This is a genomic window from Streptomyces sp. CNS606 (genome assembly GCF_000426325.1).
The window spans coordinates 1-111,157 of the sequence record NZ_AUFD01000011.1; the positions used below are offsets into that span (position 1 = coordinate 1).

Genomic DNA, 111,157 nt, shown 5'->3' on the forward strand with positions numbered 1-111,157 from the left:
GCTCCCTCCAGGGGGCGTTCCAGCGGGCGGCGGAGCGGTACGAGGTGCCGCGGAGTGTGCTGCTGGGGGTGTCGTACCTGCAGTCGCGGTGGGACGGGCATGCGGGTGCGGCGAGTGTGTCGGGCGGGTACGGGCCGATGCATCTGACGGATCTGCGGACGGCGTTGGCGGAGTCCGGGGAGCATCATCACGGGGGTGCGGAGGATCCGCGGGGTGACGCGGCGCGTCCGCTGGACGTGGCGGCGCTGTCCCGGACCGCTCGGGCGGGTGAGGGCCGGGAGGCCGGGCGGGTGCCGGAGCGGCTGCGGACGCTGCCGGAGGCGGCGGAGCTGACGGGTATCGCGGCGGAGCGGCTGCGGGAGGATCCGGCGGCGAACATCGCGGGTGGTGCGGCGCTGCTGGCGCAGGCGCAGCGGGAGCTGGGACTCCCGGCGAGCGAGGACCCCGCGGACTGGTTCGGCGCGGTCGCCGCCTACTCCGGCGCGGACGACGCGACCACGGCCGCGGTGTACGCGGGCGACGTCTTCGACGTCATCCGGAACGGCGCCGCCCGCACCACGGACTCCGGCCAGCGGGTGACGCTGAACGCCCACGACACGGTCGAGCCCGAGGTCCGGCAGGTCCGGAAGCTCGGCCTGAAGAAGGGCGAGCGGAACCCGAACCTGGAGTGCCCGCGCAGCATCTCCTGCGCCTGGATGCCGGCCCCGTACGAGGAGTGGACCAACCCGGACGGTTCCACGGACTACGGCAACCACGACAAGGGCGACCGCCCGCGCACCCAGGACGTGGACTACATCATCGTCCACGACACCGAGGCGACCTGGGACACCACACTCGACCTGGTGCAGGACCCGACCTACGTCTCCTGGCACTACTCGCTGCGCTCCTCCGACGGGCACGTGGCGCAGCACCTGAACCTCAAGGACGTCGGCTGGCACGCGGGCAACTGGTTCGTCAACGCCAAGTCGGTGGGCCTGGAGCACGAGGGCTTCCTCGTCGACCCGGACGCCTGGTACACGGAGGCGATGTACCGGACGTCGTCGCGGCTGGTGCGCCACCTGGCCCGCACGTACGACATCCCGCTGGACCGTCAGCACGTCCTCGGCCACGACAACGTGCCGGGCACCGTGCCGGCCACCATCCCCGGCATGCACACCGACCCCGGCCCGTACTGGGACTGGGCGCACTACTTCCGCCTGCTCGGCGCCCCCTTCCACCGCGAAGGCTCCTGGCGCGGCGCGGACATGGTGACGATCCTGCCCGACTACGAAGCGCACCGGCCGGTCTACACCCGTTGCGACGACTCCGGCGACCCGTGCGCCCCGCACGGCTCCGCCGCCGTTCGCCTGCACACCGCCCCCGACCCGGACGCCCCGCTGGTGAAGGACATCGGCCTGCGCCCGGACGGCGACCCGTCGACCACCGGCGTCAACGACACCGGCGCCCGGGCCACCACGGGCCAGCAGTACGCCCTCGCCGGCCGCGACGGCGACTGGACCGCGATCTGGTACCTCGGCCAGAAAGCCTGGTTCCACAACCCCGCGGACGAGCGGACGGCGGTCCCGGCCCGCGGCAGGGTCGTCACCCCGAAGGACGGTGAGGACTCGATCCCGGTCTACGGCCGCGCCTATCCGGAGGCGGGTGCCTACCCGGAGGACGTGCCCGTGCAGGCGGTGGTACCGCACCCGTACGAGCTGAAGGCGGGTCAGGAGTACGTCGCCGGACTGCGGACGAAGGGCGAGTACTACTACGCCGTCGAGTTCGACCCGTCCGGCCACCAGGTGGTGCGGGGCGAGGAGACGTACTACCAGATCCAGTTCGGACATCGCGTCGCATTCGTGAAGGCTTCGGACGTCGACGTGCGCCGCGCGCGCTGACGCAGCCCTGCTGCCTACCCGGGTGTCGGGAGACTCACACTCTCTTCACCCGGGTGGGGCAGGTCTTCGCTTGACGAGGGTGTGAAAACTGGGAAAGCTGTTCGCTCGGCGGGCGTGTGAACGGGGCGCGTTCGGGCGGGAATCGATGTGAACGACGACGACTTGACGCCCGGCGCCATGACGGCCCCTCACATTTCGGCACCTTCTGACGAGCATCTACTGGGGGTAGTTGGCAGATGAGCAAATCCAAGACGCGTGTGCGCGTCGCGCGGGTGGCGGCCGGTGCGGTGTTCGCCGCCGGCCTGTCGCTGACCGCGAGCGGTGCGGCGTCGGCCGTCGGGATCGACCTGGGCATCATCCAGGTCGGTGTCGGCGAAAAGGACGGCACCGTCGCCGGCGTGACCGAGGGCTCCACCGAGGGCACGGCGGTCGGCGTCACCGAGGGCCAGACCGAGGGCACCGTCGTCGGTGCCATCCAGGGCACCGAGGGCGGCACCACGACCGACGGTGGCACCACCTCCGAGGGCACCGACGGTGGCACGACGACCGACGGTGGTACGACCACCGACGGTGGCACCACCTCCGAGGGCACCGACGGTGGCACGACCACCGACGGGGGCACCACCTCCGAGGGCACCGACGGTGGCACGACGACCGACGGTGGTACGACCACCGACGGCGGCACCACCTCCGAGGGCACCGACGGTGGCACGACCACCGACGGCGGCACCTCGAACGGCTCCACCGGCGGCGACACCGGCTCCACCGGTGGCGGCGAGGAGCCGAACACCGTCGGCGGCAGCGGTGGCGGCGAGGAGCCGGCCACCGTGGGCGGCAGCTCCGGTGGCAGCACCGGCGGCGACACCACCCCGGAGGGTGGCGGCAGCACCCCGGTCGGCCAGGAGCAGCCTCAGGACGAGCTGGCCGAGACCGGCTCCGCCGAGACCGCTCTCCTGCTGGTCGGTGCCGCGACCATGATCGCGGGTGGCGTCGGCTTCCGCCTGATGCCGCGCCTGCTCAACCGTGGTGGCGGTGCCGCGGCCGCCTGACACCAGGCGCCGTAGCGCTGCGTGACCTCCGGTGACGGCGGTCGCACCAGGCACGAGAGACGAGGGCCCGGAACGGATACGCGTTCCGGGCCCTCGTGCGTCCGATCACGGGCGTGCGGAGCGCGGTCGCGCGCTCACGCGGGGTGGAGTTCTACGCCGTGGCCATACGCTGGGCCAGGAACGCGACCAGCGCGGCCAGCGCGAGCAGCAGTGCCATCAGTGCGGGGCTCAGGGCGCCCAGCGGCCCGCTGAGCTGGAGACGTTCACGCTGCGCACGGCAGACCGAGCACCGGCCCTCGCTGACGGGACCCGCGCAGTTGGCACACACCAGTCGGTCGCATGTCATGCGATCCTCCTCCTCTGCCCGCCTCACCGTCGCCGTGGGACAGGTTCCCCGACGGCTCACCGGGCATTCCCTTCCCCTCCACTGTGCCAGGTGTCGGCGGCGGGTGCAGAAAAGCAGGCAGGCGTGCTGCCTGTTATGCGATGATACATACCGTGAAGAAACCCACCTGTACCGGACGGCCACTGCGCAGCGCGCAACGCGTCGCGTAGTGTCGCCTCAACCTGGGGGGAGCCGGTCATGGGCTTCCCCTCCTCCTACCCAGGCCAACGTGGTGCGAAAACCGTGATCCGATTCGACAACGTCTCCAAGACCTACCCCAAGCAGAACCGTCCCGCGCTCCGCGACGTCTCGCTGGAGGTCGAACGGGGCGAGTTCGTCTTCCTGGTGGGTTCCTCCGGCTCCGGAAAGTCGACCTTCCTGCGGCTGATCCTGCGCGAGGAGCGCGCCAGCCACGGTCAGGTCCACGTTCTGGGCAAGGACCTGGCCCGGCTCTCGAACTGGAAGGTGCCGCAGATGCGCCGCCAGCTCGGCACCGTCTTCCAGGACTTCCGGCTGCTCCCCAACAAGACCGTGGGCGAGAACGTCGCCTTCGCGCTCGAGGTGATCGGCAAGTCGCGCGGCCAGATCCGCAAGACCGTGCCCGAGGTCCTCGAACTCGTCGGTCTCGGCGGGAAGGGCGACCGGATGCCCGGCGAGCTGTCCGGCGGTGAACAGCAGCGCGTCGCGATCGCGCGGGCGTTCGTCAACCGGCCGATGCTGCTGATCGCCGACGAACCGACCGGCAACCTCGACCCGCAGACCTCCGTCGGCATCATGAAGCTGCTGGACCGCATCAACCGCACCGGCACCACCGTGGTGATGGCGACCCACGACCAGGCGATCGTCGACCAGATGCGCAAGCGCGTCATCGAGCTCGAGAAGGGCCGCCTGGTCCGCGACCAGTCGCGCGGCGTCTACGGCTACCAGCACTGACCCCCGGGCGGCCCGCCCGCCGTCCCCGCGGCACCCCGCTCAGCTCGCCCCCGCACGGAAGCAGGAAGGACGCCATGCGCGCCCAGTTCGTAATGTCGGAGATCAGCGTCGGTCTCCGCCGCAATCTCACCATGACGTTCGCGGTGATCGTCTCGGTCGCCCTCTCGCTGGCGCTGCTCGGCGGCTCGCTGCTCGCGACCGAGCAGGTGAACGCGATGAAGGGCTTCTGGTACGACAAGGTCCAGGTGTCGATCTACCTCTGCAACGAGAACGACGCCGAGTCGGACCCGAACTGCGCCAAGGGTGCCGTGACCCAGCAGCAGAAGGACGAGATCGAGGGAGACCTGAAGGACCTCGGCGTCGTCGAGAAGGTCTACCACGAGTCCGCGGAGCAGGCGTTCCAGCACTACCAGGAGCAGTTCGGCGACTCTCCGCTCGCGGACTCCCTGACGGCGGACCAGATGCAGGAGTCCTTCCGCGTGAAGCTGGAGGACCCGACGAAGTTCAACGTCATCAACACGGCGTTCTCCGGGCGGCAGGGCGTCCAGGAGGTGCAGGACCAGAAGAACCTGCTGGAGAACCTCTTCGGGCTGCTCAACGGGATGAAGATCGCGGCGCTCTTCGTGATGTGCATGATGCTCGTCGTCGCGTTGCTGCTGATCATCAACACCGTGCGGGTGTCGGCGTTCAGCCGCCGACGGGAGACGGGCATCATGCGGCTGGTCGGCGCGTCCAGCTTCTACATCCAGATGCCGTTCATCCTGGAGGCGGCCATCGCCGGCCTGATCGGCGCCGGGTTCGCCTGCGTGCTGCTGGCCGGCGGGAAGTTCTTCCTCATCGACAACTGGCTCCAGCAGGAGATCGTCCTGATCAACTTCGTGGGCTGGGACGCCGTGGTGAAGGTGCTGCCGCTCATCCTGGCGGTTGGTGCGCTGATGCCTGCCTTTGCAGCTTTCTTCGCTCTGCGCAAGTACCTGAAGGTGTGACACACGACGCGAGTGACTGTTCCGACATCGCGTCTTCATCGGGCCGTGACTGCCCTAGACTCCGCAGCATGTCGGGCACGTGGAGAAATGCGCCTCCTCGCCGGGTACGGCGGGGGGCGGCGCTGACCCTGGTCTTCGCGGGCGCCCTGGCCACCGGTGCCGCCACCAACTCCTGGGGCGGCGTGCCGGGAGGGCCGGGCGCACCCGGAGTGCCCGGGCCACGCCACGAGTTGAACGGTGCTGCCGGCCGTACGCCGGGCGGCGCGGGCGCGGTGCCGGCCGAGGCGGCCGAGGCCGCCGAGGCCAAGGTCGCCGCCGAGGAGCTGGTCAGCCGCAGCGGTGACCGCTGGGAGGCCGCCTACAGCGCCCACGAGTACGAGGGCTTCGAGCGTCGCATGGGCGGCGCGTACGTCGGCGTCGGCGTCTCCGTCGAGCGGTCCGACGTCCCCGGCGGCGACGAGGTCGTGCGCGTCGAGGACGTGTTGCCGGACAGTCCCGCGGACCGGGCCGGCCTCCGGCCGGGGGACCGGTTGCGGGCCGTCGACGGCGTGCCGGTGACCGGCGAGCCGGTCACCGAGGTGGTGGCGCTGCTGCGCGGTGCCACCGATGCGTCCCCGGGCCGCGCCGCCGACCCCGGTACGGCCGTCGACCTCACGCTCAGCCGCGGCGGCCACCAGTGGAGCGAGACCCTGGAGCGGGCCCGGCTCGCGGCCCGTTCGGTCTCCGTCTCCCAGCCGTCTCCGCGCGTCACGCGCATCGAGATCGCCTCGTTCACCGAGGGGGTCGGCGCCCGGGTGCGCCGGGCCGTGGCGGAGGCGCCCGAGGGCAGCGGCTTCCTGCTCGACCTGCGCGGCAACTCCGGCGGCCTGGTGACCGAGGCCACCGAGTCCGCCTCCGCCTTCCTCGACGGCGGGCTGGTCGCCACCTACGACTACGACGACGAGCAGCAGGCGCTGTACGCCGAGCGCGACGGGAACACCGGGGCGCCGCTGGTGGTTCTCGTGGACGGCGGCACGATGAGCGCCGCTGAGCTGCTCACCGGAGCCCTCCAGGACCGGGGGCGCGCGGTCGTCGTCGGCAGCCGGACGTTCGGCAAGGGCTCGGTCCAGGTGCCGCACCGGATGCCGGACGGGTCGGTCGCCGAGCTGACCGTCGGCCACTACACCACCCCGTCGGGCCGCCGGGTCCACGGCCGGGGACTGCTGCCCGACCTGGAGGTACGGTCCGGGGACCGCGCCGACGAGCGGGCCCGTCGGGTATTGAGTGGCCTCGCAGCCGGGTCGTAGAGAAGAATGGTCTGGCTATGGCGAAGATGAAGACCCAGAGGGCCGGCAAGAAGGCCAAGGGCGCCGGCTCCGACCGGACGCTCGTCGCGCAGAACAAGAAGGCGCGGCACGACTACCTGATCCTGGACACGTACGAGTGCGGCATCGTCCTGACCGGCACCGAGGTCAAGTCGCTGCGGCAGGGCCGGGCTTCGCTGGTCGACGGCTTCGGCCAGGTCGACGACGGCGAGGTCTGGCTGCACAACGTACACATCCCCGAGTACGCCCAGGGGACGTGGACGAACCACAGCGCGAAGCGCAAGCGGAAGCTGCTGCTGCACCGCTCGGAGATCGACCGGCTGATCGGCAAGACGCAGGAGACCGGGCACACGCTGGTGCCGCTCCAGCTCTATTTCGTCAAGGGCCGCGCGAAGGTCGAGCTGGCGCTGGCGAAGGGCAAGAAGGAGTACGACAAGCGGCATACGCTGCGCGAGAAGCAGGACCGGCGCGAGGCGGAGCGCGTGATCTCGGCGGTCCGCCGCCGCCAGCGGGCGTGATCGCGCCTGCGCCGCGGACGGGACGGGGCGCGCGGGGCGGCCTGAGCCGACCGGGTGGCGGCCGGGAATACGGTGGCAGCCCACGGCGCTGATCCCGTACGATGGTCCCGTACCCCGGGCGCTGCGGCGCATCGGGTGCGGAGGTTCTCAACTCAACATGGGGATGATCGGTTTCGACAGCGGATGTCGAAGCAGGGGAAGCGAGCCGAGGAACGCGGCAATGATCTCGTTAACCATGTGCCGCAAAAAAATAATCGCCAATTCCAAGCGCGATTCCTTCGCCCTCGCTGCCTAAGTAGCGACTTGCGAAGTGTCGGCCCGGGGATGTTCCCGACCCGGTGTCCGGCATCAGCCAGGGGACTCACCGCGTAGGTCCGGTCACGGGACCTGCAGGGACATTTCACAGTGACTGAGCCCGTCGGAGACGTGTCCGCGAGATCTCCGGGGCTGAGAAAATCGCAGCGGACTGCGCTCGGAGAAGCCCTCCTTCTGCTCCGTTGGACGCGGGTTCGATTCCCGCCATCTCCACCATCACCATGTGTCGAAGAGCCCCTGACCGGCGGTACCACCGCCGGTCAGGGGCTCTTCTGCGTGCGGGGGCGCGGGCCGCGGGCCGCGGGTCGCGGTCGAAAAACATTGGTCCATACCTTGACTGGTCTGGACCAAACGGCTTGACTGCACTCCATCAACCTTCCCCCACCTCGCGGCCCACCGCAGGGCCGCGCGCGAAGGAGTGAGCAGTGTCCAGCAGCACGCGTAGACGCAGCTTGACCACCCGGCTCAAGGCCCTCCTCGCCGCCGCCGGCCTGGCCGGCGCGCTGGCCGTGGCCCTCCCGATGTCCACCGCCACTGCGGCGCCCGCCTGCGAGGCGGCCTGGAACTCCGGCACCGCCTACACCGGCGGCGACGTCGTCTCCCACGGCGGCCACAACTGGGAGGCCAAGTGGTGGACGCAGGGCGAGACGCCCGGCACCACCGGACAGTGGGGCGTGTGGGCGGACCAGGGCACCTGCGGTGACGGCGGCGACCCGGATCCCGACCCGGACCCGTCCGGCTTCCTCGTCAGCCAGGCGCAGTTCGACCAGATGTTCCCGAGCAGGAACTCCTTCTACACCTACGACGGCCTGGTCGCCGCGCTCGGCGCCTACCCGGCGTTCACCAACACCGGGAGCGAGACCGTACGCCGCCAGGAGGCGGCCGCGTTCCTCGCCAACGTCAGCCACGAGACGGGCGGGCTGCGGTACGTCGTCGAGCAGAACGAGGCCAACTACCCGCACTACTGCGACGAGTCGCAGCCGTACGGCTGCCCCGCGGGCAACGACGCCTACTACGGCCGCGGGCCCATCCAGCTCAGCTGGAACTTCAACTACAAGGCCGCCGGCGACGCGTTGGGCATCGACCTGCTGAACAACCCCTGGCAGGTCGAGAACGACTCGGCCACCGCGTGGAAGACCGCGCTCTGGTACTGGAACACCCAGTCCGGCCCCGGCACCTACACCGGCCACGAGGCCCTCACCGGCGGCCACGGGTTCGGCGAGTCCATCCGCAGCATCAACGGCGCCCTGGAGTGCGACGGCGGCAACCCCGCCCAGGTCCAGAGCCGCATCGACAAGTACCGGGCGTTCACGCAGATCCTCGGCACCACCCCGGGCGGCAACCTCAGCTGCTGAGACGCCCTCCGTACCCCCCTCACTCTTCCGCCGCCGGCCGTGCCCGTCTCACGCCGGCGGCGGAAGGCCGTGCGGGGCGGGGCGGCCCGCCTGCTGTCACCCGAACGGGTGGGTCCTGTGCCTTCGGCATATCCCGCTTCCGCAGGATCCCTACCGTGCCTCCCATGGTCACCTCCTCCCACGAGGCCTCGCACCGGATCTTCCAGGACCGCCCCGGACTGCTGGCCCCGGTGTTCCGCCTTCTCGGCGTTCCGCTGCCCTCGGTTGCGGCGGTCGAAGTGCTCTCACCGGACGCCACCGAGATCCGGCCCCTGGAACGCAGGGTCGACAGCGTCCTGCGGATCCGGCCGGACGGGGCCTGGGACGACTTTCTGCTCGCCATCGAGGCGCAGGGCCGCCGGGACCCTGCCAAGCGGCGGAGCTGGGCGTACTACCTCGGCCACCTCGGCGCGAAGTACGACTGCCCCGTCCTGCTGCTGGTGACCTGCCAGGACCGGGGTACGGCCCGCTGGGCGTCCGGCCCGTTCTCCCTCGGACCGGACGGCTGGCGCACGGCCCTCACCGTCCACCCGCTGGTTCTGGGGCCGGACAACGTCCCCGTGATCACGGACCCCGAGGACGCGGCGCGCGATCTCGCGCTGGCCGCGTTCTCCGCGATGACGCACGGGAATCATCCGGACGCCGCTGCCATACTGGAAGCACTCGCCGCCGCGCTGGGTGCGGCGGACGGCGAGTCCGCCGAGTACTTCACCGAACTGCTGGAGATCGGACTGGGAGACAGCCCGGCCCGTGCCACCTGGAGGAAGCTGATGAGCATGGGGACCTTCTTCCCCGGGCGGGGCACCATCGTCGAGGAGTCGTACCTCAAGGGCATGGAGGAAGGCCGGGAAGAGGGGCGCGAGGAGGGGCGCGCCGCCGGGCGGGCGCACGCCGTGCTGCGGCTCCTGGAGAAGCGGGGCGTCCCCACGCCGGCCGGCACACGGGCCCGGATCACCGGCTGCACCGACCTGGACCTGCTGGACGTCTGGTTCGACCGCGCACTCACCGTCACCGAGGCGACGGAGATCTTCGACCGCGACTGAGCCGGTCCCCGGGCGGGCTGCGGAAGCCGGCCAGGGCGACGACGGCCGCCGGCAGCGCGGCGCCGACCGGCACGAGGTAGGCGAGCGCCGGGCCGCCCGGCAGGTGCTGGGCCGCCCAGCCGCCCGCCGCCGAGCCTGCGGCGATCCCGGCCAGCAGGGCCGTCACGGCGAGGGTCATACCCTCGTTCAGGCGGGCCACCGGAGTGCGGCGCTGGATCAGCGTCATCCCCGTCACCATCGTCGGCGCGGTCGCCATGCCGGCCACCAGCAGCGTCCCCGCCAGCACGAGCAGGCTCCCGGACGCCGCCCCCAGCAGCGGCAACGTCATCAGCAGGGCCATCGCCGCCACGCACCCCCGGAAGCGGCGCTGTGCCGAGCCGGACGGCGCCCACGTGCCGAAGACCAGCCCCGCCACCGCCGAACCGCCCGCCTGCACCGCCAGGACGGCGCCGCCCGCCGCGCCGTGCCCCAGCGCGTCCGCGTGGGCGAGGGTGACCACCTCCAGCGCGCCGAACACCGCGCCCGTGCACACGAAGGTGGCCAGCAGCGGCGGCATCCCCGGCAGCCGTACGGGCGCCCGGCCGCGCCCCGTCTCAGGCGGCGCGACGGGCGGCTCGGTGCGCCGCTGCGCCGCGAACAGCAGGACGCCGGTCAGCAGCAGCACCGCCCCCGTGAGCGTGCCGGCCTCGGGAAACAGCGCCGTGCACAGCAGGGCCGCCAGCACGGGGCCGCACACGAAGCACAGTTCGTCGGCGACCTGCTCGAAGGAGTTCGCGGTGTGCCGCGCGCCGGGGTCGTCCCGGTGCAGATGGGCCCAGCGGGCCCGTGACATGCCGCCGGTGTTCGGCGTCGTCGCGGTCGCGGCGTACGCGGCGAACAGCACCCAGTCCGGGGCCTGCAGACGTACGCACGCGACCAGCGCGAGCGCGCCGCAGGCGGCGAACGCGGCGGCGGGCACGGCCACCCGCGCCTGCCCGTAGCGGTCCACCAGCCGTGCGGTGAGCGGCCCCACGACGGCTGTCGCGGCCAGCCCGGTCCCGGTGACCGCACCGGCGAGGGCGTAGCTGCCGCGCTGCCCGGCGATCATCATCACGGCCGCCACGGTGAACATCCCCATCGGCAGCCGGGCGACGAGGTTCCCCACCGTGAACGCCACCGCGCCGGGCGGTGCGAACAGCCGCACGTAGGGCGCGGTCCAGCGGCGGGCAGGCGTGACCGGGGCAGGAGAGGTGGTCGGCATGGCGACCACCCTCGCGGCGCGAACGCCCCGCGGTCCAACACCTGTTGCGGCCCGTTTCACGCACCTGCGTTGTGGATGCGGGCGAGCACCGTCAGGAGGTGCTCCGCGGGACGACGTCCTTGGCGGACACCGGCCGCGTCACTGCGGCGGCCCCGACCGCGCGGGCGGCGTTCTGGATGCCGGTGGCCGTGCCGGTCGTCTTGCCTTCTACGCTACCGCTGAAACTTCGTGGAGACTTTCCCCGAAGGAAGAGGGGTTCACGGTGCGCAACCTTCAAAATGCGGAGCGGCTCAGGCCCGTCGACCTGGCCCGTGCGCACGGTCTGTCCACCCAGGCCGTGCGGAACTACGAGGAGGCCGGCATCCTCCCGGTCGCCGACCGCACGCCCCACGGCTACCGCACGTACACCCCGCTCCACGCGCGGGCCCTGCGCACGTTCCTCGCTCTGCTGCCCGGCCACGGCCACCCCGCCGCGACGTCGATCATGCGGGCCGTCAACGAGGGCGCGGCCGAGGAGGCGTTCCGCCTCGTCGACGAGAGCCACGTCCAGCTCCTCGAGGACCGGCGCACGCTGCAGGCCGTGGAACGCGCCCTCCACGACCTGGCGTCGCCCTCCCCCGGGCCCGCCCCCGCCCCCGGCCCGGACCCCGACGCGGCCGGGCCCGGACCGGGCGGCACGTTCATCGGTCCGCTCGCCCGGAAGCTCGGGCTCCGCCCCGCGACGCTCCGCAAGTGGGAGCACGCCGGACTGGTGCACCCGCGCCGTGACCCGGCGACCGGCTACCGCATCTACGACCGGGCCGACGTACGGGACGCCCGGCTGGTCCACCAACTCAGGCGGGGCGGCTACCTGCTGGAGCAGATCGCCCCGCTGATCGCCCAGGTGCACGCGGCCGGCGGGCTGGAGCCGCTGGAGGCCGCACTGCGGGACTGGCACGACCGGCTGTCCGCCCGCGGCCGGGCCCTGCTCGCCGGCGCCGCCGAACTGGACGCGTACCTCCGCGCCCGCGGGTGAAAAGGAGTTGCCGCGGCCGTCCGGCGCCGGGCACCGTGCGGGGGTGGACGGTGGCGAGGCCGTCCGGAAGGGGGAGCGGCTGTGCGGCGGTTCGGAGACCCGGTCGTCCAGGAGTTCGCCGTGGGAGGCCCGGGAGCCGGACCGTACGGCATCGCGGCCGGGCCGGACGGTGCGCTGTGGTGCACCCTCGTGCACCACGGCCGCATCGCGCGGCTCGCCCCGGACGGCACGGTCCGCGAGTACGACCTGGGCGCCCCCGAGTGCCGCCCCACGGTCATCGCTCCCGGACCGGACGACGGCGCCCTCTGGTTCACCCGGCTCCAGGACCACCGGATCGGCCGGATCACCGTCGACGGCGACGTGCGGTCCTGGCCCGTTCCCACGCCCGACTGCGGCCCCTTCGGCATCACGGCCGGGCCGGACGGCGCGATGTGGTTCACCGAGACCGGCGCCGACCGCGTCGGACGCATCGACACCGCGGGCGAGATCACGGAGTTCGCGCTCCCCGTCGAGGGCGGCCACCCCTCGGCGATCACCGCGGGACCCGACGGCGCCCTGTGGTTCGCCCTCAACCAGGCCGACGCCCTCGGCCGCATCGACGTGCACGGCGACGTGACCCTCCACCCCCTGCCGACGCCCGGCGCCGCGCCGGTCGGCATCACCAGCGACGGCACCGCCCTGTGGTTCGTCGAGATCGCGGCGGGCCAGGTCGGCCGGATGACGGTGGACGGCGCGGTCGAGGAGTTCCCGCTGCCGGACCGGACGGCCAAGCCGCACGCGATCGTGGCGGCGTCCGCGGGCGAGTGCTGGTTCACCGAGTGGGGCGCGGGTCGTGTCGGCCGCATCACGGCCACCGGCGACCTCGCCGCATACGCCCTGCCCTCCCCGTCGTGTGAACCCCACGGCATCGCCGTGGGCCCCGACGGCGCGGTGTGGACGGCCCTCGAGACCGGCTCCGTCGCCCGCCTGAGCGCCCCCTGACCGGCCGCACGCCCCCCTCAGCGGTGCTCCGACGCCGCTTCCGTCCGCTGCCTCTCCGCCCCCTCCACGGGTATGTGCACGTGATCGGCTGCCGTGGCGGCGGACTACCGTGCGTCCATGAGAAGCATCCTGGCTCGGGAAGCCCGGCGCCACCGTGACGTGGTCCCGGGCCGCGACCGCCGCGCGCGTGCGCGTCGCACGCGCCCGAGCGGCGGGGCGGGGCGATGACCGCGCCCCGGGACGTCGAGCCGCGGCTGTTGCGCGGGTTCGTGGCCGTGGCGGAGGAGCTGCACTTCACGCGGGCCGCCGCGCGGCTGTACGTGGCCCAGCAGGCGCTGAGCCGGGACGTCGCGCGCCTCGAACGGGAGGCCGGCGCGACGCTGTTCGTGCGGTCGACGCGGCGGGTGACGCTCACCGCCGACGGTGAGCGGCTGCTGCCGTACGCGCGGGCGGTGCTGGCCGCGCACGACGAACTGGCCGCCGCGTTCGCGCCCGCCGGACGCCCGCTGACCGTGGACGTCGCCGCGCCGGTCAGCACCGGGCGCGAGGTGCTGGAGGCGGCACGCGGACGGGCACCGCGCACGGAGTTCGTGGCCCGCTACCGTGCGGGGCTCGCGGGAGCGGCGGCCGAGATCCTCGCCGGCCGGCTGGACGTCTCGTTCGGCCGCGTCGCCGGGCTCGCGGCCGAGGTGTCGGCCGGGCTGGAGCACCGGCTCGTCCGGTACGAACGGGTCGCCGTGCTGCTGCCCGGGGACCACCCGCTCGCGGCGCTGCCCGAGGTGCCGCTCGGCCGGCTGGACGGCGAGACCCTGTACGCCGGGGCGGGCAACGACGACACCGCCGAGTGGACCGACTACGCCCGCGCGCTCTTCGCCGGGCGCGGCATCCGCCTCGCGCCGCCGTTCCCGAGGATCGAGGGCGAGGAGGAGTTCCGCCGCGTCGTGCGGGGGCGCGGCTGGTCGGTGCTGGCCACCGAGGTGTTCACGGGCGTGGACGGCATGGTGCTGCGTCCGCTCACCGACCCGGTGCCGCTCGCGCCGGTCTCGGTCGTGTGGCGCCGCGGTCTGCGCCACCCGGGCCTGGACGCCCTGCTCGCCTCCGCCGCCGACCTGTCCCGCACCTCCGGCCGGCTCACCGCCCCGCCCGGCGCCTGGCTCCCGGAGCCGGACCGGGACATCTCACACCGTCACACTTCTGTGTAACAAGTGTTGCACAGCAGCGTGACGCGGGCTACGCTGAGCGGTATGGCAGCGACCATAGGGTTTCGCCCCACGGACGAGGACGCTCGCATCATCAAGGCGGCAACGCGCGAGGGCGAGGCGACCAGCGACGTCATCAGGCGCGCGCTGCGCCTTCTGGAGCGAGAAGTCTGGCTGGAGCAGGCACGCAAGGATGCGCAGCGACTCCACGCGGAAGACCTGTCGGCCGACGAGGACGCCTGGTGATCCGCGGAGCCGTCTACCGGATCGACCTCGGACAGGCGAAGCGCGGTCACGAACAGGGCGGGCGACGCCATGGCCTGGTGCTGTCCCCGACATCCATGCCGTGGAGCCCCGCCACGGTGGTGCCCACGTCCACGCGGGCGCAGCCGGCCGTCTTCCGGCCCGAGTTGTCCATCGCCGGCGCTCGGACGCGCCTGCTGGTGGATCAGCTTCGATCCATCGATGTCCGGTTCATCCACGGCGAGCCGGTCGACTACCTCACGCGGGACGACCTCGCCGAGGTCGAGCACGCCGTGAGTCGCTTTCTGGGCCTCTGACCGCACAGCTGCTCACCCCGGCTCCGTCTGCGGTGAGAGCGCGTCGTTGCGTCGGTGTGACGCGCCGCCACGGGGGTGAAACGCGCGACGCCTAGCGTCCGGAACGTCCAGCAGGGCGAGTCGGAGGAGGGCCCGGATGCGCGCGCGTCGGCGCTGGGTGGAGCGGTGGGACCCGGAGGACCGGGGGTTCTGGGAGACCGAAGGGCGGCACGTGGCGCGGCGGAACCTCGTCGGGTCGGTGTGCGCCGAGCACGTCGGCTTCTCGGTGTGGAGCATGTTCGCCGTGCTCGCCCTGTTCATGGGCGAGGCCCACGGCGTGGACGCGGCCGGGAAGTTCACCCTCGTCGCCGTCGCGTCGCTGGTCGGGGGCGCGCTGCGGGTGCCGTACGGCTTCGCCGTCGCCCGGTACGGCGGCCGCGACTGGACGGCGTTCAGCGCCGCGCTGCTGCTGGTGCCGTGCGCGGAGCTGTGCGCGGTGTTCGCGGCGCCGCCCGGCAGCGTGCCGTACGGGGTGCTGCTGCTCGTCGCCGTCGCCACGGGGGTCGGCGGCGCCAACTTCGCCTCCTCCACGGCCAACGTCAACGCCTTCTACCCGCTGCGTCTCAAGGGCCGCGCACTCGGCGTCAACGCGGGCGGCGGCAACATCGGCGTCGCCGTCGTGCAGCTCGCCGGGCTGGCGCTGATCGCCCTCGGCGGCGCCGGGCACCCGTGGGTGCTGCCCGCGCTGTACGTGCCGCTGGTCGTCGCGGCGACCGTGTGGGCGCTGCGGCGGATGGACAACCTGGGCCCCGTGCGCGGCGACACCGGCGCCGTCGCCGAGGCGGCCCGGCACCGGCACACCTGGATCGTCGCCGCCCTCTACATCGGCACCTTCGGGTCGTTCATCGGCTACGGCTTCGCGTTCGGGCTGGTGCTCCAGGGCCAGTTCGGACGTACGCCGCTGGAGGCGGCCTCGCTCACGTTCGTCGGGCCGCTGCTCGGCTCGCTGCTGCGCCCGGTCGGCGGCCACCTGGCCGACCGGTGGGGCGGCGCCCGCGTGACGCTGGCGGTTTTCGCGCTGATGACGGGCGTCACCGTGCTGGTCGTGGGGGCGTCCGTTCGCGGGTCGCTGCCCCTGTTCGTCGCCGGATTCGTGCTGCTCTTCGTGCTGACCGGCGCGGGCAACGGCTCCGTGTACGCCCTGCTGCCCGGCATCCACGAGGCCGGCGCACGGTCCCGCGGCCTGGTGGGGGAGGCCGCGGCGGCGCACGCACGGCGCAGGGCCGGGGCGGCGATGTCGCTGATCGGCGCGGTGGGGGCGTTCGGCGGGGTCGGCATCAACCTGGCACTCAGCCGCTCCTTCGCCGGCACGGGCTCCGGGACGACGGCGTTCGCCGTCTTCGCCGTCTACTACGTGCTGTGCGGCGCCCTCGTGTGGGCGGTGTACGTGCGTCCGCCGCGGCCGGGCCCGGCGCCGGCCGAGCGGGCGCGCAACACTGGAGAAACGCCGGTGAACCGGCGGTGACACGCGGGTCGCCCACCATGCCCCGGGGCACCCGCAGAACCCCGCACCACAGGGACGAGGGACGATGAGCGAGCAGGAACCCGTCAGGCCGCTGGACGGCTTCACCGTCGGCGTCACCGCCGCGCGCCGCGCCGATGACCTGGGCGCGCTGCTGGAGCGGCGCGGCGCCACGGTCCAGCACGCGCCCGCGCTGCGCATCGTGCCGCTGGCCGACGACGCGGAACTGCTCGCGGGAACGAAACGCCTGATCGCCGAGCCGCCCGACCTGGCCGTCGCGACGACGGGCATCGGCTTCCGCGGCTGGCTGGAGGCCGCCGACGGCTGGGGCCTGGGCGACGAGCTGCGCGCCGCGCTCGCCGGTGCCGAGATCCTCACCCGCGGCCCCAAGGTGCGCGGCGCCGTACGGGCCGCCGGACTGCGCGAGTCCTGGTCGCCGGAGTCCGAGTCGATGGCCGAGGTGCGCGACCGGCTGCTGGGGGAGGGCGTCCGCGGGCGCCGGATCGCCGTGCAGCTGCACGGCGATCCGCTGTCGGACTTCGTCGCGGCGCTGCGCGCGGACGGTGCGGAGGTGGTGGGCGTCCCGGTGTACCGGTGGCTGCCGCCGGAGGACCTGGCGCCCGTCGACCGCCTCACCGACGCCGTGCTGGCCGGGGCCGTCGACGCGCTCACCTTCACCAGCGCCCCGGCCGCGGTCTCGCTGCTGGAACGGGCGGGGGAGCGGGGTGTACGGGACCCGCTGCTGGCGGAGCTGCGCGACGGACGGGTTCTCGCCGCCTGCGTCGGGCCGGTCACGGCGGCCCCGCTGGAGGCGGCCGGGGTGCCCACCGCCAGCCCCGAACGCTTCCGGCTGGGCCCGCTGGTCCAGCTGCTGTGCGCGCGGCTGCCGGAGGGCGCCGCCACGTTCGAGGTCGAGGGCCACGGGGTGGAGATCCGCGGCCACGCCGTGGTGGTCGACGGGCGGCTGCGGGCGGTGCCTCCGGCGGGCATGGCCCTGCTGCGGGAGCTGGCCCGCCGCCCCGGCTGGGTCGTCTCCCGCGCCGACCTGCTCCGCGCGCTCCCCGGAGCGGGAACGGACGAGCACGCCGTCGAAACCGCGATGACCCGGCTGCGTGCCGCGCTCGGCGTGCGCGGCGTCGTCCAGACCGTCGTCAAACGCGGCTACCGCCTCGCCGTCGAACCGGACGGGCGCTGACGGGCTTCGGTACGTCACCGCGGAGTCCGGGTGGCTGCGGCGGTTGTGTTGCCGCAGCCACGCGAGGCACGAAAACGGGTGGCCGGGCGGGTCGTGTGCGGGGAGTATCGCCGCATGGGCGACTTCCTCGAGACCGAGCGGCTGGTGCTGCGCGCGTTCACCGCCGACGACGCCGACGACCTGTTCGCGCTCGACGACGACCCCGAGGTGATGCGGTTCCTCAACGGTGGCCGCCCCGCCGACCGGGAGGCGATCCGCACCCGCACGTTGCCGCGGCTGCTGCACGTCCATCCCTGCACCGGGACGCTCGGCTACTGGGCCGCGCGGGAGAAGGGCGCCGGCACGTTCCTCGGCTGGTTCGAGTTCCGCCCGGCGGCCGACGACAGCCCCGCCGTGGTCGAGCTCGGCTACCGGCTGAACCGGGCTTCCTGGGGGCGCGGCTACGCCACCGAGGGGTCCCGTGCGCTCATCGACAAGGGGTTCGCGGACCTCGGCGTCGAGCGCGTCACCGCGAACACCATGGCCGTCAACGTCCGCTCCCGGCGCGTGATGGAGAAGTCCGGCCTGGCCTTCGTCCGCGCCTTCCACGGGGACTGGCCGGACGCGATCGAGGGCTCCGAGCACGGCGAGGTCGAGTACGCGCTCACCCGTACCGCGTGGGAGCGGGCCCGCTGACGGCGCTCCGCGGCCGGTGAACGCCGCGGACCCGGTGGGCGTACCCAGGGGTGGAGGCTCGACCGGAGGTCGCAGGGTGCGGGACGATGCGCGAGTGAAGGACGGCGCGGCTCACGACGACGGCGCGGCTCACGACGACGCCCACGACGACGACGCGCTGATGCGCGCCCTGTACGAGGCGCACGCCGTGCCGCTGTACGCGTTCGTGCTGCGTCTGGTCGGTGGCGACCGGCACCGCGCCGAGGACGTGGTGCAGGAGACGCTGCTGCGCGCCTGGCGCAACGCCGAGAAGCTGCAGCGCGGCAGCCCGGCCGCGCTGCGCCCGTGGCTGGTCACCGTCGCCCGCCGCATCGTCATCGACGGTCACCGCAGCCGCCAGGCCCGCCCGCACGAGGTGGACCCCGGGCCGCTGGAGTCCGTGCCCGCCGCCGACGAGATCGACCGGGCGCTGCGGGCCATGGTGATCTCCGAGGCGATGGCCGACCTGACCGCCGCACACCGGCGGGCGCTCGTCGAGACGTATCTGCGGGGCCGCAGCGTCGCCGAGGCCGCCGAGGCGCTCGGGGTGCCGCCCGGTACCGTGCGGTCCCGGGTCTTCTACGCGCTGCGTTCGCTGCGCCTGGCCCTGGAGGAACGGGGGGTGACGTCATGACGGGCGACCCCCTCGGCACGCCGGACACCCCCGGTCCGCCGCCGTCGCCGCACACCGACGTCGGGGCCTACGCCCTCGGCCTGCTCACGGACGCCGAGGCGTCCCGCTTCGAGGACCACCTCGCCGGGTGCACCCGGTGCGCCGAGGAACTGGAGGCGAATCTGGGCCTGCGTCCCCTCCTCCAGGAGGTGGCCTCCGAGGCGTCTTCCGGACCCCTGCCGTCTTCCGTGCCCGGGCAGGGTTCCGGTGCGCAGGAGGCCGGGGGCCCGCTGGACCGGGCGCTCGCCGCCGCGGCCTTTGAACGGCGCCGCGCGCGACGGCGCCGCCACGCCCTGGCGGGCGCCGTCGCGGCGGTCCTGCTCGCCGCCGGCGCGCTCGGCGGCGTGGCCGTCGGCCCCCTCGCCGGTGACGACGACGCCGACCGGCCGCCGCCCACCACGGCCGAGGCGGCGCGTGCCGCCTTCGCGCAGGGGGAGAAGTTCTCCGACCACGACCCGTCGACCAGCGTCGAGGCCACGGTGTCGCTCCAGGAACGGCCCTGGGGCACCCACGTCACCCTCCGGATCGGGAACCTCACCGGCCCGCGCGCCTGCGACCTGGTGGCCGTCGGCGGGGACGGCGGCCGGCAGACGGTCGCGACCTGGTCGGTGCCGGGGTACGGCTACGGCATCGAGGGCACCGCGTACGAGGAGCCGCTGTACGTGGCCGGCGGCGCCGGTCTCACGCCCGACCGGATCGACCACTTCGAGGTCCGCACGCTGGAGGGCGAGAAGCTGGCCGCCATCCGGATGGAAACCCCCGCGGACGGGCTGTGACCCGCGGCACCACGCACCGGACACGCCCGCACGACACCCGCAGGTCGCGTACGGTGGACGGCTGCCCTGTGAGAGAGAAGGGGGCCGCATGGGAGCGCAGGACACCGTGGACAGAGCAGACGGCCGGGCCGCGGACGCCGAGGGCGTGCGCGAACGGGAGACGCGTCGCGAGCAGACGCATCTGGACGCCGTGTACCGCCGTCTGGAGGAGAAGATCCACGAGGCCGAGTTCCTCATGGACGACGCCGCCAAGCGGGGGCAGGTCGGCACACCCGGCGCGCTCGCCGAACGCGACGCGCAGGTCTTCCGGGCCGGGATCCACCTCAACCGGCTGAACAGCGAGTTCGAGGACTTCCTCTTCGGCCGCATCGACCTGCTCGACGGCAAGACCGGCGAACGCGGCCCCGACGGCGCCTACACCTCCCTGGAGCCGGCCGACGACGCGGTGCGCCCGGACGGCGGCGCGGACATCGCCGAGACCCTGCACATCGGGCGCCTGGGCGTGCTGGACGCCGACTACACCCCGCTGGTCATCGACTGGCGGGCGCCCGCCGCCGCCCCCTTCTACCGGGCCACTCCCGTGACCCCCGGCCGGGTGGTGCGCCGCCGCGTCATCCGCAGCAAGGGCCGCCGTGTGCTCGGCGTCGAGGACGACCTGCTGCGCCCGGAGATCCGCGCCACCCTGGACGGCGAGGAACTGCCCGCCGTCGGCGACGGCGCCCTGATGGCCGCCCTGGGCCGGGCCCGCGGTCACGCCATGCGGGACATCGTGGCGTCCATCCAGGCCGAGCAGGACGAGGTGATCCGCGCCCCCGCCGCCTCCGTCACCGAGGTCGAGGGCGGCCCCGGCACGGGCAAGACCGCCGTCGCCCTGCACCGCGCGGCCTACCTCCTCTACCGGGACCGGCGCCGGTACGCGGGCGGCATCCTGGTCGTCAGCCCGACCCCCCTGCTGGTGTCGTACACCGAAGGCGTGCTGCCCTCCCTCGGCGAGGAGGGCCAGGTCGCGATCCGCGCGCTGGGCTCGCTGGTCGACGGCGTCGAGGCGAGCGCGTACGACGACCAGCCGGTGGCCCGCGTCAAGGGCTCCGCCCGCATGGTCGGGGTGCTGCGCCGGGCCGCGCGGGGTGCCCTGGAGCTGGGCGAGGTCCCACAGCGGCTGCGCGTGGTGGCGTTCGGCTCCCGCGTCGAGCTGGGCGCGGACGAACTGCGGGCCGTACGCCGCCAGGTGCTGGGCGGCACCGCGCCGGTGAACCTGATGCGGCCCCGGGCGCGGCGGCTGCTGCTCGACGCGCTGTGGGAGAAGTCCGGCGCGGCCCGCCGGCACGCCCACGATCCCGAGCTCGCCGCCGAGGTGCGGCAGGGCTTCGACGAGGACCTCGACGAGGAGACGGACTTCACCGACTTCCTCGACGCCTGGTGGCCGGAACTGACCCCGCGCCGCGTGCTCGCGGCGCTGGCCGACGAGAAGCGGCTCGCCCGCTGGGCACGCCGGATGCTCCGCGGCGGCGAGGTGCGCCTGCTGGCCCGCTCGCTGCGCCGGCTGGGCGTGGACGGCACGGGGCCGCTGTCCGTGCACGACGTCGCGCTGCTGGACGAGCTGCGGCAGCTGCTCGGCCCGCCCGCCGCCCGGCCGCGCAGGCAGGAGGCCGATCCGCTGGACCAGCTCACCGGGCTGGAGGAGGTGACCACCGCCGCCGACCGCAGCGGCCCGCGCCGGCGGCGGCCCGACGTGGAGGAGGAGCGCCGCGACTACGCCCACGTCATCGTCGACGAGGCGCAGGACCTGACGCCCCTGCAGTGGCGGATGGTGGGACGGCGCGGCCGCCACGCCACCTGGACCGTGGTCGGCGATCCGGCGCAGAGTTCCTGGACGGACACCGACGAGGCCGCCGCCGCGCGCGCCGAGGCGTTGGGCGGCCGTCCGCGCCGTCGTTTCGAACTCACCGTCAACTACCGCAATCCGGCGGAGATCGCCGAACTGGCCGACCGGGTGCTGGCGTTGGCCATGCCGGGCAGCACCCCGCCGGAGGCCGTGCGCCGCACGGGCCTCACCCCGCGCTTCGTCGCGGCCGTCGGGACGAAGGGCGCGAACGGCCGTGACGGCGAGGGCGGCGCGGACGGCGAGGGCGGGGAGGGCAACGCCGAGGACCGGCTGGGCCGGACCGTACGGGCCGAGGCCGAGCGGCTGCTCGCGGAGGTGGACGGCACGGTCGGCGTGGTGGTGGCGATGGGGCGGCGCACCCAGGCACGGCAGTGGCTGGCCGGCCTGGGCGACCGGGCCGTGGCGCTGGGCAGTCTGGAGGCGAAGGGACTGGAGTACGACGCCACCGTGGTCGTCTCGCCCGCCGAGATCGCGGAGGGCCTGTCCCCGCGCGAGTTCACCGAGGGCGGCCCGGGCGCCGGGGGAGCGGGGCTGAGGGTGCTGTACGTCGCGCTCACCCGCGCGACGCAGCGACTCACCCTCGTATCCGGCCCCCGCGACCTGCCCGACGCCGACGGGGTGCCGGACCTGCTGCGGGACTGAACGTGCCGGGCCGCTCCCCGAGGGGAGCAGGGGGCGGGCGTACGGACCGTGAGCGGGCGTCAGCCGCCGTCCGCACGCCTGCCGGGTCCGCACGCCCCGCCGTCACCCCGTGGGCTCGTCGGCGCGCCGGGCGGCCCCGCGCTCGTCGGCGCGCCGGGCGGCCCCGCTCTCCGTCTGCTCCTCCACCCGGTCGTCGGGCCGCCGGGGCGGCCCGACGGAGGCCCCGGCGGGGGCGGACCCGCCGGCGGGCAGCCGGGGCGCGCCGGTCCGCGCGTGGGTGGCGTACAGCGTGAGTCCCACGAACGCCAGTCCGCCGACCACGTTGCCGAGCAGGGTCGGAATCTCGTTCCAGAGCAGGTAGTCGGCGACGGAGAAGTCGCCGCCGAGCAGCAGGCCGGAGGGAAAGAGGAACATGTTGACGACCGAGTGCTCGAAGCCCATGTAGAAGAAGACCAGGATGGGCATCCACATCCCGATGACCTTCCCGGACACGGACGTCGACATCATGGCGGCGACCACGCCGGTGGAGACCATCCAGTTGCACAGCACGCCGCGCACGAAGAGCGTCAGCATGCCGGCGGCGCCGTGCTCGGCGTAACCGACGGTCCGTCCCTCGCCGATGGTGCCTATGGCGCGGCCCACCTCGTCGGGGCCGGTGGAGAAGCCGAAGGTGAGGATGACGGCCATCATCAGCGCGACGGTGAGCGCTCCGGCGAAGTTGCCGAGGAACACCAGCCCCCAGTTGCGTGCGACCGCCCGTACGGTGACGCCCGGCCGCCGGTCCAGCAGGGCGAGCGGCACGAGGGTGAACACGCCGGTGAGCAGGTCGAACCCCAGCAGGTAGAGCAGGCAGAAGCCGACCGGGAAGAGGAGCGCGCCGAGGAGGGGCTGGCCCGTCCGGACGGTGACGGTCACCGCGAAGGCGGCGGCGAGCGCCAGGATCGCGCCGGCCATGTAGGCGCGGATCACCGTGTCACGCGTCGACATGAAGACTTTGGACTCACCGGCGTCGATCATCCTGGTGACGAACTCCGGCGGACTGAGGTAGGACACAGCGGGCCTCTTGGGATCGGAGGACGGAGGGCGGGGCACGCACCCCGCCGGCGGCGGGGCCGTCGGTGCCGCCACGCGGCACCGTGGCGCCCCAGTCTGCCGACCGTACGTCCCTGCGGCGTCCTCACGCCGCTTCCCGTCCCGCCTTCCCGACCCGCCGAACGCACAGGGCCCGGAAGGAGGAATGGCCGAACGGGCCCTGTTTGTTAGCCTGAGGGTGGCACCGGCCCGATCCATGCCCCCGGGCCCAACCATCGTCGCTTCGAGCGACCACTTGCCGCGAGGCGAGCTGGCGGGTCGGTGCCACCTTCTCCTCGTCGCCCCGCTTCGCCGGGCTCCGCTCGGGCCGTCAGCCGAGAACGCGCACCTGTTCGGCCTGCGGGCCCTTCCGGCCCTGAGCGATCTCGAACTCCACGCGCTGGGCGTCCTCCAGGCTGCGGTATCCGTCACCGTTGATCGAGCTGTAGTGGACGAAGACGTCCGGCCCGCCGCCCTCCTGGGCGATGAAGCCGTAGCCCTTCTCCGCGTTGAACCACTTGACCGTGCCCTGAGCCATTGTTCGGTCTCCCGTGTACGTACATGAGCGTGTGCGGGCAGGATCCTAGAACGATTCGGACCGTTTTCGACTGATTGATGACGTGGAGGGTGCATGTCGCTGCGGCTCCGCGGGGTGCCCGGGGTTCCTCGCGGAGCGCTTTCTCTCGTATGGTGGAAGAATGATTCCACGAGAGGGGTCAGGTTTCTGCGTACCAGTCGGTAGGTGGGACTATCTGGTGACGCGCCGCGCGCAACGGTCCCCGGCGGACCGGGCCGGCGCCCGGTAGCACAGGGAAAGCAGAGGAAGTCGGCCATGGCAACGGCGCCCAGCGTCTCGTACTCGATGACGGTCCGTCTCGAAGTCCCCGCGGGCGGGACCGCGGTCAGTCAGCTCACCACTGCCGTGGAGTCCTCCGGCGGCTCGGTCACCGGTCTGGACGTGACGGCCTCCGGCCACGAACGGCTCCGGATCGACGTCACCATCGCCGCCAGCTCCACCGCGCACGCGGACTCCATCGTGCAGCAGTTGCGGGGCATCGAGGGCGTCACGCTCGGCAAGGTCTCCGACCGGACGTTCCTGATGCACCTCGGCGGCAAGATCGAGATGTCGTCCAAGCATCCGATTCGCAACCGCGACGACCTCTCCATGGTCTACACCCCGGGCGTCGCCCGCGTCTGCACGCAGATCGCGGAGAACCCCGAGGACGCCCGGCGGCTCACCATCAAGCGCAACTCGGTCGCCGTCGTCACCGACGGCTCCGCCGTCCTCGGCCTGGGCAACATCGGGCCCAAGGCCGCGCTTCCGGTGATGGAGGGCAAGGCCGCGCTGTTCAAGACGTTCGCCGGCATCGACGCCTGGCCCATCTGCCTGGACACCCAGGACACCGACACCATCGTCGAGGTGGTCAAGGCGGTCGCCCCCGGCTTCGCCGGCATCAACCTCGAGGACATCTCGGCGCCGCGCTGCTTCGAGATCGAGGCGCGGCTGCGCGAGGCCCTGGACATCCCCGTCTTCCACGACGACCAGCACGGCACCGCCATCGTCGTCCTCGCCTCGCTGCACAACGCGCTGCGCGTCGTCGGCAAGAACATCGAGGACGTGCGCGTCGTCATGTCCGGCGCCGGCGCGGCCGGTACGGCGATCCTCAAGCTCCTGCTGGCCGCCGGCGTCAAGCACGCGGTGGTCGCCGACATCCACGGCGTCGTGCACGGCGGACGCGAGGACCTGGTGGACGCCGCCCCCGACTCGCCGCTGAGCTGGATCGCCCGCAACACCAACCCCGAGGGCGTCACCGGCACGCTCAAGGACGCGGTGGCCGGCTCCGACGTGTTCATCGGCGTGTCCGCTCCCGACGTCCTGGCCGGCGAGGACGTCGCCACGATGGCCGACGGCGCGATCGTCTTCGCGCTCGCCAACCCCGACCCGGAGATCGACCCGGCCGAGGCGCGCCGCACCGCGGCGGTCGTCGCCACCGGACGCTCCGACTTCCCGAACCAGATCAACAACGTGCTGGTCTTCCCCGGCGTCTTCCGCGGCCTGCTGGACGCGCAGTCGCGTACGGTCAACACCGAGATGATGCTGGCGGCGGCGCGCGCGCTCGCCGACGTGGTGCTGGAGGACGAGCTCAACGCGAACTACATCATCCCCAGCGTCTTCAACGAGAAGGTCTCCGGAGCGGTGGCCGGCGCGGTCCGCAAGGCCGTCAGGGCCGCCGGGGAATCCGCGACGCAGCCGGCGACGGAGGCGGCCGGCGCGTCGGGGGAGTGACCCGGGCGGGTGACACCTCTCACGGGTCCCGGCCCGCGTCCGCCCGGCGCGTCGCGGGTGTCGGCACCCGTGTGGCCCGTAGGGTTCGAGAAGCCGGAAGGGCGCCGGAAGGGTGTCGGATTGGCGTTCCCGCCGCAGGTGGGGGCAGGATGCGTCTTCGGGCGCGAGGGTCTGAACCTTAGGACCCGGGTCCGGGGACTGTCCGAGGGCCCTGGCAGCATCGGCTTCGACTCACGCCTCAACGGCAAGAAGAACACGGGAGTAACGAACTATGAACCGCAGTGAGCTGGTGGCCGCTCTGGCCGATCGTGCCGAGGTGACCCGCAAGGACGCCGACGCCGTTCTGGCCGCTCTGGCCGAGGTGACCGGCGAGGTCGTCTCCAAGGGCGACGAGAAGGTCACCATCCCCGGCTTCCTCACCTTCGAGCGCACGCACCGCGCCGCCCGCCAGGCGCGCAACCCGCAGACCGGTGAGCCGATCCAGATTCCGGCCGGGTACAGCGTCAAGGTGTCGGCCGGCTCCAAGCTGAAGGAAGCCGCCAAGGGCAAGTAAGGGCTGACGCCCTCCGAGTACGAGGGGCGGCCACCCTCCCAGGGTGGCCGCCCCTCGTCGCGTCCGAAGCGCCGGCGGCCTGCCTGCCGTCCGGCGCGGGTGCGCCCTACGGGCGCTCGACGTTGGCGCCGAGCTCGGCGAGCTTCTCCATGAAGTTCTCGTAGCCGCGGTTGATCAGGTCGATGCCGTGCACGCGCGACGTGCCCTGTGCGGCCAGTGCCGCGATGAGGTACGAGAACCCGCCCCGGAGGTCCGGGATGACCAGGTCGGAGCCCTGGAGCTTCGTCGGCCCGGACACGACCGCGGAGTGGAGGAAGTTGCGCTGCCCGAAGCGGCACGGCGTGCCGCCCAGGCACTCGCGGTAGAGCTGGATGTGCGCGCCCATCTGGTTCAGGGCCTCCGTGAAGCCCAGCCGCGACTCGTACACGGTCTCGTGCACGATCGACAGCCCGGACGCCTGGGTGAGCGCCACGACCAGCGGCTGCTGCCAGTCGGTCTGGAAGCCCGGGTGGACGTCCGTCTCCAGGGCGATGGCCTTCAGCGGGCCGCCGGGGTGCCAGAAGCGGATGCCCTCGTCGCCGATCTCGAACGCGCCGCCGACCTTGCGGTAGGTGTTGAGGAACGTCATCATCTCGCGCTGCCGGGCGCCGTGGACGTAGACGCTTCCCTCGGTGGCGAGCGCGGCGCTCGCCCAGGACGCGGCCTCCAGCCGGTCCGGGAGGGCCCGGTGGGTGTAGCCGTCCAGCCGGTCGACGCCGGTGATGCGGATGGTGCGGTCGGTGTCGACGGAGATGATCGCGCCCATCTTCTGCAGCACGCAGATGAGGTCTTCGATCTCCGGCTCGACCGCCGCGTTGGAGAGTTCGGTCACACCCTCCGCCAGCACCGCGGTGAGCAGCACCTGTTCGGTGGACCCGACCGACGGGTACGGCAGGCTGATCTTGCAGCCGCGCAGCCGCTGCGGCGCCTCCAGGTACTGGCCGTCGGCGCGCTTCTCGATGGTCGCGCCGAACTCGCGCAGCACGTCGAAGTGGAAGTTCACCGGGCGGCCGCCGATGTCGCAGCCGCCGAGGCCCGGGATGAAGGCGTGGCCGAGGCGGTGCAGCAGCGGGCCGCAGAAGAGGATCGGGATGCGGGAGGAGCCGGCGTGCGCGTCGATGTCGCCCACGTCGGCGCTCTCCACCCGCGAGGGGTCCATCACGAGTTCGCCCGGCTCCTCGCCCGCGCCCACCGTGACGCCGTGCAGCTGCAGCAGGCCGCGCACCACCCGCACGTCGCGGATGTCGGGCACGTTGCGCAGGCGGCTCGGGCCGCTGCCGAGCAGCGCCGCGACCATGGCCTTGGGCACGAGGTTCTTCGCGCCGCGGACACGGATCTCGCCCTCCAGCGGGCTACCGCCGTGGACGAGCAGGACATCTTCGGTGCCGGACATGGAGCTCCGCGTTTCGAACGGGGTTTCAGGGGACAGCACTCAAGACTAATGGCCCACAGGCCGCTTTCCGTACGCCCTGCGCGGGCCCGCGTGCTTCCGGAACCGTTTCTTCCGGTGCGGGAGGTGCCCGGATCGTCGGCCGGCGGAGGTCCCCGGCCACCGCATGCCCACGGGGTGACCGGCGGTTTCGCGCCTTTCGGGGGGCCGGAGTGCGGCCGGAAGGTATCCCTGTCGGTGCCACGAGTGGGATCATTGCGGCATGACCGAGGTGTCCTCCCTCACCGGGCGGCTGCTGGTCGCCACCCCGGTGCTGTCCGACCCGAACTTCGACCGCGCCGTCGTGCTGCTCCTCGACCACGACGAGGAGGGCTCGCTGGGCGTGGTCCTGAACCGCCCGACGCCCGTGGACGTCGACGACATCCTGGAGGGCTGGGGCGATCTCGCGGGCGCCCCGGGGGTGGTGTTCCAAGGGGGGCCGGTGTCGCTGGACGCGGCGCTGGGGCTGGCCGTGGTCCCCACGGGCAACGGCGACCACGGCCCGAACGGCCCCCTCACCGGCGCGGCCGGTCCCCGCACGGGCCCGGAGCGGCCGGCTCACGACGGGGCGCCGGACGCCGCGGGGGGAGCGGACCCCGCGCCCGGAGCGGACCTCGCGGGCGACGCGGCGGCCGAGGCCGCGGACGTGCTCGGCGGCGTCACCGGCCCGGACGCCCCGCGCGGCCCCGGGGACGGCCCGCTGGGATTCCGCCGCGTCTTCGGCGCGATCGGCCTGGTCGACCTGGACGCGCCGCCCGAGCTGCTGGCGGCCGAACTCGGCTCGCTGCGCATCTTCGCCGGGTACGCCGGCTGGGGCGCGGGCCAGCTCGAGGACGAGCTCGCCGAAGGCGCCTGGTACGTCGTGGAGTCCGAGCCGGGCGACGTGTCCTCGCCCGCCCCCGAGGGCCTGTGGCGTTCCGTACTGCGGCGGCAGCGCAGCGAACTGGCCATGGTCGCGACGTACCCGGACGACGCCTCGCTGAATTAGGCTTGGGTCACATGAGCACTCTCGAGCCCGAGCGCGGGACCGGTACCGGCACTCTCGTCGAGCCGACCCCGCAGACATCGCACGGTGACGGCGACCACGAGCGGTTCGCCCACTACGTCCAGAAGGACAAGATCATGGCCAGCGCGCTCGACGGGACGCCCGTCGTCGCGCTCTGCGGCAAGGTCTGGGTGCCGGGTCGCGACCCGAAGAAGTACCCGGTGTGCCCCATGTGCAAGGAGATCTACGAGACCATGGGCGCCGGAGGCGACAAGAACGGCAAGGACGGCGACGGCAAGGGCGGCAAGAAGTAGCGCCCGCCGCGGCGCACACCTGACGCCGCACACCGCGCAGGGCTCACACGGCGCGCTCCGCCGGGCACCCTCTCGAACGAGGGCCCGGCGGGGCGCGCCGTGCTGTGCGCGGCGGCCACCCGTGCCCGCCCCACGCACCGCACCGCCCCCGCCCGCCGCTCCGTGCTCCGGCCGTTCCGGTCGCCCGGCCCGGCCGCCCGGCCGTTCCGCCGCATCCGATTGGTCGAGACCTCTTGTGGCCCGCGACGGTCGGCTCTAGCCTCCTGCCCGGCCCGGTTGTGCAATGCGAAACGCGCATTGCGCATGTTGCAACGCTGTGTCGTTCCGCCGTCGACCCGCCAGGGGGCACGCCATGAGACCGTCCGCACTCCGACTCCTCTCCCGGCCGGCCGCCGTCCTCGGTCTGGCCGCCGCCCTGGCCCTCACCGGCTGCGCGCCGTCCACCTCCTCCGGCGGCGCGGAGCAGGGCGGCGACGACCGGACGGGCACGCTGCGCGTCTGGCTGTTCCGCGAGGTCGACAACGCGCCGAAGCAGCGGATCGTCGACGACGTCGTCGCCGGGTTCGAGGAGCAGCAAGAGGGCGTCACCGTCGACGTGCAGTACATCCCCGTCGACAGCCGCGCGGAGAAGATGAAGGGCGCCCTGAACGACCCCTCCTCCGCTCCCGACGTCGTCGAGTTCGGCAACACCGACACCGCCGGCCTGGTCGAGAACGGCGCCCTCCTCGACGTCACCGACGCCTTCGAGGAGTGGGACGAGGCCGCGGACGCCGATCCCACCGCACGGCAGTCGGTCACCGTCCAGGGTCGCGTGTACGGCGCTCCGCTGTTCGTCGGCGTCCGCGCCCTGTACTACCGCACGGACGTGTTCGACGACCTCGGCCTCGAACCGCCCGCCACCCTCGACGAACTCGCCGACACCGCACGACGGATACGGCAGGAGCGCCCGCAGATGTACGGCATCGCCGTCGGCGGCTCGTACACCTACGGCGCCCTGCCCTTCGTCTGGGCGCACGGCGGCGAGGTCGCCGAGAAGCGCGATGGTGCGTGGACGGCGACGATCGACGCCGCGGCCGCACGCAAGGGCGTCACCGCGTACACCGACCTCTTCGGCCCCGGCAACTGCCCGCCCGCCACCTGCGCGCAGATGGGCGGCAACGACACGGTCGAAGCCTTCGCCAACGGCAAGGCGGGCATGGTGATCGGCGGCGACTTCAACCGCGAGGCCGTCGGGGACAGCGAGGTCGCCGGCAGCTACGACGTGGTGCCGCTGCCCGGTGTCCGGGAGGGGGAGATCGCGCCCGCCTTCGCCGGCGGCAACAACCTCGGCGTCATGCGCGGCACCGGCCACCGCGGTCTGGCCGTCGACCTGATGCGGCGGCTCGCGGGCAAGGAGACGCAGGAGCGGCTGTTCGCAGAGATGGGCTTCCTGCCGACCTTCACCGACACCCGGCAGCAGGTCGCCGCCGAGGAGCCGTTCGTCGAGCCCTTCGTGCGGACGCTGGACGCCGGCGCGAAGTTCGTGCCCGCCACGCCCGCGTGGTCGGCCATCGACGCGAGCCAGGTGCTGCCCACCATGTTCCAGCGCGTCGTCAGCGGCAAGCAGGACGTGCCCGGAGCCACCGGGGCCGCCGCACGCACGATGGACGAGGCCTTCGCGCGGTGAGCGGCCCGGCCGTCGCCGCGCGCCGCGGGGGCGGGTGGACGCCCTGGCTCTACCTCGCCCCCGCGCTGCTGGTGATCGCGGCGCTGCTCGCGTACCCGATCTACCAGCTCGGCCTGATCTCCCTCTACGAGTACACCCAGGCCCAGGTCAGCGGCGGGCAGCCGACCACGTTCCAGGGCCTGGGCAACTACGCAGAGCTGGCGCGCGACCCGAAGTTCTGGGACGTGCTGCTGGTCACCGTCGGCTTCGCCGCCGTCTGCGTCCTCGGCACCCTGGTCGTCGGCTGCGCGCTGGCCGTCCTGCTGACCCGGGTGCGGGCGGTGCCGCGGCTGGCGCTGATGCTGGCCTCGCTCGGCGCCTGGGCGACCCCGGCCATCACCGGGTCCACCGTCTGGGTGTTCCTCTTCCACCCCGACTTCGGCCCGGTCAACCGGGTGTTCGGACTGGGCGACTTCTCCTGGACGTACGGCCGGTGGAGCGCGTTCCTCCTGGTGTTCCTGGAGGTCGTGTGGTGTTCGTTCCCACTCGTGATGGTGACGGTCTACGCCGGAATCCGCGCCATTCCCGCAGAGGTGCTGGAGGCCGCCGCCCTCGACGGCGCGCGGACGCCGCGGATCTGGCGCAGCGTCATGGCGCCGATGCTGCGGCCGCTACTGGTTGTGGTGACCATCCAGTCGATCATCTGGGACTTCAAGATATTCACGCAGATCTACGTGATGACCGGAGGCGGGGGCGTCGCCGGCCAGAATCTCGTGCTCAACGTGTACGCCTACCAGAAGGCGTTCGCGTCCGCCCGCTACGGCCTGGGTTCCGCGATCGGCATCGTGATGCTGCTGATCCTGCTGGGCGTCACGCTCGTCTATCTGCGCGTGCTGCGCCGCCGGGGTGAGGAACTGTGACGCCCACACCGACCACGAGGACCGCACGGGCCGCGAAGGTGCCGGCCCAGCGGAGCGCGCCGACGCGACCGACCGCGTCCCGCGCCCTACGCCTGCCGCGGATTCGGCGCCCCTGGCGGCTGCTGGCCGAGACCGGGGCGCTCGCGACCGCACTGGTGGTCGCCTTTCCCCTCTACTGGATGGTGCTCTCCGCGTTCAAGCCGCAGGCCGAGGTGCAGTCCGACCGGCCCGTGCCGTGGACGACGAGCCCCACCCTGGACAGTTTCCAGCGGGTCTTCACCCAGCAGGACTTCGGCCGCTACTTCCTCAACAGCCTGCTGGTCGCCGGGACCGTCGTGGTCGCCTCCGCGCTCATCGCGTTTCTCGCGGCCACCGCCGTCGCCCGATTCCGGTTCCGTTTCCGCACCACCGTGCTGATCATGTTCCTCACCGCGCAGATGGTCCCGATCGAGGCGCTCACCATTCCCGTGTTCTTCCTCATGCGGGACGTCGGCGCGCTCAACTCGCTGATCTCCCTGATCCTTCCGCACCTCGCCTTCTCCCTGCCGTTCGCGGTGTGGATGCTGCGCGGATTCGTGAAAGCCGTTCCCGCGTCCCTGGAGGAGCAGGCGTACCTCGACGGCGCGAGCCGCAGCCGGTTCCTGTGGCAGATCCTCTTTCCGCTGGTGCTCCCCGGGCTGGTGGCCACCAGCGTGTTCTCCTTCATCTCCACCTGGAACGACTTCCTGTTCGCCAAGTCGTTCCTCATCAGCGCCACCGAGAACTCCACCCTCCCGATGGCACTGCTGGTCTTCTTCGACACCGAAACCCCCGACTGGGGAGGCGTGATGGCCGCCTCCACCGTGATGACCGTGCCCGTGCTGGTCTTCTTCGTCGCCGTACAGCGCCGCCTGGTCTCGGGCCTCGGCGGCGCCGTGAAGGACTGATGCCCCGTGCCGGAGAAGCCCCGGCTGATCCCCGCCCCGCGTGTCCTGGAAGCCGTCGGCGGCCCCCCGTTCACGTTCACCGGCACCACCGCCGTCGAGGCGGGGCCGGGCACCGACGGCGCGGCCCGGCTGCTGCGCTCCGCCCTGGGCGCCGCCACCGGGCTGCCGCTCCCGCCCCGCCGCAGCGGGGACGAGGGACCGCACGTCGCGCTGGCCGTGGACGACGACGGCTCCGCCGTGGGGCCCGGCCCGGAGTCCTACCGGCTGGACGTCGACGCGGGCGGCGTGCGGATCACGGGCGGCGGAGCGGCGGGCGTCCACCACGGGGTGCAGACCCTGCGGCAGCTCCTGCCCCCCGCCGCCTACCGGCGCGCCCCGGTCCGCGGCGGCCCGTGGACCGTGCCGCCCGTGCATGTGGAGGACGCGCCCCGCTTCCGCTGGCGCGGCCACCTCCTGGACGTGGCACGGCACTTCCAGCCCAAGGACGACGTGCTCCGCTGCCTGGATCTGCTCGCCCTGCACAAGCTCAACGTGCTGCACCTGCACCTGACCGACGACCAGGGCTGGCGTCTGCAGATCCGCCGCCACCCCCGGCTCACCGAGGTCGGCGCCTGGCGGCCCCGCACCCGCCTCGGCCACCGCGCCTCCCCGCTGTGGGACGAGCGCCCGCACGGCGGCTTCTACACCCACGACGACATCCGCGAGATCGTCGCGTACGCCGCGGAGCGCCACATCACCGTCGTCCCCGAGATCGACGTCCCGGGCCACTCCCAGGCCGCCGTGGCCGCCCACCCCGAGCTCGGCAACGCCGACGCCGTCGACACCGCAGCCCTCGGCGTCTGGACCGACTGGGGCGTCAGCCCGCACGTGCTCGCGCCCACCGACCGCACGCTGCGCTTCTACGAAGAGGTGCTGGAGGAGGTGCTGGAACTCTTTCCCTCGCCCTGGATCCACGTCGGCGGCGACGAGGTCCCCACCGGCGAGTGGCGTGCCTCGCCCGCAGCCCAGGACCGCATCCGCACGGAGGATCTCTCCGGAGAGCCCGCCCTGCACGCCTGGTTCGTGAGCCATTTCGCACGCCACCTGGCGGCACGCGGGCGCCGTGCGGTCGGCTGGGACGAGATCCTCGACGCCGGGGCCGGCCGCCTCCCGCCCGACGCCGTCGTCTCCTCCTGGCGCGGCTACGCGGGCGGCATCGCCGCCGCCGAGGCCGGCCACGACGTGGTGATGTGCCCCGAGCAGCAGGTGTACCTCGACCACCGCCAGCACCCGGGCGAGGACGAGCCGGTGCCGCTCGGCTACGTCCGCACCCTGGAGGACGTCTACCGCTTCGAACCCGTGCCGCCGCGACTGGCCGGAACGCCCGCGGCGGCCCGGGTGCTGGGCGCCCAGGCCAACATGTGGACCGAGGCCGCGGAGACCCGGCAGCGCGTCGACTACCAGACCCACCCCCGGCTCGCGGCCTTCGCCGAGGCCGTCTGGTCCGACCTCCCGCCGCCCGCTGCACGGCCGTTCGACGACTTCCGCGACCGGCTGGAGGGCGCCCACCTGGCCCGTCTCGACGCCCTCGGCGTCGACTACCGGCCGCCCGCCGGGCCCCGGCCGTGGCAGCGTCGTCCCGGGGTGCTCGGACGCCCGATCGAGGGACCACCCCCGATCGTGTGAGGCGTGCGCGAGCGGCCCCCGTTCCCGGGCGCGGACTGCCACCGTGGAGGCGTACGTTTCGCAGCGCACGGGTGGCCGTGCACGTCCGGCACGCTCGCGCACCCGTCATGGTCGGTCTCCGCCCGCGACGCGCGCGCACCGGATCTCCCGAGAGCACGCGAACGCGACGAACGGCATCCGTCCCGGCATGCGGAACGCACCGGAACGTACCGCCGGAACCGCCGCGATCCGGTCTTGGGGGAAGGTATCTGCACAGCTCTCCCCTAGCGGACCCTCGCGTCGGCAGTCGAGTGAGATGTGCCAGAGTTGCCACGTCCGGGCTGTGAGCACGTACCGTACGGCAGGGCAGCCGGGACGGCCGGGGAAGGGGCAGCTGGATTGAGCACGCACGCACCGCATGCACCACAGGCGGCGCAGTCCGCTGCGCAGCCGGGCGCGCCGGTCACCCTGCCGGCCACGCTCGACGAAGCGGTCGCCGCGCTCACCGCCATGCCCGCGGCCGTGCCCGTCGCCGGCGGCACCGATCTGATGGCCGCCGTGAACTCCGGCCGGCTGCGCCCCGCCGCCCTCGTCGGCCTGGCGCGGATCAGCGAGATCCGCGGCTGGGAGTACCAGGACGGCCACGCCCTCCTGGGAGCCGGACTCACCCTCGCCCGCATGGGCCGCCCCGACTTCGCCGCGCTCATCCCCGCGCTCGCCGCCGCCGCGCGCGCGGCCGGTCCGCCGCAGATCCGCAACGTCGGCACGCTCGGCGGCAACATCGTCAGCGCCGCCCCCACCGGCGACACCCTGCCCGTGCTCGCCGCCCTGGAGGCGGCGGTGCTGGTCGCCGGGCCGTCCGGCGGACCGGGCGGGGGCGTCGCGCGGCGGGAGATCCCCGTCGGCCACCTGCTCTCCGGCAGGGAGATGCTCCGCCCCGGCGAGATCGTCGGCTATGTCCGGGTGCCCCTGCTGCACGCCCCCCAGACCTTCCTCAAGGCCACCGGCCGCACCGGCCCCGGCCGTGCCCTGGCCTCCGCCTCGGTCGTGCTCGACCCGGCGCGGCGTGGGGTGCGCTGCGCCGTCGGTGCCGTCGCCCCGATGCCGCTGCGGCCGCTGGAGGCCGAACGCTGGGTCGCCTCGCTCATCGACTGGGACGGCGACCGGGGCCTGGCCCCGGAGGCGCTGCACGCGTTCGGGGAGTACGTCGCCATGGCGTGCATCCCCGACCCGTCGCCTCCGGAGGGCGGCGGGGAGACCCCCGTACTTCCGGCCGCCGCCCTGCACCTGCGGCGCACCGTGGCGGCGCTGGCCCGCCGAGGACTCGGGAGGGCGCTGGCATGACCCACGAGCCGCACGACCCGCAGGACCCGTACGGCCCGCAGGATCCGTACGGCCCGCAGGATCCGTACGGCCCCGAGGGCCGCAACGGAGGCGCGGGCACGCACGAGGGGTACGGCGACGGGCACGGCGGCTACGGCCACACGGCCGCCGGATACCCCCCGGACGCCGTCGGCTACGGCGACTACGGCACCCCCTACGACGCGGGCGGGGCGCACTACGGCGGGCACGACGCCGCGCCGCACGCCGGCCACCCGGCGCCCGCGCCGGGGAGTTGGGGCGGCGAGTACGACGCGGACGCCACGGCGTTCGTGCAGCTCCCCGGCCCCGGCAGCAGCCTGCCCGGCGCCGACCCGCTGGCAGCCCCCGGCACCGGCCAGGGCTACACCCCGCCCGCACTCGGCGACTTCGAGCCCGGCGCGGCCGGCGCCCACTCCGGCACCGGGTACGCGGGCACCGGCCACTCCTCCGGAGCCGGTTACTCCGGCAGCGGGTACGACGGGACGGACGGGCACGCCGCGCCCACGGCCACGGGCCCCGGTGGCGAGCCGGTGCACGGCGGAGGGGGTCACCTCGGCGGCTCGCCGATGACTCCGGCCGCGAGCACCGACCCCTCGGCGGCCGGGCAGTGGACCATGCCGTTCGCCGTGGCCTCCGATCCCGCGCCGCACGGCGGTCACCCCGAGCCGGAGCAGCACCCCGGCACGGCCCACGACGCCACCTTCGGCGCCGGCAGCGCGGCGGACGACGCCGACGCCCACCCCCAGACCGGCGGAATGGCCGCCGCGATGGGCCAGGGCGCCGCGGCCGCCCTCGCCGGCTCGCACGAGGCGCGCACCCAGCGCCGCCCGCTCGGATCGGGCGGCGGCGCCGGCCGACCCGACGAGCCCGCACCCGGCGACGGCTCCGACCCCTACGGCCCTCACGGGCCCGACACCACCGCCGTGCCCCACGCCCGGCAGGCCCCCGGCGCGGTCGAGTCCCCGCACGGGCCGGCGGAGTGGCCGCACGCCGGTCCCGCCACGGCCGAGGCCCCGGGGCACGGCGTGGGCGCCGCGGGGCAGGAGACGCAGCTCGCCGACGCCCTCGCACGCCGCCAGGTGCCGTTCGCCGGTACGCCCGGAGCGGACGCCCCGCCCGCCGTGCACTGGCCGGAACCCGGGGGCGTGCCGCAGCCGGATGTGCCGCATCCGGGCGGCCCGCGGCCGGACCCGGCGCATGCCGCCGGGCCGCATCCCGGTGCGCACCCCGGTACGCATCCCGGTGCGGGACCGGACGGGCACGGCGCCGGACAGGTGCCCCACCAGGGCGGCGCGTTCGACCCGGAGAGTCTGCCGACCGTCTCGCCGTCCAGCGCGATCCCGTACGCCGACTCCACGCCCTCCGGCGCTCGGGGCGCCGCGTCCGGGAACGACGTCGGCGCAGCCCGTCCCGGGGGCCCGGACGACGCGGGACCGCCCGCACCTGCGCCCGCCCCGGCCGCCGGAGGGCCGGCGACCGGACCTCGGACGCCCACCTGGCCCGAGCCCGGCTCTCTCCCCGCGACCGGCGACGACCCCCTCCTGTCCGCCGGTGCCGTGCCCTTCCCCGGTCCCGCGCAGGAGGCCGGGTGGCCGGGGCCGGTTCCGGACGCTCCCCCGGCGGAGGAATCCTCGGCCGTGCCGGGGATTCCGGAAGCGCCGGGGCACCACGCGGCCGGCGAGCACGCGGAGCCGGCCGGGGGCGCCGAGGCCGCCGGGACGGACGAGCCTGCGGCCGCACCGGAGCACTCCTCGCCCGCGCCGTCCCCGGCAGCCCCGTCCGCCGCCGCCGGAGCGGGGGCCGTATCGGTCAGCAAGATCCCGTTCGTGGAGTCCACTCCGGGCGCCGGCGTGCCCACTCCGCCCGCACCGGCCGCACCGGCCGCGACCGTGCACACCGAGCCGCCGGCGGCCGCTTCGCAGACGGAGCCCGCCACGTCCGAGGCCGACGGGGCCGCTGAGGCGTCCGGGGCACCCGCGAGGGCCGACGGCTGGCCGCACCACGGCTCGGGGCCGGGCCCGGACGACTCCGGCGAGTACGTCACCACGCCCGCCGCCCGCGCCGCAGCGGCAGCGGACCCCGTCGAGGCCGCGGAGCCCGTCGAGCCCGCCGAGGCCGCGGGTCCCCCCGAAGCCGCGGACCCGGTCCCGCCCGGTACGCCGGACCCCGCCGGTCCCGCTCCCGCCGACCAGCCCGACCCGGCCCTCGCCGGGCTCGCGCACAGCGACCACCCCCATGTCGCGTACGTGCTGCGGGTGAACGGCGTGGACCGGCCGGTCAGCGAGGCGTGGATCGGCGAGTCGCTGCTCTACGTGCTCCGGGAACGCCTCGGCCTCGCCGGCGCCAAGGACGGCTGCTCGCAGGGCGAGTGCGGCGCCTGCTCGGTACAGGTGGACGGCCGGCTGGTCGCCTCCTGCCTGGTGCCCGCGGCCACCGCGGCGGGCAGCGAGGTCCGTACCGTCGAGGGCCTGGCCGAGGACGGTGAGCCGTCCGACGTGCAGCGCGCGCTCACCGCCTGCGGCGCCGTCCAGTGCGGCTTCTGCGTGCCCGGCCTGGCCATGGCCGTCCACGACCTGCTCGAGGGCAACCACGCGCCGACCGAGCTGGAGACCCGGCAGGCGATCTGCGGCAACCTCTGCCGCTGCTCCGGCTACCGCGGCGTCCTGGACGCGGTCGACACGGTCGTCTCCGACCGTGCCGACCGTGCCGCCGCCCGCGAGGGGCAGCCCGAAGGAGGCGACGCGTGACACGTCCGCCGGTCCGCCGCCCCCGTTCCCGCTCCCGGGCACCCCGCGAAACCGCGCGCGGCACCGCGCGCCCGCGCACGCGAAAGGCGACGGCATGACCAGCACGGCCGACGGCCCGGGCGTGGTGCCGGGCACCCCCTCCCACGGCACGCCCGTCGGACCGGGCACGCCCGTCGGACCGGGCGGTCCGGCCGCCCCGCCCGAGCCCTCGCTCGGCATCGGCGCCTCCCTGCCCTCCGTCGACGCGGCAGCCAAGGCCGAGGGCAGCTTTCCGTACGCCGCCGACCTCTGGGCCGAGGGTCTGCTGTGGGCGGCGATCCTGCGCGCCCCGCACCCGCACGCGCGCATCACGGGCATCGACACCTCGCGGGCCGCCGCCCTGCCCGGCGTCCGCGCCGTCGTCACCCACGAGGACGTGCCCGGCGACCCGGCCTACGGCCGGCGTGTCGCCGACCGGCCCGCGTTCGCCCGCGACGTGGTCCGCCACCACGGCGAACCCGTCGCCGCCGTCGCCGCCGACCACCCCGACACCGCCCGGCTCGCCGCGGCCGCCATCGCCGTCGAGTACGAGGTGCTCGACCCGGTCACCGACCCGGAGCAGTCCTTCGAGGCCGAGCCGCTGCACCCGGACGGCAACCTGATCCGCCACATCCCGCTGCGCTACGGCGACCCGGACGTCACCGGCGAGGTCGTCGTCGAGGGCCTGTACCGCATCGGCCGCCAGGACCCGGCGCCCATCGGCGCCGAGGCGGGCCTCGCCGTGCCGCGCCCGGACGGCGGCGTGGAGATCTACACCGCCTCCACCGACCCGCACTCCGACCGCGACCAGGCCGCCGCCTGCTTCGGCCTGCCGCCGGAGCAGGTCAAGGTCGTCGTCACCGGCGTGCCCGGCGCGCTCGGCGACCGCGAGGACACCGGCATGCAGGTGCCGCTGGGCCTGCTCGCGCTGCGCACCGGCTGCCCGGTGAAGATCGCCGCCACCCGCGAGGAGTCCTTCCTCGGCCACGCCCACCGCCACCCCACGCTGCTGCGCTACCGGCATCACGCGAACGCCGACGGCAGGCTCCTCAAGGTCGAGGCGCAGATCCTGCTCGACGCCGGGGCCTACGCCGACACCTCCTCCGACGCGCTGGCCGCCGCCGTGTCCTTCGCCGCCGGCCCGTACGTCGTCCCGCACGCCGTCGTCGACGGCTGGGCCGTGCGCACCAACAACCCGCCCTCCGGGCACCTGCGCGGCGAGGGGGCCATGCAGGTCTGCGCCGCGTACGAGGGCCAGATGGACAAGCTCGCCGCCCGGCTCGGCGTCGACCCCGCCGAACTGCGGCTGCGCAACGCGCTCGCCACCGGCGACCTGCTGCCCACCGGCCAGACCGTCACCTGTCCCGCGCCCGTCGCCGAACTCCTCACCGCCGTACGGGACGCGCCGCTGCCGGCGCTGCCCAAGGACAGCCCCGCCTCGGAGTGGCTGCTGCCCGGCGGCCCCGAGGGCGCCGGCGAACCGGGTGCCGTGCGGCGCGGCGTGGGCTACGGGCTGGGCATGGTGCACATGCTCGGGGCCGAGGGCACGGACGAGGTCAGCACGGCGACGGTGAAGGTCGAGGGCACCGTGGCGACCGTGCTGTGCGCGGCCGTCGAGACCGGTCAGGGCTTCTCCACCCTCGCCCGGCAGATCGTGCAGGAGACCCTCGGCATCGAGGAGGTGCACGTCGCCTCCGTGGACACCGACCAGCCCCCGGCCGGTGCCGGTGCACGCAGCCGCCACACCTGGGTCTCCGGCGGCGCGGTGGAACGCGCCGCGAAGATGGTCCGCACCCAGCTCCTCCAGCCGCTCGCGGCCAAGTTCGGCATGTCCACGGAGTTGCTGACCGTCGCCGACGGGAAGATCACCTCGTACGACGGGGTGCTGTCCACCACGGTCGCGGAGGAGCTGCAGGGCAAGGAGCTCTGGGCGACCGCGCAGTGCCGCCCGCACCCCACCGAGCCGCTCGACGACTCCGGGCAGGGCGACGCGTTCGTCGGTCTCGCCTTCGCCGCGGTGCGCGCCGTGGTCGACGTGGACGTGGAACTCGGCTCGATCCGCGTCGTGGAGATGGCGGTCGCGCAGGACGTCGGCCGGGTCCTCAACCCCCAGCAGCTGCGGGCCCGCATCGAGGCCGGCGTCACCCAGGGCATCGGGGCCGCACTCACCGAGCACCTGCGCGTCGCGAAAGGCGTCGTACGCCACCCCGACCTGACCGCCTACGCGCTGCCCACCTCGCTCGACGCACCGGAGATCCGGATCGTGAAACTCGTCGAGGAGCGTGACGTGGTGGCGCCGTTCGGCGCCAAGGCGGTCTCGGCGGTGCCGGTCGTGGCCTCCCCGGCGGCGGTCGCCTCCGCCGTACGGGCCGCCACCGGCCGTCCGGTCAACCGCCTGCCCATCCGGCCGCAGGCCGCCGTCACCGAGACCTGACGCGAGGACGCCGGCACGCGCCGGGGCGCCGGGCCTCCCGGCCCGTCGCCCCGGCGGGAGCGGTCGGCGTCAGCCGGCGCGGGTCAGCCGGTACTCCGTGGTGGGGAAGCCGCCGTTGGCGCTGCACAGCGAACTCGACCGGGAGTCCGTCCAGTTCCAGCCCACCGGAACCAGGCAGGCCCACAGCCCTTCCGAGGGGGCCACGACGTTGTAGCTCATGCCGTTGGGCACGCCGCAGCCGGCGTCCCACGTCTTCCACGTGTACGTCATGCCCGGCGGCACCGAGCACTGCCAGGCGGCGTGCGCGGGGGCGGCGGTGCCGAGGCTCAGACCGCCGGCGGCCATCAGGGTCACGGCCGCCGTGGTCAGCGTCGTGCGCAGCTTTCTCATCGAGGGTTCCTTTCACGGCGGCGTCCTTCGCCGCCGGCAGCACATCCGAGCAGAGGGCCTGCGGCGTCTCAACAGGTGAGCGCGCCGGAGGGCGGGAGAGGCCCCGAACCTCTCCCGCGTGGGTGAACCCGGGGGCGGAATCCTCCCGTCCGGCGCATGGCCGGGACCGCCGGCGGCAGGGGCGGACGCCGTCCCCCGCGGGGCGCGGGACACCCGTGTCGCGGGCAACCACCATTGCCGCGGCGGCCGGGCCGTGTTGGGCTGCCTGCCCGCGCTTCGGTCGCCGTCGCGGCGGGCGACAGGGACTCCGGAGAGACGATGGGCAGCATGCGGCAGGGCTTCTTCGAGCGTGTGAGCGCACGACGTGACGCCACCGCGCTCGCGATCCGCGACGCGCTGGTGCGCCATGTGCGGGCCTACGGCGCACAGCCGTCCACCGCACGGATGACCCTGCTGCACGAGGTGCACGAGACGTGGCGTCCGGTCCTGAGCCGAGCGCCGGGAGGCGAGCCGCTGCACCGCGACGACCTCGCCGTCTACCGCGAGCTCGCGCGCTCCCGGGCCCTCCATTCCTTTCCCTTCGCCGACTTCCGGGCCGGCTTCGAGGTGGCGCACACCGCGGGACTCCGGGCGTGCCTCGCCGTGGCCGAACCCGGCGAGTCGGTGCAGCCCGTGGCGTTCACGGCCTGGGGCGTACGGGAACTGCCGCGCGTGCTCGACGCGGTGACCGAGTCCTACCTGGACGTGCACCGTTGCCGGGGCAACGCCACGGCGGCGCGGGCGCTGCTGCTCGACGCGCTGCTCGCCGGGCGCGCACCCGGCCCGGAGTCCGACGCCGGACACCTGGTGGTGGTGTTCCGCCCGAGGGAGCGGGGCGCGGCCGTGGCGGCGGGGACCACCGCCGCGGTGGAACGCCTGCTCGGCGAACGCTCCGGGCTGCTGTGGCGCGGTGGTCCGGCCACCGGCGAACTCCTGGCGACGGTGGCGGTGGAGAGCACCGTGCAGCGGGCCCGGGAGGTGGCGCGGGAACTGGCCGTGGATCTCGCCGGGGCCTGGCGGAGCAGACTGCACGCCGCGGAGGCGTTCGGGGCCTCGCCCGCCGAAGTGCCCGCCGCCCTGCGGGAGGCACGGCGCACGCTGCGGCTGGTGACGGCGCTGCCGGACGCGCGGGACTGCCCGTACCGCGAGGACGACCTCCTCGTGGAACTCGCGGTGGCGCGGCAGCCGGACGTACGCCTGCGCCTGACCCGTCTGCTGGAGCCGCTCGACCGCGGCCCGGACCTGCGGCGCACGCTCGAGTCCCTGCTTGCCTGCGGGCTGGACCGGCAGCGTACGGCCGCGGCGCTGCACCTGCACCGGCGGTCGCTCGCCTACCGGCTGGGCCGGATCAAGGAGCTGACCGGTCTCGATCCTGCGACGCCGCACGGCATCCAGGTCCTCCGGGCGGCGGTCTGCGCCGCGCGGCTGGACGCGCTCCCCGAGTGACGGCCCGGGCGCGCACTCCGGAGGCGTCACGTCGCGATTTCGCCGGCTCGCCACCTCGCCGGCTCACCGCCTGACCGCGAACCCGTCGGCGCACGCCTCGGGGCCGGACTCCTCGCGCGAGTCCGGCCCCGAGGCGTGGGGGGAGTGGGGGTCCGGCGCCGGCCGGTGTCAGTCGGGCCAGGTGCCCGTCAGCCGGTGCACGGCCGTGGCACCCCCGCGGTCGACGGCGGCCTTGACCGCGGCGAAGATCGCGCCCTGCAGCGTCGCGGCGACCAGGACCTCCGTCCAGCCGCGGTCGCGGTCCGTGGCGTTCGGCGCGTCGTCGGCGTTCCCGGCGGCCTTCCACACCCTCTTGAACAGCGCGCCCGCGAGCATGCCGCCGGTCGCGCCCAGCACCATGCCCACGGGCTTGTACGCGATCCGGGCCGCGTTCACCGGCGGGACTTCTTCCTCCGCCGCGCGACGAACACGACGGCGAGCGCGGCGAGGCCGCCGGCCAGCAGCCCCCGCTTGCCGCGTGTGGCCTCCGCCGCCTGCGCGGCCTTGTCCTGCACCGGAGCCGGGGTGTTCGCCTGTGCCTTGGCGGCCAGCGTCTGCGCCGTGCCGGTCACCCGCTCCGCCGCCTGCGCAGCCCTGTCGCGCACGGGCTCCGGCGTCCTGTCCCGTGCCGTCTGGAGCAGGCGTGCACCCTTCTCCTGCACCTGCGCGGTCTTCTCCTGCACCTGTTGCCTCACCTCCGCCGCGGTCTGCTGCGCGTGGACCTTGAGGTCCGACTTGTCGGCCAGCGCTTGTACCGTCTCGCCGAGCTTCTCGCGGGTCTCCTCCGCCTCTTCGCGCAGCTTCTCGGGTGTCTCCTCGCTGCTGGGGGCTGGTTCGGTCATCGCTGTGCGCTCTCCTTGATGTGGCTGACGTCCGTCTTCACGTTGTCGATGGCCTCCTTGGGCACCGGCGGCGCCGCCTGCCGGACCTTGTCCCTGCCCACCGCCGTGAGCACCCCGGCCAGCGCGAACAGCGCGACCGTCACGACGAGTGCGGACAGCCACAGCGGCCAGACCAGGGCGAGGGCGACGACCGCGGTCGCGACCGCCGCCTGGAGGGCCAGCACGGCGACCAGTCCGGCGCCGCCGAACAGGCCGCCACCGATGCCGAAACGTTTACCCTTCTGCTTCATCTCCGCCTGCGCGAGACGGAGTTCGGTCCGCACCAGATGGGAGATCTCCTCGGAGGCCTGCTTCACCAGGTCTCCGACGGGGGCGTCCTGACGCCCGGTCGCTGGAGCATCCGGCGTTCCGTTCATGCCCGTTGCCTCTCTCCTGTCGTCACGACGGCGACGGCGTGCACCGTCAATGCCGCCTCGCTGCCCCGCGTACCCGGTCCGCTGAACCGAACACATCGCCGCCGTCGGCCCCTGCACCTCCGGGGTGCGTGCGGGGGCCGGGTGTCCCGTAGTACTCCTGTGGAGTCCGACCCCACCTCTTCTCACGGGAGTTCACCGATGGCCGTTCGCCGCGTCATGCCCGTCCTCCAGTCCGACGCGACGGAGGAGAACAGCGCGTTCTACACGATCCTCGGCATGGAGGAGGTCATGAACCTCGGCTGGATCACGACGCTCGCCTCGCCGTCCACCCCCGCGGCACAGGTCAGTGTGATGACCGCCGACAGGACCGCGCCCGTCACGCCGCACATGAGCGTGGAGGTGGACGACGTGGACGCGGTCCACGCCCTCCTGCGGGAACGCGGCGCCGAGATCGTGCATCCGTTGCAGGACGAGGAGTGGGGCGTGCGGCGCTTCTTCGTCCGGGACCCCGACGGCCGTGTGATCAACGTCCTCTCCCACCGCTGACCCCTCCGGGTCGACCTTCCCCCGGCCGGGCACGGTGGCGGCCCGCCGCCGTGCCCGGGAGGTGACGGGGCGGGGTCACCCGAACGGGGGTGTCGGGCTGACCGTGCGGGTGCGACCGCGCCTACGTTCGAACGACGCGACACCGTGAACGTCAGGAGGCCGACCCATGCACCTCCGCACCGCAGCCGCCGCCGCGGCCCTGGCCTGCACCGCCCTGCTGCCGGCGGTCGGCGCCGCGCACGCCCAGCCCGGCGGGCAGGACAAGGACTGCTCGGACTTCGAGACCCAGCTGGAGGCCCAGCAGGTGCTGGACGGGGACCCCCTCGACTTCTTCCGCCTGGACACCGACGAGGACGGCATCGCCTGCGAGTCGCTGCCCGGCACACCGGTGGCGGCGAGTACGGGCCCCAGTGCCTCGGCCCTGCCGAACCCGCCGGCCTCGACACCGGGCGCCCCGGCCCCGACCACCGCCACACCCACCACCACGCCCACCATGACGCCCCCGACAGCGCCCACCCGCACGCCCACCGCGTCACCGCCCTCGACGGTGCGCCCCAGCGGCGCGCCGCCCGCCGGGGTGGGCGGTACCGCGGACGCGGAGGGCGGCGGCGCGGGCGCCGTGCTCCCGCTCGGTCTCGGCCTCACGGCCGCCGCGGTGGCCGGCGGCGTGCTCGCCCTCGCCCGACGTCGCGGACGGGGCTGACCGGCGCGCGGCTGCACCTCGCCGCCCCGGCGGCGGGCTGCCCTCGCTCGCGCGGGCGGTCCGCCGGAACGCGGCGACATTGCGGCCGCCTCCGGGCGGGGAGACCCTGGAAGTGCCGGCGCGTTGCGGAGCCGGCCCGGCGCGGTGCGACGGGGCGCACGACGAGGGGGGCGGCCGGTGCCGCACGTGCGACGCGAGCACGGACACGCAGCACACATGTGCGGGGCGCGGCCCCGCCCGACCGCCTCGATCCGACCCGGTGGGACGACGCCCCGTCCGACAAGGGAACGATCATGAGCACCCGCGCCACCCCCACCCCCACCCCCACCCCCTCTCTCCCCACCCCGGACCCCGCCTTGCTGGAAGATCTGCGCGCTGCGCTGCGCGGACCGGTCACCGGCCCCGAGGACCCCGGCTACGACGGGGCGCGGCGGATCTACAACGCGATGATCGACCGGCGCCCCGCGGCCCTGGTCGGCTGCGCCGACGCCGGCGACGTGATCGCGGCCGTGAACCGTGTACGCGACGACGGCCTGGAACTCGCGGTGAAGGGCGGCGGCCACAGCGGCCCCGGCCTCTGCCTGGTCGACGGGGGTGTGACCCTCGACCTGTCGCCGATGCGCTGGGTGCACGTCGACCCCGCGGCGCGGACCGCCCGTGTCGGCGGCGGCAGCCTGATCGGCGACCTCGACCACGCGGCCGGCGCGTTCGGCCTGGCGACGCCCGCGGGCATCGTGTCGACCACCGGCGTCGGCGGCCTGACGCTCGGCGGCGGCCACGGCTACCTGACCCGCAAGTACGGGCTGACCGTCGACAACCTGCTGGCCGTCGACATGGTGCTGGCCGACGGGAGCTTCGTCACGGCGAGTGAGACCGAGCACCCGGACCTCTTCTGGGCGGTGCGGGGCGGCGGTGGGAACTTCGGGGTCGCCACCGCGTTCACCTACCGCCTGCACCCCGTGGACGTGGTCGGCGTCGCGCTCACCATGTGGCCGGTGGAACGCACCGTCGAGGTCGTGAAGTGGTACCGCGAGTACCTGCCGCAGGCGCCCGACGACGTGTACGGCTTCCTCGCGGTGCTGTCCGTTCCGCCCGCCCCGCCCTTCCCGCCCGAGATCCACGGGCAGAAGATGTGCGGGATCATCTGGTGCTGGACGGGCGAACTCGACCGCCTGGAGGAGACGTTCAGCGTCGTGAACGAGGCCGGGCCGCCCGCGTTCCACTTCACCACACCCATGCCCTACCCCGTGCTCCAGTCGAGCTTCGACGCGGTGATCCCGCCCGGCATGCAGTGGTACTGGCGCGGCTCCTTCTTCGACGGCATCCCGGACGCCGCCGCCGAGGTGCACCGCCGGTACGGCGAGGCGCTGCCCACCGACCTGTGCACGATGCACCTCTACCCCGTCGACGGCGCCGCCGGCCGGGTGGGCGCGGACGAGACGCCGTGGAGCTACCGCCACGCGATCTGGTCCGGGATCTTCGGCGGTGTCGACCCGGACCCGGCCAACGCCGGTGTCGTGACGCGCTGGTGCCTGGACTACTGGGAGGAGATGCAGCCGTACTCGATGGGCGGCGGCTACGTGAACTTCGCCGGTGCCGACGAGCGGGCGGACCGGGTGCGTGCCACGTACCGGGACCACTACGACCGGCTCGCGGAGATCAAGCACGCCTACGACCCGTACAACCTCTTCCACGCCAACCAGAACATCCTCCCCGCCCCGCAGCGCCTGGCGGCCTGACCGCCCGGGCCCTTCGCCCGCCCGCGTGAGCAGGGGGCGCCCGGGCGGGGGAGACCCTGTGAATCCCGCCCCCTGGCGACCGCGGGCCGCCTCCAGCCGTTACGGTGGCCGGACCGAGCGGCCCCATGCCGGCCGTACGGACGCCGAGGACGGGGAGTACGGATGCGGGTGCGCACACGGCGTACGGGTCGCCACACCCAGGCGGCGCGCGGAGCGCGGGCTGCCGCCGTCGCGCTGGTCCTCGCGGCCGGGCTCGCGGCCTGCGGCGACGACCCGCGGCCGCAGCCCCTGGAGAAGAGCGGTCCGGACGAGAAGACCGTGGCCCTGGTGAAGAAGACGAACGCGACGATGGCCGGCACCTCCTTCACCGCGTCCGGCACCAACAGCGCCTTCGGCGGCGCCGAGCAGGAGATCACCTGGGACCCGGAACAGGGCTTCCACATGACCGTGCGCGCGGACGACGGCGAAGAGACCGACATGTACTGCCGGGACGGGACGAGCTACATCAGCGCCCCCCTGCTGGTGGAGACCCTGGGGCAGCGGGGGCAGCAGGTCAGCCTCCCGGAGGGCCTCGCCGGGTCCTACGTCACCGTGCAGGGCAAGAGCTGCGACGCCTACTTCGCGGTGCCCGAGTCCGCCGAACGCGCCCCGGGCCGGGACGCGACGGTCGACGGGCGGAAGTCCAGGGCGCTCGCGGTGCAGAGCCCGGGAGGCGCCGACGTCTACCACCTCGCCCGGTCCGGCGAGCCCCGCCTGCTGAAGTGGAACGCCGAGCTGGAGGGCATGGAGACGACCATGACCTACGACGGATACGGGGAGCGGTACCCGGTCACCCTGCCGCCCGAGGACCGGCGGATCAGGATGACCGAATTCCAGGCCGCCGTCCTGGAGGCGGCCACGAAGCCGCCCACGGACGGCTGACGCGGCTCACTGCGGCCCGCGTCGTCCGGGGCCGACCGGGGCCGACCGGGGCCGTCCGTCAGGCGTGGTCCACCAGCTCCGCGTGACCCTTCATCCGTGCACAGTGGGCGCAGCAGAAGAAGTGGCCGTCGCTCTCCAGACCGTGGCCGAGGATGCGGCACTCGCAGTGCTCGCAGATCGGGGCCATCTTGTGGGCGGCGCACTCGAAGCAGTCGAAGACGTGCACCTCGCCGGCGGCACGCACCTCGAAGGACATCGCGTAGTCGTTGCCGCAGACCTCGCACATGGCCATGGGTCTCACTCCTTCGGTTTCGGGGTTCGCCACGGCAGCACAACGCACGCCGTCCCCGCCGTGCAACGCACACGGCCGGGCGGCCGCGGCGAAATCACCTCTGCGGCGGGTGCCCCCGCCGGTTCGGCGGAAACGGCGCTGCGCGCCGTCCCCGCGCGGATCTGTGCCACGCTGGGAGCGCGTGGCCCCTGACGACGGCGGCCGGCGGCGCGGGCGGACGGGAGTGACGGACATGACGGAGCGCAAGCCACCGGGGCTTCCCTTCGAGTCCTGGGTGGACCGGCAGATCCGCGAGGCCGCCGAGCGCGGCGCCTTCGCGGACCTGCCCGGTGCGGGGAAGCCGCTGAGCGGGGAGGGCGCGCCGTACGACGAGATGTGGTGGGTGAAGGAGAAGATGCGCCGCGAGGGCGTCTCGTACCTGCCGCCGTCGCTGGTGCTGCGCAAGGAGGCCGACGAGGAGTACGCGGCTGCGCTGCGCGCCCGTACCGAGGACGAGGTGCGGCGGCGTGTCGCGGCGCTCAACGACCGCCTCCGACGGGCCGTGCTGGACGGTGTGACCGGCCCCACCGTCAGCCTCGCGCAGTACGACGTCGACGACGCCGTCCGGGAATGGCGGGCCGGCGGCTGACGGCCCTCTACGGTGACGGCATGAGTGACCAGCGCAGGCCGTCGCCCCTGACCATCCGCATCGGCCACGACGAGCTCGTCGTGCGCCGTCGCTACGAGACCGCGAGCATCCTCAACGACGTGTGCATCGCGCTGTGGTTCGTGGCGGGCAGCGTGATGTTCTTCTACGCGTCCTGGGCCGTCCTGGGCACCTGGTGCTTCCTGCTGGGCAGCCTCCAGCTGCTCGTCCGGCCCGGTATCCGGCTCACCCGCCAGCTCCACCTGCAGCGTGTGCGGGGCCGGCGGGCGCAGCCCGTGTCGGTGGGGCCGGAGTCCGCCCAGGACTACTGACGGGCGTGCCGCGACCGGCGCTCTCCGTGTCCCTCGCGCCGTCCCTGCGCTCCGTCAGCCGCCACCTCCGGCCACACGTGGTGTCACCGTGGGGTCATGAATGGTACCGTTCTGGTATGGCGATGAACTTGCGACTTCCGGACGAGCTGCAGGCGGAACTCAAAGAGCGGGCGGAGGCGGAGGGCCGCAGCATGCATGCGGTGGCCGTCAGGGCGATAGAGCGCTATCTCGCCGACGGGGCGGACCGGGAGACGGTGCGGAAGCTCGGTGCGAAGTACGCGTCTGCTCAAGCCGACCTTCTGCGGCGCCTGGGGGAGTAGCGCGTGAAGTACATCACGGTCCAGGAGGCCCTGGATCTCGCACAGCTTGCCTGTGGTGAACAGGAGGTCGCGGTTCGCGACCTCGGACTTCTCGGCTCGGCGCTGCATCGACCCCAGTCCCAGGTGTTCGGAGTGGAGGCGTACCCGGAGCTGTTCGAGAAGGCGGCGTCGCTCCTGCAGTCCATCGTGGCCAACCACCCTTTGGTGGACGGCAACAAGCGCACGGGGTGGATGTGCGCAGTGGTCTTTCTCGACCTCCACGGCTTCGACATGGTCGCTGTCGACCAGGACGAGGCCTACGCTCTGGTGATCGACATCGCGGCAGGCAAAGTGGAGGACGTCGCGCTCATCGCCGAGCGGTTGCGTGCGCTGCACGCAGGGCAGCCGTGACCGAACCGGAGACTCGGCTTGAGCGAAGAGCTCAAAAATCTGCTTATGTGTGAAGCGTGTTCGATTCGCGGTTGCTGAGGACCTTCGACGAGGTCGTGCGGGCCGGGTCGTACTCGGCGGCCGCGCGGGCCCTCGGGTACACGCAGCCCGCGATCACCCAGCAGATGAAGGCGCTGGAACGTTCCGTCGGCACGCCGCTGTTCGTACGGGTCGGCCGGCGGATGCGGCTCACCGAGGCGGGGGAGGCGCTGGCCCGGCACGCCGGGATCATCCTGGAGAACCTGTCCGTCGCGCAGGAGCAGATGACCGCGCTGACCCGGCTGCACTCCGGGCGGGTGCGGGTGTGCTCGTTCCCCAGCGCGGGCGCCACCCTGGTGCCGGAGGCGCTCGCCCGGCTGGCGACGGACAGCCCCGGCGTGCGCGTGGAGCTCCAGGAGAGCGAGCCGCCGGAGTCGCTGGAGCGCGTGGTGCGCGGCGAGGCGGACATCACCCTGGCCTTCACCTACCCCGGCCTGCGCGAACAGGTCCCCGACGAACTGGTGGAGATCCCGCTGCTGGAGGACCAGCTCACCGTGGTGATGCCCGCCGGGCACGCCATGGCGCAGCGGCGCGCGGTGAAGCTGGAGGACCTCGCGGAGGAGCGGTGGATCGCCGGCTGCCTGCGCTGCCGCACCAACTTCCTGCACGAGTGCGCCGAGCTGGGCTTCGCGCCGGACATCGTCTTCACCACCGACGACATCCTCGTGGTGCAGTCCCTCGTCGCCAAGGGGCTCGGCATCGCGATGATGCCCGGGCTGGTGCTGTCCTTCCTGGTGCACGACCGGGTCGCCGGCCGCGCGCTGGACCCGGCCTCGCGGCGGCAGGTCTCCGCGTACGTGCTGCGGGAGCACCTGAGCATCCCGGCCACCGCGATGGTGCTGGACGAGCTGAAGGCCGTCGCCGCCGACCGCGTCGGGTGCTGACGGGCGCCGGCCCGTCCCGGTCCCGCACGGTCCTGCCCCGCCGTGTGCGCCCGCCCATAACGCGGGCTTCGCGGAGGCCCAAGCAATCGTCGTTGGACGCGGTCCGGGCGGCGGCGCCACGCTGCTGAGCATGGCCCCGACGGACATCCGCGCCGATGCGCGCAGCACCACGACACGCAGAACGACGGAGCGCATGGCCGCCCTCGTGGCGGACGTGCGCGCGGCCGTGGGCCGGGGACTCCCCCCGGACGTCACGGCGTACCTGGTCGGCGAGAAGGTCGCCCCGCACCTGGGCGCCCCCGACCTGCTCACCCCGGAGCAGCGGGAGGGCGACCCGGACCACTACCGGCAGCACCTGCTGCACGCCGAGCCGGACGGCAGCTTCTCCGTCGTCGGCCTGGTGTGGCTGCCCGGCCAGCGGACCGCCGTGCACGACCACGTCTCGTGGTGCGTGACCGGCGTCCACGAGGGCGAGGAGCACGAGCGCCGCTACCGGCTGGTGCCCGCAGGCGGGCCGGGGGAGCCGGCCCGCCTGGTCGCCACCGAGGACGTGGTCAACCCCCGGGGCGCGGTCTGCGGGTTCGCGCCGCCCGGCGACATCCACCGGGTGTGGAACGGCTGCGACGACACCGCGGTATCCCTGCACGTCTACGGCGCCGACATCTCCCGTCTGGGCACCAGCGTCCGCCGCGTCTACGACGTGCCGGCCGACCGCTGATGGCCCTGCTCGGGGCACGACTCGGGGCGCGGCAGGAGGCCGTCGCCGAGGACCACCCGGCGCGTGGCGAGGGCAGCGGGGGAGGGGCCGGGCCGCTGCCCGGACTCGCCCTCGCCGCCGCCGGGGTCGGGGCCGCCTGGGGCGTCCACCTGCTGGTGCCGGCGGTACCGGTGCTCAGCGCCGCCATCGTGCTCGGCGTCCTCGCCGCGCACCTGCCCGGTGTGCGCCCGTTCGTCGGCGGGGCCTGCCGCCCCGGCCTGACACTGGCCGGCAAGCGGCTGATGCGGATCGGCGTCGTGCTGCTCGGTCTCCGGCTTGGGCTCGGCGACGTGCTCGGACTCGGCGGGGACACCGTCGCCATGGTGGTCGCCGTCGTCGCCGCCACCTTCTGCGGCACGGTCTGGCTCGGCCGCCGTCTCGGTCTGCCCGGTGACCAGCCCCTGCTGATCGCCACCGGCTATTCCATCTGCGGGGCGTCCGCGATCGGCGCCGTCGGCGAGGTGCGCCGGAGCGAGGAACGGGACGTCGCCACGTCGGTCGCCCTGGTCACGCTGTGCGGGACGCTGGCGATCGGCGTCCTGCCGCTGTTGCAGGGCCCGTTGGGGCTGGACGCCGTCCAGTTCGGCCGTTGGGTCGGCGCCGGGGTGCACGACGTGGGCCAGGTCGTCGCCACCGCGCAGACCGCCGGACCGGCGGCGCTGGAGGAGGCGGTGCTGGTCAAGCTGCTGCGCGTGGCCCTGCTGGCACCGCTGGTCGCCCTGGTGGCGCTCGGCGCTCTGCGGGGCGCCCGCGGGGCCCGGGACGCCCGTCGCGCGGGGGAGGCCCGGAGGCCCCGGACCGCCCGCCGGGCCCGGGGCGAACGACCGCCGATGGTCCCGCTGTTCGTCCTCGGCTTCCTCGCCATGGTCGCTCTCCGCACCACCGGGCTGGTGCCCGGCACCGTCCTGCACGCGGCGGATCTGGCGAAGGAGGTACTGCTCGCCGCAGCCCTGTTCGGCCTCGGCAGCGCCGTGCACCTGCCCACGCTGGCCCGCACCGGCCCCCGCGTCGCGGCGCTCGGTCTCGGCGCCTGGCTCGTGATCGGTGCGGCCTCCTACGGTGGGGTGCTGCTCACCACCTAGGCGGGCGTGCGGTGGTGGGCTCCCACCCGGCAGGGCGGCCGTCCGGCGGTGTGACCTGGATCCCACCAGAGGGGGACCCGCCGGTGTCCGCGACATACCGCCGTCGCGTCGCCGGTACGCTGACGCGGTTGCTCCGGCAGCGCGCGAGAGTGCGCCGGACGACGACCAGCCCGCGACCGCGACCCGCGACGAGGACCGTGTCTACCACCACCTCCAGCCACCACCTGTCCCCGGCCTTCCCCGGCCGCGCCCCCTGGGGCACGGCCAACAAGCTGCGCGCCTGGCAGCAGGGGGCCATGGACGCGTACTTGCAGGCCCAGCCCCGGGACTTCCTCGCGGTCGCCACTCCCGGCGCCGGGAAGACCACCTTCGCGCTCACCCTCGCGTCGTGGCTGCTGCATCACCACGTGGTGCAGCAGGTGGTCGTCGTCGCGCCCACCGAGCACCTGAAGAAGCAGTGGGCGGACGCGGCCGCGCGCATAGGCATCAAGCTCGACCCCGAGTACAGCGCCGGTCCGCTCGGCAAGGAGTACGACGGCATCGCCCTCACGTACGCGGGCGTCGGTGTCCGGCCCATGCTGCACCGCAACCGCGTCGAACAGCGCAAGACCCTCGTCATCCTCGACGAGATCCACCACGCCGGCGACAGCCGCTCCTGGGGCGAAGCCTGCCTGGAGGCGTTCGAGCCCGCGACCCGCCGACTGGCGCTCACCGGCACGCCCTTCCGCTCCGACACCAACCCGATTCCGTTCGTCGGCTACGCGGAGGGGAACGACGGCATCCGCCGCTCGGTCGCGGACTACACCTACGGCTACGGCAGTGCGCTGGGCGACGGCGTGGTCCGGCCCGTCATCTTCCTCTCCTACAGCGGCAACATGCGCTGGCGCACCAAGGCGGGCGACGAGGTCGCGGCGCGGCTCGGCGAACCCATGACCAAGGACGCGATCTCGCAGGCCTGGCGTACGGCGCTGGACCCGCGCGGAGAGTGGATGCCCGCCGTGCTCCGCGCCGCCGACCAGCGGCTCACCGAGGTCCGCAAGGCGATCCCCGACGCCGGCGGCCTGGTCATCGCGGCCGACCAGGACTCCGCCCGCGCGTACGCGAAGCTGCTCCGCGAGATCACCGGGCACGGCGCCACCGTCGTGCTCTCCGACGATGCGGGCGCGTCGCAGCGCATCGAGGACTTCCGCGGCAGCGAGGACCGCTGGATGGTCGCCGTCCGCATGGTGTCCGAGGGCGTCGACGTGCCGCGGCTCGCGGTCGGGGTCTACGCCACGACGATCTCCACTCCGCTGTTCTTCGCCCAGGCCGTGGGCCGTTTCGTGCGGTCGAGGAGGCGGGGCGAGACCGCGTCCGTCTTCCTGCCGACGATTCCGATGCTCATGACGTTCGCCCACGAGATGGAGGTCGAACGCGACCACGTCCTGGACAAGCCGAAGAAGGACGGCGACGACGCCGACCCGTACGCCGAGGAGGCGGACCTCCTTCAGGAGGCCGAGCGGCAGCAGGACGAGGACACCGGCGACCAGGACCAACTCCCCTTCGAGGCACTGGAGTCGGACGCCGTCTTCGACCGCGTGATGTACGACGGCGCCGAGTTCGGGATGCAGGCGCATCCGGGCAGCGAGGAGGAGCAGGACTACCTGGGCATCCCGGGCCTCCTGGAACCGGACCAGGTGCAGATGCTGCTCCAGAAGAGGCAGGCGCGGCAGATCTCGCACAGCCGGAAGAAGCCGGACGAGGAGGCGGACCTCCTCGAACTGCCCGCGGACCGGCGGCCCGTCGTCAGCCACCGGGAGATGATGGAGCTGCGGCGCGAACTCAACTCGCTGGTCGGCGCGTACTCCCACCAGAGCGGGAAACCGCACGGCGTCATCCACACCGAGCTGCGGCGTTCCTGCGGAGGACCGCCGGCGGCGGAGTCCACGGCGAACCAGCTGCAGCAGCGCATCGCGAAGGTGCGCGAGTGGGCCACCCGCATGCGCTGACGCGCGGCGTCGCACTCCTCCCCGTCCCTGTCCGTCCCCCGCGGCGACGGGACCGTGCGGGCGCGCCGACAGAGCCCGCGCGCCCGGTGTAAAAGGTGCAAAACGGACGACCTGTGCCCGGATTCTGGACGGACTCTTCCGGTCAGCGGGTATCCGGAGCTAGGTTTCCGCTCACGCACACGCCCCGTGGCAGCATCGCCTCGGAGCGCAGCCGGTGCCGAAGTGCGTGCTGACCAGTGCCACTGCCGCCGGCAGCACTCTGCGTGGACGAGCGAAGCCGCCGACGGACGCCGGTGACCCGCCCCTCCCCGCGTGCGGCTGCCGCGCCAGAGAACATCAGAAGGGGGCGTCGTGACCGCGGAGACCTCGCAGACGCTCGACAGAGGGCTCAGAGTGCTGAAGCTCCTCGCCGACACCGACCACGGCCTCACCGTGACCGAGCTGTCCAACAAGCTCGGCGTCAACCGGACCGTCGTCTACCGACTCCTGGCCACCCTCGAGCAGCACGCCCTGGTGCGGCGCGACCTCGGCGGGCGGGCCCGCGTGGGCCTGGGGGTGCTGCGGCTGGGCCGCCAGGTGCACCCGCTGGTGCGCGAGGCCGCACTGCCCGCGCTGCGCTCCCTCGCCGAGGACGTGGGCGCCACCGCGCATCTCACCCTCGTCGACGGCAACGACGCGCTCGCCGTCGCCGTCGTCGAGCCCAGCTGGACGGACTACCACGTCGCCTACCGGCCCGGCTTCCGCCACTCCCTGGACCGCGGGGCGGCGGGGCGGGCCATCCTGGCCGGGCGCGGCCCGGACGGCGAACTGGGCCCCGGCTACATCCTCACCCACGGCGAACTGGAGGCGGGCGCGAGCGGCGCCGCAGCGCCGATGCTGGGAGTGACCGGCATCGAGGGCAGCGTGGGCGTCGTGATGCTGACGGACTCCGTGCCGACGCAGGTCGGCGACCGCGTGGTGCACGCGGCCCAGGAGGTCGCCGACGCCCTGCGCTGAGCGCGTGCGCGTCCCGCGACCGGCCGTGCGTCCCGTGGCGGCACGACGCCCTGCGCCGATCGCCCGGGCGGTGAACTAGATTCACCCCATGCCCTCCCTCAGCCACCTCCTCCGCTCGCGGCGCCGGGTCCTGGCGCTGAGCGCGGTGCCCGTCGCCGCGCTGCTCGCCGTCACGGCCTTCGCCCCGCTGCCGTTCTCCGTCGCCCAGCCCGGCATCACGGCGAACGTGCTGGGGTCGTACCAGGGCGAGCGGGTGATCACGGTCGGCGGCGCGGAACCGCGCCGCACCGAGGGGAAGCTGCTGATGACGACGATCGCGGCCACCTCGCCGGACACCACCGTGCGTCTGCCGGACGTGGTGCGCAGCTGGTTCTCCACCGACCGCGCCGTGATGCCGCGCGACTCCGTGTATCCGGTCGGCGACACCCCGGAGGAGATCCGCGAGCACACCTCCGCGCAGATGGAGCAGTCGCAGAACGAGGCCGTCACCGCCGCGCTGAACGAGCTGAACCGGTCGCCGGACGGAGTCGAGGTCGACCTGCGGCTGGAGGACGTCGGCGGCCCGAGCGCCGGGCTGCTGTTCACTCTCGGGGTGATCGCCACGCTGGACGGCGACGGCCGCGGCGGCAGCCTGACGGGCGGCCGCACGATCGCGGGCACCGGCACCATCGACGCCGACGGCGACGTCGGCCCGGTCGGGGGCGTCCCGCTGAAGACGCAGGCCGCCGCCCGGGACGGCGCGACGGTCTTCCTGGTCCCCGAGGCGGAGTGCGACGACGCCCGCGTCGACCTGCCCGAAGGGCTGCGCCTGATCCCCGTCGGCGACCTCGACGGCGCGCTCGACGCGCTGGAGGCCCTCGCCGACGGCGAGTCCGTGCCCACCTGCCCCGCGTGACCGCGTAGCCGCCTCACCGGGCAGCTCCGCTCGGCGGTCCGCCGAAGGTGCGAACCTGCTCAGAACAGCTTGCCGGGGTTGAGCAGGTCCAGCGGGTCGAAGACCTGCTTGATGCCGCGCTGCATCTCCAGCCCGACGGGGCCGAGTTCGCGGGCGAGCCAGTCCTTCTTCAGCACGCCGACGCCGTGCTCGCCGGTGATGGTGCCGCCGAGTTCCAGCCCCAGGGCCATGATGTCGTCGAACGACTCCCGGGCGCGCCGCGCCTCGTCCTCGTCGGTGGGGTCGAAGCAGACCAGGGGGTGCGCGTTGCCGTCCCCGGCGTGCGCGCACGAGCCCACGGTCAGGCCGTACTCGGCGCCGATCTTCTGCGCGCCGTCCAGGAGTTCGGCCAGCCGGGCGCGCGGCACGCACACGTCGTCGATCAGCGTGGTGCCGGTGATCTTCTCCAGCGCGACCAGGGCGAGCCGCCGCGCCTGGAGGAGCAGTTCGGACTCGGCGACGGTGTCGGCGGGCACCACCTCCGTCGCGCCGGCGGCCGTGCAGACCTCGCCGACGGCGGCCAGGTCGGCGGATGGGTCGGGGGTGTCGAAGCCGGCCAGCAGCAGCGCCTCGGTGGACTCCGGGAGGCCCATCTGGGCCATCGCGTTGACCGCGCGCAGCGTGGTGCGGTCCATGATCTCCAGCAGCGAGGGCGCGTGACCGCGCTCCATGATCCGGCAGACCGCGTCTCCGGCCGCCGCCATGGTGGGGAACTCGGCGGCCAGCACGAGCTGCCGGGGCGGCTGGGGGCGCAGTGCCAGCACGGCCCGTACGACGATGCCGAGGCTGCCTTCGGAGCCCACGAACAGCCGGGTCAGGTCGTAGCCGGCGACGCCCTTGGCCGTGCGACGGCCGGTGGTCATCAGCCGTCCGTCGGCGAGCACCACCTCCAGCCCCAGCACGTACTCCGCCGTCACGCCGTACTTCACGCAGCACAGGCCGCCGGAGCCGGTGCCGATGTTGCCGCCGATCGTGCACTGTTCCCAACTGGAGGGGTCCGGCGGGTAGTAGAGGCCGTGCTCGCCCACCGCACGGGACAGCACGGCGTTCACCACGCCGGGTTCGACGACGGCGATCCGCTCGACCGGGTCGATCTCCAGGATGCGGTCCATGCGGGTCAGCGACAGCACGATGCAGCCCTCGGTGGCGTTGGCCGCGCCGGACAGGCCGGTACGGGCGCCCTGCGGCACCACCGGCACCCGCAGCGCGGTGGCCGTGCGCATCACGTGCTGGACGTGCTCGACCGTACGCGGCAGCACGACCACGGCGGGGGCGCCCGCGTCGCAGAAGCTCGCCATGTCGTGGGCGTAGGACCGGGCGACGTCGGGGTCGGTGACCACCGCTTCGGCGGGGAGGCCGTCCCGGAGCCGTTCGCTGAGGGCGCTCATACCCGAAGCGTCGCACTCGTGTGCGGTTGCGGCAACGACGCCGCCGGAGACCGCCGGAACCGCCGCGGCCGCACGACGGCGGGGCCCGGACCGTTCGCCACGGTCCGGGCCCCGCCGTCGTCTCCGCTTCCCCCCTCGGGCCGCGGTCACGTCGGCTCAGAGGTTCCCGCGCTTCTCCTGCTCGCGCTCGATGGCCTCGAAGAGCGCCTTGAAGTTGCCCTTGCCGAAGCCCATGGAGCCGTGGCGCTCGATCATCTCGAAGAAGACGGTCGGGCGGTCCTGGACCGGCTTGGTGAAGATCTGGAGCAGGTAGCCGTCCTCGTCGCGGTCGGCGAGGATCTTCAGCTCGCGCAGCTCGTCGATCGGCACGCGGGTGTCGCCGACCCACTCGCCGAGGGTGTCGTAGTACGAGTCCGGCACGTTCAGGAACTCGACGCCGGCCGCGCGCATCGTGCGCACGGTGGAGACGATGTCGTTGGTGGCCAGCGCGATGTGCTGCACGCCGGGGCCGCCGTAGAACTCCAGGTACTCGTCGATCTGCGACTTCTTCTTCGCGATCGCCGGCTCGTTGATCGGGAACTTCACCTTCTTGGTGCCGTCCGCGACCACCTTGGACATCAGCGCCGAGTACTCGGTCGCGATGTCGTCGCCGACGAACTCCTTCATGTTCGTGAAGCCCATGACCTTGTTGTAGAACGCGACCCACTCGTTCATCCGGCCGAGCTCGACGTTGCCCACGCAGTGGTCGATGGCCTGGAAGGTGCGCTTGGCCGGCGGGGCGACGATCGGGGCGGCTTCGACGAAACCGGGCAGGTAGACGCCCTGGTAGCCCTTGCGCTCGACCAGGGTGTGCCGGGTCTTGCCGTAGGTGCGGATGGCGGCGAGGACCACGACCCCGTTCTCGTCCTTGACCTCGTACGGCTCCTCCAGGCCGGTGGCGCCGTGCTCGACCGCGTACGCGTAGGCGGCGCGGGCGTCCGGCACCTCGATGGCCAGGTCGATCACGCCGTCGCCGTGCGCGGCGACGTGCTCGGCGAGGAACCGGCCGTGGTCGGTGGCCGGCTTGATGACCGAGGTCAGGACGAAGCGGGCGCCGCCCGACTCCAGCACGTAGGAGGCGGTCTCGCGGTTGCCGTGCTCCGGCCCGGAGTACGCCACGAGCTTCATACCGAAGGCGGAGGAGTAGAAGTGGGCGGCCTGCTTGGCGTTGCCGACGGCGAAGACGACCGCGTCCATGCCGTTCACCGGGAAGGGGTCGGCCTGCCGGGCGGTGCTCGGAGTTGCATGCGTGGTCTCAGTCATGTGCGAAAGCGTCCCGCTGATCCACAAGGTGCGCAATAGTTCACGCGATCACTGAGCAACATGTACAGTCGAACGGCGGTATCAGGCGCGTATCTGTACACGATGCGCAGTGCGAGGAGGGGTCATGGCGATCGACCCGCTGGACGGACGGCTGCTGGAACTGCTTGCCGAGGAACCGCGCATCGGCGTGCTGGAGGCTTCCCGCCGGCTCGGCGTCGCCCGCGGCACGGTGCAGGCCCGGCTGGACAGGCTGCAGTCCACCGGAGTGATCCGCGGCTTCGGCCCGGACGTCGACCCGGCCGCCGTGGGCTATCCGGTGACCGCCTTCGCCACTCTGGAGATCCGCCAGGGACAGGGCGCCGACGTGCGGGCCCACCTCGCCACCGTCCCCGAGGTGCTCGAGCTGCACACCACCACCGGGCACGGCGACATGCTGTGCCGCCTGGTGGCCCAGTCCAACGCGGACCTCCAGCGCGTCATCGACCGGGTGGTGGGCATCGAGGGCATCGTGCGCGCCTCCACCGCGATCGTGATGGAGAACCCGGTGCCGCTGCGCATCGTCCCGCTCGTCCGTCAGGCCGCCTCCGGGGGGCCGGAGACGGCGCCCGCGGGCTGAGCCGGCCGCCCGGCGCCCGCCGCGCGGCTCACGACTCCGGGGAGAGCAGCGCCTCCAGGCCCTGTTCGAGACCCAGCCGTTCCGTCTCCGAACCCGTCGGCACCGCGCGCAGCGTCCGCTCCAGCCAGGCCGAGACCGCGTGCGCCGGCGCCTCCAGCAGCGCGTCGCCGTCCGGCGACGACAGGGCCAGGCACACCACCTGCCGGCCGTCGGCCCGCGTCGGCCACACCCGTACGTCGCCCCGGCCGCACGGCCGGAACAGGCCCTCGATCAGCAGCTCGCGGGCGAACGTCCAGTGGACCGGTGCGTCGGAGTGGATGTGGAAGGAGACGTGCACCGCGAACGGGTCGTCGGTGTGGTAGCGCAGCCGCGCCGGCACCGTGGCGCCGTCGTCCGGCGACAGCACCAGCCGCAGGTCGAGTTCCCGTTCGATCGTCGCTTCCCTGTCGTCCATGTCGTCTGCTCCCTCTCTCACGCCTGGCGGTGGCGGCCTCCTCCGGCGGCGACCGTACGAAGCCCGCACTGATGAGAGGACGTGGAGCGCGTATCGTTACGCGACTTCGGCGAGAAATCTCGAGATTCGCCCGGAAGACTTCCGCCGGAACGTTCACAGCTCCCTGAGGGCGGGGCCACGCCGTCGGCGGCTTCTGGTAGATGTGGACTCCGCGCAACGCCGTTCACGCACGCGCGCGCGGACGAAGTCGCCGCCCACGTCCACATACCGCCAGATCGGTCGAAGAGATACGGGACCCGGACAGATGAGTGCCCCCTCCGCAGGATCCGCCAACGGCAGCCCGGTGCCGGGCTACTACCCGGATCCCTCCATCCCCGGGTACATCCGCTACTGGAACGGCACCGCCTGGGTGGCGGGCACCAGCCGGCCCGCGCCGGGGCCGGGCGAGCCCGCGCCCGCCCCGCCCGCCGAGACCGGCGGGAACGTTCCGGCCCCGCGCGGCGCCGAACCCGAGTCGGAGGCGCCTGCCGAGGACGAGGACGACAGCGACGAGATCGACCTCGGCCGTGCGAGCAGCGGCTCCTCGGCGCTGCCCGAGGTGCGCCGCCGCGGCGAGGTCGCCGCGCCCGGACCGGACGCGGCGCCGTACGCCGACTGGAACGACCCGCGCCGCCTGCACGGCAACCAGCCGGAGGCCGCCACGGCCTGGCAGGCCGACCCCGGCCGGCAGTCCGGGTTCGGCGCGGACCAGCAGGACCTCTCCTGGGGGGCACCGCAGGAGCCCGCGCAGTCCGCGCAGTCCGCGCACGGCGGCGGGCAGGACCCGCGCGCCGCGTGGGAGGCGCAGGAGCAGACCGGGGGCACGCCGCCTCCGGCCGGGAGCGGAGGCCAAGCGGCGCCCGACCACACCGTGGGCATCCGCATGCCGCGCCCCCAGGAGGAGCAGGGCGCCCGCCCCGCGGCCCAGCCGGAGCACACCGTCGGCCTGCGCCGTTCGGACGTCTTCCAGTACGGCGCCGTCGCGGACGCCGCCCGGCAGGCTGCTCCGGTCGAGGGCCACCCCCCGCAGCAGCATCAGCACCAGCCGCAGCACCCCCAGCACCCCCAGCACCAGGCCCCCGCGTACCAGCAGGTCCAGCAACAGGCCCCGCATGCGCAGCAGCAGGCCCAGCAGGCCCAGCAGGCCCAGCAGGCGTACCAGGCGCCGCACCCGCAGCAGGGTGTCCCGCAGCAGTACGGCAGCCAGGCCCCGCAGACCCAGCACGCCCCGCAGGGTACGGAACGGCCGCCCTGGGAGCAGCAGCCCGGCGTGGCCGCTTCCGGCCAGGACGGCGTCGCGCCCTGGCGGCCCCCGGCGGCCAACCCGTTCGCCGACGCGGTGCAGGAGGCCCGGCCCGCGGGCCTGGGCAAACGGCTCGGCGCACGGATCGTCGACGGGCTGGTGGTCTCCGCCGTGACGGGCGCCGTGGCATTCCCCTTCGTGGGCAAGGCGACCGAGCACATCCAGGACAAGATCGAGGCCACCAACCAGGCCGGCGTCACCCGCACCGTCTGGCTGATCGACGGCACCACCGGCGTCCACCTCGCCGTCGTGCTGGGCGCCTTCCTGCTGTTCGGCCTGCTGTACGAGGCACTGCCCACCGCGAAGTGGGGCCGCACGGCGGGCAAGAAGCTGTTCGGTCTCCAGGTGCTCGACGTCGAAGGGCAGGACACCCCGGGCACGGGGGCGGCGCTGCGGCGCTGGCTGACGTACAGCCTGTTGTCCCTGGTGGTGCTCGGCGTGGTGAACGTGCTGTGGTGCCTCTTCGACCGGCCCTGGCGGCAGTGCTGGCACGACAAGGCGGCGCGCACCTTCGTCGCCGACCGCTGACGCCCGGCGGGCCGGAGGCGTCTGCTGAAGGTGCCGCCGGCGAACGGTCCGCCATCCCTTCGGAGGAGCGCGGTACCCCCGAACGGCCACGCGCCGGATGCGGAGGCGTCCGGTGCGGGGTCGACTCGTGCCATGAGCACGGAGCAGCCGGAGAACGACCCCTTCCGCAAGAGGCCGCAGCCGGACGAGCCGGGGTCCGGCGGTCCGCCCCCCGGTGAGCAGCCGCCCGGCGAACCACCGCCCGACCGGCCGCCCCCGCCGCCACCCGGCGGCCCGTACGCGTCGCCGCAGGGCGCGCCGCCGGGAGCTCCGTACAGCGATCCCTACGGCGGCGGCGCCGACCCCCTCGCCGGCATGCCGCCGCTCGGCTCGCGCGGTAAACGCCTGCTCGCCCGCATCGTCGACGCCCTGATCGTCGGCATCCCGGTCGGCATCGTCACCGGGCTCGTGTCCGGCTTCGACTCCTACGACGACGCGGGTACGCAGTACTGGCAGGGCGGCTTCTACACGCTGGTGTACTTCCTCTACGAGGGTCTGATGCTGACGCGTTCGGGCCAGACGGTCGGGAAGAAGCTGATGAAGATCCGGGTGGCGGTGCTCCAGGACGGTGCGGCGCCGCACGGCACGCCCGGCTGGGTGCGTGCGGCGGTCTACAGCATTCCCGCGCTGGTGCCCTGTCTGGGCTTCCTCTTCTGGCTGATCAACGTTCTGTACTGCACCTGGGACAAGCCCTACCACCAGTGTCTGCACGACAAGGCGGCGAAGACCGTCGTGGTCGTCGCGGACTGACGTGGCGGACTGACGTGGCGGTCGGGCGTCACCGGCGCAGCGAGGCGGGTGTCCGGTAGGCCGGCTCGGAGCGGGCGGCGGTCCGCTCGGGAACGTGAGCGGGAGCGGGGGCCGTACGGGCGGGCACGGAACGGCCCGACGGGGTGCGGGCCGCGGCCGTGCAGGAGACCAGGAGGCCGAGGCTCAGGGCGGCCACGGCGATGACCACGATGCCCGTTCCCGAACGGGTCTGGGAGAGGAGCAGCATGGCGAGGGTCGCGAGAACGACCGTGAGGGCACCGTAGGCGAACTGTGCGGCAGTCGGGCGCGGCATGGCGTGTCCGTCCTGAGGGGAGATCGTGGTCGGGGTCCGTCCGGGCCGCCCGGCGAACGCCCCTTCGGCCCGAAGTGCGTGCCACAGAACGGCTCCTACGGCGAGATGCCCGTCCCGCACCCCGGCGAAGCATGACCTCGGTCACGCCGCGGTGCACGAGGGGCGCACGGGCGCACGGCTGTCCCAGTGTCTCGTCCATGCCAACACAGAGCACAGCAACTTACTGTGCGGTCGATAACGAATCAAGGGCTGTCTTTTTCCGCGATACTCCGGTCGAATACCGTCGTCAAGTCTCAGCGCTTGCAGGGGAGGACACAAGCAAGTGAACAGCAGACGGAGATCCACAAGATCGAGGTCGGCTGCCCTGGTCACCACGGTTGCCGCGCTCGGCGCGGCCGTTCTGATGCCAGCCACATCGGCTCAGGCACAGCCGGAAGCCAACCCGGACGCCCAGAGCAAGCCGGCCAAGGTCGAGGGGCATGAGCACCCGCACAACCTGGACGGTCCGTTCAGCAAGCAGCAGCGCCAGAGCAAGCAGGTCGCCCTGGAGAAGCTGGCCGCCGGGGAGGGCGACAAGGGCAAGGCCGAGACCTTCCAGCGCAACGGCTCCCGGGTCATGAAGCTCGACGACAACAAGTACGTCGAGCTCCAGCGGGAGAAGACCGACAAGATCTTCACCGTGCTCATCGAGTTCGGTGACAAGGTCGACCCGGAGTACGGCGGCGAAGCCGGCCCCGTGCACAACGAGATCGCCGAGCCGGACCGGTCGAAGGACAACTCCACCTACTGGCAGGAGGACTTCGACCAGAAGCACTTCGAGGACATCTACTTCGGCGAGGGCGAAGGCTCCCTGAAGAGCTTCTACGAGAAGCAGTCCTCGGGCCGCTATTCGGTCGAGGGCCAGGTCTCGGACTGGGTCAAGGTCGAGTACAACGAGGCCCGCTACGGCTCCAACTACTGCGGCGACACCACCTGCTCCACGGTGTGGGACGCGATCAAGCACGGCGTGACCGCCTGGGTCGAGGGCCAGAAGGCCTCCGGCAAGACGGACGCCGAGATCGCGGACATGCTCGCCGAGTACGACAAGTGGGACCGTTACGACTTCGACGGTGACGGCAACTTCAACGAGCGTGACGGCTACATCGACCACTTCCAGTGGGTTCACGCCGGTGAGGACGAGTCGGCCGGCGGCGGCGCGCAGGGCGAGAACGCCATCTGGGCCCACCGCTGGTACGCCTACGGTCACGACGTCGGCAGCACCGGCCCCGAGTACAACCAGGCCGGCGGCACCCAGATCGGCGACACCGGCATCTGGGTGGGCGACTACACCGTCCAGCCGGAGAACGGCGGCCTCGGCGTCTTCGCGCACGAGTACGGTCACGACCTCGGTCTGCCGGACCACTACGACACCTCCGGCACCGGCGAGAACTCGGTCGGTTTCTGGTCCCTGATGTCGTCGGGTTCCTGGCTGAACAAGGGCGAGGACTCGATCGGCGACTGGGCAGGCGACCTGAGCGCCTGGGACAAGTTCCAGCTGGGCTGGCTGGACTACGAGACCGCGAAGGCGGCCACGAAGTCCACCCACAAGCTGGGCGTGCACAACTACAACACCAAGAACCCGCAGGCGCTGATCGTCGAACTCCCGGACAAGGAGAAGACGACCACCATCGTGAAGCCCGCCGAGGGCAGCATGCAGTGGTGGAGCGGCAGCGGTGACGACCTGAGCAACACGCTCACCCGCAGTGTCGACCTGACCGGGAAGACCAGCGCTTCGCTGGACTTCAAGGGCTGGTACGACATCGAGGCCAACTACGACTACCTCTACACCGAGGTGTCGACGGACGGCGGCGACAACTGGACGGTGCTGGACGGCACCGTCGACGGCGAGCCGATCCCGCGGGACGGCGGCGACCGTCCGGCGCTGCACGGTCAGTCGGGCGCGTACAAGGACCTCGCGTACTCCCTCGACGCCTTTGCAGGCCAGAAGTTCGACCTTCGCTTCCGTTACCAGACGGACGGCGGCGTGGCCCCCAAGGGCTTCGCGGCCGACGCTCTCAGCATCACCGCCGACGGCGCCGTGGTGTTCGAGGACGGCGCGGAGGACGGCGACAACGGCTGGACGACGGACGGCTTCTCGCGCATCGAGGAGTCCTTCACCAAGTCGTACCCGCAGTTCTACATCGTCGAGAACCGCCAGTACGCCGGCTACGACGAGTCGCTGCGTACCGGCCCGTACAACTTCGGCTGGGCCACCGACAAGCCGGACTGGGTGGAGCGCTACGCCTACCAGCGCGGCATGCTCGTCTGGCTCTGGGACACCTCCCAGAAGGACAACAACGTCGGTCAGCACGCAGGTGAGGGCTTGATCCTCCCCATCGACGCGCACGCCAAGCCGGAGCGCTGGAACGACGACACCCTGATGCGTCCGCGCATCCAGGGCTACGACTCGGCCTTCAGCTGGTACCCGTCGGGCGGCATGGCCCTCCACAACGACGGCGAACGTACGTTCGTCTGGCCGAAGTGGGGCAAGCCGGTCTTCGACGACCACAAGGGTAAGTACTGGTACGAGACCAACCCGGAGTCGAGCGTCAAGGTGCCCGACACCAACACCCGCATCGCCATCGTCAAGCAGCCCTTCAGCGGCAAGACGATGACCGTCCAGGTGGGTCCGTCCACGCGCTGATTTGCATCGTTGCAGGTCAAAACATGATCGGCCGTTGCCCCTGGCGGGCAGCGGCCGATCCGCGCTATAGATGCCTCCTGTAAGCCCATCGGAAGACCACGACCACGGGGGAGAACCTGATCATGGCCGGAGGCGGATTCGTACGGCTGCCGGACGGCAGCGTGATCGTCGCGCTGTCCCTGCCGGTGCCGCGCCCCAGCGGGCTCCCGGCGGCCGCGGGCGCCTGGCCCTGGCGGCAGCGGCCCGCCCCCGTCGAGGAGACCGACGGGCGGCCGCAGCGCTGGTCCGCCCACGCCGACGCGGCGCACACCGTACGGGCGGCGGCCTGGCACCCCGGCGGCGAGGACGAGCCGCGGGTGCGGGTCCTGGTCCACGCGGTCAACCGGGCCAGGGCGCTGACCAGGCTCAGAAACCTCGGCATGCGCGCGGTGTACCTGCGGGGCAACGCGGAGCCGCCGACGCCCGACGAGGTCACCGCCGTCCTGCACCACCCGGACGGCCTCGTCTGGCGCGCCCGGCCCCACGACGACACGGAGTCCTGGCAGCCCATAGCCGCCCTTCTCCGCACCGCCTGACCGTCCCCGCGACCGCCGGGCGGCCCAAGGGCCGTCTCCGCCCCCGGAGGGCCGGAGACGGCCCTCTGGCAGGCCCTCCCGGCCCTCGGGGCGGCCGGACGGTTCCTAGCTGCTCCGCAGGACGGGCGTTCCGGAGAGCTCCACGCCGGCGGCGCGCAGCTCCTGGAGGGCCCGTGTCGTCGATCCCGCGGCCACTCCCGCCGTCAGCTCCAGCAGCACCCGCGTCCGGAACCCCGCCGCCTGCGCGTCCAGCGCCGTCGCCCGGACGCAGTGGTCCGTCGCGATGCCGACCACGTCGACCTCGGTCACGTCCCGCGCCCGCAGCCAGTCGGTGAGCGACGTCCCGTGCTCGTCGGCGCCCTCGAAGCCGCTGTAGGCGGCGGTGTAGTGCCCCTTGTCGAAGACCGCGTCGACCCCGCCGGCCGTGACGGCGGGGGCGAAGTGCGGGTGGAAGCCGACGCCCTCCGTGCCGGCCACGCAGTGCCGCGGCCAGGAGCGCTCGAAGTCCGGGGTCTCCGCGAAGTGGTCCCCCGGCTCGATGTGCATGTCCCGGCTGGCCACCACGTGGCGGTAGCCCGCGGCGGCGTCGCCGACCAGCTCGGTGATGGCGGCGGCGACGTCCCCGCCGCCGGCCACGCCGAGGCTGCCCCCCTCGCAGAAGTCGTTCTGCACGTCCACGACGATCAGTGCCCGGTGCATCAGTGCACCCTCCTCGAAACTCCTCGGCCCTCGAGTCTCCTCGGCCGAAACGGACCCTGCGGTTGCTCAGACGTACTCGGTCGGCAGCACCGGCTCGCCGCGCGACAGCTGCGTGGCGGACATCGGCAGCCCCGCCAGGGCGCGTCGGTGCCGGTCGCGCGCGGCGTCGAGCGGCTCGCGCCCGACCGTCTCGCCGCCGCGCACCAGCGGCACCTGCAGCGTCACGCCGGCCAGTTCCTCCGGGACCGGGCCGGTGCCGATGCGCTCCGCCTCCGCGACGCCGGCCGCGTCGCGCGGCCGGGCCGCCCACTTCGCGCCGCCGATGGAGGTCTTGCCGCCGGTCGACTTCTTCGCCACGGAGCGCATCGGGGCGTCCGGCCCGTCCCCGTCCGCCCGGGCGACCAGCTTGTAGACCATCGAGCTGGTGGGGTGTCCGCTGCCGGTGACCAGGCGGGTGCCGACGCCGTAGCTGTCCACCGGTGCGGCGGCCAGTGAGGCGATGGCGTACTCGTCCAGGTCGCTGGTGACCACGATCCTGGTGTCGGTGGCGCCCAGGTCGTCGAGCTGCTGCCGTACCCGGTGGGCGACCAGCAGCAGGTCGCCGGAGTCGATGCGCACGGCGCCGAGTCCCGGTCCGGCGACCTCCACGGCCGTGCGGACGGCCTCGGCGACGTCGTAGGTGTCGACCAGCAGCGTGGTGCCGCTGCCCAGCGACTTCACCTGCGCGGTGAAGGCGTCCCGCTCGGTGTCGTGCAGCAGCGTGAACGCGTGCGCGCTGGTGCCGACGGTGGGGATGCCGTACCGGAAGCCGGCGGCCAGGTCGGAGGTGGAGGCGAAGCCGCCGAGGTAGGCGGCGCGCGAGGCGGCGACGGCGGCCAGCTCGTGCGCGCGCCGGGCGCCCATTTCGACCAGGGGCCGCCCGCCCGCGGCGACGGCCATGCGGGAGGCCGCGGCGGCGACCGCCGAGTCGTGGTTGAGGATGGAGAGGATCACCGTCTCCAGCAGCACGCACTCCGCGAAGGTGCCCTCCACCCGCATGATCGGCGAGCCGGGAAAGTAGACCTCGCCCTCCGGGTAGCCGTACACGTCGCCCCGGAAGCGGTAGTCCGCGAGCCAGTCGAGGGTGGGGCCGTCGACGACCCCGTGCGAGCGGAGGAAGCGCAGCACCTTCTCCTCGAACCGGAAGTTCTCGATGGCGTCCAGCACCCGCCCGGTGCCGGCGACGACGCCGTAGCGGCGGCCCTCCGGCAGCCGCCGGGTGAAGACCTCGAAGACGGAGCGGCGGTCGGCCGTGCCACCACGCAGCGCGGCCTGAAGCATCGTGAACTCGTACTGGTCGGTGAAGAGCGCCGTGGACGGCACCGGCACCGGCAGTCCCAGATCCCCTGTGTCCATACGATGATGCTACCCCATATCTCGTCAGAGTGACGATATCCGGGGGCGGTGTCGCGCCGCCTCGTCCGGGGAGCCGTTTGCGCGACGGCCCCCGGGGGGTGGCAGCATGGGACACGTGAGCGTCGCACCCACGGAGATCGAACGCCCGGAGTCACGCGAGGCGCCCGTCGAGGTACCCGAGCCGGACGTCCCCTGGGCGACGCTCGTGCACAACGACCCGGTCAACCTGATGAGTTACGTGACCTACGTCTTCCAGAGCTACTTCGGCTACCCCAAGGACAAGGCCAAGAAGCTGATGATGGACGTCCACCACAAGGGCAGGGCCGTCGTCTCGACCGGCAGCCGCGAGGAGATGGAGCGCGACGTGCAGGCCATGCACGGGTACGGCCTGTGGGCCACCCTCACCCAGGACCGCTGATGGCCGGACAGTTCGAGCCCACCGCCGACGGCGGCGCCGCGGTCGCGCTGGACGAGGTGGAGATCTCCATCCTCCGCAGCCTCGCCGTTCAGCTCATGGAACTCGTCGGCCCCGGCGACGAGCCCGCGCAGGGGCGCGACCCGCTCGCCGAACTCTTCGCCGAGGGGCCCAGCGAGCCGCCGACCGACCCCGCGCTCGCGCGGCTCTTCCCCGACGCCTACGGCGACCCCGGAGCCGAACCCGCGAGCGCCGAGGCGGCGACCGAGGCGCGGGCCGCCTCCGCCGAGTTCCGGCGCTACACCGAACTGGACCTGCGGGCGCGCAAGCGGGACGACGCCCTCGCGATGGTCCGCGCCCTGGACGCCCTCACTCCGGAGGGTGACGGCGGCGCCGTGCTGCGCCTCGCCCCGGACGACTCCCGTCAGTGGCTCGGCGCCCTCAACGACCTCCGGCTGGCCATCGGCGCCCGCCTGGAGGTCACCGACGACGAGGACGGCGGCGGCCTCTACACCCTCCCCGACTCCGACCCGCGCAAGCCCATGGTCATGGCCTACCTGTGGCTCGGCGCGCTCCAGGAGACCCTCGTGGAGACGCTGACGGACTGAGCGGCGCGCGCTGCCACGCTGGGTGACCCGAAGTGCCCGATAATCGTGCCACCTACACGATTATCCGACGCATCATGTCCGCTTTGGCATGGTTTATGGCGAGTGTATCCGGCTGTTATGCGCAAGTGTGATGTGTGTCACGCGACGTATGTCGCTCTGCGTGGTAGGAACTCCCCCAACACACGCGAGATTTGCCAGCCCCCGGTGAACTCCGCACGCACGCAGCCCGCACCCCCAGGCGGCCGAAACTGCCAGAGGAATTCCATGGCCAACACTGACTCCTCGTTCCTCGAGTCCGTCGACAAGGCGATCAGCGACTTCACCGAGCCCATAGCCACGTGGATGGCCGAGGTCGTCTTCTACGAGGTCCACCTCTTCGGATACGACTTCCCCTGGATCGTCGCCTGGCTCGTGGTGGCGGGCCTGGTCTTCACCACCTACTTCGGCTTCGCCCAGCTGCGCCACCTGAAGGTGGCGTTCAGGCTCGTACGCGGCAAGTACGAGCAGAAGGACGCACCGGGCGAGGTCAGCCACTTCCAGGCGCTGACCTCCGCGGTGTCCGGCACCGTCGGTCTCGGCAACATCGCCGGTGTCGCCATCGCCGTCACCATCGGTGGCGCCGGCGCCACCTTCTGGATGATCCTCTGCGGTCTCCTCGGCATGGCCACCAAGTTCGTCGAGTGCACCCTCGGTGTGAAGTACCGCGAGATCCACGCCGACGGCACCGTCTCCGGCGGCCCCATGCACTACCTGCGCAAGGGCATGGCCGAGCGCGGCTTCGCCGGCGTCGGCAAGGTGCTCGCCGTCGGCTCCGCCGTCTCGCTGCTGTTCTTCACCTTCTTCGGCGGCAACCTCTTCCAGGTCAACCAGAGCCTCGAGCAGCTCCAGTCGGTCACCGGCAAGGACGACAGCGTCTTCACCAGCTCCGGCGGCGCCTTCTTCTTCGGCCTGCTCATCGCCGCGGTCGTCGCCCTCGTCCTCATCGGCGGCATGAAGTCCATCGGCGCGGTCACCAGCAAGCTGGTCCCGAGCATGGCGATCCTGTACGTGACCGCCTGTGTCATCGTCATCGCCTTCAACATCACCGCCGTCCCGGACGCCTTCGGCGCCATCTTCGAAGGCGCGTTCAGCCCGCAGGGCGTCGTCGGCGGCATCGTCGGCGCGATCATCCAGGGTTTCCGCCGCGCCGCCTTCTCCAACGAGGCCGGCATCGGCTCCGCGCCGATCGCCCACTCCGCGGTGAAGACCAAGCGCCCCGCCACCGAGGGTCTCGTGGCCATGCTCGAGCCCTTCCTGGACACGGTCTTCATCTGCACCATGACGGCCCTGACGATCATCATCGCCCAGCCGCAGAGCTTCCTCGACGCCCGCGAGAAGGCCGCCACCGGTGCCGCTCCCGAGTCCGGCGTCGCCCTGACCTCGGACGCCTTCGAGACGGTCATCCCCTGGTTCCCGTACGTCCTCACCGTCGCGGTGCTGCTGTTCGCCATCTCCACGATCATCACGTGGAGCTACTACGGACTGAAGGCCTGGACCTACCTCTTCGGCCGCAGCCGCGCCAGTGAGCTGATCTACAAGGTCTTCTTCTGCACCATCGTCGTCTCCGGTGCGCTGATGTCCCTCGGCTCGCTGGTCACGATGGCCGACTCGTTCCTCTTCCTGGCCGCCGTGTTCAACATCCTCGGCCTGTACTTCCTGGCCCCGGTCGTCAAGCGCGAGCTGCGCCGGGTCCTGGAGTACGTCCGCCGGCGCGACGCCGGGGAGACCGACGAGCAGATCGAGGCCTCCGAGCCCCGGGACTCCGTCCCCGGCCAGGGCGGCCCCGGGTTCGCCGGCGCCACGTCGGTCTGACCGCCCGCCCGGCACCGCCGGGAGGACGCCCCACCAGGCACAGGCCCGGTGAGCACCCCACGGGGAGCCCACCGGGCCTGTGCTTATGCTGCATCCCATGCTGACCATCACACAGGAGCTGCACGACGCGATCGTGGCCCACGCCCGCGCCGATCACCCCGACGAGGCCTGCGGCGTCGTCGCCGGCCCCGCCGGCTCCGGCCGCCCCGAGCGGTTCATCCCGATGCTGAACGCGGCCCGGTCGCCCACGTTCTACGAGTTCGACTCCACCGACCTGCTCAAGCTCTACCGCGAGATGGACGACCGCGACGAGGAGCCCGTCGTCGTCTACCACTCGCACACCGCCACCGAGGCCTACCCCTCGCGCACCGACATCTCCTACGCCAACGAGCCCGGCGCCCACTACGTGCTGGTCTCCACCGCCGAGTGCGGCAACGACGAGGGCCCGTTCTCCTTCCGCTCCTTCCGCATCGTGGACGGAATCGTGGAAGAGGAGGAGGTCGGCGTCGTCCCCGCCTACGACGCCTGAACCGGCAGGGCGGAGATGAGACGCGAACGTCCGTATGGTGATACCGACATCCGATTCCCGCCCCGGGAATCGCTACGATGAGGCCATGGTTGTCCACGACGTGAGCGCTGAAGAGAAGGGCCCGGGCACGACGCTGCTCGTGGCGCGCCTGCACGTCGACCTGTGCCGCCTCGCCAGCGCCATCTGTTCGCGCTGAGCCCGCGCCCGCGGCACACCGTGCCCCACCCGGGACGGTGCCCGCGCCGACGCGCCCGCCGTACGTGCCGCGTACGGTCCGCACCACCCGCACACACGAACGCACCACGCACGCCACAGCCTGCCCCCTTCCTTCCTCACCAGGAGCATTCATGGCCATCGAGGTCCGTATCCCGACCATCCTGCGCACCTACACCGACGGCGAGAAGACCGTGACCGGAGAGGGCGCCACGCTGGGTGAGCTCTTCACCGACCTCGAGTCGCGTCACGCGGGCATCCAGGGCCGCCTCGTCGACGGCGGCGAACTCCGCCGCTTCGTCAACGTCTACCTCAACGACGAGGACGTCCGCTTCCTCGACGGCATCACCACCACGCTCACCGACGGCGACAACGTCACCATCCTGCCCGCCGTCGCCGGCGGCGCACGCTGATGCGCTACGACTCGCCGCTGGCAGCCGTCGGGAACACCCCCCTCGTACGGCTGCCGCGGCTGTCCCCGTCCCCCGACGTGCGGATCTGGGCCAAGCTGGAAGATCGCAACCCCACCGGCTCGATCAAGGACCGCCCGGCGCTCCACATGATCGAACAGGCCGAGAAGGACGGCCGGCTCACCCCCGGCCGCACCATCCTCGAACCCACCTCCGGCAACACCGGCATCTCCCTCGCCATGGCCGCGAAGCTCAAGGGCTACCGCATCGTCTGCGTCATGCCCGAGAACACCAGCGAGGAACGCCGCCAGCTGCTCGCCATGTGGGGCGCCGAGATCATCTCCTCACCCGCCGCAGGCGGCTCCAACACCGCCGTCCGCGTCGCCAAGGAGATCGCCGCGGAACACCCGGACTGGGTGATGCTCTACCAGTACGGCAACCCCGACAACGCCGGCGCGCACTACGCCGGCACCGGCCCGGAGATCCTCGCCGACCTGCCGTCCGTCACCCACTTCGTCGCCGGCCTCGGCACCACCGGCACCCTCATGGGCGCCGGCCGCTACCTGCGCGAACAGCGGCCCGACATCCGCATCATCGCCGCCGAACCGCGCTACGACGACCTCGTCTACGGCCTCCGCAACCTCGACGAGGGCTTCGTCCCCGAGCTGTACGACGCCGCCGTCCTCACCTCGCGGTTCTCCGTCGGCTCCGAGGACGCCGTCGCCCGCACCCGCGAGCTGCTCTCCCAGGAGGGCATCTTCGCCGGCGTCTCCACCGGCGCCGCCCTGCACGCCGCCCTCGGCGTCGGCCGCAAGGCCGTCCAGGCCGGCGAGAGCGCCGACATCGTCTTCATCGTCGCCGACGGCGGCTGGAAGTACCTGTCCACCGGCGTCTACACCGCCGCATCCACGGACGCCGCCGTCGAAACCCTCCACGGCCAGCTCTGGGCCTGACCGCTCAGCCCTCCTCCGGCGGCGGCTCCCGGCGCGACGCCTCACGCCGGGAGCGCGCCGCGCCGCGACGCCGCCCCCGCAACCGGCCCGTCCCGTCCACATAGGCCGCGACCAGCGCGAACACCACGACCAGCCCCAACACCAGCCACCATCCCGTGCTCAACCGTCATCACTCTCCCTCCGTGGTCACACCTACCCCGCGCTGGTGATTCCGCCCACACACGCACGTCCCGAGGAGTCACCGGGCCCGGCGCGCCTTACGCTCGGAAAACCACCTCCTCACCGACGCGGCGGTCTCGACCACCACGCCCGAGGAGCAGAAGACCGGCCGCCCACGGAGGTTCCCGCTCCATGAAGCTCACAGTCGTCGGCTGCTCGGGGTCCTTCCCCTCCGCGGAATCGGCCTGCTCGAGCTACCTCCTCGAAGCCGACGGCTTCCGGCTGCTCCTCGACATGGGCAACGGCGCACTCGGCGAACTCCAGCGGCACTGCGGCCTCTACGACCTCGACGCCATCGCCCTCAGCCACCTGCACGCCGACCACTGCATCGACATGTGCGGCTACTTCGTCGCCCGCTACTACCGGCACGAGGGCGGCCGCTGCGCCCCCCTCCCGGTCTGGGGACCCGACGGCACCGAACGCCGGCTGACCACGGCCTACGCCGACACCCCCACCGACTCCTCCATGAGCGAGGTCTTCGACTTCCGCACCCTCACCCCCGGCGGCACCTTCGAGACCGGCCCCTTCACCGTGCGCACCGCCCTCGTACGCCACCCCGTCGAGGCCTACGGATTCCGCATCACGCACCGCGACACCGGCCGCGTACTCACCTATTCGGGTGACACCGGCCCGTGCAACGAGATCGACGCCCTCGCCGCCGGCGCCGACCTCTTCCTCTGCGAAGCCTCCTTCACCCACGGCAAGGAGGACATCCCCGAGCTCCACCTCAACGGCCTCCAGGCAGGCCAGTGCGCCGAACGCGCCAAGGCCCGGAAGCTGCTCCTCACCCACGTCCCCCCGTGGACCGACCCCCAGGCCAACCTGCGCGACGCCAAGGCCGCCTTCCCCGGCCCCGTCGAGCTGGCCCGTGCCGGCGCCGTCCACGAGATCTGACCGCCCCCGGCGTACTCTCGGACCACGGCAGAGGAGGACGCCATGGCCGGCAAGGCCGAGAGGATCGTCGCCGGACTCGGCGGCATCGAGAACATCGAAGTCGTCGAGGGGTGCGTGACCCGCCTGCGCACCGAGGTCGGCGACGCCGCACTCGTCGACGTCGCCGCACTGAAGAGCGCCGGAGCCAGCGACGTCGTCCGCATGGGCACCATGATCCAGGTCGTGCTCGGCCTCGACGCCGACCCGATCGCCGAGGAGATCGAAGACCTCATGTGAGCGCCGCCCCGCGCACGGGCCCCCGCCCGCGACCGTACGGGCCCCGCCGCCCCGCAGCCGCCGTCCGGGCCCCGCCCCCATGCGACTAGGCTCGCCCCCATGTCTGACAACGACGTCACCCGCATCGACGGGAGGACACCCGACCAGCTGCGCCCCGTCACCCTCGAGCGCGGCTGGAGCAAGCACGCCGAAGGCTCCGTCCTCGTCTCCTTCGGCGACACCCGCGTGCTCTGCACCGCCAGCCTCACCGAAGGCGTGCCCCGCTGGCGCAAGGGCACCGGCGAGGGATGGGTGACCTCGGAGTACTCCATGCTGCCCCGCTCCACCAACACCCGCGGCGACCGCGAAGCCGTCCGCGGCCGCATCGGCGGACGCACCCACGAGATCTCCCGCCTCATCGGCCGCTCCCTGCGCGCCGTCGTCGACTTCAAGGCCCTCGGCGAGAACACCATCGTGCTCGACTGCGACGTGCTCCAGGCCGACGGCGGCACCCGCACCGCCGCCATCACCGGCGCCTACGTCGCCCTCGCCGACGCCGTCACCTGGGCCCAGGGCAGGAAGCTCATCCGCTCCAAGGCCCAGCCCCTCACCGGAGCCGTCTCCGCCGTCAGCGTCGGCATCATCGACGGCACCCCCATGCTCGACCTCTGCTACGAGGAGGACGTCCGCGCCGAGACCGACATGAACGTCGTCTGCACCGACGACGGCCGTTTCGTCGAGGTCCAGGGCACCGCCGAGGGCGTCCCCTTCGCCCGCACCGAACTCGACGCCCTCCTCGACCTCGCGGTCAAGGGCTGCGCCCAGCTCGACGGCGGCCAGCGCCAGGCCCTCGCCGCCGACTGAACCCACGGCGGCACCGCTCGCCCGCAAGCCGCCTCGCCCGCAAGGCCGCCCGCACGGACGGAACTTTGCGAGCGCTTTACGCGTCTGAGAAGGTACGGGCCGTACGGGTCGATCCGTGCGGCCCGTCCAAGCTCTCGGGAGGGAACCCAGTGCGTCGCACTCTGTCCACCGCCGTCACCGCCGTCGTCGTGGCCGCCACCGCCACGCTCGCCGTGGGCTGCGGCGCCATCGACAAGGCGCTCGACTGCGCCAACACGGCCGTCACCGTCGCCGAGAGCGTCGAAGACCTCCAGAACGCCGCCTCCTCCGTGGGCGAAGACCCCACGCAGGCCAAGGAAGCCCTCGACAGCATCGAGAAGAACCTCGACGAGATCGAGAAGTCCACCGACAGCGCCGACGTCAAGGGCGCCGTCGGCGACCTCAACACCGCCGTCGAGGACGCCCGCACCGCGGTCAACGAGGGCCGCGCCCCCGACATGAGCGCCGTCAACGACGCCGCGAGCGGGCTCACCGAGGTCTGCTCGCCCGCGTGACCCCCGGCCCGCCCGGGCCCCCACCACGGCACCGCGGGTGGCGGGGATAATCGCCGCATGAGCAGTGAACAGCGGCTGATCCTCGCCACTCGCAACGCCCACAAGGTCACCGAGCTCCGCGCCATCCTCACCGACGCCGGACTCGTCCCCGGCCTCGAACTCCTCGGCGCCGACGCCTACCCCGACATCCCCGACGTCAAGGAGACCGGCGTCACCTTCGCCGAGAACGCCCTGCTCAAGGCGCACGCCCTGGCCTCCGCCACCGGCCTCCCCGCCGTCGCCGACGACTCCGGCCTCTGCGTCGACGTCCTCGGCGGCGCCCCCGGCATCTTCTCCGCCCGCTGGTCCGGCCGGCACGGCGACGACCAGGCCAACCTCGCCCTGCTGCTGTCCCAGATCGTCGACATCGACGACGCCCACCGCGGCGCCCACTTCGCCTGCGCCGCCGCCCTCGCCCTCCCCGACGGCACCGAACACGTCGTCGAGGGCCGCCTCCCCGGCACCCTCCGCCACGCCCCCGCCGGCACCGGCGGATTCGGCTACGACCCGATCCTCCAGCCCGACGGCGAGACGCGCACCTGCGCCGAGCTCACCCCCGCCGAGAAGAACGCCGTCAGCCACCGCGGCCGCGCCTTCCGCGCCCTCGCCCCCCACATCCGCGAGGCCCTGGGCTGAATCACGAGGTGGGCCCGGTGAGACTCGAACTCACGACACACCGGACCTAAACCGGCGCCCTCTAGCCTGCTGGGGTACGGGCCCTTCTGCTTCTACTCTACTGGGCTCGTACCTCTGCCTGCCCCAGTGCCGAGGGAACCGACGGATCGCCCACGCGCGTGCGTGGCCGTCTGACTGTGGCACGAGGGGCACAGGTAGCGCAGGTTGCCGATCCGGTTGTCCAGCCGGTCCCCGTTGAGGTGGTCGATCTCGAGCACGAGGACGCGTCCCTGCCACCGTTCGCCGAGCCCGCACGCCTGACACCTGTACGGCACTCGCTTCTCCTGCAGGGCACGGTGAAGTTGCTCGCGCCGGGTGCGCCGCGCCCCCTCCGGCAGCCGGCGGAGAAGGGCGTCCGCGGACTTGCGGGTGGGGGATACGCAACCACGATTGTGACCCTGCCCGGCGAAGTGTGCGGTAGAGAGGCCGTACGCTTCGATCGCTCTCCTCACCGCCCGGCGCGACGTGGTGTCGACCGCGAGCCCGAGATCGCGTATGACGTCGGCGATGCTACGGGCCCGCTCCACCGCCGCCCGCACGCGCTGTTCGTCCAGGGCGGGCAGGCAGTCCGCCCGGGGAGCGAAGTGGGAGATCTCGATGCCGAACCGCTCGAACCTGCGCGCCAGGTAGCCGTAGGCGCTGCCGTACGGCGCGACGCCCAGGTACTCGAGTACGTTCCGCAGCGAGTCGCAGTGCTCGGCGGCGTCGCGCAACACCTCTTCCGTGTAGTGCTGCCGGGCGCGAGCTGGAAGTGGCTCCTCGACGAAGTGGCGGGTGTCGATGCCGTAGTGGGCTGTACGGGCGCGCAGGTAGCGCAGCGGTTCACTGCCGAGAGGCTGCGCGAGCCGCCGTAGCATGTCGACGTACGAACTGCTGTCTGCAGCTGTGGCCGCGAGCCGATCCTTGGTCCAACGGTGCGCGCGCTGCCTCATGGTGGGTCCTCCTGGGGCCGAGGACCCCGTTTCCTGCCTCGATAGGTGTCCGTCACGGCATGGCAGTTGGGACACAGGAGCCGTAGGTTCTTCACGCGGTTGTCCCACCAGTGTCCGTCGACGTGGTCCACCTCGAGCCGCAGGGGCTTCCCGTTCCATTCCGTGCCGGTGCCGCACATGGAGCACACTTCCAGGACCCCTCGACGCAGCAGTTCCCTGCGGAGCCGTTGACCGGGAACGCGCCCGTCCTGTGGTCTCCCGACCACGAGGACGTCGAGTTTCGTCGCGCTTCTGCCGCCCCGTGGCGCCCGGAAGTGGGAGGTGTCGATACCCAGAGTGGTGATGCGCCGGCTGATGTGGGCGTGGTTTCCGCCGACCGGTGCGAGCCCGAGCCGGTGCACCACCTCCATCACGCTGGACGACCGGCCGACCGCCTCGCGAAGCCTGGCCTCGGTGTGACGGACGCCCTCTCGCTCGAGGTGGGTCAGGCTGATGCCCCACCCCCGCGCCAGAGATCGCACGTAGCTGCGTCGGCCAGGTGTTGCCTTCCGACCCAACCCCTCGATCACCTGACCGAGCGTCGAAGCACCGGCGACGACTCGCGCGAGGATCTCGCGGTCGTAGGACTGCCCGCCCATCGGTTTCCTTCCCTGCCGCGCGGCCGACGGTCCGGCGCGGTGTCGTACTGGTGAACGAGCGGGCGGGGGAGAGGTTACGGCCGGTGGTCGGGAGGCGGGGGTGCGGACGCCTTCGCGGGTGAGGGTGCGGGCGACCTCGTCGGTGGAGGCAGAAAGGCGGGGCGCCCGGGGGCCGTGGCGGTGCGTCAGATGCCGAGGTCCTTGAGGAGCTTGGCGACGTGGCCGGTCGCCTTGACGTTGTAGAGGGCGCGTTCGACGGTGCCGTTCTCGTCGACGACGACGGTGGAGCGGATGACGCCGGTGACGGTCTTGCCGTAGAGCTTCTTCTCGCCGAAGGCGCCGTAGGCTTCGAGGGTCTCCTTGGCCGGGTCGCCGACGAGGGTGACCTTCAGGTCCTCCTTCTCGCGGAACTTCGCGAGCTTCTCCGGCTTGTCGGGGGAGATGCCGACGACGTCGTAGCCGGCGCCGGCCAAGACGTCCAGGTTGTCGGTGAAGTCGCAGGCCTGCTTGGTGCATCCAGGGGTGAGCGCGGCGGGGTAGAAGTAGACGATGACCTTGCGTCCGGCGTAGGCGGCGAGGGAGACCTCGTTGCCGTCGGCGTCGGGCAGGGTGAAGGCGGGGGCGGGGTCGCCGGGTGTGAGCCGCTCGCTCATCTGTGCTCCTCGGGGCGGGTGGGGCGGGCCTGTCTGCTGGGTCGAGCCTAACCAGAGCAGGCGGGGGCGGGGTGCCGTGGGGCGGGGGGGGGGCGGAGCTGAAAGACTGTCCGGTAACCAGTACCGGAACCGGCTGCCGGAGGCGGCCGGACCACGACGGGACGAGTGACGGAGGCGACGCGGTGTCGGATGCCAGGACCCCTGCGGACATCGAGGCGGACATCGTTCGGCGGCGGGAGGAGCTCGCCGCGGCGCTGGACGAGATCGCCATGCGGGTGCACCCGAAGACGATCATGTCGGGGGCGAAGTCCAAGGTCGCCGCGACCGTGGACCGGACGGCCGGGCGGGCGTACGTGGCGGTGAACGCGAAGGTGTCGGGTGCGCGCGCGTCGATGACGGACGAGGAGGGGGCGCCGCGGCTGGAGCGCGTGGTGCCGGTGGCCGTGGTGGCGGTGGCCGTGGTCGGAGGTCTGCTGTTCCTGTCGCAGCGCCGCCGCCGCCGCTGACTCCGTCGCCGCCGCTGACTCCGGCGGCCCGGCGGGCTCGGCCAGCGGGTCCGGCGTCCGGCCCGCGGGCGGTCGGTCGGTCGGTCCGGTACGGGGGCGGGCGGGTGGTTGGGATACGGTCGGGGGCGTGAGTTCCGAGACCCCACAGCACCCCGACAAGCTTCCGATCCGGATGCTGCACGACCGGGTGCTGGTACGCACCGACATCCCGGAGGGCGAGCGCCGTTCGTCGGGCGGCATCGTCATTCCCGCCACGGCCGCGGTGGGCCGCCGGCTGAACTGGGCCGAGGTCGTCGCGGTGGGGCAGAACGTGCGGACGGTGGAGCCCGGTGACCGGGTGCTCTACGACCCGGAGGACCGGGCCGAGGTCGAGGTGCGCGGGGTGGCGTACGTGCTGATGCGCGAGCGCGACCTGCACGCGGTGGCCGCCGAGCGGCTGCAGGGGTCCGAGGACTCCACCGGCCTGTACCTGTAGCCCGGCTCGCGCCTCTTCGCGGGTAACGACCCGGAGCGCAACGCGTTCTGCCTGCTCAGGGCCCGTATCGACCCGCTGTGACGGTCCTGCCTGGTGCGTTCCCGTGCCGGTGCGGTACTGCCCGGACCGCACGGGCGGCCGGCCGGCCCGCCGGAGGCGGTCAGTGGCCCGAGGTCGCCTTGAGGCCGACGACGGCGACGAGCAGCAGGCAGATGAAGAAGATCCGCGCCGCCGTGACGGGCTCGTGCAGCACCAGCATGCCGATGACGGCGGCGCCGGCGGCGCCGATGCCGACCCAGACTCCGTAGGCGGTGCCGATGGGCAGCGTGCGGGCGGCCTGGGCGAGCAGCACCATGCTGGCGGCGAAGCCGGCGACGGTGAGGACGCTGGGCCAGAGCCGGGTGAAGCCCTCGGTGTAGGTGAGCCCGATCGCCCAGGCGATTTCGAGCAGGCCGGCGACGGTGAGCAGGATCCAGGCCATGACGGCACCTCCGTGTACGTGTGCGGGGGTGCGTCGTCTTTGCCTCGGCCGGCTCCCGTGGGGCCCGGCCGCCCGGTACGGCGCGTCTCGTCGGGGTGTTCCCGAGGCTAGCAAACGGGCGTGTGCCGCGGCGGTGCCGGCGGCCGGTCAGCCGCCGCCGTCCTCTCCGGCGCCCGCTTCGCCGGTGCTCTGGCCTCCGCCGTAGCCGCTGGAGGTGCCGCCCCAGGCCTCGCCGCCGGGGCCGCCCGTGGTGCCGCCGTCGGTCGTGCCGCCGTCGGTGGTGCCCCCGTCCGTGGTGCCGCCGTCGGTGGTGCCGCCGTCCGTGCCGCCCGTGGTCGGGTCCGGCGGGATGGACGGGCCGCCGGTGGGGTCCGGGGTCTCGGTGGGTGGGGTGGGGATGCCGGGGTCCGTGGGCTGGGTGGGGGGTTCCTCGGTGGGCACGTCGGTGGCGGGCGGTTCGCTGGGGTCGGTGTCCTCGCTGGGAGGCGTGGTGGGCAGCACCGGGCCGCGGGTGTCGAGGTCGAAGTCCTTCACCGGTTCGCCTTCGAGGGCGGCGGCTGTGTAGGCGCCCCAGATCTCCGCGGGCGGGCCGCCGCCGTTGATGCGGGACAGTCCGAGAGCCTCGTACATCGGTTCCTGCGCGCCGGTCTCGGGGTTCTTGCCGACGACGCTGATCACGGTGGCCAGTTCGGGGGTGTAGCCGGCGAACCAGGCGGCCTTGTCCTCCTCGGCGGTGCCGGTCTTGCCGGCGGCGGGGCGTCCGGCGGACTGGGCGGCGGTGGCGGTGCCGCCCTCGACGACGCTCTCCAGCACGGCCGTGGTGGTGTCGGCGGCGTCGCGCGGGACGACCCGCTTCTCCTTCCGCTCCGGCAGGTCGACGGTCTCCGCGCCGCGGGTCACCTTGGTCACCAGGGTGGAGTCGCGGTGCATGCCGTGGTTGGCGAGGGCGGCGTACGCCTCGGCCATGTCGACGGTGGAGGCGGGGGAGACGCCCAGCGAGATCGATGCGCCGACCTTGGGGTCGATGACGCTGTCGGGGATGCCCAGCGCGGTGGCGGTCTCCCGGACGTTCTCGACGCCCACGTCGACGCCCATCTGCGCGAAGACGGCGTTGATCGACTTGTCCATGGCCTCGGAGACGGTGACGGGGCCGTAGTCGACCTGGTCCTCGTTCTCGGGGGCGAAGTCCGTGGGCCGGCCGTCGACTTCGGCCGGACGCCCGCTGGTGCCGTCGTAGACGGTGCGGGCGCTGATGGGCTGCCCGTCCTGGGTGGTGGAGTCGTGGTCGAGCGCGGAGGTGAAGACGAACGGCTTGAACGTGGAGCCGACCTGGTACTCGCGGGCGGTCGCGGTGTTGGTGTACTGCTCGACGAAGTTCTCGCCGCCGTACATGGCGACGACCTCGCCCGTCTGCGGGTCGATGGAGGTGCCGCCGGTGCGGACGTAGGTGTCGACCTTGCGGTTCTCCTCGTCGAGGCGGGAGACGAGCTCGGCGTCGACGGCGTCGACCAGGGCGTCCTGCTTCTCGCGGTCGATGGTGGTGCGGATGGTGAAGCCGCCGGACCGCAGCCTGCCCGCCGTGATGATGCCGCTGTCGATCAGGTGGTCGTTGACCGCGTTGACGAGGTAGCCGCGCTGGCCCGAGAGGCTGGTCGACGGCTTGACCGGGTCGGGCTCGGGGAACTCCATGGCCTTGCGCCTCTGCTTGCTCAGCCACCCCTCCTCGACCATGCCGCGCAGCACGTACTTCCAGCGGGCCTCGGCGCGGTCGGTGTTCTCCGGGTGGGCCTTGACGTCGTAGGCGCTGGGGGCGTTGACCAGGGCGGCGAGGTAGGCGCCCTCGCCGGCGGTGAGGGCGTCGGCGTCCTTGCCGTAGTAGGCCTGGGCGGCCGACTGGATGCCGTAGGCGTTGCGGCCGAAGTAGCTGGTGTTGAGGTAGCCCTGGAGGATCTCGTCCTTGCTGACCTCGTTGTCCAGCTTGATCGCGATGAAGAACTCCTTCACCTTGCGGGTGACGGTCTGTTCCTGCGTCAGGTAGTAGTTCTTCACGTACTGCTGGGTGATCGTGGAACCGGACTGCGTCGAGCCGCCGGTCATCATGTTCCACGCCGCACGCGACATCGCCTTGAGGTTGACGGCGGGCTCGCTGTAGAAGTTGCGGTCCTCGGCGGCCAGCATGGCGCGCTGCGCGCCGCGGGAGATCTCGTCGAGGGGGACGCTCTCCCGGTTGTAGTCGCCGTCGACGGCGATGCGGCTGCCGTCGGAGTACAGGTAGACGTTGGACTGCGAGACGGCGTGCGGGTTGGGCTCGGGGATGTCGACGAGCAGGTAGCCGGCGACCATGCCGCCGGAGATCACCAGGATCACGGTCAGCACCGCGCCGACCACCATGCGCCAGGTGGGGATCAGCCGGCGCGCCCCGGTGCGCCGGGAGCCGTCGTGCTCCGCGTCCGGCTCCCCGCCCGGTTCCTCGCCGGGCGTCCAGTCGCCGTCCGCCGTGTACGGCCCGGTGTCCCGGTTCGGCTCGTCATTCATGGTCTGCAGGCACTCCCCGTCCACGTCCGGGCGTTCGGATAGACGTCCGGATCCACTGTCGCATCCTCCGCACCGGCCTCCGGTGACCGGCCACGCGCCGCTGCGGCGTGGCGTGCCGCGGCATGGCGTACGGCGTACCCGGGGCCGGGCGGAAAACCCTTCGCCCGGGGCAGCGCCCGCCCGTAGGCTGGTGGATTCGCTTCGTTCCGGCTCCCCGGCCCACTGCCGCGGGGGTCGTCCGCGCCTGCGTGCCGGGCGGCGGCTGTGGAGCCGCTGTAGATACAGACGGGGGAGGGGCCGGGAAGGATGCATCGCGGCGGGGTCTATTTCACGGTGACGGCGGGTTCGTTCCGGCGCTACGCCACCTACCGGGTCGCGACGGCGGCGGGTGTGTTCACCAACACGGTCTTCGGTTTCGTCCTCGCCTACACCTATCTGGCGCTGTGGTCGGAGCGGCCGCGGCTGGGCGGGTACGACCAGGCGGAGGCGCTGACCTTCGTGTGGACCGGGCAGGCCCTGCTGGCGGCGGTGGCGCTGATCGGCGGTGGTGCGCTGGAGGACCTCCAGGCCCGTATCCGCAGCGGCGACGTGGCCGTGGACCTGTACCGGCCGGTGGATCTGCAGTTGTGGTGGCTTGCGGCGGATCTGGGGCGGGCGGCGTTCCAGCTGGTCGGCCGCGGGGTGGTGCCGGTGACGGTGGGGGCGCTGGCATTCGAGCTGGCGCTGCCGTCGTCGCCGGTGACCTGGGTGCTGTTCCTGGTGTCGACGTGGCTGGCGGTGGTGGTGGGGTTCGGGCTGCGCTATCTGCTGGCGCTGGCCACGTTCTGGGTGATGGAGGGCACCGGCCTGAACACCCTGTCCACGCTGCTGAACACGTTCTTCTCGGGGATGCTGCTGCCGCTGACGGTCTTCCCGGGGGCGTTCGGCGAGGCGGTGCGGACGCTGCCGTGGGCGGCGATGCTCCAGGTGCCGGCGGACGTGCTGCTGGAGCAGTACCGGGGGGCGGCTGCGGTGGTGTCGGCGCTGGCGTTCCAGGCGGGGTGGGCGCTGGTGGTGCTGGCGCTGGGGCGTGCGCTCCAGGCGGTCGCCACCCGGAAGGTGGTGGTCCAGGGTGGCTGACGGGCTGCTCGCGCGGACTCTGTGGGGTCTGCGGGCGTACGGCTTCATCGTGCGGATGTGGGTGCGTTCGGCGCTGGCGTACCGCGCGTCGTTCCTGATGATGACGCTCGGCGGGATCGCGATGACGTCGCTGGACTTCGTCGCGATCGTGATCATGTTCACGCACATCGAGGAACTGGGCGGCTTCTCGCTGCCGGAGGTGGCGTTCCTGTACGGCGCGTCCAGCGCGTCGTTCGGGCTGGCGGACCTGCTGGCCGGGTCGTTCGGGCGGGTGGGCGGCCGGGTGCGGGACGGGACGGTGGACGTGTTGCTGGTGCGTCCGGTGCCGGTCTCGGCGCAGGTCGCCGCGGACCGGTTCGCGCTGCACCGGGTGGGACGGCTGATCCAGGCGGGGCTGCTGCTGGGGTGGGCGCTGTGGCACCTGGACGTGGCGTGGACGCCGGGTCGGGTGCTGATGGTGCCGGTGATGGTGGTCAGCGGCGCGCTGATCTTCGTCGCGGTGTTCGCGGTCGGCGGCGCGTTCCAGTTCTGGGCGCGGGACGCGTCGGAGGTGCAGAACGCCTTCACCTACGGCGGCCAGACGATGCTCCAGTACCCGCCCACGGTGTTCGGACGCGAGCTGGTGCGGGGGGCGACGTTCGTGGTGCCGCTGGCGTTCGTGAACTGGGTTCCGGCGCTGTACGTGCTGGGCCGGGGCGACCTTCTGGGACTGCCGTGGTGGGCGGACTTCGCCTCGCCCGTGGTGGCGCTGGTCTTCGCCGCGGTGGCGGGGCTGGTGTGGCGGGCCGGGCTGCGGGGCTACGTGAGTACGGGAAGCTGAGAGGGAGCCGGGACGTATGGACGCGTGCATCGAGGTGGAAGGGCTGGAGAAGGTGTTCCGGGTGCGGCGGCGCACCGGGCGCCGGCTGCGCCGGGAGACGAGCGAGGTGCGGGCGGTCGACGGCATCACCTTCTCGGTGCCGCGCGGCCAGGTCGTGGGCTACATCGGCCCGAACGGGGCGGGGAAGTCGACGACGATCAAGATGCTGACCGGCATCCTGACGCCCGGCGGCGGGCGGCTGCGGGTCGCCGGTCTCGACCCCGCGCGCGAGCGGACGCGGCTCGCGCGGCGCATCGGGGTGGTGTTCGGCCAGCGCACGACGCTGTGGTGGGACCTGCCGCTGCGCGACTCGTACGCGCTGGTGCGGCGCATGTACCGGGTGCCGGCGGACCGCTTCCGTGTGAACCTCGACCGGTGCGTGGAGCTGCTCGGTCTCGCCGACCTGCTGGACGTGCCGGTGCGTCAGCTCTCGCTGGGGCAGCGGATGCGCGGGGACATCGCGGCGGCGCTGCTGCACGACCCGGAGGTGCTCTACCTGGACGAGCCGACGATCGGGCTGGACGTCGTCAGCAAGGCCCGGGTCCGCGGCTTCCTGCGCGACCTGAACGCCGAGCGCGGTACGACGGTGCTGCTCACCACGCACGACCTCACCGACATCGAGCAGCTCTGCGAGCGGGTGATGGTGATCGATCACGGGCGGATGATGTACGACGGGGCGCTGGGCGGGCTGCACGAGGTGGGGGAGAGCGAGCGGACGCTGGTGGTGGACCTGGAGCGGGAGCTGCCGCCGATCAGCGGGGTGCCGGGGGCGCGGACCGTGCGGACGGAGGGGCCGCGGCAGTGGCTGGCGTTCCCGGCGTCGGCGAGTGCGGCGCCGGTCGTGGCCGCGGTGGCGGCCCACTACCCGCTGGTCGACCTGTCGGTGCGGGAGCCGGACATCGAGTCGGTCATCGCCGCGATGTACGCGGGGCGTGCGTAGGGGCGCGGCGGTGCCGGAGGGGACGGGAGACGGTCCCGACGGGGAGGCGCCGGGATGCTCAGAGGCGGGCCGGGTCGGGGTCGCCGGCGAGCTGCCCCAGTTCCACCGCGTGGGCCATCGCGCGGTAGCCGTTGTCGGAGGGGTGCAGGTGGTCGCCGGAGTCGTAGATGCCGCGCAGCCGCTGCGGTGCGGCCGGGTCGCGCAGCGCCGCGTCGAAGTCGATCACGGCGTCGAAGACGTCACCGGACCGGATGCGGTCGTTGACGGCCTGCCGCACGGCCTCCTCCCGCGGCTCGTATCCGCGGTGCCCGCCGGACGGGGTGAGGGTGCCGCCCACGACCCGGACGCCCCGCGCGTGGGCTCTCCGGGTGATCTCCTGGAGGCCGGCGACGATGGGGGCGGGGTCGAGCTGCTGCGGGTGTTTGAGGAGGTCGTTCAGGCCCAGTTCGACGACGAGGACTTCGACGCCGGTCCGGGAGAGCGCGTCCCGGTGGAGGCGGTTCAGGGCGGAGGGTCCGTTGTTCGGCGAGTAGTCGAGGCCGTCGATCAGCACCCGGTTCCCGCTGATGCCCGCGTTGAGGACGCTGTACCGGGGGGCGTCGGGCTCGGTGCGCAGCCGTTCGGCGAGGAAGTCGGTCCAGCGGTGGTTGGCACCGGTGGACGAGGTGATGCCGTCGGTGATCGAGTCACCGAGCACCGCGACCGCGCCGTCGGCCTCCGTGGTCCACACGTCGACGGCCGTCACCCACCGCCAGTACGGGCTCTGCTGCGTGAAGTCGGTGCCGGCGACGGACCGGGTCAGGTCGCCCGGCCCGGCGTAGTTGGTCTGTCGCGCGTGGTTGTGGAAGGTCACGGGGCCGGACGCCTGGGGCGTGTACGTGGTGATCAGCAGGTCGCCCGCGGCCGGCACGTTCAGTCGTACGGCGTCGCTGACGGCCTTCTCGCCGGGCGGGATGGTCACCGAGGGGCGGCCGTCGAAGGTGAGACGGCGCAGGCTGCCGGCCTTCGCGGTGGGGCTGCTGGGCGCGGCGGCGAGGGCGATGCCGGCCCGGGTGAAGGTCAGCGGCGTCTCGCCGAAGAGGTTGGAGAGGTGGATGCGGGCGCGGGTGCCGCCCACGGAGGTGTGCACGACGTTGCGGACCGACATGTCGGCGAAGGCGTTCCGGGTGCCGGGCTCGGCCGCGGCGGGGGCGGCGGCCCAGGTGCCGATCCAGCTGCCGGAGGAGGCGGGCCGGGTGCCGCCGGCGCCGGACTGCGGGCCGTCCGCGCCCTCGTCCCGTCCGGCTGCCTTGCCGAAGCCGACGAAGACAGCCGTGGACACCAGGACCACGAGGGCGGCGAGTGCTGCCAGCAGGGCATAACCCAGGTTTCTGGTCATGCGCGGTGTGTCTCCTCGGGCTGTCGGAGCGGGCTCCGGCGGTCGGGTCTCTCATGATCCCACGGTGACCCGTGTGGACTCGAATCCTCAGACGCGGGGAACCCCTGGGGCGTTCCCCGCGTATGGCGGGTGGGGAACGCGAGGAGAGAATGTGCCGAGGCCAGCGGAGCGGGTGGAGCGGATGGACCAGTCGGAACGGGGTGGAATCGCCACCGCGGAACGGTCCGGTGTGAGAGCACTCACACGGGGTCCGGGAGCGTTCACGGCCGCCGACGAGGAGCGGCAGCGGGGCGTGCGCCGGATGAAGCTGATCGCCACCGGGGCGCTGGCCGCCATGGCCGTCGTCTTCGCCCTCGCCACGTGGGCGGGCGAGTCCGGCGCCGGCGCCTGGACGGGGTATGTCGCGGCGGCCGCCGAGGCCGGCATGGTCGGTGCGCTCGCCGACTGGTTCGCCGTCACCGCCCTCTTCAAACGCCCGATGGGTCTGCCCATCCCGCACACCGCGATCATCCCCACCAAGAAGGACCAACTCGGCCGGAGTCTGGGCGACTTCGTCGGGGAGAACTTCCTCTCCGAGGAGGTCGTGCGGGCCCGGCTGCGCTCGGTGGGCATCGGCAGCCGGCTCGGCGGCTGGCTCGCCGAGCCGGCGCACGCGGACCGGGTGACGGCGGAACTGGCCACCGCCCTGCGCGGCGCGCTCACGGTGCTGCGCGACGACGACGTGCAGGCCGTCGTCGGCGAGGCCATCACGCGGCGGGCGGAGGCGCAGGAGATCGCGCCCGGCCTGGGCCGGCTGTTGGAGAAGGTCGTCGCCGACGGCGGTCACCGCCGCGTGGTGGACCTGGTGTGCGTGCGGGCCCGGGACTGGCTGGAGCGGCACAGCGACTCGGTGATGGAGGCGGTCAGCGGCGGCGCGCCCGGCTGGACGCCCCGCTTCGTGGACCGCAAGGTCGGCGAGCGCGTCTACAAGGAGCTGCTGCGCTTCGTCACCGAGATGCGGGACATGCCCGGGCACCCTGCGCGCGGTGCGCTCGACCGCTTCCTCACCGACTTCGCCCGGGACCTGCGCACCGACGAGGAGACGCGGGAGCGCGTCGAGCGGCTCAAGCGCGACGTGCTGGGGCGGTCGGAAGTGCAGGACCTGATCGCTTCGGCGTGGTCCTCGGTGCGGGCGATGATCGTGGCCGCGGCCGAGGACGAGCGCAGCGAACTGCGCATGCGGGCCCGGGCGTCGCTGCTGTCGCTGGGCCGGCGGATGGCGGAGGACGACCGGCTCCAGGGCAAGGTCGACTCCTGGGTGGAGGGCGCGGCGGCGCACGTTGTCACCACCTACCGCGACGAGATCACCTCGCTGATCAGCGAGACCATCGCCGGCTGGGACGCGGAGCACACCTCCCGCAAGATCGAGGCGCACATCGGCCGGGACCTGCAGTTCATCCGCATCAACGGCACGGTGGTGGGTGCGCTGGCCGGGCTGGTGATCCACACCGTCGCGCACGCGGCGGGCGCCTGAGCAGGACGGCTCCGGCGGCGCGGCATCCGCGTCCCGTTCCCGGGCCCGCGTCCCACTGGGTGGGACGCGGGTTGCGCTGCGTGCACAGCACCTTGGAGGATCGTCCAACACGCTGTGCGGTGGCCGTCCCCACCGTGATCGCCCGCGTGCCCCGCCCGCTGCGGGGCGCGCCACGACCACGGGAGACGACCATGAAGCTGCTGCGTGTCGGACCGCCGGGCGCGGAGCGCCCGGCCGCCCTGGACACCGACGGGGTGCTACGGGACCTCGCCGCGGTGACGCCCGACGTGGACGGCGCGCTGCTCGCCGACGACGCGGCCCTCGCCCGGGTACGGGCGGCCGTCGACGGCGGCGGCCTGCCCCGCCTCGACCCCGGCGGCCTGCGGATCGGCCCGCCGGTCGGCCGGGTCGGCAAGGTCGTGTGCATCGGCCTCAACTACCACGATCACGCGCAGGAGACGGGTGCCGCGGTCCCGGCGGAGCCGATCGTCTTCCTCAAGGCGGCGGACACCGTCGTCGGCCCCGACGACCCGGTCCTGGTGCCGCGGGGCAGCACGAGGACCGACTGGGAGGTCGAACTCGCCGTCGTCGTCGGCCGGACCGCGCGGTACCTGGAGACCGATGCGCAGGCGCGCGCGTGCGTCGGCGGGTACGCCGTGGCCCACGACGTGTCCGAGCGCGAGTGGCAGCTGGAGCGCGGCGGCACCTGGGACAAGGGCAAGAACTGCGAGACGTTCAGCCCGCTGGGCCCCTGGCTGGTCACCCCCGACGAGGTCCCCGACCCGCAGGCGCTCGGCCTGCGGCTGCGCGTCGACGGCCGGCTGATGCAGGACGGGACGACGGCCGACCAGATCTTCCCCGTGGCGGAGGTCCTCCGCTACCTCAGCGGCTTCATGGTGCTGCGGCCCGGCGACGTCGTCCTGACCGGCACCCCGGCGGGCGTGGCGATGGGCCGGCCCGAGCCCAAGCCGTACCTGAGGCCAGGCCACGTGGTCGACCTCGAGATCGACGGCCTCGGCCGCCAGCGCCAGGTCCTCACCGCGGCCTGAGGTCCCGTTCCCGCCGGGGCCTCGCCCCCGGCGGGAACGGTCACACTCCGGCGGCGGGGACTCTCACACCCCGGCGGCGAGGGCGACGGTCCGGCCCTCCCGGGCCGAGGTGCGCGCGGCCTCCAGCACGCGCAGCGCCTCCGCGGCCTCGCGGGCCGTGACCGGCGCCGGCCCGCCGTCGCGGAGTGCCGCCGCCACCCCGGCGTAGTACGCGGGGTAGTCGCCGGCCTCGCTCGGTACCCGTTCCGCCGCGTCCAGGTCTCCCAGGGTTCCCCACGCCGCTTCCGGTTCCACTCCCCACGCTGTGCCGGGCTCGGGCAGGGCGCCCGCCCGCAGGGCCGCCTCCTGCGGGTCGAGGCCGTGCTTCACGTAGGCCGCCTTCGTCCCCAGGACCCGGAAGCGCGGCCCGAGTTGTGCTGCAGTAGCGCTCATCCACAGGTGCGAGCGCACCCCGTTCCGGTGGGTCAGCGCCACGAACACGTCGTCGTCCGCCTCCGCCCCGGCACGCCGGACGTCGGATTCCGCATACACCGACGCGACCGGTCCGAGGAGCGCCAGGGCCTGGTCGACGAGGTGGCTGCCGAGGTCGTACAGCAGGCCGCCGACCTCGCCGGGGTCGCCCGACTCGCGCCAGCCGCCCTTGAGCTGCGGCCGCCACCGCTCGAAGCGGGACTCGAAGCGCAGCACCTCGCCGAGCGCGCCCTCGGCGACCAGCGCCCGCACGGTGCGGAAGTCGTTGTCCCAGCGGCGGTTCTGGAACGGGGACAGCAGCAGCCCGCGCTCCTCCGCGAGCGCGGCGAGGTGCTCGGCCTCGGCCGCCGTCGCGGCCAGCGGCTTGTCGACGACGACGGGCAGCCCGGCCCGCAGGGCGCGTTCGGCCAGGGGCACGTGCGTCCTGTTCGGGGAGGCGACGACGACCAGGTCGAGCGTGTCGGCGCGGGCGAACAGCTCGTCGGCGGTGGCGGCGGTACGGACGTCCGCGCCGCGGTCGCGGGCCACCTGCGCCTGGCGCTCGGGGTTCGCGGTGACCACGGTGTCGAGGACGAGACCGTCGGTGGCGGCGATCAGCGGGGCGTGGAAGGCGGAGCCGGCGAGGCCGTAGCCGAGGAGGCCGACGCGGAGCGATGCGTTCATGGGGCCAGTCTCCCAACGGCCGCTGCGGGCTCCACGTGCAGGTCCGGGCCCCGGTGCCGGGAGCGCAGGCGTGTGCCCCGGTAGGGTGAAACCGGCGCACGGACCGAACCCACCAGCAGGGAGCCGTCAACGTGGCAGAGCGCAAGCCGATCGAGTCCTGGCTCACCGACATGGACGGTGTGCTGATGCACGAGGGCGTGCCGGTGCCCGGCGCCGACGCGTTCGTCAAGCGCCTGAAGGAGTCCGAGCGCCCCTTCCTGGTGCTGACGAACAACTCGATGTACACGCCGCGCGACCTGCACGCCCGGCTGTCGCGGATCGGCCTGGAGGTGCCGATCGAGAACATCTGGACGTCCGCCCTGGCGACCGCCCAGTTCCTGGACGACCAGCGGCCGGGCGGCACCGCGTACGTCATCGGCGAGGCCGGTCTGACGACGGCGATGCACGACATCGGCTACGTCCTCACCGACCACGCCCCGGACTACGTCGTGCTGGGCGAGACCCGCACCTACTCCTTCGAGGCGCTGACCAAGGCGATCCGGCTGATCAACGACGGCGCACGGTTCATCGCCACCAACCCCGACGAGACCGGGCCCTCCATGGAGGGCGCGCTGCCCGCGACGGGCGCGGTCGCCGCACTGATCACCAAGGCGACGGGACGCGAGCCCTACTTCGTCGGGAAGCCGAACCCGTTGATGATGCGCGCCGGACTGAACGCCATCGGCGCGCACTCGGAGACGACGGCGATGATCGGCGACCGGATGGACACCGACGTGCGGGCCGGCATGGAGGCCGGACTGGAGACCTTCCTGGTGCTCACCGGTGTCACCCGGCCGCACGAGGTGGACCTCTTCCCGTACCGGCCGTCCACCGTGGTCGACTCCATCGCGGACCTCGTCCAGCGCGTCTGACGGTCCGTCCGGACCGGGCGCGTGACCGGACGGACCGTGCGCCACCCGCGCGGCGTAGCACCGGCGCTCCCGGGATGCGGGCCGCGCCGGAGCGGGTGATCTTCGAGGCAGCGACCCGGAGGTTCCCCATGCACCGCTCACCCGCTCCGCCCGCCCGCGCCCGCGGGCGCTCACTCTCCGCCGCCGCGCGGGCCGCCTCGGTCACGGCGGGCGCGGTGGCGGCGGTCGCGGCCTGCACGCTCGCCGCCCCGGCGGCTGCCGCTGCGCCCGCGGAGCCGGGCGCCGGCGGGCCCGTCGAGGTGACGCCCCGGCACGCCGAGCCCGGCAGCCAGGTCGAGCTGCGGACGGACTTCTGCGAGGTGGAGCGCACCGCGTTCGCCACGTCCGTCGCCTTCGAGGCTGACGTCGACCTGCAACGCACCGAGGACGGCGCCGTCTTCCACGGCTACGCGGTGATCAGCCTGGACGCGGAGCTGGGGACGTACGGGCTCACCGTGGTGTGCGGGGAGGACGAGAAGCGGGGCGAGGGCTCGTTCAAGGTCGTCCCGGCGGGCGACGACGGCGGCCGGGGCCGCGACGGCGGCCGGTCCGGCGACGGCGAGGAGGCCGGTGCCGGGTACGAGGACGGCCGCCCGGGGGACGAGCCGCACGCGGGCCGGGACCCCGGCGGCCACGACCGGCCGCCGTGGGAGTCCGAGGAGGGCGGGCCGTACGAGCCGGACGACCCGTACGCGTCGCCCGTCGCTCCCGTGCGCGCGGGCGGCGGCGGGACGGCCGGCGACCACGCGGGCGCGGCGACGGACACCGCCGGGCGGGCCGGTCTCGCCCTGGCCGGGGGCGCCGCCGTCGCGGGTGCTGTGACCTGGGCGGTACGCCGGCGCCGCGCCCGCGCCCACCCGGGCGGGTGAACCCGCGGTGACGGCGGACGGCGCGGGACAGCCGCAGGCGCCGGAGGGCGGGCGGCCCTCCGGCCGGGGGCGGCTGACCACCGGCACGATCTGGGCGCTGCTCATCCTCGGCCTGTGGATCTGGGGGCGGGCCGCCACCGACGGGGGGCTCGACGGTCCGGCGCACGGCGACGTCTCCGCGGCCGGGCGGCAGTTCGGCGGCGGCGAGCCGCTGCCCGCCGCGCATGCGCCGCTGGACGAGGTGGGCCGCCCGGTGCGCCTGGAGATCCCCTCGCTCGACATCCGGGCCCGCATCGAACCCAGCGGACTGGACGACCGCGGCGGTGTCGCCGCCCCGCCGTACGCGCGCGCGGGTGCGGTCGGCTGGTACCGGGAGGGCCCGAAGCCCGGCGAGCGGGGCGTCGCCCTGGTCGTCGGCCACGTCGACACCGACACCCGCCGAGCGGTGTTCTACGCGCTGAGCACGGTCGAACGCGGCACCGAGGTGCGGGTGACCGGCGAGAACGGCCGGGTCGCCGAGTTCACCGTCGAGTCGGCGGAGGTGGTCCAGGGCGAGGGCTTCGAGGCCGAACGCGCCTACGGGCAGCGGGAGAAGGGCCGTGCGGAGCTGCGACTGCTCACCTGCGGCGGCAGCTACGACCGGCGGGAGCGCGCCTACACCTCCAACGTCGTGGTGTCCGCCTACCTGACGGGCACGCATGCGACGGCCTGAGCGGCGGGGGCGGACGGCTCCACGTGCCGCCGCGGTGCGCGTCGCCGGAGTGCGGGTCGCGGCCGTGCTCGTCGCGGCGGCGGTGCTCGGCGGCTGCGCCGGTACCGGAGGCGGGCCTTCCCGGGCGGCTTCGGACGGCTCGGGCGGGCACGGCGACGGGTCGCCGTTCTGGAACAACCCGGAGGGCCCGGCCGAACGGCAGGCCGCCGCCTACCGCGCCGCCGGGCGGCACCGTGACGCGGAGCTGATCGAACGGATCGCGGACCGCCCGGTGGCCGAGTGGCTCGGCGCCGAGCGCGCCGAGGCGGAGGAGCAGGCGCGCGCCCACACCGCGGCGGCCGGCGCGGCAGGACGGCGCGCGGTGCTCGTCCTGTACAACCTCCCGCACCGGGACTGCGGCCAGTACTCGCGCGGCGGCGCCCCCGACGCCGCCGCCTACCGGGAGTGGCTGGCGGGGGTGGTGCGCGGCATCGGCGGGCGGCCGGCCACCGTGATCGTGGAGCCGGACGCGCTCCCGCACCTGCTCCAGGAGGGCTGCACCCCGCACCGCTTCCACGACGAGCGGTACCGGCTGCTGCACGAGGCGGTGACGTCGCTGGCCTCGCTCGCCGACACCGACGTCTACCTGGACGCCGGCAACGCCGGCTGGGTCCGCGACCCCGGCGCGCTGGTGGAGCCGTTGCGGAAGGCCGGCGTGGGCGCGGCGGACGGCTTCGCACTGAACGTCGCCAACTTCCGGACCACCGCCGCGAGTGTCGCCTACGGCCGGGAGCTGTCCCGGAAGCTCGGCGGGGCCCACTTCGTCGTCGACACCAGCCGGAACGGCAACGGCCCGGCCGACGGGACGGGCGAGGCCGCGTGGTGCAACCCTCCGGGGCGGGCGCTCGGCACACCGCCGACCACCCGCACCGGACACGAGCGGGTGGACGCCTACCTGTGGATCAAGCGCCCCGGCGAGTCGGACGGAAGCTGCGGCGGGGCGCCGGAGGCGGGGGAGTGGTTCCCCCGGTACGCCCTCGCGCTGGCCCGCCAGGCCGGCCCCGGCGACCGGGCCCGCCCCGGCCTTCGGGCCCGCCCGTGACCGTGAGGCGGCGGAGCGGGCCGGAGGGTCAGTACCCCGGGTCGGGCGGCGGCGCTCGCCGCGTGGTGGCGGGTGACGGCGCGTCCGGGTCGGCCGGCACCCGCAACCACACCGCCTCCGACGGGATGCCGCGCTCGTCCACCGCGACCACCATGTACCAGCCGGGCGGCACCAGCCACGGTTCCTCCGGCAGCGTGACGCGCACGCCGTCGGCCGTGAGCGCGAACTCCAGGGCGACCGACCGCTGTTCGACGTTCGTGACGTGCGTGGCGGAGCCGGGGCGGATCAGCCGCATCCGGGTGAGGGAGCGGGCGTCCTCGGTGCGGTAGGTCACGCTCTCGCCGAGGGCGACGGTCTCCCTGCCGCGCCGGGTGTCGTGCAGCGCCGGCCGGTCGCCGCCCCGGTGCAGGTAGGGCGGTTCGTAGACGCCGATGCGCTGCTCGAAGTCGCCGGGACGGGTCTCGTCGGCGTCGGCGAACAGCGGGTCGGAGCCGAAGGTCATCACCCGCCCGTCGGGCAGCAGCAGCCCGCCGGAGTGGTAGTTGCGGCCCACGAGCGGGTCGGCGACCTGCTCGAACGTGCGCCGGCCGGGGTGGTAGAGCGCGGCGGCGAGGACGTCCCCGGTGCCCCGGGCGCGGTAGCCGCCGGAGCCGCCGGCGACCAGGACCGTGTCGTCGGGCAGCACGACGCCGGTGGGATAGCGCACCTCGGCGTACAGGTCGGGGCCGTCGGTGAAGCGCGGCCGGGGTGCGTCGAGGTCGACGAGCGCGGTGCGCGCCGTGGACTCCGCGCTCTCGCCGACTCCGCCGCCGCCGAGCACCATGTACCGCTGCTGTTGCGCCGGCGGCAGCAGGACGGACATCGACGTCTCCAGCACGTCGGGCCGGCTGAGGCCGGGCACTTCGGTGAACGCGTCGGTCTCCAGGTTCCACACGCCGGGGGTGCGGCCCCGGTCGGCCGGCCCGTAGCCGGCGTTGGAGCCGGTGTAGAAGATCCGGCCGTCCCCGGCGAGGAAGAGCGCGGGGTAGGTGGGCAGGAACCGGGCGTCGGGCAGGTACTCCCAGCTCCGGGTGCGCGGATCGTAGACCTCGTTCCTGCCGGGGACGACCTGCCCGATCTCGTCCAGGCCGGACACCGCCAGCACGCGGCCGTCCGCGAGCGTGGTGAGGGTGGGGTACCAGCGGGCCTCGCCCATCGGGTCGACCGGGATGTACCGCTCGGCGACCGGGTCGAACTCGTAGGCGGTGTCGATGCCCTGGAAGTCCTTCTTGTCGAAGGACAGCTTCTGCGCGATGCCGTAGACGTTCCGCCGCTCGGCCCCGCGCAGGCCGTGCACGCGGTACTGGTCCTGGGCGCCGGTGGCGTGTGCGCGGCCCTTCTTCCGGGCCTCGACGTAGACCCGGGCGCTGCCCGGGGTGACGGTGACCTCGCCGGTGTCGGGGTCGACGGTCTTGTCGGCGCGGGGGACGAGCAGGTTGTCCTGGGCGGCGAAGGTCTTCCCGTTGCGACGGCCGGTGAAGAGGGTGCCCTCGGCGAGGGTCTTCGCCCGGTCGGGGTTCTCGTTGTAGACGATCATCAGGCCGCCGGCCTTCTCCACGTCCCCTTCGAGGGTCTCGTAGCGCCGGGTGCCGCCGGCCACGAGGAGGTGACCGTCGGGGAGTTGGGCGTGTCCGGAGCAGAACAGGTCGGCGGGGGTGGGGACGTTCCGGAAGGTGCCGGTCTCCGGGTCCCACAGCACGGTGCGGAACGTGCCGGCGTCGAACATCCGCGCGTCGTTGCCGGAGCCGGCGACGAGCAGCACCTTGCCGGTGTGCAGCAGCGCGGCGTGGATGGTGTTGACGCGGTACCGCTCGGGCACCTCGACGGTCTGCCAGCGGCCGTTCTCCGCGAGGTAGCCGGGCCGGTGGATGCGGTGGTCGTGGTAGGCGTCGGCGGCGATGTCGTACAGCACCGGCCCGTTGAGCCCGGCGAGCACACACGCCGCCGCCAGGCCCAGGGCGAGGCGGCGGGTCCTGCGGCTCGGGCGGTACCTCATCTGTCACGTCCGGGGCGATAGGTGACATTTCGTCCGGCTTCACGATATTCCTCCGCGCCGCCTGCTTCGCGGAACGCGGGCCCGGCCGGACGTGTCGGGTGGGCGGCGGTGGAGCCGGGTCGGCGCGGGTTCTGTAATTGGTCTGGACATGCCGAAGTGGTGGCGCTAGTTTCGCAATTGGTCTGGACCAGAAGCGCACGACTCCCGTTCCCCACACCCCCCACACCGATGGAGCAGGCATGCGACGAAGGATCAGCACGACGTCCGCGGCGATCGGCATGGCCGCGATCACCGTTCTCGCCACCGGCGGCAGCGCCCAGGCCCACGGGTACTCCTCCAGTCCCACCAGCCGTCAGGCGTTCTGCGCCGACGGCGCGGTCAGCGGCTGCGGCGCCATCCAGTGGGAGCCGCAGAGCGTCGAAGGGCCGAAGGGCTTCCCGCAGGGCGGCCCGAGCGACGGCACCCTCTGCGCCGGTGGCAACGGTCGCTTCTCCGAACTCGACGACCCGCGCGGCGGCGACTGGCCGACCAGCAACGTGCCGTCCGGGCAGGACTTCACCTTCACCTGGACGAACACCGCGATGCACTCCACCACCGACTACCGGTACTACGTGACCAAGGACGGCTGGGACCCGTCCCAGCCGCTGACCCGGTCGGCGCTGGAACTCGACCCGTTCCTGGTCGTGCCGATGGACGGGCGTCAGCCCGCCGCCGAGGAGAGCCACACCGGGCGCCTGCCCGGCAAGTCCGGCCGCCACATGATCTTCTCCGTGTGGACGGTCGCGGACACCGGCAACGCGTTCTACTCCTGCTCGGACGTGAACTTCCAGTAGGCCGGGCCGACTCCGAGAGGAGGCTCACCCCACGCCGCGGGCCCGCCCGGCCCCCGCCCCCGCGCCACGGCGGCGGGGGCCGGTGCCGGGCCCGGTGCCGTGCGGTGACACCATGACGGCGTGACGCAGGCGGCGGACGACGCGACCCGACCCGGCGCCGGCACCGCCGAGGGCGACGCGCGGGTCCCCGCGTTCTGGCGGGAGCTGGGCCTGCCCGGACTCGTCGACGTGCACACGCACTTCATGCCGCACCGCGTCATGGCCAAGGTGTGGGCCTACTTCGACAGCGCCGGGCCGCTCACCGGCCGCCCCTGGCCCATCGCCTACCGCACCGACGAGCGGCACCGGCTCGCGCTCCTGCGCGACCTGGGCGTACGGCACTTCACCTCGCTCGTCTACCCGCACAAACCCGGCATGGCCGCCTGGCTCAACGGCTGGGCGGCCGACTTCGCGGCCCGCACGCCGGACTGCCTGCACACCGCGACCTTCCATCCCGAACCCGAGGCTCCGGCCTACGTCGCCGAGGCGATCGACGCGGGTGCCCGGGTGTTCAAGGCGCACGTCCAGGTCGGCGCGTGGGACCCGTGCGACCCGCTGCTGGACCCGGTGTGGGGCATGCTCGCCGACGCGGGCGTGCCCGTCGTCACCCACTGCGGCTCCGCGCCCGTGCCCGGCGCCCACACCGGGCCCGAGGGCGCGGCCAGGCTGCTCGCCCGCCACCCCGGGCTGCCGATGATCGTGGCCCACATGGGCATGCCCGACTACGGCGCCTTCCTCGACCTCGCCGAGACGTACCCGCGCGTGCACCTGGACACCACGATGGCGTTCACCCGCTTCAGCGAGGAGGAGGCGCCGTTCCCGCGCGAGCGGCTGCCGCAGCTCGCCGCCCTCGGCGACCGCGTCCTCTTCGGCTCCGACTTCCCCAACATCCCCTACGGCTACCGGGACGCGCTGCACGCCCTGGAGACGCTGGACCTCGGCGACGCGTGGCTGCGCGGGGTCTGCTGGCACAACGCGGCGCGGCTCTTCGGCCTCTGAGGGCGCGGCTTCCGGGTTTCCGGCTCCGGCGGCCGGGCGGGGGCGCCCGTGCTCAGTCCTCGCCTTTCCCTTCGCGCTTCCCGCGCTCCACGACCGCCCGCACGTTCGCCGGGCTGCCGCAGGCCGCGTCGAGATGTTCCGCGCGCGACCTGACGAAAGACTCCGCGAGTTCCGCGCGCCGGGCGTCCGGCACGTGCTCCCGGGCGTCGTTGAGCAGCGTGCGCTCCTCCTCGTCGAGGTGGTGCGTGACGGCGGCGACCAGGTCCTCCAGCTTCTCGTCCCACGCGTCGGAGGAGGTGTCCGCGATCTCGAGGAGGGCGAGCAGCGCCTCGTTGCCCTCCTGGTGTTCGTGCACGCCGTGCTCGACGTCCTCCTCGTCCACCGGCTCGCGGCGGGCGAGGTCGGGGTAGACCTTCTCCTCCTCGGCCTCGCCGTGCGCGATCAGCAGGTTCGCGAACTCGGCGAGCGCCCCCGCCCGGTCCGCCTCCGCGTTCCGCATGGTGCGGAACAGCTCCTCCATCCGCCGGTGGTCCTTCAGGATGAGCTCGACGACATCGTTGTGCGCGGACGACATGATCTCTCCGGGTCTCCTCGGGATCGGTGACAGGACGCTCCGACGGTGACCGTATGTCCCCTCTGCCCCGCGGTATGCCTCGCCGCGCGGCGAGGCATGCTCCCGGCGCCGGGTCAGCCGTCCTCGTGCCGCCAGCCGTCGACGTGCAGCACCTCGTCCAGCGGCCGCCGCGGCGCCGGGCGGAACGTGCTGCCGGTGTGGTGCGCGGTGGGGATCAGCGCGCCCTGGCGCACGTCGTCCGGCAGTCCGAGCAGGTCGGCGACCTCGCGCTCGTACGTCAGGTGCAGCGTGGTCCAGGCCGTCGCCAGGCCGCGTGTGCGGGCGGCCAGCATGTAGCTCCACGCCGCCGGGAGCAGCGAGCCCCACAGCCCGGCCTGATTGCCGTCGGGCAGGGCCCCCGCCCGCGGAAGCCGGAGGCAGGGAATCACCAGCACCGGCACCCGGCCCATCCGTTCGGCCAGGTACGTGATGCTGGCGTGCACCCGCTGCTGCACCTGCGCCTGCTCCGGGTCGTCCGCGAACAGGCTGCCCGCGGCGGCGGGCGAGTCCAGGTAGGCGGCGCACGCCTTGCGGTACGTCGCGCCGATCGCGGCGCGCCGTTCGGGGTCCGTGACCACCACGAAGCGCCACCGCTGCGCGTTGGAGCCGCTCGGTGCCTGGAGCGCGGTCTCCAGGCATTCCCGCACGGTGTCCAGCGCCACCGGGCGGTCCAGATCGAGGCGGCGCCGCACGGAACGGGTGGTGGTCAGCACCTCCTCGGCGGACATCGCGGTGCGGTGCGGGGCGGGCGGGTCTGCTTCTGCTGCCATGCCCGCACCCTCCCGCGCCCGCCCCTGTGCAGTCCAGCTACCTCGTCTACAGCCTCTTTTCAGTAGGGCTACTAAGCTGGTCGCATGCTCGACGTCCGGCGCCTCACCCTGCTGCGCGACCTCGCCGACCACGGCACCGTCTCCGCCGTCGCGGAAGTCCACCGGGTCACGCCCTCCGCCGTGTCCCAGCAGCTCAGGCAGCTGGAGCACGAAGCGGGCGTCGCGCTGCTGCACCGCGAGGGCAGGTCGGTGCGGCTGACCGTGGCCGGGCGCGCACTCGTCGCCGGCACCGAGGACGTCTTCGCCGCACTGGAACGCGCCGAGACGCGGCTGCGCCGGCTCGCCGACCGGCCCTCCGGGCCGGTCCGCATCGCCTGCTTCACCAGCGCACTCGGCCCGCTGGCCGCGCCCCTTCCGGCCGCGCTGCGCGCCGCGCACCCGGAACTGGTGCCGGCCGTGCACGAGGCCGAACCGGAACACAGCCTCCCCGCACTCCGGCAGCACCGCGCCGACGTGGCGGTCGTCTACCGCTACACCCACCTCGGCGCCGAGGCACCGTCGTGGGCACACACCGTGCCGCTGCTCGACGACCCGCTGGCGGTCGTGCTTCCCGACGGCCATCCGGCGGCACGAGCCGACGCCGCCACGCCGGTGGACCTGCGCGACCTCGCGGACGCGGACTGGATCGCCGCCCCCGAAGGCGGCAGCTGCCGGGACGCGACCCTCCTGGCGTGCCGCCACGCCGGCTTCACCCCCCGCACGGTCCACACCTGCGCCGACTTCGGCGCCACCCTCACCCTGGTCGGGGCGGGTGCGGGCGTGGCCCTGGTGCCCCGCCTCGCGCTGACGTCCCCTCCCCGGGGCGTCCGGGCGTACGACGTGGGTCCGCCGTCGGTGGGGCGGAGTGTGGAGGCCGTCGTCCGGCGCGGCACAGCCGGGCACCCGGCGATCGGAGCCGTCCTCGGCGCCCTGGCCGACGCGGCGTCCTCACGGCCCGCCGGCCGGCGTCCGTGACACCAGCTCGAACCACACCATCTTGGTGGCCGGCCCGGTCCGTTCCGCGTCCCACGCGTCGGTGAGCGCGTCCAGCAGCGCCAGCCCCCGACCCTGCTCCGCCAGCCCTTCCGGATCGCCGGGGCGGGGCAGCGCGGGATCGCTGTCGTGCACCTCCACCCGCAGGCCGTGCGCGCGCCGCCGCAGTATGACCGTGCAGGTGCCGTCCGGCACGTGTTTGACGACGTTGGCCAGCAGCTCCGTCACGCCCAGCTCCGCGATCTCCGTCAGCGGGGCCATCCCCCACGCGGTCACGTACGCGCGCACGATCCGCCGTACGTGCCGCGCGCTGTGGCCCCCGGGCCGGAGCCGCGTCCGGTAGTAGTGCGACGGCGCGACCATGTGCGGCTCGTAGTCGAGCACATGGACCTCGGCGTTCATCCTGGCGACGCTCACACTGAAGACTACACTCCGCGACACCCGGTGACTCACCGTGTGGTAGCCGGTAGCCGGTAGCCGTCGTCAGCTCGTCGCGACGTGGACGGAGAGCCCGGCGAGGACGGTGCCCATGACGCGGCGCTGCGCGCGGAGCCAGCGGGGGCGGGAGCGCAGGAAGGACGAGAGGGCGCCGGCGGTGAGTGCGATCAGTGCGTTGACGGTGACCGCGATGGTGATCTGGGTGAGGCCGAGCACCAGGCTCTGCGCGGCGACCGACCCGCGTTCCGGGTCCACGAACTGGGGCAGCACGGAGAGGTACAGAATCGCGATCTTGGGGTTGAGCAGGTTCGTGACCAGGCCCATGGTGAAGAGGCGCCGCGGCCGGTCCGGCGGCAGCGGCTTCGGGTCGAACGCCGAGGCGCCGCCGGGCCGGAGGGTCTGCCAGGCCAGGTAGGCCAGGTACGCGGCGCCGGCCAGCTTGACGGCCGTGTACGCGCCGGGGACGAGCGTGAAGAGCGTCGTCAGGCCCGCCACGGCCGCGACGAGGTAGACCAGGAATCCGGCGGCGACGCCCAGCAGCGACACCAGCCCGGCCCTGCGGCCCTGGGTGACCGAACGGGACACCAGGTAGATCATGTTGGGCCCGGGCGTGAGGACCAGTCCGAGCGCCACGACCGCGATCCCCACCAGTGCTTCGACGCCGACCATGCGCACCGCCTCCCGCCCCGTGGCCGTCGGCGGGCGTCCGCCCGCCGACGGCCATCCTCTCAGGCGGGTGCGACAGCCTCGATCACCGTGGCGAACAGCTCGTCGCAGACGGCGACTTCCGGCCGCAGCCCGGCCGCCGCCACGATCCCGGCGGCGGTGCCGGTCTGGCGTTCGCCGGTCTCGAAGAGCAGACGCCCGCCCGGCGCCAGCCAGGACGGCGCCCCGGCGGCCACGCGGCGCAGCACGTCCAGGCCGTCGGCTCCGCCGTCCAGCGCGGTGCGCGCCTCGTGCAGCCGCGCCTCGGCGGGCAGCAGCGGGATCTCGTCGGTGGGCACGTACGGCACGTTCGCCAGCAGCACGTCCACCCGCCCGCGCAGGCGGGAGGGCAGCGCGGCGAACAGGTCGCCGCAGTGGACCTGTCCGCGGGAGGGGGCGAGGTTGCGGCGGGCGCAGGCGACGGCCGCGGGGTCGACGTCGGCCGCGTGCACCGCGGCGACGGCGCGGCCGCGTGCGGCGGCGACCGCCGTCAGCGCGGCGGCGAGCGCGCCGGAGCCGCAGCACAGGTCGACGACCACCGCTTCGTCCGGCGCGCCGTCGGCGGCCCGCCGGACCAGGAACTCGGTGCGGCGTCGCGGTACGAACACGCCGGGGTCGACGGCGATCCGCGTACCGCAGAACTCGGCCCAGCCCAGCACGTGTTCGAGTGGCAGGCCGGACGCGCGCCGCCGGATCATGCGGTCGAGGTCGTCGGGCGTGGGCGCCGCGTCGAGGAGGAGCCGCGCCTCGTCCTCGGCGTAGACGCAGCCCGCGGCGCGGAGTCGGGCGACGGCGGAGGGGCAGACGGGTCCGGGAGAGCGCGGCGAGGACGAGCGCGGCGCGGAGGAGCGTGGTGCTGGAGAGGGCAACGGAGTGGGGGCCTTTCGACGCGTGGTGAGGGCCCCGTCCTCACCCGTGCGGGCTGCCGCCGGCACGTCGGCGAGGAGGGAGCGCCCAGCCTGCTGCTGCGGGGATGGGGCTCACCTCCTCGGTCGGTCCACTGCTGGTGCCCGCCACACTACCCGACGCACTCAAGGGGGCGCATACCGTGCAACCCACGTGCTTCGTACGCCCCCTTGGGGACAGAATCGTTTCCGTGTCACCATCACTCCGCCACATTCCGCAAACGGAAGGTAACGCTGTGACACGCAAACCGGGGGGAGGAGCGATACGCGTGCTGGTGCTGCACGAATCGCACCTCATGAGGTCGGCTCTCACGTCCCTTCTGGGCACGGAGCGCGACTTCGAGGTCGCCTCGGCCTCGTGGAACGACTCCGCGCAGGGCCTCACGTCGGCCGACCCGCGGGTGTGCCTGGCGGACGCGGAGTGTTCCGGCGTGGACCGGCTGACGCCGGGCGGCACCCTCGCCGGGCAGGTGGGCGGCCCGGAGCGGGGGCTCGTGGTGCTCGCACACCCGGACCGGCCCGGCATGCTGCGCCGCGCCTTCGCCGCACGTGCCCAGGGGTACGTCAGCAAGCACGCTCTCCCGCAGCGCTTAGTCGACGCCATCCGTCGGGTCTCCCGTGGCGAGCGATTCGTGGACGAGTCGCTCGCCTTCTCGTTTCTGGAGGCCGCCGAGATGCCGCTGACGCCGCGTGAGCTGAGCGTGCTGGAGATCGCGGCGAGCGGGGAGTCCGTCGCGGGCACCGCCGCGCGCCTGCACCTGTCGCAGGGCACGGTGCGCAACTACGTGGCGGCGGCGGTCCGCAAGACCGGGGCACGCAACAAGGTCGACGCCATCCGCATCGCCCAGACCGCAGGCTGGCTCTGAGCCCGCCCCTCACGCAGCCCGGCTCGGGCCGGCGTGTCAGGCGGTGCTCCCGCCGACCGTCCGGCCTCCTCCGCTCACGCCCGGGTCGGGTGCCAGTGACCGACGAGTTCGGCGTAGAGGGGGGAGCGGGCGAGCAGGTCGTCGTGCGTGCCGCACAGGGCGCGGTCGCCGTCGAGGACGAGCACGCGGTCCGCGCGGAGGGCGGAGCTGATGCGGTGGGCCACCACGATCACGGTTCCCGGCCGTTCGGCGAACGCCCGCTCCGCGCGGGCCTCGGCGACGGGGTCGAGGTGACACGTCGCCTCGTCCAGCAGCACCAGCGGCGCGGGCGACAGGTGCGCCCGCGCCAGCGCGATCAGCTGCCGCTCGCCCTGCGACAGCGCCGCCGGATCGACTTCCCCGTCGTACCCGCCGAGCCGCTCCACCAGCGTGCCGAGCCCGACCGCCTCGGCGGACCGCCGCACGGCGGCGCCGTCGCGGGGCGAGCCGTCCGGGCACAGGTAGGTGAGGTTGTCGCGCAGCGTGCCGCCGAACACGTACGCCTGTTGCGGGATCAGCACCCGGCCGGCCGACGCCTCCGGGCCGCCCGGGTGCCGTACGGGCACGCCGTCCACGCGCACCTGTCCCCGCGCGGGCTCCAGCAGGCCGGCCACCAGGCCGGTGAGCGTGGACTTGCCGATGCCGCTCGGTCCGACGACGGCGAGGAACCGGCCCGGCTCCACGTCCAGGTCGAGGTCCTGGAGCACGGGGCGCGCGGCCGGCCCGTACGCGAACGTCACCCCGCGCAGGGCCACGTGAGGACCGGGGCCGGGGTCGGGGGAGTGCGTGCGGGGGGCGGGCACGGGCTTCGCGGCCGGCGTGGCCGGTGCCCCCGACGCGTCGGAGGGGTGCCGGTCTTCGCCCGACGGATGCCGGTCTCCGGTGAAGGTGAGCCGGTCGAGGACGACGAGCAGCCGCGTACCGGCCGCCCCCAGCGCGTTGATCAGCGTGTGGAGTGCCGGAAGCAGTGACTGGGTGAGGAAGGTGAGCGCCCCCAGCAGCTCCCCGGCGGTGACGCCCGCGTCGAGCAGCCACGGCGTGCACACCAGCAGCAGCACCACGGGGAGTTGCCCGGCGACGCCGAGGGCGAGGTTGCGGGCGGCGGCCCAGCGGGCGAGGGCGGTGCTCGCCCGCCGCCCGTCCTCGATCAGCACGTCCGCCTCCCGCGCGATCCGCTCCTCCGCCCCGCACGCGGTGACGTCGCGCAGGCCCGCCGCCGCGGCCCCGAAGCGGCCGGACACGGCCTCGTCCGCGTCGAGGAACTGCCGTTGGCGTACGGCGGTCGGCGCGAGCGTCCAGGTGAACAGCGCCAGGCCCAGGGCCAGCGGCGGCAGCACGACGAGGAGCAGCAGCGGCGCGAGCGCGGCCAGGCCGACCAGCGCGCCCAGCGCGGTGAAGACGAACGACCGGGTGACGAGGACGAGTCCGGCGAAGCCGTCGCGGGCGATCTCCGTCTGACTGGTGAGCCGGGAGACCGCCGCGGTGTCCACCCGGGCGGGCGCGCCGACGGCGGCGTGCAGCGTACGGGCGACCACGCGACGCACCAGGCCGTCGCGCAACGGCTCGACCAGGTCGGCCAGGTGGCGGAAGACGCCGCGGGTGGCGAGACCGCCGACCAGCACGGCCAGCGCGCCGACCGCGAGCCAGGCCAGGCCGACTCCGGTACGGCCGGCGAGGAAGCCGTCGTCCAGGGCGCGGGCCACGCCGTACCCGCCGAGGAACGTCTGCCCGGACTCCAGCAGCGACCACGCGCCGAGCCGCACCAGCGGGCGCAGCCGTCGCCGCAGGAACGTCCGCGCCTGCGGAGCGACCCGCCGCCACGCGCCCCGCCCCGGACGGTCGTTCGCCGCGGCACCCGTGCCGAGGGGCGCGTCGGCCGGTGGGCCCACCGGGCTGCCCTGCGCCGTCCGTGCGCCCTCGGCCCCGTCGCGCGCCCTGGTCTCCGTGTCGGCACTCATCGCCCGCCCTCCCCTTCGTCGGGCGCGGCAGGTGGCCGGGGCGGCCCGGGCGCCGCGCAGCGCACCACCCGACCCCCCGGAACGGCTCGGTGGCCGGGGCGGGGCCGGTCGTGCGGCTGGGCCGTGCGGGTGCGGGCCGGGGCGGGGCGGCGCTGCGGGCCGAACGGTGGCAGGACCCCTGCGTGCACCGGGCGGCGGGCGGGGGACGCGCCGTCGGTGCGTCGCCCTCGGCACGCGCCGGTTCGTGGGCGTCCCGGCGGTCGTTGGGGCTGCGGCATCCTCATCGCGCCTCTCCGCTCTGTCCGGCGGGGCCGGGCTCGGCCGGGGTTCCCGGCGTCTTCGTCGAGGCGGGGGCCGAGGTCTCGGTCTCCGCAGGTCCGGTCTCCGCAGGTCCGGTCTTCCGGGGCGCGGTGTCGGCGGGGTCGTTGTCGACCGGTGCGGCCCCGGAGGGGCCGTCCGCGGCGAAGACCGCCCGGTAGGCCGGGTCGTGCCACAGGTCGGCGTGGCGGCCGACCACCCGGATGCGTCCGGCGTCGAGCCAGGCGACGGCGTCCGCGCGGGCTGCGGAGGAGACGCGGTGGGCGACCAGCAGCCGCGTCCCGGGCCGTACTTCGTGCGCGAGGGCGCGGCCGACCTGCATCTCGGTGACGCTGTCCAGGCTGGACGTCGCGTCGTCCAGCACCAGCAGGCGCCCGGCGTGCGCGAACGCCCGCGCCAGGCCGAGGCGTTGCAGCTCGCCGCCGGACAGCGGCGCCGCGGCCACGGCCGTGTCGTATCCGTCCGGGAGGCGCCGCACGAAGCCGTCGGCGCCCGCCGCACGTGCCGCGGCCGTGACCTCGTCGCGGGGCGGCGGGTGGGGGCCGAAGCCGACGGCGTCGCCGACCGTCGTCCCGAAGAGAGCGGGCCGCTCGAACGCGTACCCCACCTCGCCGCGCAGCTCGTCCGCGCCGAGGTCGCGCAGTGGCACGCCGTCCAGCAGCACCTCGCCGCGTTCCGGGTCCTCCAGCCGTCCGGCGACGGCCGCGAGCAGCGACTTGCCGGAGCCCGACCGGCCGACGACGGCCATGGTCGTCCCTCCGGGCACGACCAGGTCGACGCCGTCCAGGACGGTCCGGCCGTCGCGGGTCACCGCCACGTCCCGCAGCTCCAGCCGTCCCGGCACCCGTCCCTGCTCCGGCCGCTCGCCGGGCGTCGGCGGCAGCCGCCGCGTCCCGTGCGGCACCGCCGGTACGGCCAGCACGTCGGTGAGGCGGGTCGCGGCGGCGCGGCCGCGCACCAGCGCGTCCAGCCGTCCGGCGAACGCCCCGATGCCCGCGGCGAGTACGCAGTACCGCGTGGCGGCGAGCAGGTCGCCGACGCTGACCGCGTCCGCCGCCAGCCGCAGACCGCCGGTCGCGAGGACCGCCGTGGTGAGCAGTGGCGCGAGGATGCCGCTGCCGACCATGGCCCGCCCGTACACGTGCCACATCCGGCGGCCGTGGACGCCGAGTTCGGCGAGCGGACGCAGCACCCGCGCCTGTTCACGGCCGACGGTGCCGGCGGCCGCGACGGTCGCGGCGCCGCCCAGCGCCTCGACCAGCGTCGCGGCGATCCGGCCCTGCGTCTCCTGGTAGCGCCCGACGCTCTCGGAGGAGCTGCGGGCGAAGGCGCGGAGCAGCAGCACGAGCAGCGGTACGCCCGCGAGGAAGACGGCGGCCAGCCAGAGGTCGACGACGGCGAGGGCGATCAGTCCGCCGACGGGCGTGACGAGGGTCGCCACTGCTGCGGCTCCGGCGGCCGGGGCGGTGCCCGCGTCGGTGGCGTTGGCGCCGAGGCGGGTGACCAGGTCGCCGGGGGTGAACCGGGCGGCGCCGCGTGGCCCGACGGCCAGCAGGTGGGTGAACGTGCGGCGTCGCAGCCACGCGGTGCCGCGTGCGCCGAGTACGCCGGTGAGCAGCGCTCCCGCCGCGGCGAGCAGCATCTCGGCGGCGATCAGGGCACCGCAGAGCGCGAACAGGGTGACCGGCCGTTCTCCGGCGAGCAGCCGGTCCAGGGTGTGGCCGAGGACGGCCGGCAGCGTCAGGGCGACGGCGGACTCGGCGAGTTCGAGCAGGAGCAGGACGCCGGTGCCGGTCCTGCTCGCGGCGGCGGCCTGCCACAGCAGCCGGACGGGGCCGACGGCCCGCGGCCCGTCCTGCGCGTCCCGTCCGCGTGACGGGCGCGAAGGGACGGTCTCACGCGTCGGCGCGGCCATGCGCGGTCCTCCGGTTCTGTTCCCGGTTCCGTTCCGTTTCCGTCGCCTGCTCCGGCCGGGGGGCGAGGCAGGCGGGAGGCTGCCGGGGCGGGCAGGCAGGGGCGTGCCCCCGCCCGGTGGGCACCGGACGGGGGCACGCCCTGAGCGGGCCGAGCCTCAGTTGCAGGTGGTCAGGCTCAGGCTGCTGTCACCGCAGAGCAGGAGGCTGGCGCGGCTGCCGCCACCGGTCTCGAGGTCGCCGATGGCCTCGTCCTTGGGCGTCTCCATGGTCTGCAGGTCGAGAAGGGACATCTCGTTTCCTTTCTGAGCTGTTTCAGGGACGGTGTTTCTCCACGGCCCCTCACGGGACCGGGTTCTGGGGCCGCCGCTTCAGCGGCGGGAGGAACGGGAGGCTCGCGGTCGTGCGACCGTGCCCCTCCTCGTCCCGGTGGGGGGCGTCGGGCGCGCCGTACGCGCTGCCCAGCGCCAGCAGGCAGCCGGCGGTGCCGGTACTCAGGTCCATCGAGAGGCGCATCATCTGCTCGCCGGGGAAGGCGAGTTCGTCCCGGTACGGCATGGCGGTCCAGGACAGCGCGTCGATCTGCCGCCGCAGGTCCGCCGCGTCGGTGCCGGGCCCGTCGGCGGTGGTCCGCGCCAGGTACAGCACCATGCCCGCGGCGCCCCGGAACAGGCCGGGCTGCGCGTAGAACTTCGCCTGCGCCGCGCGGACGATCTCCCGCCGTGCGTCGGCGAAGCGTGCGTCGTCGCGGTGCGCCAGGTAGTCGTCCAGCACCATGCCGATGCCCACGCTGCCGGCGCCGAGGTACGGCATGGTGCGCCAGCCCTCGTTGACGGCGAGCGCCCCGCTGACGCTGCGCACGCACTGGTCCAGGTCGGCCCGCAGCGCGTCGGCGGCGAGGTCGAGCAGCGCGGGGTCGCCGGTCCGTTCGTAGCGCCGCACGAAGAACAGCGCCTCTCCGGTGCGGCCGCGCAGCAGTCCGGCGCGCGGGGTGCCGTCGCCGCGTGACGCACCCGGTGTGGCCGTGCGTCCGGCGGCGCGGTCGGCGAGCAGGGTGGTGCAGCGTGCGGCCGCGTCCGCGAGTCCGGCGTCGCCGGTGCCGGCGGCGAGGGAGTCGAGGGCGAGTCCGACGCCGGCCAGTCCGCTGTGCAGGTCGGAGCCCAGCACCCGCCAGTCGTGCCCGGCGGCGACGGCCGCCAGGTCGAGGGCCTCGTCGCTGTGGCCCAGGCGGTGCAGGACCCAGCCGATGCCGGTGAGGCCGTCGTAGAAGCCGAGCGGGGTGCCGGAGGCGGGCTCCTTCATCCGGCGCAGCAGCCATTCCTCCGCGTCGGGCGCGCGGTCGGCACCGGTCTCGGCGAGCGCGTGCAGGACGCCCGCCGTGCCGTAGCCGAAGGTGGCGCCACCGGAAGGGGTGGCGAACTGGGCGATGTCGCCCGGGAAGTAGCGGTCCTCACGGTCCGGTGTGGCCGAGGCGAGCAGGGCGCGGATCATCGAGTCGCGGCTGCGCGGCCAGTCCGCCGGCTGCACCGGCAGATACGTCCCGGAGCCTCCGCTTCCCGTTCCGCTTCCGCTTCGTGTTCCGCTTCCGCCTGAGCCGGTGTCCGCGGCCGGTTCCGTACCCCGGGTGATTTCCGCGACGGCCTCGTCGAGGAACGCGCGCGGCACCGGGAAGTGGTCGGCGGCGATCTGCGCGAGATGCGCCGCCTTGCCCCGATCGAGCGCCAACAAGCTGGTCAGCGGCAGGAACAGGGCCAGTCTGAGGCAGGCCAGCGCGTACCGGTCGACCGCGAACCCCCGCCGGTCGGCCGGTGCCACGAACCCCGGGTTCGCGATGACCTGGCGGCGTCCGTCCGCGCCGGAGGTGGCGGCCTCGAAGTCCAGCAGCGCCACCGACGACTCGTCCTCGGACACCATGATGTTGAACAGATGCAGGTCGTTGAAGACCACGCCCCGCGCGTGCACCGCGTCGACGGCCTGCTCCACCAGTCCGTAGATCCGCATGGCCCAGTCGGTGTACTCCGCGAGCGTCTCGGCGCTCGGGTCCGGCTCGATCAGCGGATGGCGGCGGGCGAAGAAGGTGTTCAGCGGCTTGCCCGGCAGGTACTCCAGCACCAGGAAGTGGTGGTCTCCGACCGTGAAGTGGTCGCGCACCTCCGGGGTCTGCGGCACACCGGACAGGCGCACCAGCGCGTCGCGTTCGCGTTCCAGCCGCTGCACGGCGTCCGCGCCGTCCGCGGCCAGCCCGGCGTGCGGGCGTGCCTCCTTGAGCACGACCTCCTCGCCGGTGCGGGTGTCGCGCCCGGCGTACACCCCGCCGCCGTTGGAGAAGTGCAGCGCCCGCTCGACCCGGTACGGCACGCCCTCGAACGTCGCGGCGGACCGTGCGTCCAGGTGCGGTCGCAGGAAGTCCGGCAGGTCCAGCCACTCGGGCAGGTGGAAGGCCGGCCCGCGCCGGTCCGGTACCAGCCGCCCGCCGGGCTCCTCGATCGCCGGGCAGAGGTTCCCGTCGTCGTCGTAGGCGTTCCGCTCGGTGAAGCTGCCGTACCGCAGGTGCACTGGTCCGGCACCCCAGCGCAGGTCGCTGAGGATGTACGGCCCGGGTTCGCCGTCCAGCAGTGCGGCCAGGTCGCCGGCGATCTGCTCGCAGTCGGCGTCGTCCAGCGGGTAGACCGTCATGAACTTGCCGCTCGCGCCCCGGTCGGCGTACTTGGCGTTCCGGTTGTGCAGAAGGTAGCGGCTGGGCACGAACTTGAACGCCGTCGACCGCGCCACGCAGTAGTCCCACACCCGCTCCAGGACGCTTTCCGCGTTGTCCAGGCAGGCGGAGACGTGGATCTTCCAGCCCTGCGCCGGCAGCGTCGTCTCCAGCGGACGGTAGGCGAGCCAGTCGCCGGACCGGTGCCGCTGCCAGCCCTCGGGAGCGGGACGGTGCGCCGCCGCGTACAGCTCGCCGGCGACCGCACGGCCGGCGGTGACACGGTGCGGTGCGTCGTAGAACCGTCGGTCTGCGTCGCAGAAGACGGCGTAGCCC

Annotated in this window: 110 protein-coding genes, 1 tRNA gene, 1 other RNA gene and 1 pseudogene (1 of these 113 cut by a window edge); 78 read left to right on the plus strand and 35 right to left on the minus strand. The window is 73.5% G+C overall.

All coding sequences use genetic code 11. The features are described from left to right. Positions 1-1,877 (plus strand): peptidoglycan recognition protein family protein (locus K304_RS0108690; RefSeq protein WP_027763421.1); only part of this gene is annotated, 1,877 nt, incomplete at its 5' end. Positions 1,878-2,113: 236 nt separating this feature from the next. Then, positions 2,114-2,926, plus strand: coding sequence for a hypothetical protein (locus K304_RS0108695; RefSeq protein WP_027763422.1), 813 nt, complete (start codon positions 2,114-2,116; stop codon positions 2,924-2,926). Between the two features lie 151 nt (positions 2,927-3,077). Here the strand turns inward: K304_RS0108695 and K304_RS0108700 are convergent, their stop codons facing one another. Continuing rightward, positions 3,078-3,272 carry a hypothetical protein gene (locus tag K304_RS0108700; protein WP_027763423.1) on the minus strand — a complete coding sequence of 65 codons (195 nt, stop codon included), beginning with the start codon at positions 3,270-3,272 and terminating at the stop codon, positions 3,078-3,080. A gap of 282 nt (positions 3,273-3,554) precedes the next feature. On the opposite strand from K304_RS0108700, the gene ftsE reads away from it, so the two are divergent. The 7 genes from ftsE (at position 3,555) to K304_RS0108730 (ending at position 9,804) form a co-directional block, all read left to right on the plus strand. Next, positions 3,555-4,244, plus strand: coding sequence for a cell division ATP-binding protein FtsE (gene ftsE / locus K304_RS0108705; RefSeq protein WP_027763424.1), 690 nt, complete (start codon positions 3,555-3,557; stop codon positions 4,242-4,244). A gap of 74 nt (positions 4,245-4,318) precedes the next feature. Continuing rightward, positions 4,319-5,230 (plus strand): permease-like cell division protein FtsX, encoded by a 912-nt coding sequence (ftsX, locus tag K304_RS0108710; protein WP_027763425.1) that lies wholly within the window; start codon positions 4,319-4,321, stop codon positions 5,228-5,230. 68 nt (positions 5,231-5,298) lie between these two features. Beyond that, the gene (locus K304_RS0108715; RefSeq protein WP_027763426.1) at positions 5,299-6,516 is read left to right on the plus strand and encodes a S41 family peptidase; all 1,218 of its coding nucleotides are present in this window, start codon (positions 5,299-5,301) and stop codon (positions 6,514-6,516) included. A gap of 17 nt (positions 6,517-6,533) precedes the next feature. Continuing rightward, a complete protein-coding gene (gene smpB, locus K304_RS0108720) occupies positions 6,534-7,052 on the plus strand; it encodes an SsrA-binding protein SmpB (RefSeq protein ID WP_051308156.1) in 519 nt (172 codons plus the stop codon). Positions 7,053-7,211: 159 nt separating this feature from the next. Beyond that, positions 7,212-7,583, plus strand: a transfer-messenger RNA (tmRNA) gene (gene ssrA, locus K304_RS32035). A 236-nt stretch (positions 7,584-7,819) separates the two neighbouring features. After that, positions 7,820-8,722: a glycoside hydrolase family 19 protein gene (locus K304_RS0108725; protein ID WP_027763428.1), complete on the plus strand. Its 903-nt coding sequence runs from the start codon at positions 7,820-7,822 to the stop codon at positions 8,720-8,722. A gap of 164 nt (positions 8,723-8,886) precedes the next feature. Continuing rightward, positions 8,887-9,804, plus strand: a complete 918-nt coding sequence (locus K304_RS0108730) for a hypothetical protein (RefSeq protein WP_027763429.1) — start codon at positions 8,887-8,889, stop codon at positions 9,802-9,804. Here the strand turns inward: K304_RS0108730 and K304_RS28055 are convergent. Next, the gene (locus tag K304_RS28055) at positions 9,770-11,044 is read right to left on the minus strand and encodes an MFS transporter (RefSeq protein ID WP_051308177.1); all 1,275 of its coding nucleotides are present in this window, start codon (positions 11,042-11,044) and stop codon (positions 9,770-9,772) included. The two genes, K304_RS0108730 and K304_RS28055, sit on opposite strands and share 35 nt — an antisense overlap. Before the next feature lie 262 nt (positions 11,045-11,306). On the opposite strand from K304_RS28055, the gene K304_RS0108740 reads away from it, so the two are divergent. The 11 genes from K304_RS0108740 to K304_RS0108790 all read left to right on the plus strand — a co-directional run bounded on the left by K304_RS0108740 (position 11,307) and on the right by K304_RS0108790 (position 22,164). Continuing rightward, positions 11,307-12,059, plus strand: a complete 753-nt coding sequence (locus tag K304_RS0108740; RefSeq protein ID WP_027763430.1) for a TioE family transcriptional regulator — start codon at positions 11,307-11,309, stop codon at positions 12,057-12,059. 81 nt (positions 12,060-12,140) lie between these two features. Further along, positions 12,141-13,040, plus strand: a complete 900-nt coding sequence (locus tag K304_RS0108745; protein WP_027763431.1) for a virginiamycin B lyase family protein — start codon at positions 12,141-12,143, stop codon at positions 13,038-13,040. Between the two features lie 224 nt (positions 13,041-13,264). Then, positions 13,265-14,242 (plus strand): LysR family transcriptional regulator, encoded by a 978-nt coding sequence (locus K304_RS0108750; RefSeq protein ID WP_027763432.1) that lies wholly within the window; start codon positions 13,265-13,267, stop codon positions 14,240-14,242. 42 nt (positions 14,243-14,284) lie between these two features. Beyond that, complete coding sequence (locus K304_RS0108755) at positions 14,285-14,485, plus strand: hypothetical protein (RefSeq protein WP_027763433.1); 201 nt, start codon at positions 14,285-14,287, stop codon at positions 14,483-14,485. Next, the gene (locus K304_RS0108760) at positions 14,482-14,799 is read left to right on the plus strand and encodes a type II toxin-antitoxin system PemK/MazF family toxin (protein WP_106965554.1); all 318 of its coding nucleotides are present in this window, start codon (positions 14,482-14,484) and stop codon (positions 14,797-14,799) included. The genes K304_RS0108755 and K304_RS0108760 overlap by 4 nt, the downstream gene beginning before the upstream one ends. 136 nt (positions 14,800-14,935) lie before the next feature. Next, complete coding sequence (locus K304_RS28060; RefSeq protein WP_051308158.1) at positions 14,936-16,303, plus strand: MFS transporter; 1,368 nt, start codon at positions 14,936-14,938, stop codon at positions 16,301-16,303. Between the two features lie 64 nt (positions 16,304-16,367). Beyond that, positions 16,368-17,495, plus strand: coding sequence for a uroporphyrinogen-III synthase (locus K304_RS0108770; RefSeq protein WP_027763434.1), 1,128 nt, complete (start codon positions 16,368-16,370; stop codon positions 17,493-17,495). 114 nt (positions 17,496-17,609) lie between these two features. Beyond that, positions 17,610-18,170, plus strand: coding sequence for a GNAT family N-acetyltransferase (locus K304_RS0108775; RefSeq protein ID WP_027763435.1), 561 nt, complete (start codon positions 17,610-17,612; stop codon positions 18,168-18,170). 94 nt (positions 18,171-18,264) lie between these two features. Further along, a complete protein-coding gene (locus tag K304_RS0108780; RefSeq protein ID WP_486591607.1) occupies positions 18,265-18,822 on the plus strand; it encodes a sigma-70 family RNA polymerase sigma factor in 558 nt (185 codons plus the stop codon). After that, complete coding sequence (locus K304_RS28065; RefSeq protein ID WP_037789703.1) at positions 18,819-19,637, plus strand: zf-HC2 domain-containing protein; 819 nt, start codon at positions 18,819-18,821, stop codon at positions 19,635-19,637. The genes K304_RS0108780 and K304_RS28065 overlap by 4 nt, the downstream gene beginning before the upstream one ends. A gap of 88 nt (positions 19,638-19,725) precedes the next feature. Then, a complete protein-coding gene (locus tag K304_RS0108790) occupies positions 19,726-22,164 on the plus strand; it encodes a UvrD-helicase domain-containing protein (RefSeq protein ID WP_027763437.1) in 2,439 nt (812 codons plus the stop codon). Positions 22,165-22,266: 102 nt separating this feature from the next. On the opposite strand, the gene K304_RS28070 is transcribed toward K304_RS0108790, so the two are convergent. Further along, complete coding sequence (locus K304_RS28070) at positions 22,267-23,472, minus strand: formate/nitrite transporter family protein (protein ID WP_486591608.1); 1,206 nt, start codon at positions 23,470-23,472, stop codon at positions 22,267-22,269. A gap of 94 nt (positions 23,473-23,566) precedes the next feature. Beyond that, positions 23,567-23,773 carry a cold-shock protein gene (locus tag K304_RS0108800; protein WP_027763438.1) on the minus strand — a complete coding sequence of 69 codons (207 nt, stop codon included), beginning with the start codon at positions 23,771-23,773 and terminating at the stop codon, positions 23,567-23,569. Positions 23,774-24,067: 294 nt separating this feature from the next. Between K304_RS0108800 and K304_RS0108805 the strand changes: the two genes are divergently transcribed. Together K304_RS0108805 and K304_RS0108810 are read left to right on the plus strand one after the other, a co-directional pair. Further along, positions 24,068-25,522: an NAD-dependent malic enzyme gene (locus K304_RS0108805; protein WP_027763439.1), complete on the plus strand. Its 1,455-nt coding sequence runs from the start codon at positions 24,068-24,070 to the stop codon at positions 25,520-25,522. Between the two features lie 271 nt (positions 25,523-25,793). After that, complete coding sequence (locus K304_RS0108810; RefSeq protein ID WP_027763440.1) at positions 25,794-26,075, plus strand: HU family DNA-binding protein; 282 nt, start codon at positions 25,794-25,796, stop codon at positions 26,073-26,075. Between the two features lie 106 nt (positions 26,076-26,181). Here the strand turns inward: K304_RS0108810 and murA are convergent, their stop codons facing one another. Then, a complete protein-coding gene (murA, locus tag K304_RS0108815; protein ID WP_027763441.1) occupies positions 26,182-27,507 on the minus strand; it encodes a UDP-N-acetylglucosamine 1-carboxyvinyltransferase in 1,326 nt (441 codons plus the stop codon). Positions 27,508-27,766: 259 nt separating this feature from the next. On the opposite strand from murA, the gene K304_RS0108820 reads away from it, so the two are divergent. From K304_RS0108820 to K304_RS0108860, 9 genes are all read left to right on the plus strand, one after another. Continuing rightward, a complete protein-coding gene (locus K304_RS0108820) occupies positions 27,767-28,531 on the plus strand; it encodes a YqgE/AlgH family protein (protein ID WP_027763442.1) in 765 nt (254 codons plus the stop codon). A gap of 11 nt (positions 28,532-28,542) precedes the next feature. Then, a complete protein-coding gene (locus K304_RS0108825; RefSeq protein ID WP_027763443.1) occupies positions 28,543-28,842 on the plus strand; it encodes a DUF3039 domain-containing protein in 300 nt (99 codons plus the stop codon). A gap of 352 nt (positions 28,843-29,194) precedes the next feature. Then, positions 29,195-30,508, plus strand: a complete 1,314-nt coding sequence (locus K304_RS0108830; RefSeq protein WP_027763444.1) for an extracellular solute-binding protein — start codon at positions 29,195-29,197, stop codon at positions 30,506-30,508. Further along, complete coding sequence (locus tag K304_RS0108835; RefSeq protein ID WP_027763445.1) at positions 30,505-31,407, plus strand: carbohydrate ABC transporter permease; 903 nt, start codon at positions 30,505-30,507, stop codon at positions 31,405-31,407. Before K304_RS0108830 ends, K304_RS0108835 begins: the two co-directional genes overlap by 4 nt. A 101-nt stretch (positions 31,408-31,508) precedes the next feature. Further along, entirely contained in the window at positions 31,509-32,333 is an 825-nt protein-coding gene (locus K304_RS0108840) for a carbohydrate ABC transporter permease (RefSeq protein WP_027763446.1), read from the plus strand. Positions 32,334-32,339: 6 nt separating this feature from the next. After that, positions 32,340-33,998, plus strand: a complete 1,659-nt coding sequence (locus K304_RS0108845; protein ID WP_027763447.1) for a beta-N-acetylhexosaminidase — start codon at positions 32,340-32,342, stop codon at positions 33,996-33,998. Positions 33,999-34,376: 378 nt separating this feature from the next. Further along, positions 34,377-35,321, plus strand: coding sequence for an FAD binding domain-containing protein (locus K304_RS0108850; protein ID WP_027763448.1), 945 nt, complete (start codon positions 34,377-34,379; stop codon positions 35,319-35,321). Then, a complete protein-coding gene (locus tag K304_RS33950) occupies positions 35,318-38,086 on the plus strand; it encodes a 2Fe-2S iron-sulfur cluster-binding protein (protein WP_051308160.1) in 2,769 nt (922 codons plus the stop codon). Before K304_RS0108850 ends, K304_RS33950 begins: the two co-directional genes overlap by 4 nt. Before the next feature lie 94 nt (positions 38,087-38,180). Next, positions 38,181-40,538 carry a molybdopterin cofactor-binding domain-containing protein gene (locus K304_RS0108860; protein ID WP_027763449.1) on the plus strand — a complete coding sequence of 786 codons (2,358 nt, stop codon included), beginning with the start codon at positions 38,181-38,183 and terminating at the stop codon, positions 40,536-40,538. A gap of 69 nt (positions 40,539-40,607) precedes the next feature. On the opposite strand, the gene K304_RS28080 is transcribed toward K304_RS0108860, so the two are convergent. Continuing rightward, positions 40,608-40,928 (minus strand): hypothetical protein, encoded by a 321-nt coding sequence (locus K304_RS28080; RefSeq protein ID WP_027763450.1) that lies wholly within the window; start codon positions 40,926-40,928, stop codon positions 40,608-40,610. Between the two features lie 318 nt (positions 40,929-41,246). Between K304_RS28080 and K304_RS31660 the strand changes: the two genes are divergently transcribed. Continuing rightward, on the plus strand, positions 41,247-42,413 hold the full coding sequence (locus tag K304_RS31660; protein WP_027763451.1) for a helix-turn-helix domain-containing protein: 1,167 nt from the start codon (positions 41,247-41,249) through the stop codon (positions 42,411-42,413). Positions 42,414-42,581: 168 nt separating this feature from the next. Here K304_RS31660 and K304_RS0108875 read toward each other — a convergent pair whose 3' ends face one another. Genes K304_RS0108875 through K304_RS0108885 form a run of 3 tightly spaced genes read right to left on the minus strand, consistent with a single transcriptional unit; the run spans position 42,582 to position 43,710 of the window. Beyond that, positions 42,582-42,848, minus strand: a complete 267-nt coding sequence (locus tag K304_RS0108875; RefSeq protein WP_027763452.1) for a DUF4235 domain-containing protein — start codon at positions 42,846-42,848, stop codon at positions 42,582-42,584. Beyond that, positions 42,845-43,294, minus strand: coding sequence for a DUF3618 domain-containing protein (locus K304_RS0108880; protein ID WP_027763453.1), 450 nt, complete (start codon positions 43,292-43,294; stop codon positions 42,845-42,847). The genes K304_RS0108875 and K304_RS0108880 overlap by 4 nt, the downstream gene beginning before the upstream one ends. Continuing rightward, positions 43,291-43,710, minus strand: coding sequence for a phage holin family protein (locus tag K304_RS0108885; RefSeq protein ID WP_027763454.1), 420 nt, complete (start codon positions 43,708-43,710; stop codon positions 43,291-43,293). Before K304_RS0108885 ends, K304_RS0108880 begins: the two co-directional genes overlap by 4 nt. 198 nt (positions 43,711-43,908) lie before the next feature. Here K304_RS0108885 and K304_RS0108890 point away from each other — a divergent pair, with 198 nt between their 5' ends. The 4 genes from K304_RS0108890 to K304_RS0108905 all read left to right on the plus strand — a co-directional run bounded on the left by K304_RS0108890 (position 43,909) and on the right by K304_RS0108905 (position 47,619). Continuing rightward, positions 43,909-44,256, plus strand: coding sequence for a VOC family protein (locus K304_RS0108890; protein ID WP_027763455.1), 348 nt, complete (start codon positions 43,909-43,911; stop codon positions 44,254-44,256). 166 nt (positions 44,257-44,422) lie between these two features. Further along, positions 44,423-44,959 carry an excalibur calcium-binding domain-containing protein gene (locus tag K304_RS0108895; RefSeq protein WP_027763456.1) on the plus strand — a complete coding sequence of 179 codons (537 nt, stop codon included), beginning with the start codon at positions 44,423-44,425 and terminating at the stop codon, positions 44,957-44,959. A gap of 293 nt (positions 44,960-45,252) precedes the next feature. Continuing rightward, positions 45,253-46,698 carry an FAD-binding oxidoreductase gene (locus K304_RS0108900; protein ID WP_051308179.1) on the plus strand — a complete coding sequence of 482 codons (1,446 nt, stop codon included), beginning with the start codon at positions 45,253-45,255 and terminating at the stop codon, positions 46,696-46,698. A 162-nt stretch (positions 46,699-46,860) separates the two neighbouring features. After that, entirely contained in the window at positions 46,861-47,619 is a 759-nt protein-coding gene (locus K304_RS0108905) for a hypothetical protein (protein ID WP_027763458.1), read from the plus strand. A 58-nt stretch (positions 47,620-47,677) separates the two neighbouring features. On the opposite strand, the gene K304_RS0108910 is transcribed toward K304_RS0108905, so the two are convergent. After that, entirely contained in the window at positions 47,678-47,911 is a 234-nt protein-coding gene (locus K304_RS0108910) for a hypothetical protein (RefSeq protein WP_027763459.1), read from the minus strand. Positions 47,912-48,143: 232 nt separating this feature from the next. On the opposite strand from K304_RS0108910, the gene K304_RS0108915 reads away from it, so the two are divergent. From K304_RS0108915 to K304_RS0108960, 10 genes are all read left to right on the plus strand, one after another. Further along, entirely contained in the window at positions 48,144-48,539 is a 396-nt protein-coding gene (locus K304_RS0108915; RefSeq protein ID WP_027763460.1) for a DnaJ family domain-containing protein, read from the plus strand. A 20-nt stretch (positions 48,540-48,559) separates the two neighbouring features. Beyond that, complete coding sequence (locus K304_RS0108920) at positions 48,560-48,868, plus strand: YrhK family protein (protein ID WP_027763461.1); 309 nt, start codon at positions 48,560-48,562, stop codon at positions 48,866-48,868. 116 nt (positions 48,869-48,984) lie between these two features. Then, positions 48,985-49,188, plus strand: a complete 204-nt coding sequence (locus K304_RS0108925) for an Arc family DNA-binding protein (protein WP_394813504.1) — start codon at positions 48,985-48,987, stop codon at positions 49,186-49,188. Positions 49,189-49,191: 3 nt separating this feature from the next. Next, positions 49,192-49,578, plus strand: coding sequence for a type II toxin-antitoxin system death-on-curing family toxin (locus K304_RS0108930; RefSeq protein ID WP_027763463.1), 387 nt, complete (start codon positions 49,192-49,194; stop codon positions 49,576-49,578). A gap of 56 nt (positions 49,579-49,634) precedes the next feature. Next, a complete protein-coding gene (locus tag K304_RS0108935) occupies positions 49,635-50,540 on the plus strand; it encodes a LysR family transcriptional regulator (RefSeq protein ID WP_027763464.1) in 906 nt (301 codons plus the stop codon). Between the two features lie 130 nt (positions 50,541-50,670). Further along, entirely contained in the window at positions 50,671-51,258 is a 588-nt protein-coding gene (locus tag K304_RS0108940; RefSeq protein WP_037789706.1) for a cysteine dioxygenase, read from the plus strand. Continuing rightward, positions 51,258-52,379, plus strand: a complete 1,122-nt coding sequence (locus tag K304_RS0108945) for a putative sulfate exporter family transporter (protein WP_027763466.1) — start codon at positions 51,258-51,260, stop codon at positions 52,377-52,379. Before K304_RS0108940 ends, K304_RS0108945 begins: the two co-directional genes overlap by 1 nt. A gap of 197 nt (positions 52,380-52,576) precedes the next feature. After that, positions 52,577-54,367, plus strand: a complete 1,791-nt coding sequence (locus tag K304_RS0108950; RefSeq protein WP_027763467.1) for a DEAD/DEAH box helicase — start codon at positions 52,577-52,579, stop codon at positions 54,365-54,367. 351 nt (positions 54,368-54,718) lie between these two features. Then, the gene (locus K304_RS0108955) at positions 54,719-55,363 is read left to right on the plus strand and encodes a helix-turn-helix domain-containing protein (protein WP_027763468.1); all 645 of its coding nucleotides are present in this window, start codon (positions 54,719-54,721) and stop codon (positions 55,361-55,363) included. An 88-nt stretch (positions 55,364-55,451) separates the two neighbouring features. Further along, entirely contained in the window at positions 55,452-56,258 is an 807-nt protein-coding gene (locus K304_RS0108960; RefSeq protein ID WP_027763469.1) for a S16 family serine protease, read from the plus strand. Between the two features lie 59 nt (positions 56,259-56,317). Here K304_RS0108960 and K304_RS0108965 read toward each other — a convergent pair whose 3' ends face one another. Then, a complete protein-coding gene (locus K304_RS0108965; protein ID WP_027763470.1) occupies positions 56,318-57,685 on the minus strand; it encodes an FAD-binding oxidoreductase in 1,368 nt (455 codons plus the stop codon). A 156-nt stretch (positions 57,686-57,841) separates the two neighbouring features. Next, positions 57,842-58,987, minus strand: a complete 1,146-nt coding sequence (gene hppD / locus K304_RS0108970; RefSeq protein WP_027763471.1) for a 4-hydroxyphenylpyruvate dioxygenase — start codon at positions 58,985-58,987, stop codon at positions 57,842-57,844. A gap of 124 nt (positions 58,988-59,111) precedes the next feature. Here hppD and K304_RS0108975 point away from each other — a divergent pair, with 124 nt between their 5' ends. Beyond that, on the plus strand, positions 59,112-59,603 hold the full coding sequence (locus K304_RS0108975; RefSeq protein WP_027763472.1) for an Lrp/AsnC family transcriptional regulator: 492 nt from the start codon (positions 59,112-59,114) through the stop codon (positions 59,601-59,603). Positions 59,604-59,631: 28 nt separating this feature from the next. Here K304_RS0108975 and K304_RS28090 read toward each other — a convergent pair whose 3' ends face one another. Further along, positions 59,632-60,057, minus strand: a complete 426-nt coding sequence (locus tag K304_RS28090; RefSeq protein WP_037789707.1) for an SsgA family sporulation/cell division regulator — start codon at positions 60,055-60,057, stop codon at positions 59,632-59,634. Positions 60,058-60,361: 304 nt separating this feature from the next. Here K304_RS28090 and K304_RS0108985 point away from each other — a divergent pair, with 304 nt between their 5' ends. Then, a complete protein-coding gene (locus K304_RS0108985; protein WP_027763473.1) occupies positions 60,362-61,927 on the plus strand; it encodes an RDD family protein in 1,566 nt (521 codons plus the stop codon). 132 nt (positions 61,928-62,059) lie between these two features. Further along, the gene (locus K304_RS0108990; RefSeq protein ID WP_027763474.1) at positions 62,060-62,716 is read left to right on the plus strand and encodes an RDD family protein; all 657 of its coding nucleotides are present in this window, start codon (positions 62,060-62,062) and stop codon (positions 62,714-62,716) included. A 28-nt stretch (positions 62,717-62,744) separates the two neighbouring features. Here K304_RS0108990 and K304_RS0108995 read toward each other — a convergent pair whose 3' ends face one another. Further along, on the minus strand, positions 62,745-63,029 hold the full coding sequence (locus K304_RS0108995) for a hypothetical protein (protein ID WP_027763475.1): 285 nt from the start codon (positions 63,027-63,029) through the stop codon (positions 62,745-62,747). A gap of 403 nt (positions 63,030-63,432) precedes the next feature. Here K304_RS0108995 and K304_RS0109000 point away from each other — a divergent pair, with 403 nt between their 5' ends. Beyond that, a complete protein-coding gene (locus tag K304_RS0109000; protein ID WP_078528813.1) occupies positions 63,433-65,712 on the plus strand; it encodes an immune inhibitor A domain-containing protein in 2,280 nt (759 codons plus the stop codon). Between the two features lie 185 nt (positions 65,713-65,897). Then, positions 65,898-66,287: a hypothetical protein gene (locus tag K304_RS0109005; RefSeq protein WP_486591614.1), complete on the plus strand. Its 390-nt coding sequence runs from the start codon at positions 65,898-65,900 to the stop codon at positions 66,285-66,287. A 105-nt stretch (positions 66,288-66,392) separates the two neighbouring features. Here K304_RS0109005 and K304_RS0109010 read toward each other — a convergent pair whose 3' ends face one another. Together K304_RS0109010 and K304_RS0109015 are read right to left on the minus strand one after the other, a co-directional pair. Next, complete coding sequence (locus tag K304_RS0109010) at positions 66,393-66,986, minus strand: isochorismatase family protein (protein ID WP_027763478.1); 594 nt, start codon at positions 66,984-66,986, stop codon at positions 66,393-66,395. Between the two features lie 66 nt (positions 66,987-67,052). Next, positions 67,053-68,381: a nicotinate phosphoribosyltransferase gene (locus K304_RS0109015; RefSeq protein ID WP_027763479.1), complete on the minus strand. Its 1,329-nt coding sequence runs from the start codon at positions 68,379-68,381 to the stop codon at positions 67,053-67,055. A gap of 106 nt (positions 68,382-68,487) precedes the next feature. Between K304_RS0109015 and clpS the strand changes: the two genes are divergently transcribed. From clpS to K304_RS0109050, 7 genes are all read left to right on the plus strand, one after another. Continuing rightward, on the plus strand, positions 68,488-68,799 hold the full coding sequence (gene clpS / locus K304_RS0109020; protein ID WP_027763480.1) for an ATP-dependent Clp protease adapter ClpS: 312 nt from the start codon (positions 68,488-68,490) through the stop codon (positions 68,797-68,799). Then, a complete protein-coding gene (locus K304_RS0109025; RefSeq protein WP_027763481.1) occupies positions 68,799-69,404 on the plus strand; it encodes a DUF2017 domain-containing protein in 606 nt (201 codons plus the stop codon). Before clpS ends, K304_RS0109025 begins: the two co-directional genes overlap by 1 nt. Before the next feature lie 264 nt (positions 69,405-69,668). Further along, positions 69,669-71,255 (plus strand): alanine/glycine:cation symporter family protein, encoded by a 1,587-nt coding sequence (locus tag K304_RS28095; RefSeq protein ID WP_051308164.1) that lies wholly within the window; start codon positions 69,669-69,671, stop codon positions 71,253-71,255. Positions 71,256-71,352: 97 nt separating this feature from the next. Next, the gene (locus K304_RS0109035) at positions 71,353-71,784 is read left to right on the plus strand and encodes a M67 family metallopeptidase (protein ID WP_027763482.1); all 432 of its coding nucleotides are present in this window, start codon (positions 71,353-71,355) and stop codon (positions 71,782-71,784) included. 85 nt (positions 71,785-71,869) lie between these two features. After that, positions 71,870-71,980 (plus strand): putative leader peptide, encoded by a 111-nt coding sequence (locus tag K304_RS33955; protein ID WP_311671773.1) that lies wholly within the window; start codon positions 71,870-71,872, stop codon positions 71,978-71,980. 151 nt (positions 71,981-72,131) lie between these two features. Continuing rightward, the gene (locus K304_RS0109045) at positions 72,132-72,410 is read left to right on the plus strand and encodes a MoaD/ThiS family protein (RefSeq protein ID WP_027763483.1); all 279 of its coding nucleotides are present in this window, start codon (positions 72,132-72,134) and stop codon (positions 72,408-72,410) included. After that, positions 72,410-73,360 carry a cysteine synthase gene (locus K304_RS0109050; RefSeq protein WP_027763484.1) on the plus strand — a complete coding sequence of 317 codons (951 nt, stop codon included), beginning with the start codon at positions 72,410-72,412 and terminating at the stop codon, positions 73,358-73,360. The genes K304_RS0109045 and K304_RS0109050 overlap by 1 nt, the downstream gene beginning before the upstream one ends. 4 nt (positions 73,361-73,364) lie before the next feature. On the opposite strand, the gene K304_RS33300 is transcribed toward K304_RS0109050, so the two are convergent. Beyond that, on the minus strand, positions 73,365-73,523 hold the full coding sequence (locus tag K304_RS33300; protein WP_158687320.1) for a hypothetical protein: 159 nt from the start codon (positions 73,521-73,523) through the stop codon (positions 73,365-73,367). Positions 73,524-73,711: 188 nt separating this feature from the next. On the opposite strand from K304_RS33300, the gene K304_RS0109060 reads away from it, so the two are divergent. The 5 genes and pseudogenes from K304_RS0109060 (at position 73,712) to rdgB (ending at position 76,800) form a co-directional block, all read left to right on the plus strand. After that, complete coding sequence (locus tag K304_RS0109060; protein ID WP_027763485.1) at positions 73,712-74,473, plus strand: MBL fold metallo-hydrolase; 762 nt, start codon at positions 73,712-73,714, stop codon at positions 74,471-74,473. 36 nt (positions 74,474-74,509) lie between these two features. Further along, a pseudogene (locus K304_RS0109065) lies at positions 74,510-74,749 on the plus strand (PTS sugar transporter subunit IIB); the annotation flags it as partial. 99 nt (positions 74,750-74,848) lie between these two features. Continuing rightward, a complete protein-coding gene (gene rph / locus K304_RS0109070) occupies positions 74,849-75,592 on the plus strand; it encodes a ribonuclease PH (RefSeq protein ID WP_027763487.1) in 744 nt (247 codons plus the stop codon). A gap of 149 nt (positions 75,593-75,741) precedes the next feature. After that, the gene (locus K304_RS0109075) at positions 75,742-76,125 is read left to right on the plus strand and encodes a hypothetical protein (RefSeq protein ID WP_027763488.1); all 384 of its coding nucleotides are present in this window, start codon (positions 75,742-75,744) and stop codon (positions 76,123-76,125) included. 57 nt (positions 76,126-76,182) lie between these two features. Further along, positions 76,183-76,800, plus strand: a complete 618-nt coding sequence (rdgB, locus tag K304_RS0109080) for an RdgB/HAM1 family non-canonical purine NTP pyrophosphatase (RefSeq protein ID WP_027763489.1) — start codon at positions 76,183-76,185, stop codon at positions 76,798-76,800. A gap of 9 nt (positions 76,801-76,809) precedes the next feature. On the opposite strand, the gene K304_RS0109085 is transcribed toward rdgB, so the two are convergent. The 4 genes from K304_RS0109085 to bcp form a co-directional block, all read right to left on the minus strand. Continuing rightward, a tRNA-Leu gene (locus K304_RS0109085) sits at positions 76,810-76,884 on the minus strand. Positions 76,885-76,892: 8 nt separating this feature from the next. Then, entirely contained in the window at positions 76,893-77,771 is an 879-nt protein-coding gene (locus K304_RS28100) for an HNH endonuclease signature motif containing protein (protein ID WP_051308166.1), read from the minus strand. Continuing rightward, on the minus strand, positions 77,768-78,409 hold the full coding sequence (locus K304_RS0109095) for an HNH endonuclease signature motif containing protein (protein WP_027763490.1): 642 nt from the start codon (positions 78,407-78,409) through the stop codon (positions 77,768-77,770). The genes K304_RS28100 and K304_RS0109095 overlap by 4 nt, the downstream gene beginning before the upstream one ends. A 185-nt stretch (positions 78,410-78,594) precedes the next feature. Beyond that, the gene (bcp, locus tag K304_RS0109100; RefSeq protein ID WP_027763491.1) at positions 78,595-79,062 is read right to left on the minus strand and encodes a thioredoxin-dependent thiol peroxidase; all 468 of its coding nucleotides are present in this window, start codon (positions 79,060-79,062) and stop codon (positions 78,595-78,597) included. A gap of 182 nt (positions 79,063-79,244) precedes the next feature. On the opposite strand from bcp, the gene K304_RS0109105 reads away from it, so the two are divergent. Beyond that, the gene (locus tag K304_RS0109105) at positions 79,245-79,568 is read left to right on the plus strand and encodes a DUF3618 domain-containing protein (RefSeq protein WP_027763492.1); all 324 of its coding nucleotides are present in this window, start codon (positions 79,245-79,247) and stop codon (positions 79,566-79,568) included. A gap of 172 nt (positions 79,569-79,740) precedes the next feature. Beyond that, the gene (locus K304_RS0109110; RefSeq protein WP_051308181.1) at positions 79,741-80,043 is read left to right on the plus strand and encodes a GroES family chaperonin; all 303 of its coding nucleotides are present in this window, start codon (positions 79,741-79,743) and stop codon (positions 80,041-80,043) included. Between the two features lie 160 nt (positions 80,044-80,203). Here the strand turns inward: K304_RS0109110 and K304_RS0109115 are convergent, their stop codons facing one another. Both K304_RS0109115 and K304_RS28105 read right to left on the minus strand, forming a co-directional pair. Then, positions 80,204-80,524: a DMT family transporter gene (locus tag K304_RS0109115; RefSeq protein WP_027763494.1), complete on the minus strand. Its 321-nt coding sequence runs from the start codon at positions 80,522-80,524 to the stop codon at positions 80,204-80,206. Between the two features lie 147 nt (positions 80,525-80,671). Beyond that, positions 80,672-83,059, minus strand: coding sequence for a transglycosylase domain-containing protein (locus K304_RS28105; RefSeq protein ID WP_051308183.1), 2,388 nt, complete (start codon positions 83,057-83,059; stop codon positions 80,672-80,674). A 306-nt stretch (positions 83,060-83,365) separates the two neighbouring features. On the opposite strand from K304_RS28105, the gene K304_RS0109125 reads away from it, so the two are divergent. From K304_RS0109125 to K304_RS0109135, 3 genes are read left to right on the plus strand one after another with little or no spacing between them, the layout of a single operon-like run. Beyond that, a complete protein-coding gene (locus tag K304_RS0109125; protein WP_027763495.1) occupies positions 83,366-84,178 on the plus strand; it encodes an ABC-2 family transporter protein in 813 nt (270 codons plus the stop codon). A 55-nt stretch (positions 84,179-84,233) separates the two neighbouring features. Next, the gene (locus tag K304_RS0109130) at positions 84,234-84,998 is read left to right on the plus strand and encodes an ABC transporter permease (protein ID WP_078528855.1); all 765 of its coding nucleotides are present in this window, start codon (positions 84,234-84,236) and stop codon (positions 84,996-84,998) included. Positions 84,999-85,014: 16 nt separating this feature from the next. Next, a complete protein-coding gene (locus tag K304_RS0109135) occupies positions 85,015-85,977 on the plus strand; it encodes an ABC transporter ATP-binding protein (RefSeq protein WP_027763497.1) in 963 nt (320 codons plus the stop codon). 58 nt (positions 85,978-86,035) lie between these two features. On the opposite strand, the gene K304_RS0109140 is transcribed toward K304_RS0109135, so the two are convergent. Further along, a complete protein-coding gene (locus tag K304_RS0109140) occupies positions 86,036-87,355 on the minus strand; it encodes an SGNH/GDSL hydrolase family protein (RefSeq protein WP_027763498.1) in 1,320 nt (439 codons plus the stop codon). Positions 87,356-87,536: 181 nt separating this feature from the next. Here K304_RS0109140 and K304_RS0109145 point away from each other — a divergent pair, with 181 nt between their 5' ends. Together K304_RS0109145 and K304_RS0109150 are read left to right on the plus strand one after the other, a co-directional pair. Then, positions 87,537-88,868: a DUF445 domain-containing protein gene (locus tag K304_RS0109145; RefSeq protein ID WP_078528857.1), complete on the plus strand. Its 1,332-nt coding sequence runs from the start codon at positions 87,537-87,539 to the stop codon at positions 88,866-88,868. A gap of 191 nt (positions 88,869-89,059) precedes the next feature. Further along, positions 89,060-89,917: a fumarylacetoacetate hydrolase family protein gene (locus tag K304_RS0109150; RefSeq protein WP_027763500.1), complete on the plus strand. Its 858-nt coding sequence runs from the start codon at positions 89,060-89,062 to the stop codon at positions 89,915-89,917. A 63-nt stretch (positions 89,918-89,980) separates the two neighbouring features. Here the strand turns inward: K304_RS0109150 and K304_RS0109155 are convergent, their stop codons facing one another. Then, the gene (locus K304_RS0109155; protein WP_027763501.1) at positions 89,981-91,051 is read right to left on the minus strand and encodes a Gfo/Idh/MocA family oxidoreductase; all 1,071 of its coding nucleotides are present in this window, start codon (positions 91,049-91,051) and stop codon (positions 89,981-89,983) included. Positions 91,052-91,182: 131 nt separating this feature from the next. Here K304_RS0109155 and K304_RS0109160 point away from each other — a divergent pair, with 131 nt between their 5' ends. From K304_RS0109160 to K304_RS28115, 4 genes are all read left to right on the plus strand, one after another. Beyond that, entirely contained in the window at positions 91,183-91,962 is a 780-nt protein-coding gene (locus K304_RS0109160) for an HAD-IIA family hydrolase (RefSeq protein ID WP_027763502.1), read from the plus strand. Between the two features lie 128 nt (positions 91,963-92,090). After that, positions 92,091-92,870, plus strand: a complete 780-nt coding sequence (locus K304_RS33960) for a hypothetical protein (RefSeq protein WP_051308168.1) — start codon at positions 92,091-92,093, stop codon at positions 92,868-92,870. Between the two features lie 7 nt (positions 92,871-92,877). Beyond that, positions 92,878-93,582, plus strand: a complete 705-nt coding sequence (locus tag K304_RS0109170; RefSeq protein ID WP_027763503.1) for a class F sortase — start codon at positions 92,878-92,880, stop codon at positions 93,580-93,582. 34 nt (positions 93,583-93,616) lie between these two features. Then, complete coding sequence (locus tag K304_RS28115) at positions 93,617-94,663, plus strand: glycoside hydrolase family 6 protein (protein WP_486591609.1); 1,047 nt, start codon at positions 93,617-93,619, stop codon at positions 94,661-94,663. A 28-nt stretch (positions 94,664-94,691) separates the two neighbouring features. Here K304_RS28115 and glxA read toward each other — a convergent pair whose 3' ends face one another. Further along, positions 94,692-96,698, minus strand: coding sequence for a radical copper oxidase GlxA (glxA, locus tag K304_RS0109180; RefSeq protein ID WP_027763504.1), 2,007 nt, complete (start codon positions 96,696-96,698; stop codon positions 94,692-94,694). A gap of 239 nt (positions 96,699-96,937) precedes the next feature. Between glxA and K304_RS0109185 the strand changes: the two genes are divergently transcribed. Both K304_RS0109185 and K304_RS0109190 read left to right on the plus strand, forming a co-directional pair. Further along, the gene (locus K304_RS0109185) at positions 96,938-97,531 is read left to right on the plus strand and encodes a lytic polysaccharide monooxygenase (RefSeq protein WP_027763505.1); all 594 of its coding nucleotides are present in this window, start codon (positions 96,938-96,940) and stop codon (positions 97,529-97,531) included. Between the two features lie 120 nt (positions 97,532-97,651). Then, positions 97,652-98,569, plus strand: a complete 918-nt coding sequence (locus K304_RS0109190; RefSeq protein WP_027763506.1) for an amidohydrolase family protein — start codon at positions 97,652-97,654, stop codon at positions 98,567-98,569. Between the two features lie 52 nt (positions 98,570-98,621). Here K304_RS0109190 and K304_RS0109195 read toward each other — a convergent pair whose 3' ends face one another. Together K304_RS0109195 and K304_RS0109200 are read right to left on the minus strand one after the other, a co-directional pair. Continuing rightward, positions 98,622-99,143: a hemerythrin domain-containing protein gene (locus K304_RS0109195; RefSeq protein WP_027763507.1), complete on the minus strand. Its 522-nt coding sequence runs from the start codon at positions 99,141-99,143 to the stop codon at positions 98,622-98,624. Positions 99,144-99,256: 113 nt separating this feature from the next. After that, entirely contained in the window at positions 99,257-99,952 is a 696-nt protein-coding gene (locus tag K304_RS0109200; RefSeq protein WP_486591610.1) for a nitroreductase family protein, read from the minus strand. Between the two features lie 84 nt (positions 99,953-100,036). Here K304_RS0109200 and K304_RS0109205 point away from each other — a divergent pair, with 84 nt between their 5' ends. Beyond that, the gene (locus K304_RS0109205; RefSeq protein WP_027763509.1) at positions 100,037-100,966 is read left to right on the plus strand and encodes a LysR family transcriptional regulator; all 930 of its coding nucleotides are present in this window, start codon (positions 100,037-100,039) and stop codon (positions 100,964-100,966) included. On the opposite strand, the gene K304_RS0109210 is transcribed toward K304_RS0109205, so the two are convergent. From K304_RS0109210 to K304_RS28120, 3 genes are all read right to left on the minus strand, one after another. After that, on the minus strand, positions 100,940-101,386 hold the full coding sequence (locus K304_RS0109210; protein WP_311671743.1) for an ATP-binding protein: 447 nt from the start codon (positions 101,384-101,386) through the stop codon (positions 100,940-100,942). The two genes, K304_RS0109205 and K304_RS0109210, sit on opposite strands and share 27 nt — an antisense overlap. An 81-nt stretch (positions 101,387-101,467) precedes the next feature. Continuing rightward, positions 101,468-102,091, minus strand: coding sequence for a LysE family translocator (locus K304_RS0109215; protein WP_027763511.1), 624 nt, complete (start codon positions 102,089-102,091; stop codon positions 101,468-101,470). Between the two features lie 59 nt (positions 102,092-102,150). Next, positions 102,151-102,996: a putative protein N(5)-glutamine methyltransferase gene (locus tag K304_RS28120; RefSeq protein WP_037789710.1), complete on the minus strand. Its 846-nt coding sequence runs from the start codon at positions 102,994-102,996 to the stop codon at positions 102,151-102,153. A gap of 305 nt (positions 102,997-103,301) precedes the next feature. On the opposite strand from K304_RS28120, the gene K304_RS0109225 reads away from it, so the two are divergent. Continuing rightward, on the plus strand, positions 103,302-103,898 hold the full coding sequence (locus K304_RS0109225) for a LuxR C-terminal-related transcriptional regulator (RefSeq protein WP_311671740.1): 597 nt from the start codon (positions 103,302-103,304) through the stop codon (positions 103,896-103,898). Between the two features lie 74 nt (positions 103,899-103,972). Here K304_RS0109225 and K304_RS0109230 read toward each other — a convergent pair whose 3' ends face one another. The 4 genes from K304_RS0109230 to lanKC all read right to left on the minus strand — a co-directional run. Beyond that, positions 103,973-105,895, minus strand: coding sequence for an ABC transporter ATP-binding protein (locus K304_RS0109230; protein ID WP_078528817.1), 1,923 nt, complete (start codon positions 105,893-105,895; stop codon positions 103,973-103,975). A 280-nt stretch (positions 105,896-106,175) separates the two neighbouring features. Continuing rightward, positions 106,176-108,128 (minus strand): ABC transporter ATP-binding protein, encoded by a 1,953-nt coding sequence (locus tag K304_RS28125; RefSeq protein WP_078528819.1) that lies wholly within the window; start codon positions 108,126-108,128, stop codon positions 106,176-106,178. Between the two features lie 156 nt (positions 108,129-108,284). After that, positions 108,285-108,419: a SapB/AmfS family lanthipeptide gene (locus K304_RS0109240; RefSeq protein ID WP_023530017.1), complete on the minus strand. Its 135-nt coding sequence runs from the start codon at positions 108,417-108,419 to the stop codon at positions 108,285-108,287. A 49-nt stretch (positions 108,420-108,468) separates the two neighbouring features. Then, positions 108,469-111,157, minus strand: partial view of a class III lanthionine synthetase LanKC gene (lanKC, locus tag K304_RS0109245; protein WP_027763514.1) — the 3' portion only. It continues 8 nt past the right edge of the window; 2,689 of the gene's 2,697 nt are visible here — the last part of the coding sequence; the start codon falls outside the window, past its right edge; it ends in the stop codon at positions 108,469-108,471.

Excerpts from the sequence above, each read along its gene's own strand:
- K304_RS0108695 (WP_027763422.1), top strand. The coding sequence starts at position 2,114 with ATGAGCAAATCCAAGACGCGTGTGCGCGTCGCGCGGGTGGCGGCCGGT.
- K304_RS0108700 (WP_027763423.1), bottom strand. The coding sequence starts at position 3,272 with ATGACATGCGACCGACTGGTGTGTGCCAACTGCGCGGGTCCCGTCAGC.
- ftsX (WP_027763425.1), top strand. The coding sequence starts at position 4,319 with ATGCGCGCCCAGTTCGTAATGTCGGAGATCAGCGTCGGTCTCCGCCGC.
- K304_RS0108715 (WP_027763426.1), top strand. The coding sequence starts at position 5,299 with ATGTCGGGCACGTGGAGAAATGCGCCTCCTCGCCGGGTACGGCGGGGG.
- smpB (WP_051308156.1), top strand. The coding sequence starts at position 6,534 with ATGGCGAAGATGAAGACCCAGAGGGCCGGCAAGAAGGCCAAGGGCGCC.
- K304_RS0108730 (WP_027763429.1), top strand. The coding sequence starts at position 8,887 with ATGGTCACCTCCTCCCACGAGGCCTCGCACCGGATCTTCCAGGACCGC.
- K304_RS28055 (WP_051308177.1), bottom strand. The coding sequence starts at position 11,044 with ATGCCGACCACCTCTCCTGCCCCGGTCACGCCTGCCCGCCGCTGGACC.
- K304_RS0108750 (WP_027763432.1), top strand. The coding sequence starts at position 13,265 with ATGACCGCGCCCCGGGACGTCGAGCCGCGGCTGTTGCGCGGGTTCGTG.
- K304_RS0108755 (WP_027763433.1), top strand. The coding sequence starts at position 14,285 with ATGGCAGCGACCATAGGGTTTCGCCCCACGGACGAGGACGCTCGCATC.
- K304_RS28060 (WP_051308158.1), top strand. The coding sequence starts at position 14,936 with ATGCGCGCGCGTCGGCGCTGGGTGGAGCGGTGGGACCCGGAGGACCGG.
- K304_RS0108770 (WP_027763434.1), top strand. The coding sequence starts at position 16,368 with ATGAGCGAGCAGGAACCCGTCAGGCCGCTGGACGGCTTCACCGTCGGC.
- K304_RS0108775 (WP_027763435.1), top strand. The coding sequence starts at position 17,610 with ATGGGCGACTTCCTCGAGACCGAGCGGCTGGTGCTGCGCGCGTTCACC.
- K304_RS28065 (WP_037789703.1), top strand. The coding sequence starts at position 18,819 with ATGACGGGCGACCCCCTCGGCACGCCGGACACCCCCGGTCCGCCGCCG.
- K304_RS0108790 (WP_027763437.1), top strand. The coding sequence starts at position 19,726 with ATGGGAGCGCAGGACACCGTGGACAGAGCAGACGGCCGGGCCGCGGAC.
- K304_RS28070 (WP_486591608.1), bottom strand. The coding sequence starts at position 23,472 with ATGGTTGGGCCCGGGGGCATGGATCGGGCCGGTGCCACCCTCAGGCTA.
- K304_RS0108800 (WP_027763438.1), bottom strand. The coding sequence starts at position 23,773 with ATGGCTCAGGGCACGGTCAAGTGGTTCAACGCGGAGAAGGGCTACGGC.
- K304_RS0108805 (WP_027763439.1), top strand. The coding sequence starts at position 24,068 with ATGGCAACGGCGCCCAGCGTCTCGTACTCGATGACGGTCCGTCTCGAA.
- K304_RS0108810 (WP_027763440.1), top strand. The coding sequence starts at position 25,794 with ATGAACCGCAGTGAGCTGGTGGCCGCTCTGGCCGATCGTGCCGAGGTG.
- murA (WP_027763441.1), bottom strand. The coding sequence starts at position 27,507 with ATGTCCGGCACCGAAGATGTCCTGCTCGTCCACGGCGGTAGCCCGCTG.
- K304_RS0108820 (WP_027763442.1), top strand. The coding sequence starts at position 27,767 with ATGACCGAGGTGTCCTCCCTCACCGGGCGGCTGCTGGTCGCCACCCCG.
- K304_RS0108825 (WP_027763443.1), top strand. The coding sequence starts at position 28,543 with ATGAGCACTCTCGAGCCCGAGCGCGGGACCGGTACCGGCACTCTCGTC.
- K304_RS0108830 (WP_027763444.1), top strand. The coding sequence starts at position 29,195 with ATGAGACCGTCCGCACTCCGACTCCTCTCCCGGCCGGCCGCCGTCCTC.
- K304_RS33950 (WP_051308160.1), top strand. The coding sequence starts at position 35,318 with ATGACCCACGAGCCGCACGACCCGCAGGACCCGTACGGCCCGCAGGAT.
- K304_RS0108860 (WP_027763449.1), top strand. The coding sequence starts at position 38,181 with ATGACCAGCACGGCCGACGGCCCGGGCGTGGTGCCGGGCACCCCCTCC.
- K304_RS28080 (WP_027763450.1), bottom strand. The coding sequence starts at position 40,928 with ATGAGAAAGCTGCGCACGACGCTGACCACGGCGGCCGTGACCCTGATG.
- K304_RS31660 (WP_027763451.1), top strand. The coding sequence starts at position 41,247 with ATGGGCAGCATGCGGCAGGGCTTCTTCGAGCGTGTGAGCGCACGACGT.
- K304_RS0108880 (WP_027763453.1), bottom strand. The coding sequence starts at position 43,294 with ATGACCGAACCAGCCCCCAGCAGCGAGGAGACACCCGAGAAGCTGCGC.
- K304_RS0108885 (WP_027763454.1), bottom strand. The coding sequence starts at position 43,710 with ATGAACGGAACGCCGGATGCTCCAGCGACCGGGCGTCAGGACGCCCCC.
- K304_RS0108890 (WP_027763455.1), top strand. The coding sequence starts at position 43,909 with ATGGCCGTTCGCCGCGTCATGCCCGTCCTCCAGTCCGACGCGACGGAG.
- K304_RS0108895 (WP_027763456.1), top strand. The coding sequence starts at position 44,423 with ATGCACCTCCGCACCGCAGCCGCCGCCGCGGCCCTGGCCTGCACCGCC.
- K304_RS0108900 (WP_051308179.1), top strand. The coding sequence starts at position 45,253 with ATGAGCACCCGCGCCACCCCCACCCCCACCCCCACCCCCTCTCTCCCC.
- K304_RS0108905 (WP_027763458.1), top strand. The coding sequence starts at position 46,861 with ATGCGGGTGCGCACACGGCGTACGGGTCGCCACACCCAGGCGGCGCGC.
- K304_RS0108910 (WP_027763459.1), bottom strand. The coding sequence starts at position 47,911 with ATGGCCATGTGCGAGGTCTGCGGCAACGACTACGCGATGTCCTTCGAG.
- K304_RS0108915 (WP_027763460.1), top strand. The coding sequence starts at position 48,144 with ATGACGGAGCGCAAGCCACCGGGGCTTCCCTTCGAGTCCTGGGTGGAC.
- K304_RS0108920 (WP_027763461.1), top strand. The coding sequence starts at position 48,560 with ATGAGTGACCAGCGCAGGCCGTCGCCCCTGACCATCCGCATCGGCCAC.
- K304_RS0108925 (WP_394813504.1), top strand. The coding sequence starts at position 48,985 with ATGGCGATGAACTTGCGACTTCCGGACGAGCTGCAGGCGGAACTCAAA.
- K304_RS0108940 (WP_037789706.1), top strand. The coding sequence starts at position 50,671 with ATGGCCCCGACGGACATCCGCGCCGATGCGCGCAGCACCACGACACGC.
- K304_RS0108945 (WP_027763466.1), top strand. The coding sequence starts at position 51,258 with ATGGCCCTGCTCGGGGCACGACTCGGGGCGCGGCAGGAGGCCGTCGCC.
- K304_RS0108960 (WP_027763469.1), top strand. The coding sequence starts at position 55,452 with ATGCCCTCCCTCAGCCACCTCCTCCGCTCGCGGCGCCGGGTCCTGGCG.
- K304_RS0108965 (WP_027763470.1), bottom strand. The coding sequence starts at position 57,685 with ATGAGCGCCCTCAGCGAACGGCTCCGGGACGGCCTCCCCGCCGAAGCG.
- hppD (WP_027763471.1), bottom strand. The coding sequence starts at position 58,987 with ATGACTGAGACCACGCATGCAACTCCGAGCACCGCCCGGCAGGCCGAC.
- K304_RS0108975 (WP_027763472.1), top strand. The coding sequence starts at position 59,112 with ATGGCGATCGACCCGCTGGACGGACGGCTGCTGGAACTGCTTGCCGAG.
- K304_RS28090 (WP_037789707.1), bottom strand. The coding sequence starts at position 60,057 with ATGGACGACAGGGAAGCGACGATCGAACGGGAACTCGACCTGCGGCTG.
- K304_RS0108985 (WP_027763473.1), top strand. The coding sequence starts at position 60,362 with ATGAGTGCCCCCTCCGCAGGATCCGCCAACGGCAGCCCGGTGCCGGGC.
- K304_RS0108990 (WP_027763474.1), top strand. The coding sequence starts at position 62,060 with ATGAGCACGGAGCAGCCGGAGAACGACCCCTTCCGCAAGAGGCCGCAG.
- K304_RS0108995 (WP_027763475.1), bottom strand. The coding sequence starts at position 63,029 with ATGCCGCGCCCGACTGCCGCACAGTTCGCCTACGGTGCCCTCACGGTC.
- K304_RS0109000 (WP_078528813.1), top strand. The coding sequence starts at position 63,433 with ATGCCAGCCACATCGGCTCAGGCACAGCCGGAAGCCAACCCGGACGCC.
- K304_RS0109010 (WP_027763478.1), bottom strand. The coding sequence starts at position 66,986 with ATGCACCGGGCACTGATCGTCGTGGACGTGCAGAACGACTTCTGCGAG.
- K304_RS0109015 (WP_027763479.1), bottom strand. The coding sequence starts at position 68,381 with ATGGACACAGGGGATCTGGGACTGCCGGTGCCGGTGCCGTCCACGGCG.
- clpS (WP_027763480.1), top strand. The coding sequence starts at position 68,488 with ATGGGACACGTGAGCGTCGCACCCACGGAGATCGAACGCCCGGAGTCA.
- K304_RS0109025 (WP_027763481.1), top strand. The coding sequence starts at position 68,799 with ATGGCCGGACAGTTCGAGCCCACCGCCGACGGCGGCGCCGCGGTCGCG.
- K304_RS28095 (WP_051308164.1), top strand. The coding sequence starts at position 69,669 with ATGGCCAACACTGACTCCTCGTTCCTCGAGTCCGTCGACAAGGCGATC.
- K304_RS0109035 (WP_027763482.1), top strand. The coding sequence starts at position 71,353 with ATGCTGACCATCACACAGGAGCTGCACGACGCGATCGTGGCCCACGCC.
- K304_RS33955 (WP_311671773.1), top strand. The coding sequence starts at position 71,870 with ATGGTTGTCCACGACGTGAGCGCTGAAGAGAAGGGCCCGGGCACGACG.
- K304_RS0109045 (WP_027763483.1), top strand. The coding sequence starts at position 72,132 with ATGGCCATCGAGGTCCGTATCCCGACCATCCTGCGCACCTACACCGAC.
- K304_RS0109050 (WP_027763484.1), top strand. The coding sequence starts at position 72,410 with ATGCGCTACGACTCGCCGCTGGCAGCCGTCGGGAACACCCCCCTCGTA.
- K304_RS0109060 (WP_027763485.1), top strand. The coding sequence starts at position 73,712 with ATGAAGCTCACAGTCGTCGGCTGCTCGGGGTCCTTCCCCTCCGCGGAA.
- rph (WP_027763487.1), top strand. The coding sequence starts at position 74,849 with ATGTCTGACAACGACGTCACCCGCATCGACGGGAGGACACCCGACCAG.
- rdgB (WP_027763489.1), top strand. The coding sequence starts at position 76,183 with ATGAGCAGTGAACAGCGGCTGATCCTCGCCACTCGCAACGCCCACAAG.
- K304_RS28100 (WP_051308166.1), bottom strand. The coding sequence starts at position 77,771 with ATGAGGCAGCGCGCGCACCGTTGGACCAAGGATCGGCTCGCGGCCACA.
- K304_RS0109095 (WP_027763490.1), bottom strand. The coding sequence starts at position 78,409 with ATGGGCGGGCAGTCCTACGACCGCGAGATCCTCGCGCGAGTCGTCGCC.
- bcp (WP_027763491.1), bottom strand. The coding sequence starts at position 79,062 with ATGAGCGAGCGGCTCACACCCGGCGACCCCGCCCCCGCCTTCACCCTG.
- K304_RS0109110 (WP_051308181.1), top strand. The coding sequence starts at position 79,741 with ATGCTGCACGACCGGGTGCTGGTACGCACCGACATCCCGGAGGGCGAG.
- K304_RS0109115 (WP_027763494.1), bottom strand. The coding sequence starts at position 80,524 with ATGGCCTGGATCCTGCTCACCGTCGCCGGCCTGCTCGAAATCGCCTGG.
- K304_RS28105 (WP_051308183.1), bottom strand. The coding sequence starts at position 83,059 with ATGAATGACGAGCCGAACCGGGACACCGGGCCGTACACGGCGGACGGC.
- K304_RS0109125 (WP_027763495.1), top strand. The coding sequence starts at position 83,366 with ATGCATCGCGGCGGGGTCTATTTCACGGTGACGGCGGGTTCGTTCCGG.
- K304_RS0109130 (WP_078528855.1), top strand. The coding sequence starts at position 84,234 with ATGTGGGTGCGTTCGGCGCTGGCGTACCGCGCGTCGTTCCTGATGATG.
- K304_RS0109135 (WP_027763497.1), top strand. The coding sequence starts at position 85,015 with ATGGACGCGTGCATCGAGGTGGAAGGGCTGGAGAAGGTGTTCCGGGTG.
- K304_RS0109140 (WP_027763498.1), bottom strand. The coding sequence starts at position 87,355 with ATGACCAGAAACCTGGGTTATGCCCTGCTGGCAGCACTCGCCGCCCTC.
- K304_RS0109145 (WP_078528857.1), top strand. The coding sequence starts at position 87,537 with ATGGACCAGTCGGAACGGGGTGGAATCGCCACCGCGGAACGGTCCGGT.
- K304_RS0109150 (WP_027763500.1), top strand. The coding sequence starts at position 89,060 with ATGAAGCTGCTGCGTGTCGGACCGCCGGGCGCGGAGCGCCCGGCCGCC.
- K304_RS0109155 (WP_027763501.1), bottom strand. The coding sequence starts at position 91,051 with ATGAACGCATCGCTCCGCGTCGGCCTCCTCGGCTACGGCCTCGCCGGC.
- K304_RS33960 (WP_051308168.1), top strand. The coding sequence starts at position 92,091 with ATGCACCGCTCACCCGCTCCGCCCGCCCGCGCCCGCGGGCGCTCACTC.
- glxA (WP_027763504.1), bottom strand. The coding sequence starts at position 96,698 with ATGAGGTACCGCCCGAGCCGCAGGACCCGCCGCCTCGCCCTGGGCCTG.
- K304_RS0109185 (WP_027763505.1), top strand. The coding sequence starts at position 96,938 with ATGCGACGAAGGATCAGCACGACGTCCGCGGCGATCGGCATGGCCGCG.
- K304_RS0109195 (WP_027763507.1), bottom strand. The coding sequence starts at position 99,143 with ATGTCGTCCGCGCACAACGATGTCGTCGAGCTCATCCTGAAGGACCAC.
- K304_RS0109200 (WP_486591610.1), bottom strand. The coding sequence starts at position 99,952 with ATGGCAGCAGAAGCAGACCCGCCCGCCCCGCACCGCACCGCGATGTCC.
- K304_RS0109205 (WP_027763509.1), top strand. The coding sequence starts at position 100,037 with ATGCTCGACGTCCGGCGCCTCACCCTGCTGCGCGACCTCGCCGACCAC.
- K304_RS0109210 (WP_311671743.1), bottom strand. The coding sequence starts at position 101,386 with ATGAACGCCGAGGTCCATGTGCTCGACTACGAGCCGCACATGGTCGCG.
- K304_RS0109215 (WP_027763511.1), bottom strand. The coding sequence starts at position 102,091 with ATGGTCGGCGTCGAAGCACTGGTGGGGATCGCGGTCGTGGCGCTCGGA.
- K304_RS0109230 (WP_078528817.1), bottom strand. The coding sequence starts at position 105,895 with ATGAGTGCCGACACGGAGACCAGGGCGCGCGACGGGGCCGAGGGCGCA.
- K304_RS28125 (WP_078528819.1), bottom strand. The coding sequence starts at position 108,128 with ATGGCCGCGCCGACGCGTGAGACCGTCCCTTCGCGCCCGTCACGCGGA.
- K304_RS0109240 (WP_023530017.1), bottom strand. The coding sequence starts at position 108,419 with ATGTCCCTTCTCGACCTGCAGACCATGGAGACGCCCAAGGACGAGGCC.